The sequence below is a fragment of the Marinoscillum pacificum genome, from assembly GCF_024714495.1.
GTDB lineage: Bacteria > Bacteroidota > Bacteroidia > Cytophagales > Cyclobacteriaceae > Marinoscillum > Marinoscillum pacificum.
Genome location: NZ_JAMZMJ010000004.1, coordinates 115,344 through 230,686, shown reverse-complemented (window position 1 = coordinate 230,686; position 115,343 = coordinate 115,344). Strand labels below are relative to the sequence as shown.

The window sequence follows — 115,343 nt, the reverse complement described above, 5'->3', positions numbered from 1 at the left end:
GATCTGTCCCATATTAAGCACAAGGTTCTCTTCGAAAGCTTCTTGATTCATTTTGAAGAACTCATCCATGAAGCGCGCTGACCAAAGGATGATCATGAAAACTGCGAAGTTGAAGCCTTGTGGTAATTTGAAGCGTTTAACTTTCCAGATCCACATAGTTAGTGCCATTAAAATAAGGCAGTAGAATGCCTCATATAGTTGAGCTACATGTCTAGAAATACCTAGTCCATAAATTTCAGCGACTGCTCTTCCATCTTCCTCATAAAACTTGTAGGCCAAAGGCTGGTCTTTGCCAAAGTCAATATGTTGCACTACCTCAGTATACCTTAGTAGAGCACTTCTCAGGTTATTTTCAAAAAAGTCTTTGTCTTCGGCTCCAAGTTGCACTCCTCTGTTATAGGTAATCTTGGCCGTAATTGGATGAAGCCCTGGTTCAGAGCTTTGCATATCTCCTCCTTTTAAAAATGTGACGTCATCTACCTTACGATCATCATATCTTAAAAGGTCCTCAGTGTAGCGTGCATAAACCACTCCCATATTGGAGTTGGTCATGGTACCTTCCATTTCACTGTTGAAGAAGTTTCCAGTACGGATCATCGCACCAGTTAACGCAGCAACAATCACTAAGCGGTCAAGCATCCAAAGCATTGGGTACTGAGGATATCGCTTACTGAAAATATAGATTGCGACTATCATTCCAATGGCACCACCATGCGAAGCGAGTCCACCTTCCCAAACTTTGAATATTTCAACTGGATTGGAGAGGTAATATCCTGGATTATAGAATAGACAATGGCCTAATCTGGCGCCTACAATCACGGCAATAACCATGTAGACGGTGAGTTTTTCTACGTCTTTTTCCGGTCTGTTTTCACTTCTAAATACCCAAAACATCACCTGCTGTGAAAGGATAAAGCCACCTGCGAAAAGCAGGCCATACCAACGCACAGGATGATCTATTCCGGGAATCACAAAGATGTTAGGGTCCGGACTCCAGATAAGGAAATTAAGAATAAATTCCATTGATTAATGTGTTTTCCAAAAGTAAGGTGTGAACAACATCAGCACCGTAAACAACTCCAGTCTACCCAGGAGCATTAAGAATGACAGAAGCCATTTGCCTGGAGCAGATATTCCGGCAAAGTTATCAACAGGTCCCACTTCTCCAATACCCGGACCGATATTTCCTAGACAAGTTGCCACGGAACCAATCGCAGTATCAAAATCATGACCAAATACTCCCATCAACATAGACCCGAATGCAAAAATGAAGATGTAGATCATGATGAAAGCAAGAATGTTGTAGGTAATCTCTCTGGAAACCGCTTTGCCATTGAATCTAACGGGGATTACCGCATTAGGATGCAACTGGCGTTTAATTTCCAGGATACTATTTTTAATCAGAATTAAATGTCTTACAATTTTTACTCCGCCTGCTGTAGATCCGGCACTTGCACCGAAGAACATCATGAAGAAAAAGAGGGCGGTAATGAATGGCGCCCAACTGGTATAATCAGCGGTAATATATCCCGTAGTGGTCACTACTGATACCACCTGGAAAAGCGCATCACGAATGGACTTTTCAAAACTTTCATTACCAACAGAGAAGATCACCAACCCAACGATAATACTAGCGACAATGCTGAATCCTGCATACGTTCTAAATTCTTCGTTGCTAAGTACTTTCTTAAAGTCCTTGTGCAATGCGAAATAGGTCATCGTAAAGTTTGTTCCAGCAAGGAACATGAAAATGATGATGACATATTGGATGTACGGCGACGTGTAATAGGCAATACTGGCATTTTTAGTGGAGAAACCACCCGTAGCCATGGTTGTCAAACTGTGGTTAATGGCATCGTAAAATGTCATTCCACCCACCCATAATAAGATCGTTTCTACAAAAGTCAATCCAAGGTAAATTAACCAAAGACGCTTGGCCGTTTCTTTAATTCTTGGCTGAAGTTTATCTGGCGAAATACCTGGTGCTTCCGCTACAAAAAGCTGCATTCCTCCAATTCCCAAAATGGGTAAAATAGCTACCGTCAATACGATAATTCCCATTCCTCCAATCCATTGGGTCAAACTTCTCCAGAAAAGAATCCCTTTGTTGACGGATTCTATATCTGTAAGAATGGTCGCTCCAGTGGTAGAAAAACCACTTAATGTTTCAAAGAATGCGTCTGTTAGATTTGGGATGGATCCACTTAGTAGATAGGGGATTGATCCAAAAAATGACATGAAAAGCCACCCAAAGGTCACAACAATGTATCCATCACGCTTTTTGATTTCTTTGTTGAGGTTCTTTCGGGAGAAAAAGAACATTCCACTACCAACTGATCCGGTAATGAGCGCAGATCCTAGTATCGGCCAGATGTCTCCTTCTTGAAAATATAAACTGAACGGAATGCAGGTCAACATAAAAGCCCCGTTGAGCATCAACAAGGTTCCAAGAATATTGACGATTACGCGATAATTAAAAAGCATATTAGTTGAAGAAACCCTCCACCTTATGGATGCATTCCGGTTTAGATAGTACTACCACTCGATCTTTTGGTTGGAAATTGAAGCTTCCTCTTACGGTATAGCCTACTCCTTTACGAATCACACCACCGATGATGGCTGTTCTTGGAAAGTCTAGATTTCTTAATTCGTGTTGCAAAATTTTAGAGTCAGGTTGCACCTCAAATTCCAGGATTTCGGCATCCACACCATGAATACTGGTGATGTTCAATACCTGTCCTTTTCGAATATACCTGAAAATAAAGTTCGCAGCAATTAGTTTTTTATTGATCAATGTATCCACTCCAATATTTTGAGATAAGTGGATGTAATCGATATTCTCTACAGCTGCAATGGTTTTTTTAACACCATTGTTCTTTGCTACAAGGCAGGAAATAATGTTGGTTTCTGAATTACCTGTCACGGCAATTACGGCATCCATTCTATCAATACCCTCCTCTTTCAGAAGATCAATATCTCTACCATCACCATTGATAATCATGGTGTCGGTTAATTCATCAGCTAACGTAAAACACTTGTCTTTGTCCTGTTCGATTAGCTTGATGTTGTATTTCTTGCTCAGCTGTTTAGCTGTGTTGATTCCTACTTTACTTCCTCCTAAGATCATTACATTTTTGATCTCTATGCGCTCTTTTCCAGCAAGAGACATTACTCGATCGATACCACTAGGTTCTGTAATGAAATATGCGTGATCGTTTAGCTGAAAATTATTATCTCCATGAGGAATGATTGTCTGGCTTTCGCGCAAGATGGCCACCGTAGTGAAATCATGATCTGGATTGAGATAGGCAGTCTCAGTTAGCGACTTGTCTTTCAATTCAGAATTTTCATCTACTGTAATACCTACAAGAGACAACATCCCCTTCTCAAATTCAAAGGTATCCGTTAGTGCAGATTGTTTCAACAATCGCTTAATCTCGCGTGCTGCCAGAGACTCTGGTGAAATGATTTCATCAATTCCCAGATTCTTCAAATCACACTTGTCTTTTTGATGTAAAAACTCTGTGTTGGAAATTCTCGCGACAGTTCTTTTGGCACCTAAGTTCTTTCCAATAATGGCTGTTGTTAGGTTTGTTTCTTCAATAGAAGTTACCGCTATCAACAAGTCCGCTTTGGAAACGTTGGCCTCTTCGAGTATCGTGATGGAAGTACTACTTCCTTTGATAGTATGAACGTCCAGGTGATTGGATGCGTGCTCCAGAACTGCAGCGTCTTGATCAATCAGGATGATGTCTTGCTCTTCAAAGGCCAATAGTTTAGCCAAATGGAAACCTAAATCCCCTGCACCTGCGATGATAATTCTCATAGCTATTCCTTATTGGAGGTAAATATAAGACAAACTAATGCTTGCGAAACAAATTGGTAGTTCATTTCGATGAGTCATTTAGTAGTAACGGTAGATGGTAACGAACATTTGATTGATATCATTCTCTTACGTTGCCAAAATATTCCTTTGATGCTTTAACAACTTTGGGAGCCAAAAAGATCGCTCCTATCATTGTAGGGATTGACATCAAGCCATAAGCCACAAAAACAATGTTGACAACAACACTAAGACTAGCCACTGAGCCTACAATAATCAAAGCTATATACCAGTAGTTAAATAGTTTCCCATATTTGGCACCAATAAGGAATGACAGACATTTCTGACCATAGTAAGCCAGACCAAATACAGTAGTAATGGCGAATATGATTACACAGATTAAGAGGATAAATGGACCTACTCCAGGTAAGCTTTTCGCAAAAGCACTAGATGTTAGTAAGATTCCGTTTGCTTCTCCAGAACTCCATACGTCAGTGATGATGATACACAGACCGGTCATGGTACAAATAAGGAGTGTATCTATGGCAGGGCCAAGCATGGCTACCAAACCTTCTCGTACTGGTTCTTTTGTTTTTGCCGCTCCGTGCATCATAGGTGCAGTACCAATTCCAGCTTCGTTGGAGAATGCTGCTCTTTTGGCTCCTTCGATCACGATCATACCAAAAGCTCCTCCTAAGGCAGCTTTTGCTGAGAATGCATCTTCAAAAATGAAGATGAATGAAGGGATGATTTCAGAATAGTTGATCAATAGGATGATTACTACACTTGCCGTGTAAAGAATCACCATAGCTGGAACCAGCTTTGATGCCACATTCCCGATTCGTTTTATGCCTCCTAAAATTACTGCAGCAACCAATATGGCAATCACCAAACCTACAGTGAGGTCGGTGAAAAACTGATCTTTGAAAGCCAGACCGTATGGTTCTAAAAAGGTGTCTCGAATAACAACAACCATTTGATTAGCTTGAAACACTGGAGTTGCTCCAAAGAAGCCAACTACTGAAAAGAAGATAGCAAGCGGCATCCAATTCTTGCCAAGACCTTCGCGGATATAATACATCGGTCCACCTTGTAGCTCACCTTCTGAATCTTTACCACGGTACATCACGGATAATGTACAAGTGAAAAATTTGGTAGCCATGCCAAAGAAGGCACTTACCCACATCCAGAAAATAGCTCCGGGGCCGCCAGCGAATATTGCTAAAGCAACCCCACTGATATTACCCATCCCAATGGTTGCGGCTAATGCTCCGGATAACGCCTGAAAGTGATTGATGTCTCCAGGATCATCCGGATCATCGTATTTTCCACGAAGTACGTTGATGGCATGTCCAAAATATCTAAATGGTAAAAAACGAGAATAGATCATGAAGAACAGCCCACCGCCTAACAGCAAAATGAGCAAAGGCATTCCCCAGATAAAATCAGAGGCTGTAGAGAAGAATTCTTCTAAAGTCATGAAGTCGGTTCTTTATCTAGTAATGGTTTTAAGATTGGCCAAACATTATCAGCAACAATTTGATGGCCTTCTGGTGTAGGATGTATGCCATCGTTGAGGTTTAACTCTGAGATTCCTGCGACATTGTTCAGTAAGAATGGTATCAGTTCGGTATGCTCTTCTGAGGCAAGTTCTTTGAACAAGTTTCTGAACTTAGTGGTATAGTCATTGCCAAGGTTTGGAGGAACTTCCATTCCGGCAAGGATTACTTTTACATCTGGGTTTGCTTCTCGTACTTTAGCAATGATCCCTGCTAGATTTTTCTTAGTTTTATCCAGATCAAGTCCTCTCAAGCCATCATTGGCGCCAAGTTCTAGGACAAATATTTCAGGAATTGTTTGAAGGACCCATTCAATGCGATTCAATCCTGCAGCCGTGGTTTCTCCACTCAATCCGGCATTGATCACGCGGTAGTTGTAACCAAGAGAATCCAATCTGTCTTGAATTAATGCTGGAAAAGCTTCTTTTACTTCTAGCTGATACCCTGCTGTGATACTGTTTCCAAAAAAGAGAATAACTGGTGCATCATTTTCTTTTGTTGGTTCTTCAACAGTTTGTGTTACTTCTGGAGTCTCTTTTTGCTGTTTTTGAGCATTATTACAAGACCAAAAAGTAACAGTTGAGAGCAACAAAAAACATATTGTATATCTTACCATACGGTAGTGTCTAAGATCCTAAATGTCAGATTTGATTAAGGTCAAGTCTCGAAATTAAGCCAAAAATCATTAGATAACGAAATTTGCTTTTTGACTAATTATCCAATTTTCACCATGACGTTGGTTTTCAGTGATTCAATTCAACTAGAATCTTAATATTTTGTTAATGACTGGTGGATTCATAAACATGATCTTGTTCTTTCCGTTTTAACTGTTTTAAACTCAAATTGAATGTCAGCAATACTAGAAGTTTCAGGACTTACTAAATCTTTTAAAAGTGGAGTAAGAGAAATCACTGTATTAGATAATATCTCCTTTGATCTGGAAGAAGGAAAAAGCATGTCCATTATTGGGCCATCTGGAAGTGGTAAAACGACGCTTCTAGGCCTATGTGCTGGATTGGATCGTGCTTCCCAGGGTTCTGTATCTCTAGACAATATTGTGTTGAACAAGCTTACTGAGGATGAGTTGGCTCAATTGAGAAATCAGGAAGTGGGCTTCATCTTTCAAAACTTCCAGTTAATACCTACGCTGACTGCTCTTGAAAATGTGATGGTTCCATTGGAACTAAGAGGGGAGAAAAATATCGCTGCTTTTGCTAAAGAACTTTTGAGCAGAGTCGGTTTAGGCGATCGATATGATCATTATCCCAGCCAATTGTCAGGTGGAGAACAGCAGCGTGTAGCTATAGCTCGAGCATTTGCTAACCGACCAAAAATATTGTTTGCTGATGAGCCTACTGGTAATCTGGATGAAGAAACCAGTCATTCGATTGAGGCTTTGCTTTTTGAAATAAATAAAGAACAAGGAACAACACTGGTTATTGTGACACATGATGATGCATTAGCCCATAAAACAGACCGCATTTTGAAATTGAAAGGAGGAAAAATAGTGTCGTGAAATTTTCACAAAGAGGGTGATTACTCTGACTGGGCCTAATGCACGAAACTTAAAACCTAATCATGGACAAAAGAACTTCTATTCAACCGACCAAATATTCCTTAACCTGGCCACTCAAAATGGCATGGCGCGATAGCCGTAAGAGTAAAGGCAAGCTCATGTTGTTCATTCTATCGATTTCTCTAGGAATTGCCGCGATGGTAGGCATCACAAGCTTCCGTGAAAATCTATTGCTGGAAATAGACGATCAGGCCAAGACTTTACTCGGTGCAGATGTAGAAGTGAAAGGAAATCAGCCGTTACCGGACAGTTTGCTTTTTGCATTTTATGAGCTGGCACCAGAGATGTCTCGTGAGGTCTACTTTGCGAGTATGGTATATTTCCCCAGTACTGACGGTACGCGATTAGCGCAGGTTCGGGCATTATCAGGAAAATATCCTTATTATGGTGAAATAGAGACAGTGCCAGAGGAGGCTTCGCGAGAGTTTCAAAATGGAATGTCGGCATTGGTCGATGAAAAGCTCATGATTCAATACAATGTTGAGTTGGGAGATTCGGTTAAGGTTGGTCAGCAGACGTTTAAGATTATTGGTCGTCTACAAAAGATTCCTGGACAAACAGATATTGGTGCCACCGCAGCGCCGGTGGTATATATCCCTTACAATAAGCTTGATCAAACGGATCTTTTGCAAAAAGGAAGTCGTGTAAATTATTTGAATTACTTCCAGTTCAGTGCGGATGTAGATACCACAGGCAAATGGTCCAATTTGGTTGAGTTTGCAGATAAGAAGGGTTATAGCATAGATGATATTGAAGAGCGGAAAGAAGATACGGGTCGAGCGTTTCGTGACTTAACCAACTTCCTGGAGCTAGTAGCATTCACAGCACTTCTTCTAGGTTGTATTGGAGTAGCTAGTTCCATGTACGTTTATACAAAAGAGAAAATAGGTATTGTAGCTACCCTCAGATGTCTGGGAATGAAATCTGGGCAAGCCATCAGTATTTTTTTGATACAGGTTGGGATTTTTGGTTTTATTGGTTCGGCAATAGGAGCTTTAGTCGGAGTAGGACTTCACGTCTATTTACCAATATTGGTTCGCGAATTTATACCGGTTGAGTTAGAACCGTCTTTTTCCTGGTTGGCAGTGTTGAGTGGTATCGCCATTGGAGTGGTGGTTTCAGTCCTGTTTGCATTAATCTCTCTGGTTTCTCTAAGGAAAGTTAGTCCTTTGCAAGCTATTCGGTCAGATATAGGAAATGGCAAAGTGCGAATTGATAAAGTACAGGTTCTCGTTGGGGGAATTATTTTCTTGTTCCTTTTAACGCTGGTTTACTTACAAATTGGTGATTGGGCTGATGCTGCCGTCTTTACTGTTGGTCTATTGCTGACCATTTTGATTCTAGGGTTGATAGGTAGAGGATTGGCGCTTTTGATCAAGCGTGTCATGCCTGATAGTATTCCTTATGTATGGCGTCAGGGACTATCCAACTTATATCGGCCTCACAATCAGACGTCACTTTTAGTAACGACTTTAGGACTAGGTACGGCATTTATAGGCACACTGCTCTTCATGCAGGATTTACTCGTAGATCGAGTCTCTATTACAGGTGAAAACGATCGCCCAAATACAGTCTTGTTTGATATTCAAACTCCACAAAAAGAAGAGCTAAAACAACTCACGTTGGATTATGACCTTCCGGTACTACAGGAAGTACCAATTGTGACGATGAGGCTAGAAGAAATTAACGGAATTACTAAAAGAGAAGCGCTTGCGGACACCACTGTGAATATTAGGGATTGGGTGTATGACCGAGAATATCGGGTGACCTATCGCGATAGTTTGATTGATTCTGAAAAGATAACTGAAGGATTGTGGAACGGTAATTATGAGTCAGGAGATAGCATATTCATATCCATAAGTAGTGGATTCGCTGAAAGTCTTGAATTGGAAATTGGCGATGAAATGTTATTTAATGTTCAGGGAGCCTTGGTGAAAACTTATATTGGAAGTTTCCGGGAGATTGATTGGCGAAGAGTTCAGACGAATTTCCTTGTACTTTTTCCTGAAGGCGTTTTGGAGCGAGCACCTCAATTTCACGTGCTGATCACTCGTATAAAAAATAATGAATTGTCTGCCAGGTATCAGCAAGCGGTGGTACGTAGTTATCCTAATGTATCGATAATAGATCTAGAATTGATACTAAAAACACTAGAGGATATTCTGGGTAAAATTGCTTTTGTGATCCGGTTTATGGCGTTCTTTAGCATCGGAACAGGAGTGATCATGTTGATTAGCTCTATCGTATTGAGCAGGTTTCAACGCATGCGTGAAAACGTACTGTTGAGAACTCTGGGAGCTTCTAGCACCAAACTTTGGAAGATCATCATTGCAGAGTATTTCTTTCTGGGCGGATTAGGTGCTTTGTCAGGGCTTTTAATTGCAACAATTCTAACGACGCTCTTAGGCAAGTTTGTATTTGAGTTCGTATTTATTCCGAACATCATACAGATGATTTGGGTAACTCTGGCAGTAACATCAATGACGGTTCTAATTGGTTTGATGAACAGTAGAGACGTCATCCGCCAGAGTCCACTAGAAGTGTTACGTAAAGAAATTTAATTGTCTTTGTACCACACGCGAACCAGCTGATACCAATTGGAGCTGGATTCTCCCCCTGTCCAGAGTTCAGTGTCGGTGCTCCCATCTTCATCTTTTTCGTGTATGTTGGGAAGTACCACTGTTTCTACATTGACCACTTTATACTGTGGGTTTTCGGCAATCCAGGAATTGGCATTATCCAGAACCTCCTGAAATGTTTGCATTTTTCCTGATTTGAACATTCCTCCCTTAGTTTTTTCCGGGACGAAATCTTTCGCAATTAAAGACATAGTAAAAGGCGATTAGGTTTTTTCAAAAGATGAAAATATGAAATTTTCCAATAAAAAACTAGACTAATTTAAGAGGGTAAATTTCAATTGGCATTATTTCTGGTATTGGTATCTTAGTACCATCAAACACCTAATCATGAGAAAGTCACTACAATTTATACTGATCTTGGTCGTCATAGGTAGCTTATTTGGCTGTGCCAGTGGTAAAAAAGCTCTTAAGAGGGGCGATTATGACAAAGCCGTGACTCAAGCGATCAATCGATTAAGATCTAATGAGGACTCTAAAAATGCATTGGCAACTCTGAAAAAAGGATATCGGTATGCTGTGGAGATGCATTTGAATAATATTATAAAAGCCAATTCTTCTAATGATCCAATGAAGTGGGAGGTTATTGCTGGGAATTATCAGCAGATCAACTATCTATCTGAAGAAATAATGCGTTGCCCTGGTTGCAGAGACGTAGTTCCTAATCCTGTCCAATACAGCAGTCAGCTTAATGAGGCTAAGCAGAAAGCGGCTGATGTTAGATATGATATGGGTGTGTCTGCACTCCAGTACAAGAAAAACCGTACAAAGGCCATTGAAGCACATCAACATTTTCTTGTTGTTCGAGATTATGTGCCACGATATAAAGATGTGGAGGAGAAGCTACAAGAAGCAATTTACTATGCCACCTTAAGAGTGGTGGTAGAGCCGATTCCCGCACCAACAAGAATGTTCAATTTGAAGCATGAGTTCTTTGTAAATAAGATCAATGAATATTTACATAATCAAAGAATTAACGAATACGTCAGGTTCTATACTCCTGAGGAGGCCGATGCTGAGAAACTAGATTATGTGGACCATATTATAAGAATGGAGTTTGACAGATTTACATTGGGCAATGTGTACAGTAGCAAAGACACTAGAGATGTAAGCAGAGATAGTGTGGTAATCGCGACTAGAAATGGTGAAGATATCTACGGTACAGTTAAAGCAAAATTGACGGTGCAGCAGAAAGCAATTACGGGATCTGGCTTGCTTGACTTTAAAGTCTTGGACAATGACTTGAAAAAAGTAATCACCCAGGAGAAATTTCCAAGTGAATATACCTGGTCAATTCAGTGGGCATCTTATAATGGAGATGAGCGCGCTTTGAGCGAGGAAGAATTGAAAATGGTGAATACCGTAGAAGCTTCCATACCCAATCCGCAATGGATGTTCGAAGAGTTTACCGCTCCCATATATGATCAGGTCATATCAAAGATACGTGCCTATTATAGGAATTATTAGAAATTAGAAGGGTCGCCAAATACGACCCTTTTTTATTGATTAAACGAATTTCTTCAAATACGAGATAGAAATAGTTAGCCTAAATCCTAAAACAACGAATGAGTTGTTTGCGATGAAAGTTGGTTTTGCCTAATTTGTCTAAGACAAACACCAGCTCAATTTTATGATTTTCAGGATTTTATTTACTTCGTTTTATTTTGTTGCTTGCTACACTCTATGGTCTCAATCAGGAGATCATGAAATGGTCTATACTCATGTGCCTGTAGAATCCATCAGTGGATACGGATGGGAAATAGAGGGCTACAAATTGAGATTGATCAATGATACTATTAATTGGGAGTCTGAGTTATTACAGCCATTGGATATTGATTCTGAAGGAATTCTTTTTGGCGTACTTATCCCTTCAGAGTTGGCAAGTTCTAATTTGATGTTTACCTGTACCATGGAACAGACGAAGAAGGTCAAAAAACTGCCCTGGAAGTCCGAGTACAAGATTAAGGAGCGGTCTTATGAATACGGAGGCGTTAACTTAAAGTCAATTCAGCTAGAAATTGAATCCGACCCCAATGGTGCAGAGGTCTATTTAATTCCTAATAGAGTCTGGAATCGTGATTTTGATGGACAAGAACTAGATAACAAAGAATCAGAGCTATTAAGGTTTCGGGTGAATTCAGGGTTTACGAATACACATGTTTTGATAGATCAAACGGTTTTCAGAATACTGTTTCGTATCAATGACGACTTCAAATCCATCATTCATTATACACAGCCACTTAGTGTTCAACCCTCTCAAAAAGTCTTTGTGAAATTCTGATGAAGAAGAGTGGAACCATTTTAACTGCCGCTTCTGGCACATTCGCACTTGTTCCGGGTATTGCTGTATTGATCACAGAAGTAGGCGTTCCCCCTGGCACTTCTTCGGTGATGTATGCGACGGTTATGGAGTCATTAGGAGTGCTTAGTCTACTTATTTTATGGCTCAATAAGAATAAGTTACAGCAGTTGTCAGTGAAGTCTGCAACTCGTATCACCATACTTTTAGCAGTTTCGTTTTTTGTATTCTTGATTGTATACCTACAACTCTTCGGGTTTTACGTAGTGAGCACTCCGGGGTCTGAGTCACTCTTGTTTCCACTTTGGCCCCAGGGTGAATTAGCATCAGGATTGGCGATGTATGATAGTAAAGCGGCATTAATAAGAGAATGGGGGCGAGATGATGTATTTAATGTAATCGCGGAAAGCTCCAATTTAGCTCTTCAGTGGAGTAAAATGGTGTTTTTACTAGTTTATGTCATTATGTTCACTTCATTGACTCTTAGTTTTGGAATTCTGGGAGTGTGCATTAAAGAAGAGAAAAAACAAGACTAACTATTCTTTAAACCTCCCAATCATCTTCTTGAAATATTGGCCATCCATCCTATGGTCTATTTCCCACTGATAGCCATCATTGGCCACTTTAAGTGCTTCAGAGACACGTTCGAGTTTGTATAGTATTTCGGCTTTTTGACCAATGCCGTGTGCTGATTTGGTATTTGAGAGGCTCTTGTTCGATAACTCTAGCGCGAGCTCATAGGCTTCTTGAAGCATTAAAAGATGATGAGCAGCATTGAAGTAGTCATCCGCTCCTTTAGATAAGTTGGTTCGTAACTATCTTGAATGAAAGTTTTAATTCGCTGATTTGTACGGGTCTTGATTGGGAACTTCACATGAACATTTTGCTACATAAAGTGGAGCACTGCATCATAGGGAACCACATCGAGAATCAGGGTCTGCATATAAACCGATAACTTTTCTACTAATAGGTCAAACTCTAGTATATCTTTAGAGGACTCATAATTGTATGTTCGTCAAAGTGGTGTGCCTTGATTAAGAATCACTGCTCCTTTTCTGGGATATTAAGAAGGTTGTGATATCCTGCTGGTAATTCTTGTCCGGCAATTGTCTCGGGGAAAAGAGTTTAGAGTGTTTCTTCCGTCACTGTTGCTAGATTTTGCTTAGAGTCGGAAATTCTCGTTGTGCAGAAACTAAGAATCCTCAGAATAAAAAAAGGAGAATGAAAAAATACTTCATCCTCCTTTATACTCTTATTTATGGTTACCGGTTTCGGTAACTTTATTTTCCTTGCTGTTTTTCCCAGTTGTCACGAAGAGTGATCGTTCTGTTGAAGACTAATTTGTCATCAGTAGAATCTTCATCTACTCTGAAATATCCTACACGCTCAAACTGAACAGTATCACCAATTTTAGCAGAAGCTAGTGACCCTTCTAGTACCGCTTTAGTATTTACTTCCAAAGAATCGGGGTTCAAATGATTTTTGAAATCATCGTCAATATCGTTCAGGTTTTCAGTTTTGAAGAGGCGGTCGTATAGTCTGATTTCTGCATTCACTGCATGCTTAACAGAAACCCATCCCAAAGTACCTTTCACTTTCTTTCCACTCGTGTCCTGACCACTTCTGGTTTCTGGATCGTACTCAGCATAAATGGTAGTTACTTCACCATTTTCATCCTCATCAAACCCAGTACACTTGATGATGTACGCATATTTCAAACGAACCTCTCTGTCAGGACCCAGTCTAAACCACTTTCTAGGACTTGGAGGATCCTTCATGAAGTCTGCTCTGTCTACATAGATTTCTCTACCGAACATCATATCTCTGGTGCCTGCAGATTCGTCTTCTGGATTGTTGACAGCTGTCAGCGTTTCTTCTTTATCTTCTGGCCAGTTGGTGATCACCAACTTCACTGGATCCAGGATTCCGAATACTCTATTGGTTTTCTTATTCAGGTCTTCTCTAACCGCATGCTCGAGTACAGCCACATCTGTAATGCCGTCTCTACGCGCTACACCAACCTTCTTCACGAAGTTTTTAATAGACTCAGGAGTAAAACCACGCCTTTTGATGCCGGAGATTGTTGGCATACGAGGATCGTCCCATCCAGCTACATAGTTACCTTCTACCAATTCCAAAAGCTTTCGCTTACTTACAATCGTGTAAGACAGGTTTAGTCTTGCGAACTCCGTTTGTTTAGAAGGGAATATTTCTAGTTGTTCAATAATCCATTCATATAACGGTCGATGCACTTCAAACTCTAAGGTACATAGTGAGTGAGTCACATGTTCGATACTATCGGACTGTCCGTGTGCAAAATCGTATGAAGGATAGATGCACCAATCATTTCCAGTACGGTGATGCTCCACATGCTTGATTCTGTAAAGAACAGGGTCTCTCATGTGCATGTTAGGTGACGACATATCAATCTTAGCTCGAAGTACTTTCTCACCATTCTGATATTTGCCATCTTTCATTTCAGCAAAGAGTTGCAAATTCTCTTCTACTGATCTCGATCTAAATGGACTTTCCTTTCCAGGAACTGTTGGTGTTCCTTTGATTTCATTCCATTCTTCTTTGCTCAAATCATCTACGTAGGCTTTGCCGTCTTTGATTAATTGCACAGCGAAAGCATACAACTGTGGGAAATAGTCTGAGGCATAGAATTCACCATCCCAGTCAAAGCCTAGCCATTTTACGTTACTCTTGATAGAGTCTACGTACTCTACATCTTCTTTCTCTGGGTTGGTGTCGTCAAAACGAAGATTACACTTCCCATTGAATTTCTCAGCCAGACCAAAGTTCAGGTGAATGGACTTGGCATGACCGATGTGTAGATAACCGTTAGGTTCTGGAGGAAAACGCGTCTGAATGGCCTGGTGTTTACCACTCTTCAGGTCATTTTCGATCATTTGTTCAATGAAATTCAGCGATTCTCTCTTTTCGTTTTCCATGGTTTTGAAAAATTTGTGGCAAAGTAAATAGTTTCCGCAGACAAAAGGGAGTGTTTGATGCAGCTTTCAGTGGTAGACACAAAAAAACGGAGTATAGAAAGCTATACTCCGTTCTGAAACATATTTTTTACATGTGACCCTTTCAGGTCTGATATAAAGAGGATTCTACTCCGACTGAGTAGACTGCTTTATTAACGCTGCAAGTTGGGGTAGGGATGTTAACTATGTGTTAATAAACCTTAAATGAATCATTTTAATTGAGTGATCGGGAATAAAACGAGAACGGAAGCAGATTTCTTACGTCATCAAGAACCACATAATTGCCATTATGGTCTCCCATGATGATCCGAATACGAGTTTCTTGCTCATTGGCGTATTCCATCATCACCTGACGGCAATTGCCACATGAAAAGGCATCGGCAGCATTCCCTTTTTGATTTCTTGCTACGATGGCAATCAATCTGACAGGTTGCTTAGTCTGGCTTTTGGCAGCAAATAATGCAACTCGCTCAGCACATAAGCCTGATGGGTAGGCTGCATTTTCCTGATTATTGCCAGTGACAATACTTCCATCTTCCAATAATACAGCACTTCCTACATGAAAATTGGAATAAGGTGCATGAGCTCCGTCAAGAGCCGCTATTGCTTTATCAATTAAAGATTGTTCCTCTTTAGTTAATTCTTCTTTGGATGCTGTTTGATAGGTTATCTGAATTTTTTCCATTTAGTCTGCTTAACTGGGACTTTGTATACGGGGTGAGTCCCAAATAGGTTAATTAAAAAATGCTGTAATTGCTGATTTGTCGAACGAATTCCATTGCGGATGGAGGATAAACAGCAATGCCAAAGATCACGCCGTATAAAGCTCCAAATAGATGTGCTTCATGGTTAATGTTGTCACTCATGTTTTTGCCCTGGAAGTAAGAGTAGATTACATAAACGACTCCCAAAATAAACCCTGGGATACAAAGTAGTCCATAAAGACAAATGTCATTGAGGGGAAAATATAAAATGCTGGCAAACACCATAGCTGATACAGCACCGGAAGCTCCAAGGCTGTTGTAGTTGATTTGATCTTTCTTTTTCCATGCTCCAGGTAAGTCTGAAATAATAATTGCAGAAATATAGAATAGCACATAAATAACCATTCCCATCTCACCCATTAGTTCTGTAAAAACTTGCTCTACCACTCTTCCGAAGAAATAGAAAGTGAACATGTTGAATCCCAGGTGAATAAAACTTCCATGGATAAATCCTGATGAAATCAAACGCCAGAACTCTTTGCGATGAAAAACCATATAGGGGTTCATCATCCATTTCTGAAGCATTACAGGATTATTGAGTGCTCTTAAGCTGATTAAAACTGTTAGAGCGATGATAACTAAGGTTACTGACATTTATTTTTCTCTTTTCATTAACTGCATGGCTAAACCTTTCAGCATAGCCTTGCCTTCTTCACGGGAGTCTAACGATTCTAATAAATCAAAAGACTCATCAAAATAACGGTTCATCAACTCAGTGGTGAGCTCTTTGATGCCGATTTCGTCATATATGGCAGTTACTGCCTGTACTTTTTCGGCAGAGTCGAATTCTTCCTTACCAATCCAGTTATCTAATGCTTGTTTTTGTTCAGCATTAGCAAGTTCGAGTGCTTTGATTAGTAAGAATGTCTTTTTGTTGGAAATGATATCTCCACCTACTTGTTTGCCAAACTTGCTTTGATCAGCATATACATCGAGGAGGTCATCCATTAGCTGGAATCCGATACCCATTTTCACACCGATTTTATAAAGCTGTTTCCGGCTGGTTTCCGACATACCACCCATCAAGGCTCCAAACTCTAAACTGAACCCAAGCAGAACTGCGGTTTTCAAACGAATCATGTTGATATAGGCATCGATAGATACCGCATCTTCAGATTCGAAATTCATATCAATCTGTTGACCTTCACAAACCTCTACCGAACATTTATTGAAAAGTTTAATGGCTTCTGGGAGTAATTCGGGTTTTACACCTAAAAGAAGATCATAAGCTTTTACCAGCATGGTATCTCCACTTAGTATGGCTACAGTACTGTTCCATTTTTCGTGAACTGTTGGCATACCTCTTCTCAGTGGAGCTTCATCCATGATGTCATCGTGCATCAAGGTAAAGTTGTGAAAGACCTCAACTGTGAGAGCTTCTCTAATGATCGATTGAGGATCATTTTTCATCATTTGGTAGCCTAGGAGCACCAAAAGAGGGCGCATTCTTTTGCCACCAAGTGATAAAATGTAAGAGATTGGCTCGTAAAGTTCTTTAGGGTTATCACCAAACTGGAGTTTGTCTATTTCTTCTCCAATCAGTTGTTGCAGTGATTTGATGTCGGTCATTCTTCGATGTTCACAAGGTCTAAATCAATCGTTCTTCGATCGATATCAGTCTTAACTACTTTAACAGTTAATTTGTCACCAAGAGTGATGATTCTTTTATTGCGCTTGCCAATGATTCGATAGTTTTTCTCATCAAACTCGTAGAAGTCATCAGTCAAATCCGCCAGACGAACCATTCCTTCACATTTGGTTTCGGTGATTTCGACAAAAATACCCCACTCAGTGACACCAGAAACAATTCCTTCAAAATCTTCTCCAAGCATGCTTTGCATGAACTCAACTTGCTTGTATTTGATGGATGCTCTTTCAGCATCAGCAGCATTCTTTTCACGCTCTGACGAGTGCACACATTTTTTTTCCTCTGGCTCCACTTCCACAGGCTTACCATCATTGAGATAATGCCAAAGTAATCTGTGAACCATCACATCCGGATACCTTCGGATGGGTGAAGTGAAGTGTGTATAATGTTCAAATGCTAGACCAAAGTGTGGTTTTGGATCGGTAGTGTATTTCGCTTTCGCCATAGAGCGAATAGCCAGCGATTCCAGAACATTCTGCTCTGGTTTTCCTTCTACTTCACCTAGCAGTTTATTTAAACTGCTGGAGATGTTTCCTCCCGCATTCATTTTGTGTCCAAACTTCGCTGCAAACTTTGCAAAGCCATCCAATTTCTCTGGATCCGGATCATCGTGAGTTCTATAGACGAAGGTATACTTGCCATTTTCTCCTCGACCCCATTTGTAGATATGGGTAGCTACTTCACGGTTGGCAAGGAGCATAAATTCTTCAATCATCTTGTGAGCGTCTTTTCTCACTTTCGGAATCACCGCAATTGGTTTGCCTTTTTCATCCAACTTGAATTTGACTTCAGTGGTCTCAAAGTTTACTGCTCCATTTTTAAAGCGCTTATCCTTTAGCTTGTGAGCAATACCATTTAGCAGTTGAATTTCCTCTGCATAGTCACCCTCACCAGACTCTATTCGCTCTTGAGCTTCCTCATAAGTGAATCGTCTATCTGAGTGAATGATGGTTCTTCCAAACCATTTCTTTTTCACCTTGCCTTCCGTGTCCATGACGAAAGAAGCAGAAAAGGTCAGCTTGTCTTCGTTAGGTCTAAGTGAACAAAGACCATTGGACAACTTCTCGGGAAGCATCGGGATAGTTCTATCTACCAAATAAACAGAAGTAGCTCGCTGTAGCGCTTCTTTTTCAAGAATTGATTTTGGTTTTACATAATGAGATACATCTGCAATGTGCACGCCAATTTCATAATCACCATTATCCAGTTTTTCCACTGACAAAGCATCGTCAAAATCCTTTGCGTCTTCCGGGTCAATGGTAAATGTCGTGATGGTTCGGAAGTCTCTTCTGTAAGAGATTTCCTCTTTAGAAATCTCTACAGGGATCTTCTCCGCAGCTTCTTCCACATTTTGAGGGAACTGGAATGGTAAACCAAACTCTGCCATGATGGAGTGAATCTCAGCATCATTCTCACCAGCAGGTCCTAAGACATTAATGATTTCTCCTAGTGGACTTCTGTTCTTTTTATCATGCCACTTGGAGATTTTCACAATCACCTTGTCATTGTGCTTGGCCTTTTTGATTTTCTCAGGAAAGACCATCACATCAAAGTGAATGTTTCTATTATCGGGAACTACAAAACTGAATTTTTCAGAGACTTCAATTTTACCTACAAATTCATCTTTTGCACGCTCAACCAATTCTACCACTTTCCCTTCAGGTCGGAATCCGTCCGAGGCAGGTCGCGTGATCTGTACCTTTACGGTGTCCTGATCGATCGCATAATTGAGATCTTCAGACTTTACCCAAATGTCTTCTTCAGAATCTGGGCTAATGATATAGGCAAATCGTGAATTAACATGATCCACACGTCCAATCACTTCAGGAGCGTCATAAGAACTAACTAATCTGCCGTCCGGAGCTTTTTTGATTTTATCGTTTGATTCCATGCTGAAAAGAATGTCTTTCAGCATTTCTTTTGACTTTTTGTCTCGTAATCCTAATTTTTTGATCAACTGGCGGTAGCTGAATCGCTCGCCAAGGTGTTGCGCAAATACTCCGCGTACTCTGTCTTTTAGCAATTTTGCGTTTGCTGTATTTTTAGAAGGCCTTCCGCCTTTCTGTTTTTTTCTCTTTTTACTCATATAGAGTTAACTAACTATTGTAATATTTTTTTCATCTACTACGGGCAGCGCATTCATTTTCAAAAAAAGCTGTGCGGTAGCGATTACATCCCCCTGACAGTATTTTCTGATGCGCTCAAGCCCGTTTTCTTCTTCATAGTAAACCTGGTTTACCAACGATCCATCTATATCGGATTTGCTTGAGGGGATGTTAAAAATGGTTGTCAGTAGATCGAGTGAGGTGAAGTTTTTTCGATCGCCAAACTTCCACATTTCCATGGTGTCTAGAAAATTTACTTCCCATGGCTTCTTGCCAGAATTGTCGAGCACATAGGGAAGCTTTATCCCATTGAGGAGCATTCTGCGGCTAAGATACGGAAAATCAAATTCCTTTCCATTGTGTGCACATAGTCTTAAGTTCTCAGGGTCAAATTTTGTTTCCAAAAAGTCCTTAATTTCTGTCAACAAGCTCTCTTCATCATCTCCTGCCATCGATTTGACTCGTAGAGCTAGATTACCATCAGGTAATTCATGAAAGATGCCAAAAGCCACTGTGATTACCTTCCCAAATTCTGCATAGATGCCTGCTTTTTCTGAAAACAACTCCTCGGCTGTCAATTCATCGTCGTTTTTTAGAAAGCTAGATTTTCTTTCCCAATGTTTGCGCAGGTCAGCGTTAAGTTTTTGATACTCTTTTGTGAGAGCTACTGTTTCTATATCCAGAATGAGCAGGTTTCTCAGTCGATGATCCATATGGAGGGTTTCAGGTTAGGTAATTTCAAGTGTAGCAAAGATATGCTTCCTGAATTTACCCATTTCTATATAATAATTGTGTATGTGGTAATTCTTTACATTTTGGGTTTGTTGTCAGTATATTTCTTTAAAAACCACAATGAACGCCAAGATGACTGAGGGGACCTTTATTACTAGATCTGATCAGTTACTAATGATACATTTGTACACCACTTTCTCTTTTCTAATTGAGGAAAAGTCTCTGTTGGCTCAGTGTACTCTGCGGTTAATTTTTTGGTAGTCAATATTTTATTTATGATCCTTTTGTAAACTTGCTATATGGCAGAATTGGTAATCAAAGGAGATAAAATCTTACTTCTTGAACAAGGGGAGAAGGAAGTAAGGTTTCATGGGCATCATGTCTCCATCACCAGCAGGAGCCATATTGAAGCTTTTCCATCCGGCCACTTTTTGGCCAATCCAGTGGAGATAACAACTAATGGAGAGGTCATTAACGATAATCCGCGATTTCGGAATTGGTTATCTCAACCATTTGTTGATACGGTACTTAGCAAAGAAGGTTATAATGCAGCGTATGAAGTTGTGCAACTATCGGATTCTCGAAGTTCCAATCTCATTGTCTTAAACTGTCTAGATGCATGCTATGGCCATGCTTTGTATAAGCTATTTAATGCTGCTCGATATGAAGAATCAGATTCAAAGTTGGTCGTCATTATTCATTCCAATTTTCAGCACTTCGTTCCAGATTACGTTGATGAAGTTTGGTTGGTTAAAACATCCTTCTCCAATCAAGATTACGAGCTGAATGGCTTCCATGAATTTGTTAAAAATCAATTAACCAATTACCAACAAATAGAATTGGTTGAAACCGATATGGCACTTGATCTTGGTGAAGTGGACTTGACAGCTTTCACTAAAGTGCAGCCGTTTGATTTCCAACGATTTGCAGAAGGAGAACCCTTTGAAATTACAATATTGCTACGTGAAGATCGCATGTGCCTATCTTCAAAAAGTGATCAATGGCTCTATCTAGTGTGGAAAAAGACAGGTTCCGGCTTACTTAAGAAGTATCTTCAGAGAAAAGAAAGATCCATATACAAAAAGCTGATTCGTCATGTCAATCAATCTATTCAGGCTAAATGGACTGCAATTGGTATTGGAAAAGGTCTAAGATATTCGTTCCTTGATGACCAACGAATGGATTATGATTCGTTTACACAGAACGAACAAAAGTGGTGTGAGCACTATGCATCATCACATCTATGTATTGGGGTGCATGGTAGCAACATGTTGATTCCTTCTTATTTGTCAGGAGCTTTTATTAGTTTGATTCCTAAGTTCAAGATTCCGAACTTCAGTGAAGATTTCCTTCCAAGAAATGAACCAACTCAACGAACGCTTTTTACTGCCCGTAATTTGCCAGCATCCATCAAGCCAAGCGAGTTAGCCCTGCATGTTGTGAGCGTTCTGCAAGGCTATCGGCATGGAGTGAAAACGAAAATTTAGATCATCTTACTGATGTAAAACTCCTTGAAGTTTCAACTCTGGAATGAAACTAAGATTTTCTTTGATGATGGTTTCAGGAACGAAAATATACTTCTTGTCGTAGAGCTGCCCATCAATGTAAAAGCTCACCCAATATTCGTTATTTAGGTGAAAGACTTCCTCTGCGATTGGTTCAACGAGTGCGTATTCACCAGCTTCAATTTTTGGCATCATGTGTCTAAGGACAGATGTTTTCTGCTCTTTGCCTTCTTTAACACCATAGCCTTTGCTTGTGATCATGACGGTATCTAATGCCTTATCAGTACGATTAAGAAGGTAAACTTTCCAACCTTCATCATCCTTCACTACACTTACAAATACGTCTTCAATTTGGGGAAAATTGATGTCCTTTTTCATGAATTAAATTTTTGATTTCATCGGTCACATGGAATTCGCGTTAATCCTTATGCTGCTAGTTCTTTAAAATGGGAGAATTAGGGTTATGCTTATTTCATTCTTCTACAAGCTCCATTCCAAACAAATCTACAATATGACCTTTTACGTGTTCCTCCACCTCTTTCATATCTGGAACTAATCCTATTTCCTTATCCAGTGAGGTCACGGCTTTATCATCGATCCCACAAGGGATGATGTTGCCAAAATAATTCAAATCAGCGGTAACATTGAAAGCAAAACCATGCATAGTCACCCAGCGGCTGCATTTAACTCCCATTGCGCAGATTTTTCTGGCTTTATCAATGTCCTCAAAATCGATCCAAACTCCTGTAAGCCCGTCGATGCGACCGGCCTTTACACCATAGTCCGCACAGGTCAGGATGATTGCCTCTTCAAGGAGTCGAAGGTATTTATGAATGTCTGTAAAGAAATTGTCCAAATCAATGATGGGATATCCAACCAGCTGTCCGGGTCCGTGATAGGTAATGTCTCCACCACGATTGATTTTGTAATAACTAGCGTGTTTCTCTTCAAGACCTTCGGCATCCAGGAGTAAATGCTCTGGTTTGCCACTTTTACCTAATGTATATACGTGCGGATGCTGACAAAAAAGCACCACATTGTCTGTTGGTGTTCGTTCGTCTTCAGGAAGTTTGCGATTAGCAATCTTTCGATCCACCTGCTCTTTGAACAACTCCTCCTGGTAGTTCCAGGTCTCTTTGTAGTCCTTTAAGCCAAGGTTGATAAAACGCGTTTTTTTATTCTGGTTAGTCACTTTTTCGTCAGTATTACTCTCCAACAGGATATCTCTATTGGAAGTTTCAAATTCATGAATTTCAAAAAATGATCAGTTAACTCTTATCTTTATGAACCATGAATTTTAAAAATAAGGGCAAATATGGTGAAGATTTAGCGGTTTCCTACCTTCAGAATAAGGGATTCGAGATCATTGAGCGTAACTATCGTCATCGACGAGGAGAGATAGATTTAATTGGCTTGCTCAATAATGAGCTATTGGTCTTCTTTGAGGTGAAACTGAGAAAACGCGATGATTACGGCGAGCCAGAGTCCTTTGTGTCAAGAGCTCAGGAGCGATCTATTATCAATGCTGCGGAAGAGTACATTTTTGGGATAGACTGGCACAAAGACATTCGTTTTGATATTGTAGCCATTAAACCCGGAGAGGGTATAGAACACATTGAGGATGCTTTTTACTAAAAACATCCTCAATGGATCAATGTCTTATGCTGCTTCTTTGGCCTTTTTCGCTAGTTCTTTGGCTTCTTCTTTATTCTTGGAGTATTTGATGTGATCAGGAACTCCTCTTAGGTCCCAAATCAGTCCAAAGAAGGCGAAGGTTCTCAATACATAATAGGTAATATCAATTTCCCACCAGAAGAATCCTTGTCTTGCAGAAGACTCATAGTAGTGGTGATTGTTGTGCCATCCTTCTCCTAATGTCAAAAGAGCCAACCACAAGCTGTTTTTAGACTCATCATCAGATTGGTAGCGTTGCTTTCCAAACTTGTGCATAATAGAGTTGATACTGAAAGTACCATGATAAGTGATCACTGTACTTAAGAAAAACCCTATGAATAATGCAGAAAAACCTGCTGTTGAGAACATTTCAAGGATACTGCCTCCGTTGACAATTCCTCCAAGTGCCATAACAACCAAGGCAAGTATAAATGGAGGTACCAGGTAGTATTTGTTCAACCAAACCAATTCAGGATACTTAGAAAAATCTCCAATTAGTTTGTAATCCGTTTCTTTATAGTCAGGACCAATGATCCAGCCTACGTGAGAGTACCAGAAGCCATAATGCTTCATAGAATGTGGATCGTCATAGGTGTCACTTGTTCTGTGGTGCACTCGGTGATGAGCAGCCCACCAAAGAGCTCCTTTTTGAGCAGACGTTTGTGCCATAAAGGCAATCACAAACTGAAACCATCGGGATGTTTTATAGGATCTATGTGCGAAATATCTGTGATAGCCTCCTGTGATCCAGAACATTCTGAATACATAAAGACCGATACACAACATCCAATCAAAAAAAGTAGCTCCTGTAAACAGTGCACCTAATGGAAGTAGGTGGATCAACATGAAATTGATTTCCTGCTTGAGTTTAGGTTTGTTGAGCACTCTCGGCTCTGTAGATACTTTTGCCATTTCGTTCTGTCTTTAATGGTAATTTGACAATTACACGATACAAAGATAATCATCAGGAAACTAGCAGCGAGAAATACCTGATCTAAATCATTGCCAGCAAGGTGATATCTATAAAATGTCATACATCGGGTAAAAGTTCATAAGTCAATACCTAAGAAAATTAGGTATTGTTCATTATATTTGATTTGTGGAAAACAAACAACTCATCAAAGGAAGCCTGAATGTCATTATCCTGAAGCTGCTCAGCGATCATGAAAAGATGTATGGCTATGAAATCACTCAGCACGTAAAAGAGATGACCAAAGGTGAAATGCAAATCACCGAAGGAGCATTGTATCCTGCGCTTCACAAATTAGAAGCTGATGGTCTGATTACTTCAGAGTCTCAGAAGGTGGGGGGTCGAGTTCGAAAATACTATCTGCTATCTGAAGATGGGCAAAAGAGTGTCTCATCTCAACTGGATGAATTGGCGGGATTCCTGAATAATCTTAGTCTATTACTCAATCTCAAGCCTAGCCATCAATGAAAACGATAACGAAAACAGAACTCGATACGCTCAAAGAATACCTTGGGACAAAGCCATTCCGATATGAGGAAGTTTACAATGAGGTAATTGATCATTATGCTACTGCTTATGAACAATCTGACCTGGGATTATATGATGTAATCAGAGAGCAGGACAAGCACTTCACGGATAAGAAAATAAGGGAGATTGATCAGCTATTTATCAAAGATGTAAAGCGTCAATTGTATAAGGCACATTTAGGCTTGTTTATTGGGTATTTTAAATGGCCTCAATTTCTAATGACACTGGGGGTTTCTCTACTTTTTTTCCTGGCGGGACCGATATTTTTCAATTATCAAATAGTAGCTCAGACGCTATTTGTGGTCTTTTACATTACTCCATACTTATTTATGTTTTATGTCATGTTTGTGTCACGACGAATGGATCGGAAGCTGCCTGGCAAGATTGTAAATGGTAAATTAAGTCAGGTAGGACGACTTGGTCTCTATGTGATTTTTTACTTCATCTTAGATCGACTTTACCTTCGCGTTATTCCAAATCCAGAGGAATCCATCTTGGAGGATAATATGTACCTGACTTCATTTGTTTTGTTGCTGGGATTTGCCATTTGCTGGAGTAGTTACCAATTGTTTCGTTTGAAGTTTAAACCTGTTTTAGCCTAATGAGAACGATCAAACCTGAAGAGTTAGAAGACTTAAAAAAGCACTTGTTGGAAAAACCGTTCAAGTACGAAGAAGTATATAATGAGGTGTTAGATCACTATGCTACGGCTTATGAATGCTCTGACCAAACATTCTGTCAGGTGATTTCAGAGATGGATGAGCAGTTTCCAGATAGGAAAATAAGCGAGATTAATACAAGGTACTTTAACGATCTACGTAAAAGTTTACGCAAGAATCACGGAACCATTTTTATGGGCCACTTCCGATGGCCACAGCTTGTTTACACCATTATAGCGGCAGCTGTATTGATGTTGTTATCTCCATATTTGATGACAAGTAAAGGCCTTGTGTTTTCGGTATTTGTATTCCTTACCGTTATTCCTGCAATCATTGGGCTTTACCTGTATTTTTATTGGGCGGTAAGAAGGCTAAGAGGTAAAACGAAGCTGAAGAATGCTCATGCAGAGTTGTTTGGAGTGGCTTTTGGATTTTCTGTCACTTATATTCAATTACCGCAGTTGTGTAGATTGTTTGATGAAGAGTTTAATCTACTGATGTATAATTCTGTGCTTACAACAGGGGTTTTATTCGTTGCTTTGATTTTGTTTCAAACATCCATGACGATGATACTGAAGAGAATAAAACCAGCTATCCTATGAAAACTATAACTACCCAAGAACTTGATCTGTTGAAGGATCACCTGATCAAGAAGCCGTTTAAATACCAGGAGGTTTTTTTAGAAGTTCTGGATCATTATGCCACTGCATACGAGCAATCCGAAGATTCACTGGAAGAAACGATAGTGAAAACAGACAGAGTATTTCCGAATGCAAGAATCGAAGACATCAATGCACGGTATATCAAGGATCTGATTCGTCAAATGCGAAAGGCACATTTTACCTTTTTTACTAACTTCTTTCGTTGGCCACAGCTGTTAACTACCGTTTTAATAGTGATTCTGTTTATGTTGGCGGCCCCAATAATTCATGAATACAAAGCCATAAAGCTGACGATCTTTCTTGGATTGGCTTTTGTTCCTTTTGTTTTGACCATTTATGTAGGTGTAAAGTCCTTTAGGAAGCGTAGAGAGTACCCTGGTAAACTGAAAAACGGCCATTACAATGCTATGAGTATTTTTTTGATCATTGCTCTTAATTACATGCAGATCAATTCTTTTTTTCGCTTTTTCTCTGATACTGAGAATGCCAATATGCTGGAGATTTCGCCATATTGGACAGCAGGGTTTTTACTCATTGGATTAGCCCTGTGTAGCACCACCATTCAGCTATTCAATGCCAAGGTCAAACCTAATATGGTTTAAGTCTATTCCGTTTCTTTTAAAATTTGGTTGATCAGCTCCACCGTTTGATTGGTGTAAATACTATTGAGGCTCGCGGTGATCATCAAAATGTGAGACAATTGATTCTCGAATTTAGGGTTCATCAATAGTTCCAGATTGTCATTTGCTAAGGTGCTTGAACCAAGTCTTTGTTTGAAAATAGCATTTCTGGCAGATCCATTTTCTTCCATCAAGTGAAAGAAGTTGTCATATAAGCTCATTTCCAATTCATAGTATTCTTTAAGGTTTTCGTAGTGCTGTTCCCAATTATGAAGTAGCTCCTTTAGCTGTTCATTTTTCAATGATTTAAGTTGACCAGAGTTTCTTAAATCTGATAACACATAGGTACTAGGATTCCATGTGGGGTTATCGTACAATTTTTGAATTAGACTATCTGCGTTCGCTATTTCATCAAGCAGATCGTTTTGTCCGGATACCTCCAATAGGAATACGCATACCTTAGATTTTTGATCTAATCGAGATATCTGCTTTTCAAGAGATGCGAGATTGGTCTCAAATTCCTCATGAAGGTTAGTTATAATCTCCTGTTGTTGATGATTAGCTTTTACTTGTTCATTCCAACTATTGAGTAGAAAGGCACCAACGATACCAATGGTAATCACCAAAATTTCTAGAATGTATTCAGCCCACTTTTCCTTCAGGGTAGCTATTAGTTTTTTCATTAGTTGTATCTCCAGCTCGTCAGATCAGCTCCTTTTGGAGCACTTTCATTGATTCGTTTCATGATTTTGTCCACGTACATGGTGTTGTAGCGCAGGCGTGAAATATGATTTGGGTTTTCCTGATCACCATTCCAGCAATGCTCTGCCCGATCTCCATAGTCTACTTCGCCAGCGTAGTATGGGTCAGTGGTGCTCTTCAGAAACTCTTCCATGAGGTACACGGCATTGTTGAGATAATAATTGTCCATGTCACCACAGTAGATGTTGATTTTGCCCTGAAGTTTCGGACCCAATTTGTCCCAGTCTCTTTCCAGAATGTGTCTTAAGTCATAGTTTTCTTTCCAGTATTCCGCTACATCATGGTCTATTTCTCCAGTGTATTTGTCCCAAAGTCTCACTGGATATCCGTCCTCTCCTTGCGGAGAATAGGTGGCTTCCCAGATATCAAATTGTTGTCCAGAACGAGATTTATCTCCAAGGGCTAGTTCTTTCCAGTTGGAATCTCTGATGGATGAAGAAACGTCTCCCAGGTAATCACGATGACCAGGTTTTAATACTTCTTTATGTGAACTAGGATAGTAATAGGCGTTCTTGTCTTCATAGATGTCATTCAGACAGTACTCTCTAAAGTCAATTGGGTCTGGGCATGCAGCAAAGCATCCATTGTATTCGTCAGGATACATTACCTGCACAGCAAGGGCTTCCCAACCTCCAGTGGATCCACCATAAAGGAATCTTGCCCATCCTTCGCCTATGCCTCTAAACTGTTCTTCTATGTAAGGAATTAGCTCGTAGGTGATGGCATCTCCATATGGACCCTGACTAGCCGAATTGACCGCATAAGAGTCATCATAATATGGTGTTGGATGTTGAATTTCAATGATAATGAATCGAGGAGAGTCTTCACTGATCCATTGTAGGTATTGGTTATAAGCTTCTTGTTGCTGAATGATGTTGTAGCCAGAAATGCCGAACCGAGCAGAATAATCAGGCTCCATATCTGGATCAGGTGGAGTGGTTCTGAAACCTCCAAAATCTGACGGAAAATGTCCGTGAAACACCATGAGTGGGTAGCGCGCTTCTGGATGCTCCTTAAAGCCTTTCGGCAATAAGACATGAGCTCCCAGATACATATCTTGACCCCAAAATTCACTTAATAGGTCACTTTTCATCTTGATATGTTTGATCCACTCTGTATCTTCTGGTTCTTCGATTGGAGGAATTATTTGATCCATAGCAATGCTGAAATTGCCAGATTGCCCAGCTTCAATTACGATCTTTTTGGGCGTGCTGTAAAGATTTCCTGGTGATCGGTTCCATTGTTGACCTTCTCCATTGTCCATAGGAAGTTTTACGGTATGACCTGTTGATAGATTAAATGTCTCATAAGTGTGAAGCAATGCCTGCACCCAATATTCTCCCGGTTTTAAATCTGCCAGACTTTCAATAGGATATCCAAAATGTTCTTTAGTGAAACTGATGGATTGATTAGCAGCCATTCCATCTACATTTTGACCAAAAACTAATTGTGTATTTGGGCCATCACTTATCTGGAAACGAGGTTCTCTTGAGTCATCTGTGGATAATAGCAATAATAGCCTTCCATCTTTAGCATCATCTACTAGTCCATCACTTATTGATACATCAAAAGATAGTGAAGGTTCTTTTGGCACACATGAGGTGAAAGAAATCAACAATGTCAGGATTAGACATGATGATATCAAACGGGAAAGGAAAGGTTGGATCATTCTCCAATTTATCAACTAGAGTTGAATTAATCAAAAGGCTATTACTGGAGCACTGTTGATATAAAGGAACTTAGGTGAGCGTATTTTGCGATCAACTGCTCTCGAGTTGATTGGAAAACCTGGTCGATGATTTACTTCTTAAACTTCACCTTCTTTTTCAAGTATTTCACCACAGCATCATATTCCGTGTTTTCTCTGTTAGAAAGCTTCAGGATTTTCTTTTTGGTGTAGAGGATTTTTACTTCGCGGAAATCTCCATTTTTGGTTTTTACCACTTCTTCATGCCAGCCTAATACATCCGATACGTTAATCGTCGTACGCATCCTGCTGATTGGGTAAAATGCCACGATCTTGTTATCTCCGAATTTGACTACTTTGATGGCTCCAAGAAGTTTCCCCAATACCAAAAGACCAATGACTAGAACCAATGGTGTTAAGATCAACTTCACATAGAAATATGCTGGTTCTTTTAATAAACTATTGAGCAGGAGGAAAAACGAAGCAAAACACAGCACTAAAAAGATAGTCAACGCTGTGAGTGTTTGCGTTTTTGGCTTGGAAACAATCATGAATTACTAGTAGTTGTATGTTCCAGTTTCTGTGATGATCTCTACTTCTTTCTTATCAGCAGTTTCCACTCGACCAACGATCTGAGCATCCACGTTGAATGATTTAGAAATATCAATTACCGCTTGAGCATACTCTTCTGGAAGGTACAGTTCGTATCGGTGACCCATGTTGAATACCTGATACATCTCTTTCCAGCTAGTACCACTTTCTTCATGTATTAATTGGAATAGCGGAGGGACAGGAAGTAAGTTGTCCTTGATCACTTTTAGGTTCTCGATGAAGTGAAGCACTTTGGTTTGAGCACCACCACTGCAGTGAACCATGCCATTCACTTTGCCTGGTAGTTCAGTTAATATTTTCTTGACGATCGGGGCATAGGTTCTGGTTGGACTTAAAACCAGTTTTCCAGCGTCCAGTGGGCTCCCAGCTACACTGTCAGTCAATTTTTTGCTTCCAGAGAATACCAACTCCGTTGCTACAGCAGGATCATAGGCCTCTTTGTATTTATCACGATATACTTTGTCGAATACATCATGACGGGCAGAAGTAAGGCCATTGCTACCCATTCCACCATTGTATTCACTTTCGTAAGTTGCCTGACCATAAGAAGCGAGACCTACAATCACATCACCAGGTTGTATTCCATCATTAGAGATCACATCTGATCGTTTCATTCGTGCAGTAACCGTACTATCCACGATGATCGTTCTCACCAAATCTCCAACGTCTGCAGTTTCACCACCCGTACTGATGATGTCAATTCCCTGATCACGAAGCATTTGAAGTACTTCCTCTGTTCCATTGATGATCGCAGAAATGACCTCTCCAGGAATTAGGTTTTTGTTTCGTCCAATAGTAGAAGACAACAGGATGTTTTCAGTACAACCGACACACAATAAGTCGTCTGTGTTCATGATCACAGCATCCTGAGCAATTCCTTTCCAAACCGAAATATCTCCGGTTTCTTTCCAATACATGTACGCCAGTGAGGACTTGGTTCCTGCACCATCAGCATGCATGATTGCACAGTACTCATCGTCTTTAGTCAATAAGTCTGGTACGATTTTGCAGAATGCCTGTGGGAAAAGACCCTTATCTACATTCTTGATCGCAGCATGTACATCATCCTTGGTTGCGGAAACTCCTCTTTGAGCGTATCTGTCAGACATGGAAATAATTTTTTGGCAAAGAAAAACAAAATCATCTGAACTTGATGGCAAGAGAGAGAAGGCTTACCAATACTGCGCAAAATAATACGAATGCAAGCCCCAAATTGAGGCTGTACCACTCAGCGAGAAGACCAATCAGAGGAGGACCTACTAAGAAGCCTGCGGTTCCTAAGGTGGTTACTGCGGCAATTCCTGTTCCAGAACTATAACCAGGTTCATTGGCCGCACTGATGAATAGTACGGGCACGATACATGAGAAGCCTAAACCGGTTAAAGAAAACCCAGCAATAGCAGGAAATGGACTACTTGATGATACGGCAATCGCCAACCCAATACTGGATACGATTCCTCCATAAAGGACTAATTTCTTTTTACCAATCATAGGTATGAGAGCATCTCCACTTAGTCGTCCAACAGTCATGAAAAGTGCAAACCCAGAATATGCTACTCCATAGAGAAATGGATCGGACTGGATAACATCTCGCATGTAGATGGCACTCCAGTCTGCAATGGCGCCCTCACTCAGCAATATGCAAAATGCCAAAAAAGAAAGGAGTAGCAAGGCTCCTTTTGGTAACGCAAATACTTTGTCTGCTTGATTTTTAGCTTCTTTCAGTTGGAATAAAGTGCCAGAAATACTCAAAAGAATGAGTGCAACACTCACCGTTGTGCCAACCAAATGTGGAATGGTTTTTAGTTCCAATCCCAGAGTAATACTACCAAATGCAGCACCGAGCATGGCTCCAATACTCCACATGCCATGGCAGGTGGACATAATTGGTTTTTTGTACGCTTTTTCAATACTCGCCACTGCGGCATTCATGCTGATATTCATCAAAGCATTCATAAAGCCGTAATAAGCCAGGGCTAAGGTTATAGCCCAAAATGATCCTGCAAGCGATATGAGAATTAAAGAGCAAGTATGTAATAGACCACTAATTAGCACCGTTCTTCCAACTTCAAGCCGCGATATGATCCAACCAGAAAATGGCATCATCAGCAATGAGCCTATGGGAGCTCCCAAAAGAGCTAAGCCTAATTCTGCTTCGGATAAGCCAATAGCATCTTTGATGTTTGGAATCCGGGTAATCCAGTTTCCAAACAATAAAGAATTGCATGTAAAGACCAGACCAATAAAAAGGCTGTCCCTGTGCTTGAAGAAAAATTTAAGATGCGTTGCCATTAAGCAATCCCAACGATAAAAGCTCTTGTTTCAATTGCTCAGGAGATTGAAAGTGAATCACCTGAAAACCTAATTTAGCTCCGGCTTCAATATTGTCCTTATTGTCATCGATGAACAGAGAAGTTTCAGGGTTGATTTGATATCGATCAATCATCACCTGATAAAAGGCAGGATCAGGTTTAATGAGTTTTTCAACTCCAGAGACGACAATACCCTCAAATCGCTGAAAGAAATCATATTCGTTGAAGACCAATGGGAACGTTTCGTGAGACCAATTGGTCAATGCGAGCATTTGATAGTTGCCAGAATCTGCCAATTCATGAAATAACTCTGAGGTACCGGTGATCTCTCCTCCAATCATTTCAATCCAACGATCAAAATAAGCTTGAATTTCTTCTGAATATTCAGGGTATTTTTCTGTTAGCTCATCTACTCCTTCCTGGAATGGTTTGCCAGCATCATGCTGTGCATTCCAAACGCCATGACATACTTCAGAGAGGAACTTTTCAGTTTCTTCCTCTGTGTCAAAGATTTTTTTGTAGAGGTATCTTGGATTCCAGTCAATGAGTACGCCTCCAAGGTCAAAAACGATCGTATCAATTTGAGTCATAATGCAAAATACAGGCTATTTATTCAGATTAGTTTGGAGCATTTATTCCAATATGTGGGTGATATATTCCTTCTGTTAAATAATAATATCAGTAATTGGTTAAATTTATCCCTATGAAGCTTGAGGTAGAGGAAATTAAAACGGGTCCGGAAGAATCATTCAAGTTGAGATGGTTTGAAGGCGAGCCAGGATGCATGGATGACTACTGGCATGTGCATCCGGAATATGAGATAGTCTATGTTCATAATGGTAGTGGACGTAGACATATAGGAACACATATTTCTCAATACCATGATGGAGTGTTCCTATTTTTAGGTCCTAATATTCCTCATTTGCCGTTAAGTAATCAATCCAAGCCAGACAATTTCGAAGTAGTAGTGCAGTTTACTGACGAATTCATCAGTCAGAAACTAGCAGCATTTCCTGAGTTTGCGGCCATACAAGATTTAAAGCGTCGAAGCCTTTCAGGAATAAGTTTTGGGAAGGTCACGAAAGAAAAAGTTCTTCCCTATATCAAGCCAGATGCTAAAATGACTTCTAGTCAAAAATTGCTTTGGCTTTTAACAGTACTCAATGATTTAGCTCAAGCAAAGGATTATGACCTGTTGAATGCATACGGAGCTTTCACAGATAAGTCTCAAATGGATTATGATCGCGTCAGAACCATTTTCAAAAAGGTTTCTGAGCAATACTCCAAAGAGATATCACTCGATGACCTGGCTGATCAAGTGGGGTTGACCAAAAATTCGTTGTGTAGATTCTTCAAGAAAACTACAGGTAAAACCATCATTGATTACTTGAATGAATACCGAATAGGTATCGCCAAAGAACACCTTGCAGATGGTAGCCACACAGTATCCGAAGTGTTGTATAAATGTGGATTTAACGATCCATCATTTTTCTACAAGAAGTTCAAGCAAGTAACAGGAGTATCACCTAAGACTTTTCAGGCGGAATTTATTTCCCGGAACCATCATCTTCATCAAAGAAACGATCATACTCATCCACATTATTAGTGCTGGTATTTACTTCTACTTCAGGTTCTTCGTCTTCCTGCTCTTTCGGGTTGTAGCGAAGTACTTTAAATTCTGTTCTTCTGTTTTTCTGATGTTGCTCTTCAGTTGTTGCACTTTGTACTATAAGTTGAGTTTCCCCGTAACCTTTAGCTACAATTCTCTCAGCTTTGACTCCTTTACCAATAATGTAATCAACAGCAGATTTTGCTCTTTTTTGAGAAAGATCCATGTTATAATCATCTGGAGCTCTGGCATCCGTATGGGAACCAAGTTCGATAAATATCTCTGGATTGTCATTCATGATAAGCACCAGGCTATCCAACACCTTCGCAGCATCTGGGCGAATATCCCACTTGTCTAAATCATAATAGATGTTGTTCAAAACGATGGCTTTTTCAAGTACAATGCGGTCCATCATGATCTCGGTATTGAACGTTACATTCGTAATGAACTCAGTCAATGTAGTTCGATCTACCGTTTTGTCCATGGTGGTAAATACTTTTCTCGTAGTAAAGTAGTCTGTTTTCTCACCTATCAAGTTGTAGTCTTCTTCTGCGTAAACACGGAATCTAAACTTACCATCTTCAGTAGTAAATGACTCGCCTACCACTTCATCATTCTCCGCTAACAAGGATACTTTGGTGTTAGGAAGGACAATTTTATTGTTGGCATCATCCGTAGTGTAGGTGATACCTTCTACGAAGTAATTCACTACTTTCAGATCCGGATCTTCGTTGATGTAGGTATAGATGTCATCATCTCCTTTTCCTCCAGGACGGTTGGAGCTAAAGAATCCTCTTGTTAGGTCAAATTGATACAATGCAAAGTCATCGGAGGAAGAGTTCATCGGCTTACCCAGGTTCTCCACACTGATTTTACCTCTTCTTCGGGTGGCTGCAAAAAGATCAAGGCCTCCGAATCCTGGATGTCCATTCGATGCGAAATACATTTTACCATCCTCAGAAACGAATGGGAACATTTCATCTCCTGGCGTATTAATCTGAGGGCCCAAGTTTTGCACATCTACCCACCTGCCACGTCTGTTAAGTTGTGCTGAATAGATATCTGCTCCACCATATCCACCTGGTCGTGTACTGGAAAAATACAAGGTGTTTCCATCAGGAGTAAAGGCTGGTGTAGAGTCCCAGGAGTCCGGCATATTGATGCTCAATGGTCTAGGAGTCAGCCATTGTCCATTTCTAAAACGCGTGAAATAAAGGTTTACCTCATTATTGCCAGTTGCCTTACCCGAATTTCCTTTTGCGAATACAATGGAAGCCCCGTCGGCACTAACCGCCATGGTTCCCTCATTGATGTCCGGGTGATTGATAATTGGCTCTAAGGGTTGAAGTGTTTTTATATTGACATTGGCGCCTTGAGTTCGAACTCGATATAAATCCGTGAAAGGAGTACCAGTTACTCCGTAAATTTTTCCACCACTTCGATTGGAAGTGAAATACAACAGATTGTTATAAATCACTGGAGAATACTCGGCCCATTGGGTATTTAAATCATCGAGATTTTTTACGCGATAGTAATTCTGAGCATCAGATAGATTGTCAATTTTATCAATGTTGTCTAATTCAATCTGAGCTAACTCCTGAAATTTTTCATCTCCACGAGGTTTGGTAATAAAGGAAGTTAGAATTTCCTTGGCTGCATCATATTGTTGATTCGCTTTCAAAGCTCTTGCGTAGTAGTAATCTACTCCTGGCTCCGAGGATCCAGCATTTCGAGCATTGCGATAATATGGAGCCGCATCTTTTAGCCTATTGGATAAGCGATAAGCTTCCGCCAACATGAAATTTTGATCGGCATTATTTTCATCCAATCGATCGGATAAAACGGCTATTACCCGATCATATTCACCTTTATCAAAATTGCTGCTGGCAATCTTGCTTCCACAAGAGGCTAACAGCCCGCTAACTGCCAATAAGAGGATGAATTTTTTCATAGATAATGCCTGGCTTTATATTGCTTCCGAAAAATTAACGATTATTACTCACTTGATGTTATATCAACAACGAAGATCTAATAATCCCTCAGGCAAAGAATCGTTTAACCCATGATTCGGTGGCAGGTTGTTGCCATTGAGCTTTCCAGTCACCAGCATTTTGAACAGTGTTGTTAAAAATGATCGTGTCTTCTTTGATTTCACCATCCACTACCGCTTGCTTGATTTGGTTGAACGGGCGAATATTTACCGTTTCACCGTTCATGAAGGCAACCGCCGTGCGATCTAATAGGGAAAGTCCTGTTTCTTGCTCGATATGCTGAATGATGTGTACCGATGCATCAATGCTACATCCGCTGGCAGCATGTTGTGTTTCATCAACAGCTAAGACTATAAATTGATCTTTTTCGATGCTGAAATTAGCAGCCAGTTGGCGACCATGAGCAGCCCACTGATCAGTGAACTGCTTCAATTGCGCCGATATAAATTGTTTCTCCTCTGGAGAAAATGTTCTATTTGCTTGATATACCCAGACTCTAGAATGATCTGGCATTTCATTGATAATGCTCATGGAATGCAATTTAGCCATTTAAACCCTCAGCTTCCGCAATGAGTTCCGCTAAATCCTGAACTTTTACCGCTCCTTCTTTCTCTTTGTTCTTTACTCCATCAGACATCATGGTCATACAGAATGGGCAAGCCACTGCAATGGTGTTTGCACCTGTTTCAAGTGCCTCCTCAGTACGCTCAATGTTGATTTCTTTTTTGCCATTTTCAGCATCTTTGAACATTTGTGCTCCGCCAGCGCCACAGCATAAGCCTTTCGTTTTGCAACGCTTCATTTCTACCAGCACTGCATCCAAAGCTTCCAAAACTTTTCTTGGCGCTTCGTACACATTATTGGCTCTTCCAAGGAAACATGAATCATGATAAGTGATCTTACGACCTTTGAATTCACCGCCACCTTTCAAAGTTACTTTTCCAGTGTTGATCAATTCCTGCAGAAACTGAGAGTGATGCACTACGTCGTAGTTTCCTCCAAGATCAGGGTATTCATTTTTCAGTGTATTGAAACAGTGTGGGCAAGCAGTTACTATCTTTTTGATTTCATAACCATCGAGTACCTGAATATTGGCCATGGCCTGCATTTGAAAAAGAAATTCATTTCCTGCTCTTCTTGCAGGATCACCAGTACAGGTTTCTTCTTCTCCTAGTACCGCAAAAGTGATTCCCACTTTGTTGAGGATCTTCACAAAGGCACGGGTTACGCTTTTGTAGCGATCGTCATAAGAGCCAGCACAACCAACCCAAAACAATACTTCTGGTTTTTCTCCTTTTGCGGCCAATTCGGCCATTGTAGGTATTTGAATATTTTCACTCATTGTTAATGTCGTTTAAAAGTTCTGGTCGCTTATTTTTCTTTCAGTTCGTCTGCCCATTTGAATCGATCAGATGGAGCAAATTTCCAAGGTGCGAAGTTGGTCTCCACATTTTGGAACATCATGTTCCATGATTGTGGTGCTGCAGATTCTTCCATTGCTACATATCTTCTCAGTTGTAGTATGATTTCTAGTGGACTGATATTAACAGGGCAAGCTTCCACACAAGCGTTACAGTTAGTACATGCATTGATTTCTTCCCGGCTGATGTAATCATCCAGCAGAGATTTGCCATCTTCTAGGCCTTTACCGCCTTTTTGAAGATCAAGACCCACATCCTCCAATCGATCACGTGTATCCATCATGATCTTACGAGGAGATAATTTTTTGCCGGTGAGGTTCGCAGGACATTCACTGGTACATCTACCACATTCCGTACAAGAATACGCTTCCATCAAGTTTTTCCAGGAAAGATCATTGATGTCTTTGGCACCGAACTTCATACCTTCCGGTGGTGCTCCAGCATCTTCACCAGTACTCATACCCAACATGATTTTCACCTCATTGGTAATTTCCTGCATGTTGTTCATTTTGCCTTTGGCTTCCAATCTGCTGTAGAAAGTATTCGGGAAGGCTAGGAAAATATGCAAATGCTTGGAGTAAGTGACATAAACTGCAAAAGCAAAAATTCCGACAATGTGGAACCACCATGCCGCTCTTTCCAGTGCTACCAATCCTCCATAAGCTATGTTGGCGAATAGAGGCTTCATCATTCCACTGATTAAAAATTCTCCGGTCTGGGTGTAATGATCAGCTCCTCGATCTTGCAATACCTGATCTGCAGCGTTCATTGACAGAATAGCGATCATCAATACTGTCTCAATTACCAAAATCAAGTTACCATCTAAAGTTGGCCAACCTTTCATTTCGATTTTATGGAATCGATCTACTTTGGCCACATTTCGTCTGAGTAGGAAAACCACACAAGCAACAATCACCAAAACAGCGAGAATTTCGAAAAAGGAAATAAGCACAGTGTAGAAACTCCCTAGGAATGGGGCGAATAATCTATGAGTTCCTAAAAGTCCGTCTAAAATTATTTCCAAAACCTCGATGTTGATCAAGATAAATCCGATGTAAATCAAGAAATGGAAGAAAGCTGGTAAAATTCTTTTGAACATTTTCTTTTGTCCAAAGGCTACCAAAAGCATGGTTTTCCATCTTTCTGAAGGGTTGTCCTTGATCGTTTGGGGCTTGCCAAGCTGTATGTTCTTCTTGATTCTCAGGATCCTACGTGAAAGTAGGTAGCCAAAAAATCCAAGTACAGCAACAAAGGCTAGTTGAGCTATCATTTTCGTTTGGGTTTATTTCTTGCGATTTTAATAAAATATTTTTTGGACGTTATAAAAATTAGTCTAGTTTTGCACCTCCTTAAACAAGGTGCTGTAGCTCAGTTGGTAGAGCATCGGACTGAAAATCCGTGAGTCGGTGGTTCGAATCCACTCAGCACCACGTTCAGAGAACCCAAGCTTCGGCTTGGGTTTTTTTGTTTATATGCTTCGCTAATTTCTTTTTGATTGTTCATTTTATTTGGGTTCTTAAATCTGAATATCAACAATATATCATTTTGACTGAAAATCCGTGATTCGGACGGTGCGCCGTAGTGTCGGTTCGCCGTTGCAATTCGAATCCCTGCCTTGCCGGCAGGCACTCAGCACCACGTTCAGAAAACCCAGGGTTCGGCTTGGGTTTTTTTGTTTGTATCCAGTCCAGGATAGTATCTCTTCCCTCTGATTCTTAATGTTGATAATGTTTTGAGATTTTTTCACAATCCCGAAGATACAAAATCTCATCAATTTAGTATGCATGCATACTAAATTTCTTCATTATTTAGATTTCTTAAAGGTTTTCTTGAACAATTCGTCGTAGGTATCCTTTTGTTCCTACCTCTTTATCGGTATTTGATACAATCTGTGTTTGATACATTTAAATACACCTGATTTATTCTATATCTTCATGCCCCAAACCAACCAATTTGACCTTGAAACGACTGACACTTACCGTGTTGATCAGCCTCTATATGCTGTGTTTGCAAGCACAGGACTGGGCTTCTTTGTATCAGCAGTCTGTTGATGCCTACAATAATTATGAATCTGCGGAAGCTAGAAATCTAGCGGAAAGAGCACTTGCTCTTATTAGAAATGACAGCCCTGAAAAGTCGAAAAACGAAGCGGCGATTCTTAGACAATTATCCATTGTTTCGTTTGATTTAGCTGAAGATGACGCTGCTCTGGCCTACGCTAAAGAGGAAGTTGAAACGCTGGTTGCTATTGGCGAGAACCAAAATATGAACTACGCCAATGCGTTGCAGAATCTGGCAGTCATGCGCAACTTAAGAAGTGAATACAAAGTATCGGAGCCATTAATCAGCGAAGCTCTGGAAATTGCTACTTCTTACAATGCCGAAGATAGTTATGAAGTAGCTGTTCTGAAGGGTTTGCTAGGTGTCACCAAATTTCACTTGAAACAAGACGAGGAGGCTGCAGGATTGATGAGTGAGTCGCTCCAAGTCATGGATGCTTACGAACAAGTGACCTCAGATTATTACAACATCATTTACAATTATGCTTCGTTGCTGTTTGAAAAAGGAGAATTTCAGAAGGCGTTGCAGTACTTCACGGTTCTTGAAGACTATTACAATTATGAGACACCCAATTTCGAATATGGAAGTATTCTAATCAAGGTTGGAGATGTGTTGGATGAGCTGGGACAGTATGGCCAGGCGGTCAATAAATATAAGTTAGCCGTTGATAATTTGAGCGAACTCAATGAGCAACAATCAGAAGAGTATGCAATTGCACTCAATAATTTGAGCATCGATTATCAAAAGGTCGGGAAGTTCGATTCCGCTTTAGGCTTGATGGAAGAACTTTTGAGTCAGCAAACTACTGAATCTGATGATTACGCTTCTTCATTAACTAACTATGCCAACTTGCTGATTCGTCAGGGTCAAATGTTAAAAGCCAAGGAGAAGTTAGAAGAAGCGAACGAATTGTACACTTCAGCGGCTGTTTCGCAAGACCCCACATATGTTCAGGTTTTAGAAAGTTTGAGTGATGTATTGCTTTGGGAGGGAGAAATTCAAGAGGCTTCACAAACTATAGATAAAGCCTTAACTGTTTCTAAAAATCTTGATTTAGGTAACAGAATTTATAGTCTTTATAATCAGCAAGCGAAGATTTTAATCAGTGAAGCGAAATACAAAGAGGCTCGCAAAGTTTCAGAAAAGGCTCTCATTGAGGTAAAACAGGTCTATGGAGCTAGTGCTATTCAAACGGCATATGTTCAAAATACGCTTGCTGGAATATACACGCACCTAGGATTGTATGATGATGCGGAGAATCTATATTTAAAAACTCTTCCTGTTTTCAGAGAAAGTTTTGGAGAGTCTCATCCTGAATATGCAACAGCCGCGGCTAATTATTCTAGTTTACTTCAGTTGAGAGGGTCGTTTTACACAGCTGAGTACTATTTACAAATCGCAGAGGATATCAAACTAAAAGCATATGGCAAGGAGAACCTGGATTATCTGACAACTCATGAAAATCTCGCATTACTTTATATCAATACTGCAAGGTTTACTGAAGCCAATGCCATCCTTGAAGAAATCTTAAGTCTAAAGAAAAAGTTACTGTCTGATTCTGATCCAGGACTCGCTTATACGCTTATGAACCTTGGAGTGGTCAATAAGCAACAGGCAGAATATGCTGACGCTGAGAATTATTTAAAAAAGGCTGTGGCTATATACACTGAAGCCTATGGGGAAAAGCATGTCTTTTATGCTTCAGCAGTAAATAACCAGGCGCTTTTATATCAAAAAATGGGGAACCTGAAAGCTGCCAAACCTTTGTTTGAGCAAGCATTAGCTATCTATGCTGAGCAGATTGGTAAGCAGAGTCCTGACTATGTAACTGCATTGGAAAACCTCGCAACATTGTATCAATTAGAAGGAAGTCTGGACAAGGCAAAGTGGCTGTTGCAAGAAGCGCTGCAAATTGATGAGCAGATACTTGGTGTGGAGCATCCACTTTATTCGAAAACACTTCACAATCTCGCATCCATCCACGAGCAGGATGGTGAGTATGACAAGGCCAGAACCCTTTACGAAAAAGCGCTGACTATTGAGCGGTTGGCTTATGGGGAAAATCACCCTGCATACGCCAGTACGTTGTACAACCTTGCTGTTCTCGAGCAAGAGCAAGAGAACTATGATATGGCCAAGGAGTATTATCAGCAAGTAGTTGATATACGCAAAGCCACTCTTGGAGTCAATCATCCAGATTACGCTTATTCCCTATTTGGATTAGCCTCGGCTATGCATAAGACTGGATTTTTTGAAGAGGCAAAGCCCTTGTATCTGGAGGTTACTAATGAATATCTGGAGTTTGTGGACAAGTATCTCCCAGCGTTAAGTGAAAACGAAAAGGCAGCTTTTTACGGAAAGATTAAACCTGTATTTGATAGTTATCTGGACTTTTTAGTTGAATATGTTTTGTTGAACAAAGGGTCGGAAACAGATCGTCAGGAACTGATAGGTAGCATGTATGATTTGCAATTGTCCACTAAGGCGTTGCTTTTAAGTGCTTCCAATAAAGTGCGTAACAACATATTATCTAGTGGTGATGAGCAATTGATCGGGTTATTCAATGATTGGATTGGCTTAAAGGAGAAAATCGTGAAAGCTTACAGTATGAGCAAGGAAGAACTGGAGCGAAGCGAAACGGATATTTCCAAAATGGAGTCAGATGCTAACAACATGGAGAAGAGCTTGTCTTTGAAGTCCACAGCATTTGCCGGGGCATATGATCAGGAAAAGCCAAGTTGGTCATCCGTACAGAAGGTACTGAATGAGGGTGATGTAGCACTGGAAGTCATTCGGATCAAGAAAAAGATGAAGACTGATTCTGTACTTTATATCGGTTTGCTATTGACATCAGATCAGGCTCCTAAAATGATTGTGAATGGTCAGGGAGTCTATATGGAGGACAAGGGCTTTAAAACCTATAAAAATTCGGTGGTTTATAAGTTGGAAGACAAGAAATCATATGAAGTTTTCTGGAAAGATTTTGACCAAATAATTCCACAGAGCACTTCAACCTTGTTTCTGTCTGCCGATGGCGTTTTGAATAAAGTCAATATTTCTACTTTGTTTATTCCAGAAGAGAACACTTACCTATTAGATAAATATCGTATCCGACTGCTGAGTAACACTAGAGAGCTTATTGAAGAAACCTCATCAAAGGGAGCGAATCAAGATGCTGTGATGTTTGGATATCCAAAATTTCACCTGAGTGATCAGGATGTTACTGCAGCAGCCAATTTGATTGCCGGGAATGAGATGGAGCGTGGATTTGGGTCTGAAATTTCCGAACTTCTTGGTACGCTTGAGGAAATACAGGGCATTGAAAAAGTTATTTCAGGTGGAGACTGGCAGGTAAATACGTATTTAGGAGCTGATGCTACTGAGCAGGAGCTGAAAAAAATTGCGGGACCAAAAATCTTGCATGTGGCTACGCATGGATTCTTTTTGGAGGATATCAAAACCAAAGATGAGCAGGGTTTGACAACACGAAATGCGAAGTTCAATCCATTGTTAAGATCAGGTCTTTTATTGGCAGGCGCTCAGAATACCATGAAAAATGAAGCCTTACCAGGGGAAGAGGATGGAATTCTGACTGCATATGAGGTGATGAATCTTAACCTGGATAATACGGAGTTGGTCGTAATGTCTGCCTGTGAGACTGGACTCGGAGAGGTAAAAAATGGTGAAGGGGTTTATGGATTGCAGCGATCGTTCTTGGTGGCGGGAGCTGATAACCTCGTGATGAGTTTGTGGAAGGTAAACGATCAAACAACACAAATGCTAATGACCGGATTTTATAAAAACTGGTTTGGTGGGGCTAGTAAAATTGATGCCTTCAATGCGGCAATTTCCGAGGTGAGAAAAGAATTTAAAGAACCATATTATTGGGGAGCATTTGTAATGCTTGGCAAGTAAAATTGGGAGTTACAATTACTGAGAGATGAAATATATAATTACCGTTTTTGCAGTACTTGTGAGTTGGGTGGCTCAGAGTCAGATGCCGGATACATTGAAGACTTATGCCGATTCATTAAAGTACTTTAAAACTACAGCAAAGCCTATCGATGCACTTAACAGTGCTCAGATAGAATATGCGCCTTCTATTTCTGCTGATGGTCGGACCATGATTATTGAGTCCAATAGAAGAGGCAGATATCAACTGTTTGATTCCAGGCTGGTGGATGGACAATGGAGTGATCCAGCTCCAATAGATGCTGTTAATAATTTTGGAGACTCCACCGATTTAATTGGAGGGCCAAGTATCTCATTTGATGGGAATACCCTGTTCTTTTTTGCTTCTTTTAGAGGAGGTTTTGGTGGTGAAGACATCTATTATTCTACTCGGGATGGGAATGCCTGGACAGAGCCAGTCAATATTGGGGAACCAATTAATAGTAATGGCTATGAAGGTTTCCCATCGATCTCTGCGGATGGTAAAACATTGTATTTCGTAAGACAAAATTACAATCCCATTCAGGATAAAGAATTGGCAAAAATATGGGAGAATAAAGCTTGTTTTAGTCTCTATTTATCAAAAAAACAGCCAGATGGCAACTGGGGTCAACCTGAATTGTTGCCTTATCCAATCAATCAGGATTGTGAGAAAGCTCCGAGAATCATGGCTGATAACAAGACGTTGATATTTGCGTCCAATCGCCTGGGAGGCAAAGGAAGTTTTGATCTCTATCAAACCCATTTGACGGAAATCGGAGATTGGGTGCCACCTGTAGCTCTGGAGTTTATCAATTCCCCTCTTCCCGATCAGTTCTCTTCTATCACTGCTCAGGGAGATTTATTGTACTATGTTCACGATGCGAAAGATATCTATTCAGTAGAAATCCCATATCAGCTTCGTCAGTTCAAGAACATCATCATCCAGGGCTTTATTACAGATGGATCGAGTGATGAAGGAATTGGAGCTGAAATAATTGTTTCCGATGCTTTCACATCTGGGGAGATCATGACCATCAATAACAACCCTAGTGATGGACGATATACTGTGGTTTTAGCTGTTGGTGGAAATTATAACATAGAAATCAAGAAGGATGGATATACCTCTAAATCGCTATTCTTCGATTTGACAGAAGAAGATGAGTACAAAGAAATTGATCAGGATATTCAACTGTATAAATCAGCTAATCTGGATTTGAATATCTATGATGGAGACTTGTTTGAACCAGTTCAGGCTAATATCAAAGTCAAAGAACAAGGAGGAAGTCAATTGCTACAAGACATTGAGAATGATCCGAACGGTCGCATCACTTTGAACTTGCCACTTGGAAAGGTCTATGAAATTATCGTAGATAAAGACAATTTTGAAAGTGAGCTTTTCACTTTAGATGTCTCCCAACTGGTCGTTTATCCGGACTTCATAAGAGATGTGGAGATGCTTCCAAATAAACGAGATGTCCAGATCAATGTGGCCGACCTGGTCAACAATGGAAAAATTCGATCGAGAGTTCGAATCCGAAACCGTAACCGTGATGAGGTGATAGATGTGGAGGGCAATGAAACCGTAGCACTTCGTATTGGAGATCGATATGAAATAGAAGCTACAAGTGATCAGGGTTATGCTTTCAACAGTACAGTCATTGATATGGATCCTGATGGCACCAAGATTACTTCAGGAGATGCTGATGATCCAATGGGAGGTGTATCTGTTTCAGCCAATGGAGGAACTCCAAGTCTCCAGTTGAAGCTTCAGCCATTGGTACCCGGAGCTAATCTGACTTTGAAGGAGATTTTGTTTGAATCCAATTCCGATCAACTAAATGAAGTGTCTTACAGTGAGCTACAACGTGTGATCGGGTTGATGCAGCAAAACCCTAATCTCAATGTGGAAATAGCTGCCCACACCGATGATGTGGGATCAGCAGCATACAATGCGGCACTCTCCAACCGACGTGCTGAAAGTGTGGTCAAGTTTTTGATCGAAAATAAAATTCCTCAGGATCGATTTGTAGCCAAAGGTTATGGAGAAAGTCAGCCAATAGTTCCGAATGATTCGGAAGAAAACAAGGCTAAAAATAGACGTGTGGTTCTTAAAATATTAGGTATTTAATGAATGGTGTCATGAAGAAGAATTTACTAAATACCCTGCTTTTATTAATCGTTTTTGGTGCAACAGCGCAGAAACTAGAAAAGTATGAAGATGCGCTTCCAAGGATATTGGCTTTGCCACCAAGTGGAGCGGTAGCTCAGTTGAAAAGGCATTTGCCTGTAGAACCACAGAATCCAAGCATTTATTTTCAACTTGGGGTGATCTATACTAAGCGCTACAAGAATAGTGACCCGATTAAAGATTATGCCTACAAGGTTGGCAATGCCAGAGAAGCCTTGACAGCATTTGCTCTAACTGATCGATTTATTACTGAAAAAGAGGTTCGGAAGAATGAGGAACTTTATTTCAACTTCGGGAAAATTGATGAAAAGGGAAAGCTGCGTGTAGAATATGATTCAATTAGAAAATACATAGATAAAACGCGTGCTGAGCAACAGCGATTTATTGCCAATGCTCCATTCATCTATGAAAAATATACGAAGAGCTTTAGCAGTTACGACAAAGCGCATAAAGGGTTCACTTCCATCTTAGGTGAATTTCCAACCTTTAAAGACCTGTACCTTTTGTTTGACGAGTCTGTAGATGCCCGCTTTGAGCAGGTGAAGACTGATTATAAAGAGTGTCTGGCCAACTGGAAAGAATACAAGTCTGCATCTGATACGTTTGATATTGGGTATCATCAAGAGATGACCGTTCTCCCTGTCACAATCTATCGATTGGATGGATTGGAGTCTAAAATTAACTTTTTGCAGGACAACATTCAGATATGGAATTATGCCGAATGGGTTGATCAAACCAGAGCAAGTATTCATGACGAAATTGATAAGTTAAGATTGGATCTGGCTAAAGAAAACCTTCGTTTGGTTAGACGAATTGAGCAAGCGGAACCGGATTTTCTAAGAGATAAATTTGAGCCTTTGAAGGTATCTAAAGAGGTTTTATTCAACCTGAGAAAATATGATTTGAATTCGGTAGTGGAGCCTCTGTTCTTGTATAAAGAAAAGAAACATGACCTCATCTATCAGGAAATGCTTAGTAAGCAGCTTGATACTGCAACTACTCTGGACATGGAGCGAAAGTTATATCTCTATGGACAGATGGTCAATCGAATCAAGGATGCGGATACTGTATTGAGTGATATCAAGAAACGAAATACTGATGAGTCTCTGGAGAAATATTCGGAATTTTTGAGAATGCATTATCAGGGTCAGGCTGGAGTTGATCAATTAGTAACTAAAGAACAATCTGCCAATAGAGAGGATGTGACTTCTTATGTGCAGAGCATCCGGGATCGGCTTTATGAAATGTATGAAGCAGATACTTTGGCTGAGAAAATCACTTATAAAAAGAAGGACTACTTGATGAAGGAGCAGCTTTCTGTAGATAATGATCAGTTGACCAAAGATCCCATTACCACACATAAAATTGAGAACTTCGATGGCTCCTATTTCATTGGTGGGATTATCAAAAATGAAAAAGAGAACAAGACACAGGCATTTGTCTGCGGTATAACCGAAGACAAAAAAGTCGGCTGGATGAATGAATATTTATTGCAGTTTGATAGTGCCATTGGATTTGATTCTCATACACGAGTTGGAGCAATGAAAACGGTTCCAGGAGGTTTGGCAGTGATATTGCATGGAGCAGATACCAATGATGTGCATCACAATCATCTGTTTATCCTGGATGAAAAAGGACAGCCAACGTTGAGTAGACAACTTTTGCTAAATCAGTTTCCAAGATCTATTAACTATAACGAGCGAACTAACACCATTATGGTTACTTACAAGGGCATAGATTATCGAGATGATATCTTGCTGGAGTCAGAACTGATCATGGCGAATTATAGCATCTATGGCGACTTGCTGTGGCAGACAAGGTTGAGCTATAAAGGGGACTTAAATGCGGTGGTTAATCTGGATGATGGATACATGGTATTAGGAAATTATAATGAGCTTAAAATGTTGGATGGTAAAATCTCCAGAGCTGGAGGAGGAAATACCAATACCAGATCATTCGCTGTGAAAATTAATCTCAATGGGGAACTTACTGCTATGAAAGCTTACGACAATGGCAAGGCATACTTTGCTAACAAAGCATACAAGGTAAGTGATGACTGTATCAATATTTTTGGAGCAACTGGAGCTTACCAGCAGACCATGAAAGTGGAGTCAGCTCCAGGTAGTGCTGTTCATTTGATTATCAACAGTGATTTGGAGGTATTAGCTAACTCGATGAAATAAAAAAAGGTGCTTAAGCACCTTTTTTTCTATTCTTAGTCATATTCTTTAGAGACATTACTTCCGAAGGAGTCAAATGCCTGAATTTTCCTCTTGTAAGTTTCTGCTTGGTCAGATTGCCAAACATTACTCGATCAAGTTTAGAAACACGATAGCCGAAGTGTTCGAATATTCTTCTTACAATTCGGTTTTTACCAATGTGAATTTCGATTCCTAGTACGGTTTTGTCATCAGAGACGACAGCCATTTCATCAGGAGTAGCCACGCCATCTTCTAGTTTTACACCATTTAGAATGGCATCGAAATCCTGATTTTCTATTGGTCTGTCTAGTGTGACCTGATAGATCTTCTTGATGTTGTAAGATGGGTGAGTAAGCTTTTTGGCTAAATCACCATCGTTGGTGAATAGTAACAATCCTGTTGTGGCTCTATCTAAACGTCCTACAGGGTAAATACGCTCTTCACATGCTGTTTTAACAAGACTCATTACCGTTTTTCTTTCCTTAGGGTCAGACATGGTGGTAATAAAGTCTGTAGGCTTGTTAAGTAGTACGTATTGTAGTTTCTCTGTCTTTAGAACCTTGCCCTTATATTGTACTTTGTCTGTTCTCTGAACTTTGTAACCGAGCTCAGTGATAACTTCTCCATTTACCTTGATCTCCCCGTCTGCAATGAGCGTATCAGCTTCTCTTCTGGAGCATACACCTGAATTGGCGATGTATTTGTTTAGGCGGACTTCTTGTGGTGCCGGTTCAGCAAACTTCTTGTTGCTTTTAAACTGCGGCTTAGAGGGTTTCTTCCCTTTCATCATTCTTCTTCTTTCCCTATTGTATTTTCCTCTTCTTGTACGAAATCCTTAGGCGTAGGTAGGTCCTTAAGGCTGTTTATTCCAAAGTAGTCCATAAACTTTAGGTTAGTGCCATAAAGCATAGGACGACCTATTGAATCCGATTTACCTTTAATTTCTATCAGTTCCTTTTCCAGGAGCTTGTTCACTGCATAGTCGCAGTTTACTCCTCGTATTTGCTCAATCTCTGTTTTAGTAACAGGTTGTTTGTAAGCAATAATCGCAAGGGTCTCCATGGCTGAGTTGGAGAGTCTTCTTTTGGATTGCTGCTTGAGCAGAATACTGATACTGGCCTGATAGGCAGGTTTGGTCAAAAATTGAAATCCACCTCCGCTCTGTACCAATCCAAAACTGTATTCGTCAGCCTGGTATTTTTTTTCCAGTGTTACGATACCTTCTATGATGTCGTTCATAGGCACATCAGCCTCAAACATTTCTTTGAGACAGCCTTGAATTTCATCACCCGTTATTGGTTTGGGCGAACAGAATATGAGCGCCTCAATATGGTTAGCGAGGTAATCCAATTATTTATTTGCGTTCAGTTTTGCTTCAATAGAGTGCATGGTGTGAGGCACTGCTCTCAATCGCTCCTTGCTGATCAATTTCCCAGTGTCCACACAGATGCCGTAAGTACCATTCTTAATTCTGATCAATGCCTTTTCCAGGTTGTTGATGAATTTTTGCTGTCTACCAGCAAGCGTACTTAATTGTTCTTTTTCCGCAGTATCGGCGCCATCTTCCAGGGTTTTGGTAGAGCTATAGTTAGAGTCTGTACCTTCGTCTGTATTTCTAGTAAGGGAGCCCTTCAAAATAGAAAGTTCTTCTCTGGCTTTATCCAATTTTTGGTTAATCAACTCTTCAAACTCTTTTAACTCATCTTCTGAATATTTTGTCTTCTCAGCCATAGGTTAAATCTTTATAATTAAGTTTAGTGCGGTAAAAATTAGCGCTAAAGTAACACAACGAGATTACATAAAAAACTATGATTAGTCCAATAAGATTCAAAAATAATTTTGTTTTTTTCGCCTTAGTCGCCCTAATTATTTCTTGTAAACCTGCTCAGGAGAAAGAAATGCCTGCTGAAAAGTCAGAACGCAAAATTGCTGTGGTCATTCATGGTGGAGCAGGAAACATTACCCGAGAAGGCATCGATTCCATTTCGGAAGCTGCTTATAGAGAGCGCTTAAATGCTGCATTGGATACAGCCTACTCTATATTGGAATCAGGAGGAGAAAGTAGTCAGGCAGTTTTGGCTGCTATTACCTTAATGGAAAATTCTCCATTATTTAATGCAGGAAAAGGAGCTGTATTCACTTCAACAGGAGAAAATGAACTTGATGCGAGTATCATGCGTGGAGATGATCTGAATGCAGGAGCTGTAGCCGGAGTGAAAACGATTAAGAACCCAATCTTAGCTGCCTATGAAGTAATGTTAAATTCTCCGCATGTTATGCTCGTGCGAGGAGGTGCTGAAGAATTTGCCAAAGAACAAGGTTTAGAAATAGTAGAGCCTTCATATTTCTATACCGAAAAGCGAGCTGGACAATTGGATCGCGTGAAGCGATTAGAAAAAGAACATGGAACAGTGGGTGCTGTAGCGGTGGATCAAAATGGAAATATCTGCGCAGCAACATCTACGGGAGGAATGACCAATAAGAAATGGGGACGTGTTGGAGATTCGCCAATCATTGGAGCAGGTACTTATGCGAATAATAAGACATGTGGATTTTCTGGAACGGGTCATGGAGAATACTATATCCGAGTAGCTGCTGCTCATGATGTGTCGGCTTTGATGGAATACAAAGGCTTATCTGTATTGGATGCGTCACAAACAGTGATGAATAAAATCGGAGATATGGGTGCTACAGGAGGTATGATCGCGCTGGATCAGTTTGGCAATGTGGCCATGCCATTTAACACTTCAGGCATGTTTAGAGGATATAAAAAAGCAGGAGAATCAGTCGTTGTGAAATTATTTGGTGATGAATAGTTAAACAATTAGGTATGAAATAGTCTTTTAATAACGGCTCCATTGTGGGGCCGTTATTTTTTTACCTTTCACTTTACGACTATTAAAAAAGCAACCACCATCATTCTTATCATCGTCGTAGCACTGTTAGTGGGTGCTGGATATTGGTATGTGGATTATTTGTCCACCAAACGTCTTCCCGGCCTACTGGGTGATCGTATAGCCGTGAATAAGGTAAAGATCGATGTGAAGAATCGTCGGGTTCAGTTTGATGCGCCATTATTCCAGATGGATAGTATCAAAGATCAGCCTAATCTTACCATAGCAGCAGAAGCTAAGTTCATAGCTATAGAAGGGTTCAGTTTTATTGATCTCATTTTCAACAAGGAGATTGGGGTGGATATGTTGGAGGTCGATTCAGCATTCATTCATGTTCAATTGCCAGAAGATGAACTTTCAATGGGTGGTAAAAAAGAAATCAATCTGTTTGTTCGTGAATTGTTCACTAGCATCAACCTTCATGAGTTTAATTTTCGCGCAGCTAGAATCAGCGTTGCTAAGCATAATGCCCCTGATTCGTTATTTGTGGTAACGGATTTCACCCTGAAAGCGGAAGAAATTATTATTGATACGGCTACTGTTAGTCATGTTTTTCCTTTAGACTTCAAAAACTCTGAAATAAGTGCAGGAAAGTTTCGAATGCAAGCAGGAGAGTTGTATTCCTTTTCAGGAGGTAAAATTACCGTGCAGGATACAGCAGTGCGTGTTCAGGATGTGATTTTTGCATCCAGGTTTGATCGAGAAACTTTTGTTAGTAAGCTGGAGTATGAAAAAGCACAAATAGATCTTTCGGTTAAAGAAGTGTATGCAGAAAACGTCGTTTGGAGCTTGGATGATGGTTTTAGTTTGCATTCAACCAAAGCGAATATTGAGCATGCAACTTTGAAGGTTTACAAAGACAAGCGGCCACCACCACAACCGATAAAGGTAAAGCCTATGATGCAGGAGCTGATTCGCAAATTGCCATTTACATTGACATTAGATACTGCTCAGGTAAAGGATAGTTATATAGAATATGAGCAGTATCCAGTTATGTTTCCACGCAGTGGAAGCGTCTATTTTGATAACACCTACGCATCATTATATAATCTAACTAATGACAGTTCATTGATAGAAAAGCAACCGGAGCTCATTGTAGATGTGCAATGTCAATTCATGGGTAAAGGTGATTTGAAAACTCAAATCCGACTTGATCTAGCATCACCTGACAATAAATTTTCAGTTTCTGGACATTTATCTGAGCTACCAGTTACATATGTTAATCAGGTGATGACGCCACTGGTTGGAGTAACTGCAGAAGGCACTGTTCATTCTCTTGATTTCAGTTTTGAAGGGGATAATTATGATGCCAATGGTCAACTAGTCAGTGACTATTCGGATTTGAAAATTACCATTTACGATGACGGGCGGGACAAGGAGTTTTTCAAAACATTGTTTGGAAATATTGTTCTGAGAAACAATAATCACAAGGACAGCCTTGGCTACAAGGAGGGTAAGATTTACTTTGTGAGGTATCAAAATAAAGACTTCTTCAATTACCTCTGGAACAGTGTCCGTGAAGGAATCATGGATGTTGCTATCCCTTTTTATAAAAATGGGGATGAGAATAGGGATCATTCCCAACCCAAATACAAAATAGACGATTAGGTGCAATCCGGCGAGTTGCAGTATCTTAGACTCTTCAAAAATCAAAATAGAATAGATCAAGATGAAGCAACTGCTAATGATTCTACTGCTTTTGACAGCAGGCATTTCCTATGCACAAAAGGATAAAAAGTTAACCGACCAGACGGTTAATCAGGCAAGCATTGCCGCTCACTTAAAATTCTTATCTTCAGATGCTCTGGAAGGTAGAGATACTCCTTCTAAAGGACTAGAAGTAGCTGCAGAATACTTACGAACTCAGTTAGAATTGTATGGCGTAAAGCCATTTGATGAATATCCTGATTACTTTCAGACAGTGAATATGAAGAAAGTAATCAAGCCTAATCAAGGTGTGATCTCTTTTGATTCTAGTCAGTTTGAATTGGAAAAAGATTTCTTGCTCTTAAACGGGTCGAACATTGATTTGTCAAAGCAAGTGGTATCACTGGAGTATGCTACTCCAGAAGAGATTGAAGCTGCTGATGTAAAAGGTAAAATTATCGTGGCAACAGCTGGAGATGGCACGGACATGAGTCCAAGAGCATGGTTTGGCTTGGTTGCAGAAAAAAGAGAAGCGGCCAAAGCAGCAGGAGCTTTGGCATTAATAGAGTTGTATAATTCTCCACAAATTCCATGGTCTCTTCTTGTAAGATACCTCTCAGGTAAACGAGTAGAGTTAGACTATGGACAAGAAGAAGATGATTTTACATCCATTTGGGTGAATAATGCCAATCAGTCAAATAGTCCCGCATTTACCAAGGTTAAGCGACTATCTATAAATATTTCCGGAGCCAGTGTAGAGCGATTTGACGTAGCTAACATTGTTGGTTATGTGGAAGGCAGCGATGCGAAACTTAAGGAAGAGTATGTGGTCTATTCTGCACATTATGATCACGTAGGTATTGGACAACCAGATAGCACAGGAGATGCTATTTACAATGGCGCTAGAGATAATGCGATTGGAACGGTTACTGTACTGGAGGCAGCAAAGAATATTGGGAAGTATCCAACTAAGCGATCAGCTTTATTCATCTTTTTCGCAGGTGAGGAGAAAGGCTTGCTTGGTAGTGAATGGTATGTGGAGCACAGTGCTGTTCCTTTGAATGAAATCGTTTATTGCTTCAATAGTGATGGTGGTGGATATAACAATACCAATCTTGCTACAGTGATTGGGCTTGATCGTACCACAGCAGAGGAATTATTGATCGAAGCAATTGAAGCATATGGTCTCAAGGCTGGAGATGATGAAAACTACAAAGATCAGGGATTATTTGATCGATCGGATAATGTGAGCTTTGCGAAGAAAGGTATCCCGGCTCCTACATTTACTCCTGGAATGGATGCTTTTGATGACAGCATCTTTAAATATTATCACCAGCCTTCAGATGAATTCGAATCGTTGGATATGGATTACATGTATACTTTCTATAGAGCGTATGTGCTTTCTGGAAGGATGATAGGCAACATGAAAGAAACCCCTTTCTGGAAAGAAGGAGATAAATATTATGATGTAGGCAAAAAACTTTACAAATAAATCAGAATACTGTTTCAAAAGTCTCTTCTAATTGTCATTTCGATGTAACGAGGTGCTCGACTAGAGAAATCTATCTTTTTTTAATAAGATGGTTATAGAATTGGGGAGAGATTTCTCCAAAGTCGAAATGACAACTTTTGATACAGTCGGTTTTATTTAAGATTCAGTTTTTTAATAAGCTGTTTGCGTTTCTTTTCTCGTCTAAACCCATTGATTATCATGATGGGAGGGTATAGAAAATAGGTAAAGCCTGCCACTGACTGGTTAAGTGTCGTTGATTGGAAATCTATAAGAGCTAAAATTACTGAAAGAGCTGGGACAAGAGCCATTAGAAGGTTCTGCCTTGACCCAGTTTGAGTCACAAACAGCTCGTATTCGTTTAACTTCAGTTCTTCTTTTTTCTTGCCTGCATAAAGGTGCATAAGAGCAAGGGTGAAAAATATTAGTGCCGCGCCCAGTCCATACAAGACCATCAGGTATTTCATGTCGTTTATACCACCTTCCGGCCCAAACATTTCGCTGAGGATGTCGAAATTTCTAGATGACAATGCGAGAACAAGTTCGAAAAGGAAACGTGCCAAGAACTTAAGTGGATAGACATAAACCAGAATTAGAAAAATCAGAATAGTGTTCAGCGTGATGATCATGCGATCCTGCAAACCATATTTTAGGAAGTACAGGTAGTGCTGGTACCAAATAACCATGACAAGAATCACGCATATTCCGAACGGGATGATTTCGCGGACAGACAACCATAAATCTTTGAACGTATCAGGAACCGAAGAAGACAGGACTATCAATGTAATGCCGAGCGCAAATGCGGCATCTGTGAAGGCTTCTACTCGTGTTTGATTTTTACCTCGGTATCTGAAGTGAGGGTCTAGACCAACTTCTTGATCTTTAAGTGCTTGTCTCATTCTTGAAAATAGTCATTCAAGAATTACTAATCAATTGAATATGCTTATAAAAACAAGAAAGGGGCAAACGTGCGTTTGCCCCTTTTAAGTTCGACCCATAACTGGTTGGGTTCGAATCTTGCGATCTAGTAAAAACTAGATCTAATCACCGCCTAAAATTTACTCGCCTTTGCGAATTAATGATTCAAAGATATATATCGGAATGGTCTCTAGAGGCATGGGGAGTCTTTGACCGGAATAATTATGTATGAACAGGAATTATCACGGTTCAACGGATATTGATTTTCATAACAACCTTTGTTCCAGAATGTTTTTACTTTGCAAAGGTGTTTAAATCAGCTATGAGTAGAAAGTTAATGGTTTCTTGGATGATCATTTTTGGGGTGATCATTACGGTATATGCGGGGATTCTCAATAGAATTCAAAAAGCATATATTGATCGTGATTTTGAGAAGACAGAAAAGCTGATTCTGAAGTCTATACAAAAGGATACTATCAACCCTGGTGCGAAGTATTACTATTCCGTTTTATTTCTGGATACGGCATTTCAACGCTACCACATAGACTCGTCAAGCTTATTCATAGAAGCTGCTTTAAACGACTTTCATATAGCTGATGCGAAAATTCATGAAGACTTGCAGGATATTGGTTTGTCCATGGATGAACTCATCAGACAAAGAAATGAAGTCGCAAAAAGCGCATTTTTTAGAGCGGATACCACCAATACCGTAGCAGCCTGGGATGATTTCAGAGATAGGTATTCTTATTCCGAATTGATGAGTCAGGCTACCTATTTAAGAGATAGTTTGGCTTATGAACTGGTTTTAGTTATTCATACCTGGGAGGCCTATCAAGGATATTTTGAACAGTACCCAAATTCCAGTTTTGTGCCTCAGGCTAAAGAAAACTACCACATTCTGCTCTTCAAGGATTATACTAAAGATGATAAAACGGAGAGTTATATCACGTTTTTAAAAGAGCATCCCAAAACACCATTCAGAAAGCAGGCGGAGGAGGTCATATTTGAAAGGACGACCGTATTGAATTTGAAGAAAGAATATATTCAATTCATTCGCGATTACCCTAAAAGTCATTTAGTGAAAAAGGCTGCTGATATAGCCTATTATCTAGGAGCTGATCCTGCTCAAATTGATCAACAAGTTTATCGACTACATCCCAAAATTGACTCTTTAAAGGACCTGCATCAGCTCAATCAAGAAGTTCTTTTTACGCTATTCAGTGAGGCAAAGTTTGGATTTTTGAATTCAAGCGGAGAGGTTATCCTTGATCCAAAATACCAATCTGTAAATGCTGATTATTTATGTGGTGATATTACCGACAGCTGGCTGGAAGTGAAGTTGGAAGATAAGAATATTCTTATCTCAAGAACTGGTGATTCATTACTGTCAGAAGTCGAAGACTACCAGACCATCAGTCCTGCAGTTAGGCTTGTAAGACAAGACGAACAATATTTATATCATGCTTCAGGATTCAAGATCATCGATCAGACGGTTGATGATGCCTCCATTTTGAAAAATGGCTGGATCAATTTCAAACATGATTACGACTGGGGTATCTGTACTCCAACCGGAAAGGTGTTACTTGATGCTCGTTACGATGCCATTGAAATGGTTGGGCCATACATCGTTGTTGAAAAAGATGATCAAATGGCGATTACTACGGTTCAGCATTTGAGCCTTGGTGATGCTGATCTTGATTTTCAGTTTGATGACTATGAGTTGATTCAAGATACGTTGATGCAAGTATTTTATGAAGATCAAGAGGGTGTCATCGATACCAAACTGAATTTTATTGTGCCTTTGGAAGAGCAGGAAGTATACATCAGCGGCTCTTTTTGGTATATCAAAACACCAGACGTTTATCAGATGGTCAAGGAAGAAGAGGCTGAAATCATTGATCAGGAGTTTTCTAATATAGCTGTAAATGATGGCTGGTTGGCATTGAAGAAAGAGAATTGGATCCTATTATCAAGATATCCTGGCGGTGTTAGACCGATGAACGATATTGATTCTGTGAAAATGTTGAATGAGTTTGCTACGTTAATCAAAAAGGGTGACACGCTCGATTTGTTATTCCAAAATCGTGAACGTGTTCCGCTTGTAGAAAGTAATGAGTTGAGTGTGTTCATTTGGCCTGGTAGTGATGCCAGTTATTTGGATGTCAAGGATGGTTTTGAGCACAAAGTAATTGACCGGGATGCCAATTTGATTTTCTGGGGTGATTTTGATGAATTGACCTTAATGGCTGATTCACTGTTCAAGTACAAATATCGAGGCAAGACAGGCGTGCGCCGAACGGATGGGTCCAATGTGGTAGCTGCCGAATATGACGTAGTAGATAAAGAAAACCAATTGTTGTTCTTGTTGAAAGATGGTCGAATTGGCTGTTATGATCTTCGAAATGGAGCCTTGATTCCAGCAGAGTACAGTGCTCGTATAAAGCGTATTCGAGAAAATTATGAAGTCGTAAAGAATGGTAAGCACGGTCTTGTGAATGCCGTAAATAAGAAGGTTGTCGGGTTCAACTATGACGAGATGATTGATTGGAATGATACCTCTTTGTGGGTTCGTGACGGCCTTGATTGGTCGTTAATTAATTTGGACGAAGAAGTAATAGAGCAGGAAATTCATAGTGTGAAATTGTGGATCAAGGTAGGTGATGAGCAATTGGCTATCATCTCTGGTGAAGATGGCTATGGATTGTATGGAAATGTGCGAGGTGAAATTCTTCCTATTGAATACAATGAAATCATTAATGTTGGGAGTTTAAGCAATCCTGTTTTTATGGCTGAGCAACATTTAAAAGCTGCAGAATTGTATGTGGTTACCTATTTCAACGCTCAGGGAGAAACGATAAAATCCATACCCTACAGATCACAAGAATATGATTTGATATACTGTGATCAGTAAGAATCTTCGTAAATTAGGGTATGACCAGAGATCGTTTTTTAGCACTTACCTTAGCTGAAAGAGCCAAATGGCTTTACTTCAACGGAAGTCTGGTTACTTCTATTCGTTATTATCGTCACAAAGTAAATCTCTACATGTTGGATAAAGTTTATGTAGAAGTGTTTTACAATCACCAGCAAGATCGTGTGGATCAGATAGAGTTGTTGGATGTAAATTCTAAGAGAATGAATTTCTATGCAGATCAGATCAAATTACCGACTGATCTGGTCAAGTAAGGTTTGATGAATATTCAATACCTGCTCAATTACTAAATGCTCATTGTCATTAGTTACCACAAAATCAGATTGAGCAAGTTTCTTCTCCTCGCTCATTTGATTGCTGATGATCGCTTTGACTTGTTCCTCTGTTCTTTGATCTCTTTTAATTACACGCTGAATGCGTATTGATTCTGGAGCTGTAACAGTGATTATTTTGTCCAGATCTTTATATGATCCAGTTTCAAATAGCAGTGCGGCTTCCTTCAATATATAAGGAGTACTTTGAATTTGGGCCCATGAATTAAAATCATGCCCCACAGCGGGATGAACCAGTTGGTTGAGTTGGCCTAAAAGTGACTTGTCATCAAATGCTTTAGCTGCAATATGTTTTCGGTTGAGTTCACCTTCTTGATAAGCTTCCATTCCAAACAATGACGTAATGGACTGAACAAGTTTTTGGTCATTGCTCATGAGCCATTTTGCTCGTGTGTCAGCCTCGTATTTAGGTATGCCAAGTATTTCAAAGACTTTGGATACTATGCTCTTTCCCGCTCCAATTCCGCCAGTTATGCCTACAAGCAGTGGTTTATTGGATGGCATTTGGTCGTGTTGTTGGGATGACCTTGATGTATTCTGGAATCACATCAATTTCGATTGCCTCTTCTGGATGATAAACCAAAATGGCCATTACTGTTGAGTCAGCGTCATCCATTAAGTAAACATCTGTAGTCACTGCGAAATCATCTTCCGAATAGTCTTGCTTCTGAGAGGAGCGTACTGTGTAAAACACTTGAACGGATTGATGATCTAGTGTTAGTGATGAGTCCGCTGGTAAATTCTGTATTTCGATAGGAATTTCGATGCTTTGTCTTTCGAATTTGTCAACATCAAATTTGATATGAACATCCTCCGGAATAGAGCTCGTTAACTTACCTCCTTCTAGCTTTACTTCTACGTCTCGATCATAATTGCTAGAAATGCCTCTGGTAGGCACACCAATAACAAATTCACGAGAAAGGCTATCAATAAAGCTTGTTGGTCCTATCAATTCGATGGTGTCCGGGCTGATAGTAACAGGACTTACCATGCGATGGTTTTCAGCTAAATCCACACTCAATGAGTCGACAATGAGTTTTACTTTTTTGGTTTTCTTCTTTTGGATGTCAATGAATACCGTGTCTGTAGCAACGTAATTGATTTTGAGCTCACCAAGTTGTTCGGTTACAATTGGCTGTAAAGAACTACGAGTATAGAATCCGATTTCAGTAGGGTTCTCCAGTTCGATCTGGATAGGAGTCACATTGACTGTGATCTTGCGAAGAAGGTTCCAGCCGCCACTGGAAACGTCGATAGCTACGGTAGAGGCTAGTGGCTTCATTACCACTACACTATCCTGATCAAAAATAAATTCTACAGGATAACTGATGCGCGCATCGTAGCTTTTGTTTAAAGCATTGAAAAACCAGAAGGTAGTCGCTCCGAGAAGCGAAAGTAAGACTACCTTCCAGTTGTTAAATGCTTTAGACACTAATTATCATTTTTATTTTTCTCCTGATACTCTTTTGCTCGAATCAAGTGAGATAGAAGATTTCTCAACTACCAACTTGTTTCCTCTGTCCACATCCAATGTGATGGTGGTGTCTTCTACAGAAACAATTTTACCGTGAATACCGCCAAGAGTTACTACTTGATCACCTTTTTTGATTGCCTCAATAAACTTCTTTTGATCCTTTTGCTTTTTCTGCTGAGGTCTGATGAAGAAGAAGTAAAAGATAGCAACCATACCAGCTAGCATGATAAACTGTGTATAGTTGGCTCCGCCAGTGCTAGCTTGTAATAATAATGTTTTGATCATTTCAGGAAATTAGGAATTATGATGGATTGTCTGCTTTTGCAACGTTCGCTTTGATTCTAAGACGGTTGATCTTAGGGTAAGTGTTAGCAGTGATGGTGATCGTTTTGTTCTGAACACCCGGTTTTTTAGCACTGTTAAATCTTACTTGAATCTCGCCTTCTTCTCCTACTGGAATTGGTTCTTTCGGCCAATCAGGAACAGTACATCCACAAGATGCTGTTGCAGAAGAAATAATCAAAGGAGCGTCTCCAGTGTTTTTAAATTTGAAAGTGTGCTCTACTACATCACCTTCTTTGATAGAACCAAAGTCGTGATCCAACTCAGCAAACTCGAAAGACGGAAGTGGACCTTCTGGCTTCACTTCCGGCTCAGCTGCAGCAGCTGGTTTAGCTGCTGGAGTAAGTGGTTTGCCACTAGTTTCTAGCTCAGCAACTTTACCTTCTAACTTTGCAATTCTTGATTCTAACTCTTTGTTTGAGCAGCTAAATGCAAGTACACCAGCCAACCCAAGTACGAATAGATTGAGAGTATTTCTTTTCATTTTACAATTCTTTTAAGATTTCAAATACACCACAAACTTATACAACAATAAGGTTTTGCCTTACTTATAAAGTCTTAATGATTTGTTAATGATCCGTTAGGATTTATTTGGTTTTGATCTGATCGATCAATCCGTTGACATCATCCAATAGCTTTTCAGCTTTAGTTTTCGCGTCTTTCACGATTTTTTCGCCATCAGATTTAGCCTGATTGTCTACCATTTCAGCACCTTCTACCAAGTCCTCAATGATGTCTTCCAGCTTCTTTTTGTACTTATCAAGCTGGTAAGTCAATTTATCACGAGTGTTGGTTCCTTTATCTGGAGCAAATAAAACTCCAAGTACCCCACCTGTTAGGGCTCCAAAAAGGAAGGCAAAAAATGAATTTCCTCGACTGCTCATACGCTCTATCTTTATTTATTATCTATTAGGCCTCGACCACTTTTTCTTATAACACCATCCGAAGTTAGTTCGTTTGCGAGTACATCCAAAATCCCGTTAACAAATTGTTTACTCTTAGGAGTACTGTATTGTTTAGAGATTTCAATGAACTCATTGATAGTGACCTTAGTAGGGATACTGTGAAACTGCATCATTTCCGTAATAGCCATTTTTAAGATAATTCTATCTGTCATAGCTACTCGAGAAATATCCCAGTTTTTGATCTTTTTCTCAATTAACGCATCTAACTCTGAACTCTTCGCTAAAGTTTCATCAAACATAACATTGAAAAACTCCATGTCTTCGTCTGCATTCTTGCTTACAGACTTCAGCTCAAATGGAGGATCGAGCTCCTGCTCATAATCCTGAAAAGTTTTTGCAACAAGACTCTTAAGAATAGGCTTATTCTCTGACCATCTTAAATCCATTTCTGATAGATATTCACTTACAGACTCGTTCTTGAAGATGATTTTCTTGAACATGTGTAAGATGACATCTTTGTGCTCATCAATGGTTGGAGCTTCATTGGTCTCATAGTTGTTGATGACCTCATCTTTTCTGAAGATGTCTTTGAACCAGGTTTTCAATTGATCTACCTGATCTGTATCCCATGCAATGTTCTCATCGATCACCGCTTTGGTCAAGTCTTCAAATTTGGTCAAATCATCAACTACTGGATTGGTAATGAAATTCCACTTCCATGGACTGTCTTTGTTGATGTAAGCTTTTAGCTTTTTCTCTTGCTCTAACTTCTCAATGTGAGCAATTTCAATTGGAAGAATCATCAATTTCAGATACAATTTGTTGATGTCATCAACATCATCCAGCATATCTTTCTTGATAGTTCTTCTCTCTTTCTGCAGTTCTTTGTAGTACTCCTCGATCGCAGCATTCACTGCATCTACCACATCTTCCTCTACATCTTCGGTGTTCTGAACTTTCCTTGCTGGCAAGTTCTCATCAAACAGTTTAGACGCCAATTTGCGTCTTTCAGTAAACTTGTCCGATTCGGAGAAGTCGTCTTTAGCCGGATCTGGGTAGAACTGACTTTCCATCTTCTCGCGCACCACTTCCTTCAACGATTCTCGCGCCGTGAAATAACTATAAAGTGCCTGCATGGCTTTAACACGAAGAATCCTACGATTGAGCATACAATATTTATTTTAACTTTCTATTCCGTCTAAATTGAAAAGTCTCACTGACCAGGAACAAACCCGACTAGCGAGCTTCCTAAGTCAATGTGTACTATAACTTGTGCCTTATGGCATTAGTAAGCTAATTTCACTTTACCCACGTCTGTAATTCTGTTCATCGCTAGTTGCAATGCAGCTTTGTGAGTAGTTGTGTCATTTTGCTCTGCATATTCGATTACCTCAGTACATACTCCAAAGATGCGCTCAGTTTGTTCGTAAACGCGATCTCTGTCGTAATTTCCTTGCTGCTCGTAATACACGTTGGTGATACCACCAGAGTTGATCAGGAAGTCAGGGGCATAAATAATACCTCTTTCTCTCAATGCCTGACCATGAGTTATTTCATTGTCCAACTGATTGTTTGCAGCACCAGCCACAATTGCACATTTCAGTTGAGGAATGGTTTCATCATTCAAAGTAGCACCCAAAGCACATGGAGCATAAATGTCCATATCCATGCTGTATAGTGAGCTAGAGTCAGCCACTTTTACAGACGGGAATTTGCTTGTTACTGCTGCTATCTTATCCTCAAAGATGTCAGAAACAAATACTTCAGCACCTTCTTTCACTAAATATTCGATCAAGTAAGTACCAACGTGTCCAGCACCTTGCACTACTACTTTCTTTCCTTTTAGGTCGTCAGAACCGTAAGCTTTCTTGGCACTAGCTTTCATTCCTACATATACGCCATATGCAGTTACTGGGCTAGGATCACCAGATTTGCCAGGAAGACCAGTAACATAAGGGGTTTCCATTCGCACATACTCCATGTCGCGAGTGGTCATGTTTACGTCTTCAGCAGTCCAGTATTTACCGTTCAAACTGTGTACAAATTTACCAAAACGACGCATCAAAGCCTCAGTCTTGATTTTTTTCACATCACCAATGATCACTGCTTTACCTCCACCAATGTTAAGTCCAGCAATGGCATTTTTGAAAGTCATACCTCTGGATAGACGCAATACGTCACGTACTGCTTCTTCCTCAGACTGATAATTCCACATACGCGTTCCTCCCATCGCTGGGCCCAGAACCGTATTATGAACAGCGATGATTGCTTTAAGTCCAAGAGCCTCGTCGTGACAAAATACAACTTGCTCATGATCAAGCTCAGCCATAGCGCTGAAGATCTCGCTGTTTTTTACTTTGGGTTGGGTATCTATCATTGTCGTTGTAATTACTACTTTTGCCGCCTTTGATACAGAACAAGAGCCTCCGATCAAAAGGGCCTCAAAATTAGTTGTTTTCTATCAAATAACCATTTGGCAATCTCTGCGTTTTAAACCTTGTGAAAGACTTAGCACATCTCAATAAATACTTCCGAAAATATAAATGGCATTTGATTTCAGGGACGATTTTCATAATCATCTCTAATTTCTTTGGTATAGTCCCTGCTGTAGTTGTAAGATATTCTTTCGATTTACTACAACGCAGCTTCGATATTTTTCAGGCTTTTGACGGATTTGAACTTCAAGAAACTACTTATTCGGTATTCGCCAGAAGTATTTTAATCCTTGGTTTGATGATTTTGGCGTCGGCTCTGCTCAAAGGAGTCTTCATGTTTTTCATGCGTCAGACTATTATTGTGATGTCTCGAAGAGTGGAGTATGATCTGAAAAATGAAGTGTACGAGCACTATCAAACTTTGCCTCTGAGTTTTTACAGAAAAAATAATACGGGTGACTTGATGGCTCGTATCTCCGAAGATGTGAGCAAAGTAAGAATGTATGTTGGTCCGGCATTGATGTACGGTATTAGCTTATTCACGCTTTTCGCCATGGTGATTCCTTTCATGTTTTCGATCAATCCTCGATTGACATTGTATTCATTGATTCCGCTTCCGTTGCTTTCTGTGAGTATTTATTTTGTCAATAACATCATCAACAAACGGTCGGAGGAAATTCAACAAAGTCTTTCTGGGCTATCCACGTTTGTTCAAGAAGCATTTTCTGGAATTCGAGTGATCAAAGCATTCGTTCGTGAAGAGGACATGGAAAAAGACTTTGACCAGGCGAGTGAGGATTACAAGCACAAGTCTTTAGGTCTGGCATTTGTACAGGCATTATTCTTTCCGTTGATCATGGGATTGATTGGGTTGAGTGTAATTCTGACTGTTTACATCGGTTCTGTGGAGGTATTTGAAGGATCGATTACTCCTGGAGTAATAGCGGAGTTCATTATTTATGTGAACATGCTGACCTGGCCAGTGACGTCATTGGGTTGGATTACGAGTATTATCCAGCGTGCTGCAGCTTCTCAAAAACGAATCAATGAATTTTTGAATACCAAAAGTGAAATCGTTTCTGAAGAAAATCTCACAGCAGAAATTCACGGACATATTTCCTTTAAAGATGTGTCATTCACTTATCCTGATTCAGGCATTAAGGCATTGAAAAACGTGTCTTTTGATGTGAAACCAGGAGAGTCAATTGCGATTATCGGAACGACAGGTTCAGGAAAAAGTACCATCGCGAATCTCATTTGTAGAATGTATGATGTTACCGATGGTGTACTGCAGATCGATGATCACAACATTAAAAAATACAATCTCGATACGGTAAGAAGTCAGATTGGTTATGTACCTCAGGATGTCTTTTTATTCTCTGATACAGTAATGGGGAATATTGCATTCGGACGAGACAATATGACTTTTGAAGAGATTAAAAAAGCTGCTGATGATGCGGATTTGCTTGAAAATATTGATCGATTCCCGAATGGGTTCGAAACTCGAGTAGGTGAAAGAGGGATTACGCTTTCTGGTGGTCAAAAGCAGCGCGTTTCTATTGCCAGGGCAATTGCTCGTGAGCCTAAGATTTTGATTTTGGATGATGCATTGTCTGCTGTGGATACCAAGACAGAGAATGCTATCTTGAATGCCATGGCGCGAATCATGAAAGGCCGTACTTCAGTGATTATTTCTCACAGAGTGTCGTCTGCTAAACTTGCTGACAAAGTGATCATGCTAGATGATGGATTTGTGCTTGAAGCTGGTACACATGATGATTTGATGGCTAAAAACGGAGCCTACAAAGAGCTTCATGACAAGCAACTAAAAGCAGAAAACGAAGAAGAGGTTTATTGATTAACCCATCCCTCTACGCTTAGCGAATTGTCCAAATAGCGAAACTCTACAAATAAGTCTTGAAGCTTGTCGCTATTGGCTGCTGCAGCTTCTCTTATCATCGCTTCAATCTTTGGAGGACGAGGCTGTACCAATACGTGCATGGTTAAAAAGACGCCATAGCGTGTTCCGGTTTTAACTTCTTTCACATCAAAATCACGAGGAATTTCAGCCATGTCATAGTCTAAAGTAATGCCTATGAATTGCAATATTTTGTCATCTGGAATAGTGTCATTCTGGTAACGAATGATCGTAAGAACTCCTTCAATTTCCTTATTTTCCAATAGCTCACGACATCTTTTGCCAAACTCTATTGGATCTCCACTTGTGTAATGGTTGTAGAATGTTTTGCCTACCATTACACGGTTTTCAGACTCCATTTTGTAGACTTTGATTGGCTCAAAACCGCCAAGCAAATAATAAACTGAGGTAATAATTCCAGCTAGAAATACCACTATGATTGCCAGGTAGACAATCCGTTGCCACTTGATACTCATGAGGTAGCTACTTCTTTGTATTGCATTTTGTGAAGTTGCGCATAATAACCGTCTAATTCAAGCAAACTGTCATGCTTGCCTTCTTCCACGATCTCTCCTTTATCCAAAACGAGGATTTTATCAGCATTTTGAATGGTAGATAATCTATGTGCAATTACAATTGACGTACGGCCTTTCATCAATTTTTGGATAGCCTCCTGGATTAATTCCTCTGTTTCTGTGTCTACGGAGCTTGTGGCTTCATCCAATACAATGATTTTTGGATCATAGACCATCGCACGAACAAAAGATATTAACTGTCGCTGACCAACTGAAAGAGTGGATCCACGCTCCATCACATTGTAATCGAAACCTCCAGGCAATTTGTCGATAAACGTTTTTGCTCCAACCAGCTCTGCCGCTTCCATCACTTTTTCTCTGCTAATGTCAGGGTTCTTCAGAGTGATGTTATTATAAATGGTATCAGAAAACAAGAATACATCTTGTAATACCACTGCAACATGCGTTCTCAGGTTAGAAAGGTCATATTCCTTAACAGACTTATTGTCAACAGCAATTAAGCCTTTATTGATGTCATAGCATCTGGTTAATAGGTTGATGACGGAGGATTTTCCAGCACCCGTAGCTCCTACAAGAGCTAATGACTGACCTTGTTTTACTTCGAAATTGATGTCTTTGAGTACCCAATCTTCATCATTGTAGGCAAACCAGACATTTTCAAACTTTACATCTCCATTGATTTGATCTGGAGAATAGTTGCCATTGTCAGCAATGTGCTCCTGGCTGTCCATTAAGTCTAGAATTCTGTTGGATGCCACAATACCCATCTGCAAGGTGTTAAAACGATCAGCTATCATTCTAATTGGACGGAAGAACATTTGGATGTACATGATAAAAGCAATCAGTACACCTAGCGTCAAATCTTCTTTGATCACTTCACCTGCCCCATACCAGATTACTAGGCCGATGCCCGCCGCTTGAATAATTTCTGCTACGGGGAAATAGGTGGCATAATAGAATACCGCTTTGATGTTTGCTTGACGGTGTTCTCTGTTGATTTCTTTGAATTTCTCATGTTCACGCTTCTCCGCATTAAATATCTGGACGATATTCATCCCGGTGATGTGCTCTTGCACGAAAGAGTTAAGGTTGGAAACTGCCGTTCTTACTTCATTAAAAGAAACTTTTACCTTCTCCTTGAAGATATACGTGGCGAATAACAGTATTGGAAGTAAGGATAAACTTACTAAAGCCAATTCCCAGCTTTCATAAAACATGAAACCAAGGATCACCATCAGTTGTAAAATGTCGGCAATGATACCCGCCACTCCGGTACTAAATACTTCAGAAAGTGTCTCAATATCAGATACGTTTCTGGTTACCAACCGACCAATTGGTGTGTTATCAAAAAACTTCAAGCGAAGTGCCTGAATGTGTTTGAAAAGCTTAATCCGAATGTCCTTGATAATGTACTGACCAAGCCAGTTGGACATAAACGTGTGATAGTATTGCACCACGGCTTGAAGCACCAACAGAATAACCAACACGATAATGATGTTGACTAGGCCAGAATAATCATTGTAAGCCACATGATCGTCAATGGCTGTCTGAATTAGCTTCGGTCTAAGTGGTGTCAATACCGCGAGCGCAATGGTTAGAAAAGTAACCAGGTAAAATTGCTTGATGTACGGCTTGGCGAATACAAAGAGCCTTTTCAGGATTTGTACGTCCAGTATATTCCCACTAATCGTTTTTTCTTTTTCCAAGTCTTAATTGATGTATATGTCTTTCGGATACTCTACTGCTGTCAGGAAAAGTCCTTCTGGCGGTGCAGACCGGCCAGCATTGGAGCGTACTCCACTTTCCAGCACTGATTTTAGGTCGGCAATACTCATTTTGTTTTGGCCTACTTCCAGCAATGTTCCCACCATCGCTCGAACCATGCCTCTCAAAAACCTATTGGCACTTACGGAAAAAATATGACTGTCGTTCGATTCTTCCCAGTGAATGTGATGAATGGTGCAGTCAAAAGTCTTCACATCCGTATGAACTTTACTAAAAGCCTGAAAGTTCTGCCAGCCGTTGATTAATTCACAGGCTTCATTAATGAGCGTAGAATCTACAGGTCTGTTGAAGAAGTAAGACAATCCAGTTTTAAATGGACTCTTAGACTTATGAATATGGTATTTATAAGATCTACTGACTGCATCAAATCTTGCGTGAGCATCATCTTTCACCAGGTCAATTGCATTAATGCTTATTTCCTGAGGAAGAAGGGCATTGAGTCGATACTGAAACTTGTCAGAGTCCAGATCTTTGTCCGTATCGAAATGAGCTATCTGTTGTGAAGCATGAACTCCAGTATCTGTTCGACCACTTCCGAGACATTCGACAGTGTCTTGAAGCAAGGTGGAGAGCGCTTTATTGATCTCTTCCTGTACAGTGCTGGCATTGGGCTGAATTTGCCATCCATGAAAGGCGGTTCCTCGATATGCTATGTCCAGAAAATATCTCACGGGCGCAAAAGTAACCACTTGCTTGTCAATGTGGCCGAGGATGACCAATTTTGCGTCCTAAATTTTAAAACTATGTTACAGAGAATTCAATCTGTCTTTTTATTGATATCGGCAATTGTGATGGTGAGTATCTTGTTCTTACCAATGTGGAATATGTTCAATGCAGATGCTATGGAGGCGGTAAAGTTGGACGCATTTAAATTATCCTATGTGTCAGTTTCATCAGGAGGTGCTGAAACGCTTATATCGTCAAAAGACACTCATTGGATTGCTGTATTGGCACTAGCTGCGGCTTCAGTGGCACTGATTTCGATCTTCTCCTTCAAAAATAGATTGCGTCAGATGCAATTGAATACGTTGAATTCTTTATTGATGGGTGGATGCTTGATCATGACTTATTTCTATAGCACTAAAGGTGCTGCGGTTTTAGGTATTGACGGAGCAGGAAATTATCAAGTTGGGTTTTTCATTATAGCCGTTGCTCTTCTTTGTAATTCATTAGGAAATCGATTTATCAGAAGAGATGAGAAGTTGGTGAGAAGTGCAGATAGAATTAGATAGGAATTAAGTTTTAGGTTCTATGACCGAGCCTAATAGATCAAAAGCCAATTTCATTTGATGAGATTGGCTTTTTCATTTACTAGTAACGGAGTTTTCATTCTCCACAATGCCAAAATGGTCATTTGTCAGAGCGTAATAGAACAATTCGCTCTAAGACCGTGACACTTTGGCAGTTTTTCACCTCTGGAATAGTATTTGGTCTCATGCCATTCGTTGAAATTAAAAAACTGAATATAAAGCAATGGCAGAGAAAGGTACTATTTCAATCCACACGGAGAATATCTTCCCGATTATCAAGAAGTTTTTATACTCCGATCATGAGATATTCCTGAGAGAGTTGGTATCCAATGCGGTGGATGCTTCACAGAAGTTGAAAAGACTTGCGCAGTTAGGTGAGTACAAAGGTGAAATGGGTGACTTGATTGTTGACGTAAAGGTTGACAAAGAGAAAAAGACGATCACTATTTCTGACCGAGGTATTGGTATGACGGCTGATGAGATCAAAAAATACATCAACCAGATTGCCTTTTCAGGAGCAACCGAATTCATTGAAAAATATAAAGACAAAGGTGAAGATCAGCAGATCATTGGTCACTTTGGTTTAGGATTCTACTCTGCCTTTATGGTGGCGAAATTGGTAGAAATCCATACGCTATCACATCAGGAAGGTGCAGAGCCTGCAGTTTGGGTATGTGATGGTAACACAGAGTTTGAAATCAAAGATGGTGATAAGAAGGAAAGAGGAACAGACATCATTCTTCATATTGCTGATGACTCTGAAGAATTCCTTGAAGAATTCAGAATCCAACAAATACTAGATAAATACTCTAAGTTCCTGGCTATTCCAATTCGATTTGGTGAGAAAGAGCAGCAAGAGGAAGATGGAGAAGATAAAGACGGTAAAAAGAAATGGAAAACAGTAAAAGTTGACAACATCGTTAACAATACTGCGCCACTTTGGACTAAGTCTCCAAGTGATCTGACAGATGAGGATTACAAAGCATTCTACAAGGAGCTTTATCCAATGGCGGAAGATCCATTGTTCTGGATTCACCTAAATGTGGATTACCCATTTAACCTTACAGGTATCCTGTACTTCCCTAAGTTGAAGAAGGATATGGAAATCCAGAGAAACAAAATTCAGTTGTATTCTCGCCAGGTGTTCATCACTGATGAGGTGAAGGACATAGTTCCAGATTTCTTACAGTTGCTTCATGGTGTAATTGACTCTCCAGATATTCCTCTGAACGTTTCGAGAAGTTACTTACAGGCTGATGGTAACGTGAAGAAAATCAACGGATATATTACCAAGAAAGTAGCTGACAAGTTGGGTGAGCTATTCAAGAAAGACCGTGATGCTTACGAGCAGAAGTGGGAAGATATTGGTGTGTTCGTGAAATATGGAATGATCTCTGAAGAGAAGTTTGAGGAGAAAGCGAAAGACTTCACTTTGGTGAAAAACATTGATGGTAAGTTTTTCAACATTGATGAGTACAAAAAACAAGTAGAAGCTACTCAAACGAATAAAGATAAGAACGTAGTGTTCTTATACACTTCTAACGAAGATCAGCAGCATGGATACATCGAGACTGCTAAAAAGAGAAGTTATGATGTGTTGATTTTGGATGGTCCGGTGGATAGCCACTTTATCAATCACATTGAGCAGAAATACGAGGGAGTTACGCTGAAGCGAGTGGACTCAGATGTCGTTGATAAGCTGATTGACAAAGACGAGAAGAAAGAGTCTGTATTGTCAGATGATGACAAGACCAAAGTGGAAGAGGCTTACAAAAAGGCTATTAATGATGATAAAAACACCATCACTGTAGAGCCAATGGCAACCGACGACATGCCAGTTACTATCACTATGCCTGAGTTCATTAGAAGAATGAAGGATATGCAAGCTGCAGGTGGTGGTGGACCAATGATGTTTGGTGACTTCCCAATGACCTTATCTATTGCGGTGAACGCTAACCATGTTTATACTAAAAAGATTTTAGAAGCAGGTAGCGAGGAAGAGCAAGTAGAGTTGGCCAAGCAGGCATATGACTGGGCAATGTTGTCTCAAGGTATGCTTAGTGGTAAGCGTTTGACAGACTTCATCAATAGAAGCGTAGAGTTGGCTTCTAAATAAGTCTTTTCCCTGACTAGAGGTCAGGACTTGATTATATATCCACTGGCTATGGTCAGGGGCACCATAAAAACCACATGGACGATTCTGTCTGTGTGGTTTTTTCTTTCTAAAACTATCTTTGCGGCTTAGACGTTGACTCAGTATGCCAAAATCAGTCACATTTGATCGTGAAAAAGTAGTAGAGAATGTCATGATGCTCTTTTGGAAAAAAGGGTATACAGCTACTTCTATGCAAGATCTGGTAGATGTGACTGGACTCAATCGATCAAGCTTTTACAATTCATTTGGAGACAAGTTCTCACTCTACGAAGAAGCACTTAAACTCTATGAAGTGAAGCAACAAGAGATGATCCATCGCTACATGATTGGCTCGTCTTCCCCTAAAGAAGCTTTGAAGGCCCTGTTTAAAGGAATCAGTAGTGATATCCGAGCTGGAAATCAGAATGGCTGTATGATTAGCAATTGTACTTCTGAACTGGCATCACAAGATGTTCGAGTGAAGGAGTTTTTAATTGCCAACAAAGATTACGTAGTTGATTTATTTGAAGGTTTGGTCAAGGAAGCCCAAAAGCAAGGTCAGATTGATTCTTCGCGAGACTCCAAATCAATCGCATTGTTTCTTTTTTCCTCTTTACATGGCTTGCGAATTACCTCTGTAATTGATCCACATTTAGATGGTGTGGTTGAAGAAATTATGAGAGTTCTCTAATTTTTTTCAATCTATTTGAAACGTTCGTTTCAGTATTCCCGTTATTTGAACTGATCGTTTCAAATAAAACTAATAATAACAATCAAAATGGGAAAATTAGACGGTAAAGTAGCCTTAATCACAGGAGGAAATAGTGGTATCGGTTTAGCAACAGCGAAACTATTTGTGGAAGAAGGTGCTAAAGTGGTGATTACTGGCCGAAGACAAGAGGCACTTACTCAAGCTGCTGAAGAAATTGGAGGAAATGTGAAGACTATCCTTGCTGATGCAGCAGATATTTCTAAAACGAAAGAAGTAGTAGAGCAGACGGTTGAAACCTATGGTAAAATCGATATCATCTTCTTAAATGCAGGTATCGCACACTTTATGCCTATTACGGAAATTACAGAAGAGCACTTTGATGCACACTTCAATACCAATGTGAAAGGTCCTTTCTTCTTAATCAAAGAGGCACTTCCACACATCAATGATGGTGGGGTAATTATTGGTAACACTTCCATCGTAGGTAACAAAGGTTTTGATGGCGCTTCTGTTTACTCATCAACTAAAGCTGCTTTCAGATCATTGTCAAGAGTACTTGCCAGTGAATTGAAATCACGTAAAATCAGAGCCGTGAGCGTTGCTCCTGGCCCAATTGCAACGCCTATTTATGATAAAATGGGAATGCCAGAGGATGTAATGAAAGCAATGGGTGAAGGATTTGCAGGTCAGGTGCCTTTAGGTCGCTTTGGATCTTCTGAGGAACTAGCTAAATCAGTATTGTTCCTTGCTTCTGACGATTCTTCATTCGTTAATGGAGTAGAACTAGCAGTAGATGGAGGTCTTAGCATGGTGTAATTCACACCAATAAAATATGCTAGAGAAAACCACAGTGTATAAATGCTGTGGTTTTTTTATGTCCAACAAATTCCGCTGTATGAGGTTTATTTGAAATGAGCCAACAGAAAGTAAGTTCCTCAAGGTTGAAATGGGTAGACAGAGTGTCACGTGTCATGGATAGCAAATTTGTGATCCCTGGGACCTCTATTCGTTTCGGTATCGATCCAATTATCGGGTTAATTCCTGGCATAGGAGATCTTGGTAGTTATGGAATCTCACTGGCACTAATATACACGATGTACCAGCATGGTGCGAGCGGAATGCTCATTGCCCGAATGCTCATCAATGCTTCATTAGACGCCATATTTGGTTCTATTCCAATTTTAGGATCACTTTTTGACTTTTGGTTCAAGGCCAATGATCGAAATGTCAAGCTACTTCGTGAGCACTATGAAGAAGGTAAGCACACAGGGTCTGGCAAAGGGCTTATCGCTATAGTTCTAATAGTTGTCTTTTTGATAGCAGCAGCATTGCTCTTTTTTGCTGTCAAATTTATGATTGCCCTTTTTGAGTTTACCTTTCAGTAAGTTCTATTTGGGTAACACCCCTTTCAATTTGAGATAGCTGTCTTTTTCCTCTTCCTTCGGAGTAGGTGGAACGTAATACCCGTCATTGCTGAGTTCTCGATAAAACGGAATTTTGGCAAAACTTCCTCTATACATGCTTTCTGGTCCTTTTACAGTAATTTGATGTAGTCCTTTCTCCAGGTCAGAAATATCCAAATAAGTCATGATGCCACGCTGTTTGGTCTTTTGCTTGTAATGAAACAACCACTCTTGTTCACCCAGATTTTCATCATCCAACAGCACCTGATAAAACTGCTTAACGCACATGTTTTTCACATAGAACGAAGCAGTATCTAATTGCTTTCTTAAAGTGTCGTATTGGCAATTCTTTCTGATGGAATCTTCTAACCCAAGTTTCATTACCACAAACAATCGAACGGTATTTTCGGAAATGATGTCAGATTGTATTTGCGCCTGAACAGAGTGGAAATCATCGTTTTGATCATCGTAATATCCACTAAAATTGGAGACGTTTTGAGAGTTGCTCCACAGTTCAATTCGTGTAAACTCTTCGCCTGGAATTGATCTTTGACCTACCTTGTCCAACCCAAAGAAGCTGATCATGATAAATGCTGCTAGAAACAATGCAATTTTCCATTTGCCGAAGTTGGTGACGATGGTGTAATAAATTGGACGATATACCCGTGAAAAAGTAAGAGTGCTCATCAACCAATACACAGGGTAGTAGATTTTACTCAGCCATTTGAATCGCTTTAAAAATCCAAGCGTTATAAAATCAATCAGACTTACAAAGCCAATACCGAGAATGGTCAATGCATAGACTCCCACACTAATTCCTTGCGTGTAGGTAAAGTCATCTATGTCAAATAACCATACAAACGTAAGTATGGGTACCACTAACATGATGAGGAAGTAGAAATACGCCCCAATCATCATCATGAAAAGCATAAAGGAAATGGAAAATAGTGAGCTACAGATCTTCTCCAGGTTGATGATGATCTTTTCTATTGGAGGAGTCTTGTCAATAACCTTTTCAAACGTAGGAGAAAGTTTGAGCTTCTCTTTGTTGATGCCTTTTGGAAAAGTGAAACTCAGGCCGACCATTCCTACCCAGATACCTCTGCTGATCAAATGCAAAATGAGTCCAAAAGTGAGCCAGTAAAAGGCTATTTTTAGGATGGTGACCAGGTTTTCTATGTCACTCGAATTGTCATAAAGATTTAAAGTAGCAAACTGATAAAAGCGATCTAGAAGATCTGGAGCTTGAAACATTCCATACAGTACGATACCTGAAAGTAGGATTTCTGGTTCCCAACTTTTCTGTTGTAACTCATCAAGCCAGGCAGGCTTTTCAATTTGTGGAGAGTTCTTTGACATGGATTAGGCAATAGGTCAAAGACTAAAATAAAAAGTATTGTGGACTTATCAGAGTTTAATCAAGCGTCCCTCGTCGTAAACTTCGCCATCCTTGAATACTCTATAGAAATAGACGCCTTGATCTAATTCTTCTAAATTGATGCTGTTGACCTGATCCAAAAGTATCTCATCAAGTACAAGCTTTCCGGCTCGGTCATATATTTCAACAGACATTTTTTCACCATTGGTCAGTGCATAGATGTATATATCGTCTATTGGATTTGGGAAAAAGGTCACTTTACCAGGCTCGTCCACCAGGACATTTACAGCATCTGAGAGAAGGCCAGAACCATCTTCAAAAGTTAAATAGGCATAATAGCTGGTTGTACCCGGATCAAGATCAGAATCTCTTAAGTTATAGATCGTTTTGCTTGAGGCTACTATGGAATTAAGCGTGTCCAAAACCCCATTAGACTCTTTCAAAAAGGTAATCGTTGATACATTAAGTGTGCTGCTTAGACTGAGCTCCAATGCAACAGCTAAATCTGCTTTTTGAGCAGAAAATAAATTGAAATAACAGAAGGCTCCCTGAAAACCGTAATTGAATGCTAGATTTCTTACGCCACTAAGATTTTCGAAAATTGGAGCAACTGAATAATATTCCGAAGTATTCTTATCAACGATAAATGAGGATTCTGTAGTAGTTCCAATCGCCCTAAGACTATCCGATTGCATTTCATAAATCTGATATCCAGACGCACCTTCAATTGCATTCCATTGCATTCCAAAATTGGTTGCACAGTTAAAGGCTACTTCCACTTCTGGCGTTTCAGAAATAATGAACTCAGGTGAAAGATATTCTTGATCACCTATAGTCATTTTGAGTTGGTATTTACCTGAAAGCTCCGGGGTTTTCCATTGATAAAATCCACTTGTTAGATCGATACCTCTGGCAATTGACCTGATGTCTCCTTCATACAAGTATCCCAGGGAACCATGGGCCGACCCAAATCCGCTGTTCCAGTATGCTTTCATGTTGGTGTTTGTAGTAACCAGGCTTTTTGATGTTGGATAATCCCATTCAAATTCATCGTTTGATGATACATTCCATGCGACATGTGCAATCTGTTCTGTAGAAGTAATCTTTGTCCCTTTTAGTTTTAGTGAATAGGTGCCTGCTGCAGGATTGCTAATGGTGATTAGTTCGACATTATTGAGATGATCTTCTCCACGAGTTGGCAGGGCGTTGAGATCTGCTTCATTGGCAGATGTTTTTAAGATCCAGGGGAAGTATTCGCTGCCCTCAAAACTGACTGACAGGTCTAGATCATTAACTAAAGCTGTATTGGCATTCTGAGCGGCAGGTAAGTCCGTCCAACTTACAGCGATTTTGATCTCGCTAGCATTTGCTGGTATTACCAGATCGAAAGTAACTTCTTCACCTTGAGAAACACTTACTTCTGTAAAATAACCTTGTTTAATCGCATCAACTGCCTTAACCGCATTTGCGCTTCCATATCCTGTATAATAGTCGATTCCTTCAGGTCCAATATCATCAGCAGTGGAAATAAGAATACTTTTTATCAAAGAAGTGGGTGGGTAAACTCCATGTTCGGCCTCATATTGATCTTGCATTAGACTGATAATTCCACTTACTATGGCTGCAGCATCAGAGGTGCCTCGACCTCCATAGGCGGTCAGTTCTGGTTTTATTCTTCCATCATATGCTGGACCTCTGGAGTTTAATGCGTTGATCGATAATGCAGTGTCTACTGCACTGACTGTAAGGATATTTTTTGCTTGTTTGAAAGTGCCAGTTAGGTTGGCAAAAGGTAATCCAGCATATGTTCCAGTTTCTGGGGAAGCAGTTCCAGAGTTCCCAGCAGAGAAAACATGAATGTTAGTGGGATGATCATAAACTGATTGATCATATGCTACAGCTTCTACTCCGTAGTAATTCTCTACTCCAATACCATAGGAGTGATTTTGCAGATGTATGTTATTAGCTGTGAAGATAGACTGACTATCAGGCAGTAAATTGTTAAAGTCAGATGAGGTTAGTTTGGCTCCAGGAGCAGCACCTTGATTGAGTGGTGAGCTGTTACCAATACCCGAAATGATGGTAGCCATATCGGTGGCATGCTGTGATTGGTCTTCCGCTGCGAGCCCAAGTTCCACATGTTTGTTGACCAAATCAAGATCTTCTGGATTGAACTGTCTTTCTTTTATTGAAATGAGTTGGTCATAACCTTTTAGGTCTGGAAAGGTGGCTTGCGCTTTTCTAATTCGGTTGAATTCGAAATTCGGTTCATCTAATGCAGATTCCTCTTTAGGGGTTCGATTTAGATCAATAAAAAGTATTTTTTCATTAGCAATTAACAGTTCAATCGTCTGCCAACTTGCTTTTACATGATAGGAATTTGAGGGCTGATGAAAGTGTAGTACTTCTAGATTATACTCTTTTATAACGTTTGCGTCCTTGAGTGATATTATGAACTCACCCATGTCACTTGGATCAATTCGGCTGTTTTGAGCCTTCTCAAAATTTGGAGAATAAATGGATTGACACAGAGAAGCCTGTGCAAGAAACATAAAGAAAAATGTTCCGATGATCAATCGCATGGGGCGAATATACTCAGACTTACACTACAGCTTTTAAGATGAATTTATTCCATGTAATGTGTTGGTGGGAAAATAATGTGTTGAGTTCCAGAGTAATGCGGGAATTGACTGGGAATATCTTGTGATTGATCGGGTAAAAATTGAAAGTGAATGGGATGTTTTGGGAAATTAAATTTGCCGAAAATTACTAATTTCTTGAATTCCTATCGAATCCGAATATTCTATTGGGATAATAAATTATTTCAAATACATTCGTTAGACTCTTGATGTATTTCAAGAGAATGTTATACCTAATTCAAAACGACTGTAAAATGAGAAAAGTTAGCTATTTAGCTTCACTTGCGCTGGCTACGTGCGCCCTATTCACTTCATGTTCTAATGAAAGTGATGTAGTAAAACAAGACGAAGTATCGGATGCTGTAATGGCAAAATTGGTAAATGCAGGATTTGATGTGACGAATCAAGCACCAATCGTATTCGAAAACGGATACCTTGTAGAAGGAGATATCTACATGACTGATGCTGACATTGACAACCTGAAAGAAGGTTTGAGACTACCTGTAGAAGAGCAGTATAGCACTGATAACTTGGTTTCAACTTCTGGAAGCAGAGTAATCACCGTTTATGCTCCAGTTGGGGGTAGAAATGGTTACAGCTCTGGAATGATTGCAGGGCTCGATTTAGCGATTGCTAGATACAACGCGCAGAATCTGGAAATTTCTTTCCAAAGAGTTACGTCATCAGGTGGTGCTGATATCTCTATGACTCGCCTTAGTAAAAGGGACGAAAGAAGAGGTGTACTTGGATCTGCTGGTTTCCCAACTTCTTCAGGTGATCCATACAACCAAATAAAAATGAGTGGTATTCTTGAGTCATCTTACGGATTAAGTACTGAAGGTATCGCTACAATTATTGCACACGAAATGGGCCACTGCATCGGATTCCGTCACACAGATTTCTTCGACAGAAGCATTTCATGTGGTGGTGGAACGGCTAATGAAGGTGATGGTGGTGTAGGTGCAAACCACATTCCTGGAACTCCAACCGGAGCTACTGCCTCTGCAAAATCATGGATGCTAGCATGTACTGATGGTGGTGACAGACCATTCAACAATGCAGATGAAACTGCTTTAGATTACTTATACTAAGAGATTCTTCAAATAAACAATTTGGGACATCCGCTAATTGGCGGATGTCTTTTTTTGTGCTATTTATATATTGATTTGTTTCAATTAACCTACCGACTATATAAATATTGAAAGGGAAAGGGTTCTTTAAGAGCCCTTTTTTTATTTTAGAGGATATGAAGATTGCTAATCAGCACGTGTCTGCTTCCTTCAAAACGAAAGGTGCAGAATTAATCAGCCTAGTAAAAGATAATCAAGAATATTTGTGGCAAGCCAATCCAAAACATTGGGGAAGACATGCTCCGGTTTTGTTTCCTGTGGTTGGTAAGCTGAAAAAGGATCAGTTCACTGTGGATGGTGTAGAATATCCAATGAGTCAGCATGGGTTTGCTCGCGATAAAGAGTTTGAAATAGAAGAACACAATTCAGATTCCATCACTTTCATTTTAAAATCTGATGCGGAAACCTTGAAGGTATACCCTTTCAAGTTTGAATTGCGAATCAGCTATGAATTGATCAATTCATCCATTAAAACGACTTATTCAGTAATCGATTCAGGTAAGGGACCATTGTTATTCTCTATAGGCGCACATCCTGCATTTAATTGTCCCATGACTGCCGATGAAAAGCGATCTGATTATTGGTTGCAGTTTGAATATGCAGAGTCTCTTGAGACCCATTTATTAGAAGATGGATTATTCTCTGGAGCGAGAGAAAAGGTCAATATGAGTGACAACAAGCTGCTGATCAAAGATCATCTGTTCAATAAGGATGCTTTGGTGTTGAAACGATTTAAGTCTGAGCGAGTGCATCTGTACAGTCCACATAAAAAATGGTTGACTTTTCATATGGCAGGATTTCCCTTTTTAGGAATTTGGTCCAAGAGTCAGGAATCTCCATTTGTTTGTATTGAGCCCTGGTTCGGTCTCGCAGACAATGCTTCACATAATCAGAAGCTTATCGACAAGGAAGGAATTATCCTTTTGAAACCAAAAGAGACATTTTCTTGTAATTATACCGTTGAATTATTCTAAACAGTCATTAGATGAAATACAAAGTTGTTCTCATTCTAGCGCTTATTGGCGTGACTTTGAAAGGTTCAGGGCAAGTGGATCTTTCTTACTATTTACCAACCACGGTTAGTTACAATGAAGAGATTCCTACTCCTAAAGATGTATTGGGTTACGAAGTAGGTGAGTGGCACGTGAGTCATGATCAGCTCATCTATTACATGAGAACCTTGGCAAAGGCTACTGATAGAATTGAGATCAACGAGTTTGCCAAAACTCATGAAGGAAGACAGTTGATGCAGCTGATTATCACGCATCCTTCCAACCGTGAAAACTTGGAAGAAATTAGAAAGACACATGTGGCATTGACTGATCCTAATTCTGGAGTTACTCCTGATCAGGCAAAACTCGTACATTGGATGGGTTATAGTATTCATGGCAATGAGGCCAGTGGATCCAATGCTGCTTTGATTGCTGCTTATTATTTGGCTGCGGCTGAAAGCACTGAAATTGAGGACCTACTGAAGAATACGGTAATCGTTTTTGACCCATCATATAATCCGGACGGATTGCAGCGATTTAGTACCTGGGTGAACATGCACAAGTCTGCCAATCTGGTGTCAGATCCAGCATCTAGAGAATTTGATGAAGTATGGCCAGGAGGAAGAACGAACCATTATTGGTTTGACCTGAACAGAGATTGGATGCCAGTTCAACACCCAGAATCCCGGGGAAGAATAGAGCAGTTTCATTATTGGAAACCAAATGTGCTAACTGATCACCATGAAATGGGGACTAATAGTACATTCTTCTTTCAGCCAGGCATCTTAGCTCGTAAGAATCCATTAACTCCTATGGCGAATGTGGCCATGACGGAAGACATTGCAGCATATCATGCCAACATGTTGGATAGTATTGGATCACTGTATTTCTCTGAGGAAGGATTTGATGACTATTATGTCGGTAAGGGTTCTACTTATCCTGATCTGAATGGTGGAGTAGGTATTCTATTCGAGCAGGGCAGCTCCAGAGGTCATCTACAAGAAAACCAGTTTGGTAAGATTTCATTTCCACAGGCCATTCGCAATCATTTTGTGACGTCTTTGTCTACTTTGAAGGCAGTGCATGAAATGAGAGAGCGATTGTTGAAAATGCAATATGACTTCTATCAGGAATCGAAGACAATGGCTCAGAACGATCCCGTAAAAGCCATCGTATTTGGATCGAAAGAAGATCCGATGAGAGCATTTAAGCTAATGGAGCTAATCAATCAGCATGATATCTCTATTTATCCGGTTAAAGGAAGCATTAAAAAAGAAGGTCGATCGTATGCTGACGGTAGTTATGTCATTCCTCTGAGTCAACCTCAATACCGATTGATCAAATCAATGTTTGAGACCAGAACGGAGTTTCAAGACAGCCTATTCTATGACATTTCTACCTGGACATTGCCGTTAGCCTATAATTTAGATTATGCCGAATTAGGTGCTAAGGATTTTTCATCCAGTAATCTTGGTGTAGCAATAGATCAAGTCATTGCGCCAAAGGGTGAGGTCAAAGGCATCTCTGACTATGCCTACATTTTTGAGCCCTATGGGTACTTTACTCAGCGAGCAATAATGCGATTGGTTAATGAGGGTATCGTTACTGAGATCATTCATACGGAACATGTCACTTCGGATAAAACTTACGCCAGAGGTTCTATTGTAATTCCGGTTGGGATTCAGCGAGAAAAGGTGGAGGCAATAGAGTCCACCATTAAAAAGATTGCCGAAATGGATGGAATCGATGTTTATGCGATGAGCACAGGCTTATCCAATTCAGGTTCAGACCTGGGGAGTAGAAATCTGGAAGTGATTGAAAAACCTGAGGTAGCTATTTTGGTGGGAGATGGAGTAAGTAGCTATGAGGCAGGAGAGACCTGGCATCTGCTGGACACAAGATATGAAATGCGCATCACGTTATTGCCGCTAGAGCAGGTCAATAGAGATATCTCCAGATACAACCGAATCATTTTCCCAAGTGGATCTTACCGGGGGATCAATACAAATGGAATTGACAATCTTAAAAAGTGGGTATCAAAAGGAGGAGTCATCGTAGCATGGAAGTCCGGAGGTAAATGGCTGGCTGATAATGGTATTTCTAATGCAACCTATGTAAAGCCAGAATCTGAAGGTACTAGTTTTAAGCGTTATGTTGATCTGGAAAATACACGTGGAGCTCAAGTCATTGGTGGGGCTATTTTTGAAGCATCACTCGATCTGGGACATCCACTAACATACGGATTGGTAAATTCTAAAATACCGTTGTTTAGAGATCATTCACTGATGATGGATAAGTCCAAAAATTCTTATGCCAATCCGATAGTCTATACCGCATCTCCACTTTTGAGTGGATATATCTCAGAGGAAAAGCTTGATCAGGTCAAGTCTACTATGGCTGTTACCGTTTCTCAATTGGGGAGAGGCAGAGTAATTAACTTCTCAGATAACCCTAATTTTAGAGCGTTCTGGTTTGGAACCAATAAATTGTTCATGAACGCTTTGTTCTTCGGGCAAACTATAAGTTCAGCAGCTGCTGAGTAATGAAATTTTCTTAGCTTCGTTGCGTTAAGGAGTTACAATGAAAGTATTCGATCCAAAAGTATTCTTAATCATCGTTTTGGGAGTGGTTTCCTTGCAGGTAAATGCGCAGGAAATTTCATCTGTGGATGAGTTATTTCAGACCAAGTATGAAACGCCATTGTCTATAGACTCTGAAGTAGACCTGGAGCGTACGGACAAAGACGATGATAAAGAAGGTAAGAAGAAAGAGAAGAAGGTCAATCCGAAGATCTATTTTGGTATCAAAACCAAGAGAGGCTACGCTAAAACTGGTTTTGGAGAAAGAACAGTAGTTGAGCTTTTTCATTATCTAAAGGACAAAGACTATGTTGGTCCGGATCCTTATGCCAGGGACTTCTATTGGTATGACTTCAAGAAAAAGAAAATCCAGAATTCACTAAAGGCTAAAAAAGGCTATGCCGGTGTTATGCATGGGCATTACATCAAAAAGCGCGGAGACCAAATTTTGGAAGAAGGCCATTACTATAAAGGGATGAAGCATGGCCGATGGGTTCGCTACAATACTTCTGACATCTTGATGGACAAGGAGATATATTATAAAGGATGGCCAAAGGAATCAAGGTTAGCTTACTATGACTTTGATCGTGAAAAATTAAAAGAAATGATTCCTGTACACTTCGGTGAGCGTGAAGGAGAGTATTTCGCTTACCATGAAAATGGTAGTCTAGCGGTAGTAGGTCATTATCAACATGATAATCGGGTGGGTATCTGGCGAGAATACTATGACAATCGCAGGGTAAAACGAGAAGTTCATTACCCACTTGAGCCTTTTGATAAAACTCCCCCTTTCATCAGTAAAGAATGGGATAAAGACGGTCGATTAATCTATGATCGCAAAAACTTCAGAGCCGGGAATTAAAGCTTAGAATTTGATGAGTGATTGACGTGCATACATGGTCATAATGCATGTGGTCACGAACAATAATCCAGCTTCCCAACCGATTGTGGTTGCTCCGATGGTGTATACAATGATCCACCACAGGATATGGAAAATACCTCCACCTAAGTATTTCAAAGAGACTTTGAATACAGGGTCTTTCACTATTCCCAATAGTTTTTTCAAGCCAAGCAGTGCTGGGAAATTGAAGATGGAGAAAAACGCAATCAACATCTTCACAAAGAAGTTTTTCTTTCTAGGTTTTACTTCCTCATAATGATCGCCACGACCCATTTCTTTGAGTTTATCAAAGCTTAATGACTCGTGTTTAGATTGGAAAATCCACTCCTTCTTTTTCTCATAGTTTTCATCGTTTTCAGGTAGAATGAGCACATCTTTCATCGCTTGAGTCAAATCAGCTTTTAAGGTATTATACCCTTTTTGTTTGTGCTCACGGTAGATCTCCATGTACTGACTAAGCTCTATTGGATCTCCGTATTTCAAGAAAACTTTAGCCAATGGCTGACTATGAGAAAAGTAATTGATTCCTACAGGAACGATATATATTTTGGTGTTGGGATCTATTTGATCGCGAGCATCTAGTGCAAGTCTGGCAGTTCCTTTAGATATTGGCCTTAAATAGTGTTCTTTACCATGGTTGCCTTCTGGGAATATCAGGATAACCCTTTCCTCAGATAGCATTTTGAAGCAGGTATCGAATACCGCATCATTTTGTGAAAGACTTTGTATTCCATCTCTGATACGATAAATCGGCATCATGTTGAGGGACTTGAGAATCGGGTTCGTCCACTTGTTAAATACGTCCGCTCTGGTTAGAAATGAAACCGGTTTTTTTGCAAACGTACCAGCTACAATGGCGTCCATAAAGGCTCCCTGATGATTGGGAGCTAGCAAGACAGCACCATCCGTAGGAAATTTGTCTTTTCCGAGAATTTTGATTCCTCCGAAAAATAATTGAGACCCTAACCAACCAGTTGATTTAACTAAATAATAAAACCAGTGTGCGTTCATTTTGCCGTTACTGTTGATACTCTGTAATTCCAAAAATAAGAGACAGACATACCCGCTACTATGTGCCAGATTCCCCACCAGGCGGCTACAATAGCCATGCCTCCAAGTCCGTCAAAAAACGCAAATATAAGGACTAATCCGAGTCCAGAATTTTGAATTCCAGTTTCTATAGCCAATGATCTTCTGTCGGGTTCATTTAGTTTGAATAATTTGCCTAATTGATAACCAGATAGCAGTGCTACGGCATTGTGAACAAAGACTAAAAAGACAACCAGATAGATGTAGTTGAGGAAAATATCAATGTTGGCAGTAAACGCAAGAATTACGATAGCCGCAAAGGTCAAAATGGATCCATAATGCATGTATGGATGTAGTTTTTCGGAAAGTTTTGGAAACTTGTGACGGAAGGTCATCCCGAGAATAAGTGGAATCCCTAGAATGATGACGATCGTTTCAAACACGCCCCAATAATCCAAACTAATGTCGGTAAGTAATTGGGAAGTTGGTTCATACATGCCTGCCCAAAATGCCAGATTTATAGGCGTCATAAAGATGGCAAGGACACTCGAAATGGCCGTTAAACTAACTGATAAAGCAATGTTTCCTTTTGCCAGCGCTGAGAAGAAGTTGCTGATATTACCTCCAGGACAGGCAGCTACCATCATCATTCCCAATGCAAAACTTGGGCGAGGTTCCAAAATCCAAATGATTATAAAGGTTAGAATAGGTAGAACTACAAACTGAGAAAGTACTCCAACAAAGGTTCCCAAAGGATTGGCCAGTACCATTTTGAAATCGTCAGGTGTAAGCTTTAGTGATACACCAAACATGATGATTCCCAAACTTATATTCAACAAGAATATATTCTGGTCAGAGAAGTTCAGGGTGATGTTGTCTATTGATTCCATTTCTAGCCCCGCAAGATAGGCTTTTCTGGTCATTTGCCATTTGCCTGCTTTAGTCGATAAATATACCTGCTCGTCTATTTACAATGCATTTAGAACCTATTCCACTTATCTTTAGCCACATAATCATGATTAACAGGCTGCTGATATACATCATACCGCTCTACCTTTCATTGGTTTCCAATGCTTCTGATTTGGCTATAGTCGACCTTCGTCAACAAGACTGGGAGACCAATAAATTTGTGGAATTAGCCGGTCCATGGAAGTACTATGAATCATGCATTGATTCGCTATGTACTGGCGGCGAGTTGGTGGATATCTCCAAAGCGAGGGCTGATCAAATGGGATACCCGGATTTTGGTTTTGGAACCTACCAGTTGACGGTGCTAGTCGATCATGCAGAAGAGCTTATGATCAAGGTGCCAGATTATTTCAGTGGCTATGAAATTATCCTAAATGGTGTCAAAAAGAGACATGTAGGGAAATTGGGGAAAAATGCGGAAACCTCTGAGCCAGGTAGAAGAGTCTTGTATATTCCTATTCATGACTTGGCTAGTGATACACTAAGTATTGTTATTCCGATATCTAATTTTACACATCAAAAGCGAGGTATAGGAAATAAGCCAATTGCCATAGGTCTTGAGCAAGATGTGATGCATCAAAAGTTTCTTGATGATTCCTACGATTTCTTTTTAACTGGCTTTCTAATACTTGCAACGCTGTTTTTCCTGGGACTCTATTTTCATGGAAAGCAGGATTATTCGATTCTATTCTTTGCCTTGTTTACGCTTTCTTATTCTTACCGAATTCTAGGTTGGCATAATTATGTGTTACATGACCTCATAGACATGCCCTATCATCTGGGAATCATGTTGGAATATGCGACGTTTTATTTGTGCGGAGCCTTTTTCTCACTATATCTGGAAAGCTTATTTCCAGAGGAGGCGCCTACCAAACTTACGCGGACCTTTACTTTCTTATCACTAGGTTGGGTGGCATCCACTCTGCTGCCTGTTCATATTTTCACTCAGCTCAACACGTATTATTTATACCTGCTATTAATAGGAATTGTATTGATGATCGTTATCATCATCAAAGCTGCGCTGAAAAGAAGGCCTGGATCCATGTATTCGCTTTACGGTGTGCTGGGAGTGTTCATTATCTTCTCTTTCAAAACTCTCAATTACTTAAATGCAATTGATGAAAATCGATTGGTGACCATGGCGGGGGAATTGACCTTCTTCATGTTTCAGGCATTGATTTTATCCAGGAACTTTACGGAAAACTGGAGGAGAGGCAAGCAGGATGCTGAGGAATTGGCTAAGGCTAAATCAGATTTTCTTTCGGTAATGAGTCATGAGATTCGCACTCCGCTCAATGCAGTTATAGGAACGACTTATCATTTATTGGATAGTGACCCTAAGCAAGAACAAATGGAAGATTTGAAGAGGCTAAAAACGTCTTCAGATTCGTTATTGGCATTGATTAACAATGTTCTCGATTATAACCGAATAGAGTCCGGAAAGCTTGAGTTGGACTATGGTGTTTCTAACCTCAAGAAGCTCTGTCAGAGTCAAATGGATGTTCTGGAGCCCCTTGCACGTGCCAAGAAATTAGAGTTCCGGCTGGAATATGATGAAACCTTGCCAAAAAATGTGCTGATTGATAAGACGCGCCTCAGCCAGGTGTTGGTTAATCTCCTGGGAAATGCGATCAAGTTTACAGTCACAGGAAGTGTGATTTTTCAAGTGTCCAAAGAAGGTGCAGATGATGAGCATGTCAACCTAAAGTTTAGTGTCATAGATACTGGAACCGGAATATCAGAAGTTGAAAGGAAGAAAATTTTTGATGCATTCGAGCAAGCGAATAGCTCTATCTCCAGAAAGTTTGGCGGAGCAGGCCTTGGATTAGCGATTAGTAGAAAATTGGTAGAACTCATGAAAGGCACCATTGAGATAGAAAGTATGCATGGCGTTGGCTCGAAATTTTGGTTTACAATACCTTGTCAAATAGCTGAGAAAAAGCAGCACGAAGAAGTGGTTGTAGAAAAGCCGAAGTTTGAGAATATTCGAGTGCTTCTGGTGGAGGATAACCCAATGAATATATTGATCGCCAAACGTCAATTAGAAAAATGGGACATTGCCGTAATCGTAGCTGAAAGCGGAAAAGAGGCATTGGTACACATGTCCAACTTAACGTTTGATCTGGTTTTGATGGATTTGCAAATGCCAGTAATGGACGGATTTGAGGCAACCAAGCAGCTCCGTCTGATGGGATTTGAAGGGCCGATAGTTGCCCTTACTGCGGCCTCTGTTAATATGGACGACTTGAAAGAGAAAGGCTTTAACGGTATGCTGCCAAAGCCTTTTAGTCCAGCAGACTTGGAAGAGAAGTTGAGATCGTTTCTGTAATCAGCCTCTCATCTGATAACTCTTCGGCTGAGTAAACGCTCTGATTCCTTGAGAGGAAAGAGTAGATCCCAATCCAGAATTTTTTCTACCAGACCAAGGAGTATTTGGACTTACGCGATCACAACAGTTCCAGTAAACCGTCCCAACGTTCATTTCATCTAAGAGAGCTTTTGCACGAGCTTCATCCGTAGAATAAATAGCAGCAGTTAAGCCATAAGGCGTGTCTTGCATCAATTCCAAAGCTTCAGCATCCGTATTGACTTTTTGAATGCCGATCACTGGGCCAAAAGACTCTTCCTTCATGAGCTCCATCTCATGGTTGGTATCAACTACTACTGTGGGGTTTAGATAATATCCTGGTCCTTCAGGTTGGTCGCCACCGAGTAAGATTTTTGCACCTTTTTGAATAGAATCATTTAATTGCTCCAAAATAACTTCTACTTGTTGTGCTCTGGTCAAAGGACCAGTGAATGTAGCGTCCTCGGTAGGATCTCCCATTGGATAAGATTTTACTTCTTCTACAAAGTGCTTCACAAACTCATCATAGATTTTATCCTGCACATAAATGCGCTCCACCGCACAGCAGCTTTGGCCATTGTTATAAAAAGCACCTTCTGCAGCATTGATAGCAGCTTGCTTGATGTCAGCAATGTCATCCATCACATAGAGTGGATCTTTCCCGCCAAGTTCTAGCTGAACAGGCACCAGTTTATGAGCTACAGACTTGGCAATATGAACTCCTGTTTTGTATGAGCCCGTGAAGAAGTATCCATCTAAATCAGCATCCAATAAATATTGTCCAACCTGACCTGTGCCAATCGCAACGTCGAATACATTTTCAGGAACTCCTGCTTGATGAAGCAGTTCCTTAAAGTTCATTCCAGTAAGCGTTGCAAATTCTGAAGGTTTGTATAGCACTGCATTTCCTGCTACTATCGCATAGAGAAACACATTGTATCCGACATTGTACGGGAAATTCCATGCGGAAATATTCGCAATGACTCCAAGTGGTTCATAGGCAATGCTTTCAGTAACATCACCTGTTGCAACGGTCTCCGTAGCGAGCCACTTAAGCGCATTGGTTTTAAGGTGTTCTATTCTATTGAGAGAACCGTTTACTTCATTTCTTGACTGAGCAATAGGCTTTCCTGTTTCACTCGTCAATACGAAGGCTAATTCTTCCTTATTGGCTTTAACCAACTCTCCAAACTGGATGATGACTTCCAGTCGTTCTTCAACTGGTTTTTTGGCCCACTCTTTTTGTCCTTTTCTCAAAGAAGCGAGCTTCTCCTGAATGCTTTCCTGAGAATCTTCTGGAAGTTCTGTAATGATTTCTTCGGTAGCTGGATTGATTATTTGCATTACAAATCTGGTTTTAAGGATTTTACCTGAGTCAGGAAGAAATTGTATAATAAATCAGCGTTAATGACGCTTTCTTTTAAAGTTTCTGAAAATTCTGGATGCCACTGGACACCCATGATCCATCCTTCTGGAGCTTTGGTGTATCCGATTGCTTCGATGATTCCATCAGTCGGACTTTCAGCGAGTATTTCTACATTTTTACCAAGTTTTTTCACTGACTGATGATGGACACTATTTACTTGCTTTACAGCAGCATTCTGATAGATTTTATCTAATATTTTCCCTTTGGTAAAGGCCACCTCATGATATAAATAATCATATGTGTCTGCATCCCGATGAGTAAGTACATCTTCTAGTTGCGTATCAGTATCTTGATACAATGACCCGCCAAAATAGACATTCATCAGTTGCATGCCTCGACAGATGGCCAATATTGGTTTGCCACTTTTTACAGCCAATTCAAAAAGCTTCAGTTCATACACATCACGTATAGGGTCACCTTTCCAGCGACCAATTGGCTCTTCGCCGTAAGCCTCAGGGGCCACATCTGTTCCTCCTTGAAAGACGAATCCATCCATTTCTGCAATGATTGGAAGCAATCGTTCATCATCCAGGTCAGGAATTAAAATAGGTAACACACCCTCTTTGGAAACAAAGCGAGCCATGTCGCTTTCCAGATAATTCAGCGTTTTGGGTCCGAATACTGCTCTCGCAGGGTCCGGGTACATAAAGCAAGCAGATATGCCGATTTTAAGCATGTTTAATATGCTTTTTGATAGAGTGATCTAAAGTCGTCCAGTGATACTGGTTTTGGATTATTTGGATGTGCAAAGTCTTGAATGGCTAATTGTGCCAATGGTTCCAGATGCTCTTCTTTCACTCCCACATCTCGCAATTGTGTTGGGAGTTCTAGTCGTTGATTCAGTTCAAACAAGTAATCAACTACATGTTCTCCATCGCCATCGATGACTCCTAGAAATTCCGCCATTTTATCAAAACGAGCTTCAAAGCCATTGTAATTGAAAGCCATTCCATAAGGTAGGTTGACCGCATTGGCCAGGCCATGATGAGTGTCCAATAAACTAGACATGGGATGTGCTAAACTGTGAACAACTCCAAGTCCTTTTTGAAATGCTATAGCTCCCATCATCGATCCCAAAAGCATGTCTGATCGAGATTGAATATCTGGGTGATGAGTCGCTTTTTCGATTGATTTGGCAATTAGCGCCATTCCCTCCAGGGCGATGCCATCACACATTGGATGATAATTCTTAGCAAGGTAGGCTTCCATGTTATGCGTTAAAGCATCCATACCCGTTGCTGCTGTTACATGAGATGGAAGACCCATCGTCAGTTCCGGATCAGCAAAAACCTGTCTTGCCATCAGTTTTGGAGCGAATAGAATGCGCTTTTTCTTGCTCTCATCTTCCGAAATGATAGCACTTCTCCCAACTTCACTTCCAGTACCTGAAGTGGTCGGGACAGTCACAAAGTACGGAACATCTTCCGTTACATATTTATCACCTCCTATGAGGTCATCGTAATCAAATAAGTCTCTGTGGTGATTGATGCGTAACACGATTGCTCTCGCTACATCCAACGCTACTCCTCCACCAATTCCGACGATGCAATCACAAACTGAATTGTGATAGAAGTCTCCACCTTTCAATACATCAGACTTCACAGGATTCTTATGCATTTCAGAATAGACATCCACTGCGAGGTTTTTATTCTTCAGTGATTCCACTATGTCTTTAAAAAAATCCAGGTCAGCAATAACGGGATCCGTTACAATAAGTGGGTGTTTTAACCCTTGGGCTAGTAAATGATCCGCTAGTTCGTCGATGACTCCTGCACCAAATCTGATTGGGCAAGGAAAGTTGAAATTCAGTCGTTGTTGCATCTTACGTGGTGCAATTGTGCTCGGTTAAGTTAGGAGTTTTTATTGGTAAACTGAAACCAGATGTAGGCTCCTGCCATGATTAGAAAATAGATACCTGCAAGCTGTAAATTGTATACGGTCATTGCTGCCAAAGCGATGGTCGCAATCACTAATGCCACTGCTGGAAATATTGGGTACAAAGGAACTTTGAACGGTCTTTCCAAATCCGGTTCATGTTTGCGTAATTGGAAGAATGCGATCATCGAAATAATGTATAAAGTCAATGCACCGAAACAGGCTATGGTGATAATTTCACCGGTTTTTCCAGTGATCAAAGCGACAATACCAATCAGCATATTCACGATCAATGCATTAGCTGGAGTGCTGGTTTTAGGATGTACTTTTCCCAGTTTTTTCGGAATGTATCCAACTCTTCCAAACTCAAATGTAGAGCGGCCCGCGGCAAGGATGATTCCGTGAAAGGAGGCAACTAATCCAAATAGCCCAACAGTAATTAGGAGATGGTATAAGATATGTCCATCGCCTACAATTTTGGCAAGAGCCAATGGTAACGGACTATCTGAAGCATCTGTGCTTCCTGGAGGATAGACTACTGATTCCCATCCATCTACGCCAACAGCAGAAACGAACGTTAGCAAGCAAAGCACAACGAGTGTCATAATCGCAGAGCCAAAACCAATTAGAATGCTGCGTTGTGGGTTTCTGGCCTCTTCTGCTACATTAGCTACCCCTTCTATGGCCAGGAAGAACCATATGGCAAATGGGATCGCCGCAAAAGCTCCCTGATATCCATTGGGGAGTGCATTTAATTCCAGATTTTTCCATTCCACATTTGGCAGACAAACCCCCGCAAAAATCAACAATTCCAGAACTGCCAATATCGTGATGACCAATTCAAAGATGGCTGCAGCTTTTACTCCAACTATGTTGAGCCCAGTAAAAAGCAAATAAGCCACTATCGCGATGTAAATGGTGTCTACCTGAGGAAGAAAAATATGAAAATATGCACCAATGGCTGCTGCAATAGCAGGTGGAGCAAAGATGAATTCGACATTTTGTGCCATCCCGGCAACAAAGCCCAGGTTCTTGCCCAATGCTCTGTCCGCATAGTCAAAAGCACCTCCAGCCTTTGGAATCGCACAGGCCAATTCGGTATAGCTAAAGGTAAAGGTCAAATACATGATGATGATAAAGAAAGTAGCAATGGCTAGACCTGATGTGCCACCTTCAGCAAGTCCCAAATTCCACCCGAAGTACATGCCAGAGATGACATAGCCTACCCCCAGTCCCCAGAGCATAATGGGTCCGAGAGTTTTTTTAAGAGTGGGATTTGATGAAGGCATAGGCATAGTGAGTTTTGATTCTAAAAATACTAAGTCGATAGCTCTTTTTTTCAGTAAACGGGTGAAAATATTAGTGAATACTCAATGTCGTTCTAAATTATTTGGAATTTTTTCAAAGGAGAATGTATCTTGTTGTGTTATGATTCCTGTTACTGCCTCACCATATCAGCTTCTCCTCGATCAGTTAGAGGCATTCAATTCAGTTGCCAAAGACGATTTGGACCTGATCAGATCTTGTTTTCAGGTAGTTCAAGCAAAAAAAGGAGAAATTTTGATACATCAAGGGAATCTGGTTCATCATCTTTATTTTATCAATTCAGGATATGTAAGAACTTTTTTTCTCAATGAAAATGGAGAAGAGTTTACCACCTCGCTTGGAGAAAAAGGTCAAATGATTTCATCTTATGAAGGGTTTCAACGAGGGGTCAAATCAACTGAATCAGTACAAGCCATGACAGATTCTACTTTGTTGATGGTTAATAAAACAGACTATGATCGGGTATACCGAGAAGTCAATTCCTGGCCAAGATTCTGCTCTGGTTTTACGGAAGAAGCCATTTTAAGATCAGGGGAAAGGTTGTTGGATTTGCAGCGATTAAGTGCTAGCGAACGTTATGAAAAACTACTAAAGAATAGACCCAATATTGCCATGAATGTACCCGTTAAATTCCTGGCGTCTTACCTTGGTATTCAACCTCAGTCTCTTAGCAGAATAAGAGCACAACGAAAGTAACATAGGTGATTTTTTGAGGTAAAAAGCTCTGATAGCTTCGCAATAAAAAGGAGAAGCTATGATAATTCCAATTAGTATTTGGCCCAAACACATGATGAATTGTTTTATAATTCAAGGTAAGAATGGTCTTGTTTTAGTTGATACAGGTGTTCCTGGTAGTTCCAGGAAGATTTTTGAAGAAATCAACAACCATGGGTTTAGTCCATCTGATATTCGATTGATTGTGGTGACGCATGGTCATATGGATCATTTTGGAAGTGTAGGGGAGATTAACAGGGAGCTCAAAGTGCCTGTTTTAGCACATCAACTAGATACACCATTTTACGAGAAAGGAGAGGCAAACGTAGCTACTATGAAACCAACCGTGCTTTGGGCGCATCTTTTTAAACGATTAGTTAAAGGCATTAAAACGAGATCTTTCACTCCAGATATCATCATGGATCAGGAGGAGTATGATCTAAATGAATGGGTAACCGGAGCGAAAATTATTCATACTCCTGGTCATACAGCTGGTTCTATTTCCGTGGTTTTACCCAACAAAGAAGCAATCATAATGGACATGATGTCTTCAGGCGTTGGGCTTGGAGGAATCATGCTTCATTCCAGAGTGAAGCATCCGGCATTTCATGATGACTTGTCTCTATTGAAGCAGAGTTTTGACAAGATACTCGCCTATGATTTGGACGTATTTTACCTGGGACATGGTAAGCCTGTCAGTCGGCAGCAGGTTCTAAAGTACGTTGATAAATACCTGAAGTCTTATTGAGTTAAATACTTCAGGGCTTCTTTTTCATCATCGTAGAAGCGCATAGTGCCTCCAATGTGCTTTTTGAATAATCCACTTGGAAGTGACATAAGTATGAAATAGTTGACATATAGTGAGTTAACTCATGATTCAGCAAAATGTCACTCATATTTCAGAGCTTTTACAGGATTTGTTCTACTTGCCTTTATCGCATGATAGGTCACAGTTGCTATCGCCACCATGATGGCTAGCAGCGTAGAAACTAAAGGTATGATGAAAGTTAAATCTACTCGGAAGGCAAAGTCATCTAGCCAAAGGTCCATCAAATACCAGGCAACAGGTGAGCCAATAACGGCGGCAATGAGAACCAGTAAAGTAAATTCTCTTGTTGTGATCTGAATGATCGAGAAAATAGAGGCTCCAAGTACTTTTCGAACTCCTATTTCCTTGGTGCGTTGTTGAATGGCAAATGCAGCTAATCCGAACAAACCAAGACAAGAAATGAAGATCGCTACCATAGCGAAAGTGTTGAATAGCTTGGCTGTCCTCGCCTCGTTCTCGTAAAATTCTTTCCAGGTATCATCTACAAACTGATATTCGAACGGGTAAGCCGGAGCAAATTCCTGATATACCGATTGCAATACATTGATTGCTTCTCGGTTTTTACCAGGTTGAGCGCGTACCACCAGGTAATTGAACCACTCGGGATCATGAACCATCAGCAGTGCATGGATCTTGCTTCTCGAGGAGGCAAAGTTGAAGTCTTTGAATACTCCAATGACTTTTCCATGCCGGTCACCCCAGAGTGTCACTGATTGATCTACGACTTCTTCAGGAGTGAAACCCATGGCCTTGGCTCCAGCTTCATTGACCATGAAGTGAAGTGTGTCGCTGGTGTATTTCTTGTCATAGCTTCTTCCAGCAGCTAGCGGGATTTCAAAGGTCTCCGTCCAGGTGTTGTCAATGCTGAGATTGCTGAAAAGTATTTTCGATTGAGGATCTTTTCCTGGCCAATCAAATCCCCAGGTGGAGTTACCAAACCCTAATGGAGGTTGACTCATGGCTGTGACCATTTTGATGTCCGGATTTTTTGATAGCTGATCTTTGATCAGCTCATATTTCTCTCCCATGTTTTGGTGCATTTGTACATAGATCAGTCCCTCTTTGCTGAAACCAGTTTCTTGATTTTGGACAAAGACCAGCTGCTGATATACTACAATGGTGCAGAAGATCATGATGATAGAAAGGATGAATTGAGTAGTTACCAATGCTTTTCTAAACCGAGAAGCCCCACGCCCGCTTTTCATTTGACCTTTCAGAACACTCGCAGGTTGGAATTTGGCAATATAGAAAGCAGGATAACTTCCAGAGGCGATTCCAGTAATCAAAACCAGGCCAATTAGAATGAAAATGGTTATCGGTTCCAGGTTGAACGAAATAGCCTTTTCTGTCAATGCGTTGAATGGCTTGAGCAATAGGAAGACCAATACCATCGCTATGATTCCTGAGAAAATAGCAAACACTACAGACTCACTCAGAAACTGTGTCACCAGATTGGCTTTATAAGCTCCAACCACTTTTCTCAGTCCTACTTCTTTGGCACGTTTTACAGCTTGAGCGGTTGCCAGATTCATGAAATTGATACTAGCTATGAGCAAGATGAAGAATGCTATGATGGTGAAAATTCTAACGTATCTAATTCTGCCGCCATCCTGAACGCCATTGTCCCAGCTAGAGTACAAGTGAAGTTTTGATAAAGGGTGTAGGAATAATTGAACGGCATTGTGATCATTCTTTTCTTCCAGAAGATTGGTGATTTTGTCGCTGAACTCTTCCCATGCGACTCCCGGAGCTAATTGGACAAACAATCTCACATTGTTATTACCCCATTGGTGCAGCCACTGACCATTTTCTTCCCAGAAAAACTCGAAGTTGATGAGGTAATCAAAATCGCCGTAAGTTGTGTTGTCAGGCCATTTTTTCACCACTCCTGAGACAGTAAACAGGTCTTCATTATTGAGTTTGATGGTTTTTCCAACTGGGTTTTCATCCTGAAAATATTTCTTGGCCAACTTCTCTGTAAGAACCAATGAGGTTTTAGTAGTAAATGGCTGTTCAGGGTTTCCGTGTAAAAACTCAAATGTGAAAATATTGAAGTAATCAGCATCTACGTAACGTCCATTTTCATAAAACGAGCGATCATCTACGGTAAAGAGGTTTTCTGATTCCCAGGTGAGACGCGATGAATATTCTACTTCTGGATAGGTCTGTTTCAAGTAAGGGCCAAGCGGGCCAGGTGTAGAATAGGTTGTGCCAATTCGGTCTTCATAGTTTTGATTTTCCATCACCTGATAGATCTGATTGATATGCTGGTGATGGGTGTTGTAATTCACTTCATCTTGCACCCAAAGAAGGATCAATATGGCGCATGCCAGACCAATGGCAAGTCCTAGAATATTGATGGTGCTGTAAACTTTGTTTCTGCGAATGGTGCGGAGGGCTACCTTGATGAAGTTCTTGAGCATGATGAGTTTAGTTTGGTAAGATTGATCACAGAAAGTACTTCGCGAACTCCCGAAGGTTGCAGATTACATCAAAAAAAATAGAGACTGTATCAATAAGGTGTCATTTCGACTTTGGAGAAATCTATCTTCAACTTTGCTCTTTCAAGACTTTACAGCAAGGTCTAGAGATGCTTGCCAATAGGATTATTGATACAGCCTCTTTGGTAATTGTCAGTTACTTCCCTTTCCTAACAATGATATTTCCATTCATATTTTTCATGGTGTATTCTGGGCCACCACCATTGATTTTGCCATAAACCCATTGGTTGATGGATACTTCATATTTACCATCGTCACGTTTTACATTGGTTTTGGAGCGCTCCATGTCCATATCAAAGTCCGTGTATATATCTCCCTGATCAGATTTCATTTTGGTAGTTGCTTTAGTTGACGCAGGTAGTGTCACATCCACGTTACCATTAAGGGTTACGAAGGACATAGGCTCGCCCGATGTAATTTTCTGCAGTGTCACCTTCACCTCTCCGTTGACGGTGTTAGAAACTATGGATCCGCTCACATTGGACAAGTTGATTCCTCCGTTTACTCCGGACAGGTCCATGGCACCATTTACACCTGTTACCTCAATAATTCCGTGCACGGTGTGCAAATCCAGATCACAGTTTGCGGGTACTTTCATCTCAATGTCAATTCGGGCTTTCCAGGATTCCGAATCGATATCGATCTTGTTGTTGTTTTCTTTCGCTCTCAACTCAATGCCTGTAGAGGATACTTTTTTCATTCCTGCAGGTATATTGTCATCTTTTTGTCGATGATTATTCAGGTTTTTACCACTTGACTTGGCAATGATGATGACTTCTTTGCCATCATAGGCTGTTACTTTGATATCCCCCTGCACCTGGTCCAGTTTAATGTAGGCTCTTTCTCCAGGCTTGGTTAGTGGTATAGTAAATTGCTCCGAGAACCCTTCGTCTTGTGCTACCGCTGTTGCGGCAATGAATATTCCGAATAATAAGATTGCTAACTTTTTCATGTTAATTCTATTTTGTCGAGCGGTGCCCGGTTATTGTCTTTTTAAATAAATATCTCCGTTTAGTGTCTCGATTGAGAGTAGAGGGCCATTTTGACCAATTTCTATAGCGAATGATTGGTCCAGTTCATAAATGGTCGCCTCATCACTTTTGGAAGTGGTCTTTTTTAGTTTGGGAGCTATGGACTCATAGTCAAATGCTGAATACAGATTGCCATGCATGGTTTTAGCCGTAACTCTGGCATTCATTCGATCCATCAAATACAGGTTGATAGTCCCATTGATTGTTTTGTAAGTGCCATCTGAGTTAGGGTTCGACTTGAAAAAGACATCCACATCTCCATTTACAGTACAAGCTTCATCTATAGCTCGTGCACCTTTGATAGTTACATCTCCATTGACATTGTTGGCACTTATTAAGCCTTCTATTCCCGTGATTTTCACATTTCCCTGATCCACGGTCTGTACATCTAGATTTGAATTTGCAGGAATCTCTAGCTCAAAATCAAACACAAAATCGTAATCATCTTTGTCACGCTGGATCCATCTTCCTTGTCGATAGCAACCACTCCATTTGTCACAAATGAACGGTGCAGCCAGGTATAGAATGATGGAGTCATTACGATTGATCACTTTTAAGTTCATCTCAGAAATACCTTTTTGAAGGTCACTTTCATTTCTTGCAGAAATGGTCTTGGTTACATCGTACTTGATCGATGAACTACTAGATCGTTTGATGGTAATTTCACCGAAAATATTATCGATTACGATCGTTTTAGGAGTTCCTCCAGTACTGATCTCGTCAGTTATTTTTATTTCTTTTTTGTGATCCTGTGGCCAGATAATAGTGGTCAGCAGTATCAGTATCATTGATTTCATTAGTTCTTTTAGTTTGAGTCTTATTAAATAGACCGCAGTGTTTCAATGGTCGATTGTAGTTTTGGCTTGATGCTTTCGACTACATCTTCCGATTGCAGCATATCTTTAAATGATTCTACAGCAGCTTTTTCTTGAAGCATGATCATCGCGTCAGCCAAAGCCACCTGCACAAGTGGAGAATTCTGCACCTTGATTGACTGAATAAGAGCTTGTCTTACTTCACTTTGCTTGCCATAAGGAATCAGTGCTTCCAATGCGGCCAAACGAACATTAATGCTTTCATCCTGATTGAGTGTGGAGATCAAGGCATCAGTCACTTTGGAGTCGGCTTTTGGTAATTCCTTCGTCAGGTTTACCGCTTTGATCCGATCCTGTGCCTGAGGCTTTTCAATCATGGTCAGCATCAGCATTTCTTTCATGTTCTGCACTTCTGCAGTCAGGTTAGCAACATCATTTTGCTGCTTTGGGATGAAGAAGATACCTATTACCATTCCCATCGCTAGAGAACCAAGATTTACATGCCAATTGGCTATAAACCATGTCTTCAACTGGTCCGCAATGGTTGGTTTCCTGGATTCTGCCACTGCTTGTCCTAGCATTGCTTCGAATCGCAAATCCATTTCTGAGGAAGGTTCAGGTGTTTTAAGGTCACCCATACTATTCCAGAGAGAAGACTGCTGTTCCAATTCTTCAGCAAAAACAGGATTCGCTTTTAGATACTCCTCCAGCTGTTGCTGTTGAGCTTCAGCCAGTGGACCTTCCAAGCTGTCCATCCACCATTGTGTTGCTATGTCATCAGTTAGTTTCATGATAAACCAGTTTTATTGGAAATGTTGCCATCTAGTTTCAGGTAATTGTCTTTTAGCTCTTTCATGGTTCGGTGCACGCGAACCTTTATGGCGCTTTCAGATATTCCAAGCAGTTGTGCCACTTGCTCGTATTTCAGTTTTTGGAATCTTGTCAGTTCGATCAATTCTCGCTTGTCTTCTGGCAATGCCTGAATCGCACGAGAGAGATTGTTCAATTCATCGGTTTGCTGCAAGTAGACTTCTTTGTTGTGATCATCTCTGAGCTGTTCTTCCCAGGTGGACATGTCTTCCTGCCAGCTGTAGCGATTGTTCTTTCTCAAGAAGTCTTTGTGCACATTGCGACCCATGTGAAAAGCCCATGCTTCAAAGTTTCCAGAATCCGAATAACTATGCTTGTACTTCAACATTCGCATGAATACATTTTGAACCAGATCCTCACTAACAGACGCACTGCTAGTCATTCTATAAAAGAATCCAAACAGTCTTCTGCTGTAGCGTTTGTAAAGCAATCCGAGTTTCTCCACATCCCCGGCCTTTACCTTTAGCATGAGTGAATGATCATCTAGTTGGTTCAATTGGTAATCGTTTTGTGCATCGTCTTCATCGGGGAAACTGAGGCTCTTGAAAGAGGTTACATGAAATTTATAAAATTCTTTTGGTCGGTGCCATTTTATACTTTGCATTAATATCGATTTCATTCTCAAAAAATTAAAATGAGAATGAAAAAATGAAGTCAAATTGAAAATATTGCAATAAAATAGCGACTCCATTTAAAATATTTGGTCGCTGATGGCTTGGTGATTAACTTACATCTACATCGAAGAATGAAGAAGTATGGCGACAAGTAGCATTCCTATTCTTGTTAAGAATGATCCTTGGTTGGAACCTTATATTGGTGAAATCAATGATCGAATTAAACGCTTCAAAGACCGTAAAAAGGAATTTGAAAAGAGCTATGGTTCACTCGATGAATTTGCAAAAGGCTATGAATATCTTGGCCTAAACTACGATAAGAAGAAAAAAGGTTGGTGGTACAGGGAGTGGGCTCCTGCTGCTCAGGCATTGCACCTAATTGGTGATTTCAATGATTGGAATCGTGAAGCCAGTCCTATGACCAAAGGTGACAAAGGCATCTGGGAAGTCTTTCTTGCTGACAAAGAATATAAAGGAAAGCTTGTTCATGAGTCAGCTGTAAAAGTGCAGGTAACTGGCGCCAATGGTACTCATGATCGTATTCCAGCTTACTCCAAATACGTCACTCAAGACGAAACTACATATGATTTCACTGCAAGAGTTTGGCATCCTGAAAAACCTTATAAGTGGACAGATAAGAAGTATAGCTCTGCAGACGCATTTAAAAATCCTTACATCTACGAGTGTCATGTGGGCATGGCCCAGGAAAAAGAAGGTGTAGGTACTTACAGGGAGTTTGCAGATGTGTTGTTGCCCAAAATAGCCGAGCAAGGCTATAATGCCATTCAGGTGATGGCCATTCAGGAGCATCCTTACTACGGATCTTTCGGATATCACGTGAGCAATTTCTTCGCGCCAAGTAGTCGCTTCGGGACTCCATACGACTTGAAATACCTGGTGGACAAAGCACATGGTCTCGGAATTGCCGTGATTATGGACATTGTGCATTCTCATGCGGTCAAGAATCTGGCCGAAGGACTCAATGAATTTGATGGATCAGATGATCAGTATTTCCACCCCGGAGGCAGGGGTTTTCATACACAGTGGGATTCCAAGCTTTTCAATTATGGCAAAGAAGAAGTTTTACGCTTCTTATTGAGTAATGTGAAATATTGGTTGGAAGAGTTTCATATGGATGGATTCCGATATGATGGTGTGACGTCCATGTTGTATTTCCATCACGGAGATATCAGTTTCGATCATTACGATAAATACTTTAGAGATACGGACTGGGATGTTTTAACTTATTTCCAGTTAGCCAATACATTGATCAAAGAGATCAATCCAAGTACGATCGTTATCGCGGAGGATATGAGTGGTATGCCAGGTCTATGTCGTCCAGTGAAAGAGGGAGGAATGGGCTTTGACTTCCGTTTGGCCATGGGTATTCCTGACTATTGGATCAAAATTCTCAAGCATAAGTCTGATGAAGAGTGGAACATCCACGAAATGTGGGGTACGTTGACCAATCGCAGACATGGTGAGCGCACCATTGCTTATGCTGAGTCTCATGATCAGGCGTTGGTAGGTGATAAGAGTATTGCCTTCTGGCTGATGGACAAGGAAATGTATACCCACATGCACAAAGATTATGATAGCATGATCATTGATCGTGGGATTGCTTTGCATAAAATGATCCGTCTCTTCACCCTAAGCCTGGGAGGAGAAGGCTGGCTAAACTTCATTGGCAATGAATTTGGTCATCCTGAATGGGTAGATTTCCCAAGAGAAGGAAATGGCTGGAGCTACAAATATGCCAGACGCCAGTGGAATCTTCAGGAGCATCCTGATTTGCGCTATCAGTTCCTGTACAACTTCGGTGCAGACATGGTAAAAATGGCCAAGGAAAATGAATTGGTTGCAGTTTTACCAGCGCAGCAGCTCAACATGGATGATGACAATAAGTGTATCATTTTTGAACGAAACAATCTGATTTTTGCATTTAATTTCTCACCAACGAATTCAATACCTGATTATCGTTTCAAAGTACCGGCGGCAGGAAAATACAAAGTAGTGTTGAATTCAGACAGTGCTGAGTATGGTGGATTTGATCGTATCGATGATGAGATGAGCTACCCAACGGTGACCTTGTTCGGTGAACACTTCTTAAGCCTATACTTACCTAGCAGAGTGGTGATTGTGTTGAAGAAGAAGTAGACAAGTCGATTAGAGTGTTTAGGGTTCTTGATGCTGCCAATTTATTAAAGCAACAGGTTAAACCGTATATCGATTGCGCTTCCCCAAGAAGGTATATGTGAAAAATCTATTATTTTTTCTTAAATCAATTTAAATTGAATTTTTTGGCTATTTGAATAAAAGAATTTACTAAAACTAAATTTTTAAAATCATAAGAGAATGCCGGTAAACGAGACACAGCATTTTTCTGAGCGTTCGGAGGAAGTCCAAGAAATCATAGGTACGGTTCCAAGTTGGATTATAAGATGGGGTATCAGTATAATATTCGTGGTGTTAGGATTTCTAATTATTACGTCTTGGTTTATTAAATATCCCGATGTTGTAAAAGGAGAAGTTCTAATAACAACCAAAGAAGCTCCTGTTAATTTGATTAGCAGAAATTCTGGTATTTTAAAACTATTGACATTAAATGGTAGTAAAGTCGATTCAGGGCAGGTACTAGGTTATCTTAAAAACAGTGGCAAATTAGAAGATGTATTATTTGTCGAAAATACTCTGAGGCAAAAAAAGCAATTTGGATTTATATTCGAAAATGCTTTAGAAATGGGCCCAGTTCAAGCGCAATTCAATAAGGTGGTTATGTCCAGTGTTTTACTTGAGGATTTTCGAAAGAATGATCGTTACCAAAAGGAAATCGATCAGATAACCCGGCAGATTAAATCGTTGAGAGAACTAAATGAAAATTTGACAAGTCAACAGGAAATTTTCAAAATGGAGTTGAGTTTGATCAACGACAAATTCGCTGCTGATTCTATTTTATTTTCAGATAAGGTTATATCCTTACGTGATTTTAAGGAAAGTAAGACATCATATCTTCAGCAACAGCGATTTTTTAAAGCACAAGAGTCTTCAATCATAGATAATGAATACGAGCAAATAGAATTGCAGAAAAGGATTGATTTATTGAGGATTGAAAAGATAACAGCAGAAGCATCTCTTTTTCAGCAATTTGAAAGTAATGTCGATGAGCTTCAAGGAGCAATAAAAAATTGGAAGGAAGAGTACTTGTTCATTGCTCCATTTGATGGCGAACTTGCATTTTTGGATTTTCTCCAGGAAAATCAATTTCTAAATGATGGAAAGCCTGTTTTTAGTGTTTTACCTAAAAATGAAGAATTGTATGCCCGTGTAATTATTCCTGTTTATTCTTCAGGAAAAGTGTTTAGAGGTCAAGAAGTAAATATCAAATTGGACAATTATCCAAGTGAAGAGTATGGGATGCTAGTTGGATTAATCAATGAAGTTTCTACGATACCCGGGGTCATTAATGATGGAGAAACCATTTATCTAATTTCAGTTGATTTACCGAATGGATTGCAAACAACTTATCAGAAAAAATTGCCATCTAAGCGAAATTTAACGGGGGAGATAGAAATTATAACAGATGATTTAAGAGTCATTCAAAGACTATTTAATTGGCTTAGAAAATTGCAACAGTAATATTTCACTTTCTTAATTCACGGAAACACTACCTGTTCTCAGATTTTGGCAGGCAGACATTAAGATATTGATCATTTTCTTTAATGAAGAGCCCCATTTGGATTAATTCATCAAGTAAATTTGGGAGTTCAGATTTATCTCCTTTGAAATATTTGTTCAAATACGAAATCGTTTTTGGTGTGTCATTACATAGAAGAAACAACTCATCGATTGGATCTTCAAATATGTAGATTCCATTTTCTTTATTTATTCTAAAATCTTCTACTCGAACCATTCCTGGCGAATAACTAAATGTCAAACTGTTGATATCCTGATCAAATGAACTTTGCCATTTATCTATGTTTTTAGTAAGAATCTCATAGTTGTCATCATCAAGAGTATCAACAAGTTCATAACTGAAGAAATAGGCTATTTTGTCTAAGTTGTAATTTTCAGGATAAATGTATTGATATGAGAAATGAGGTGTCATGTGCTTTTTTGGATATGCACTTTCATTTGCATAGATAGGACTAAATCTCTCCATCCAAATTCTACCATAGCCTATGGGTGGTTGAAGGTGGTATATGTTGGAAATTACTTGGTTTTGCTCTTCAATGTATTCTGTTTTTTCTCCAGGGAACCCCCATAATATGTTCCAATATGTTTCGATTCCATAATATTTGGTCCATTTTAGAAATACTACATTTTGAATCCCGGAAACTCCTTTTTTCATCAGTTTTAGTACTGAGCTTGATAGAGATTCTATGCCAGGCTGAACTTTTTTTACTCCTGAAAGTGACAGAAGTTTTATTTGTTCCCGATTTATATTTGATTTTATCTCATAGAAAATGGAGTAATCACTATTAATTGAAATCAACTCTGGGATTAGTTTCTTCAAATAGGTGAAATCCATGATGTTATCAACAGCTTCGAAATTGAAGCTTTGATACTTTTTAGTCTGATGTATTAATTCTTCTTTGACTTTTTCAGGGCTCTTACTTTTGAAGGACATGGAGTCAGCATTCAGGCCACAAAAAACACAATGTTGCTTTTCTCCCCACCAACAACCTGTAGAGCTCTCAAATGGGATTTTAATGAGATTTTTTTGATAGTTGTACTTTATTAATCCAATAGTTTTTGCAGTCTCAAAAAACGCGGAGTAGTCTGGAATAGGAATTGAATCTAATGGCTTCGGGTCTGCCGGGATAAGTTTAGGAAGATCATCAATGCTCCGCTTGGAATACAAGCCTTTTATACCTCTTAAATCACCTTTTTTAAGACCTTCTAAAAATTTAATAAGAGAATCCTCTCCTCTTCCCATAATGATGTAATCAATTTCTTTGGTCTTACGAAGCAGCTCGATTCCCATATGATCATCCATATTTGATCCGCCTAAAATGATATTAATTTTTGGAAATTTTTCTTTGATTCTTTTGGCTAGTGCAATGGAGGAAACGTTTTGTTCAAATGTGCTCGAAAAACCAACGACATCAAAGGAACCCCAATCAATAGAATTTATCAAGTAATTAAGAAAATCAGGAATGATGTTGTCTCTAATATGCTTGAGTTCTTTCTCAATGTCATTCCATCCCAAATTTTTAAATTCCTTAATAAATAGCTCTTTGTAATTTTTAATTAAATCATCATGCTGAGGTGGACAATTTAGTTGAAAGGCGGCTTTAGCAAATAGCCATTCGCCAATTAAAATCCCTCTATGTCTACAGAGTGCTTCATAAACCATGTCATCAAACCGTTTTGAAAACTCCAAATTGAAGTAAAAATCCTGAGCATGATACCCTGCTTCTGTCAAGACAGATTTAAGAATACCTAATTGGATAGATGGTCGAATGATGCTGTAAAATGGCATGTTGACTATGGCTATCTTCATCCCTTGTCTTTTTGATGTTTAAGAGCCATTGTTTTATACTCTGCAAGGGTAGGTAGACCATAGTATTCTCTATATAAATCGACATTAACAGTGTCTAATATGGGCTTGAATGATAGATTTTGTATGAATCCTAAACTATCATATTCAATAATATATTGAGTCCCAAATTTTTGTTTTAAACCTTGATTTATCTGCACTCTGTCGAATAGATAAGCATAATTGTTTTTGTCAGCATCATAGCTTTTGACAGCATCTTCCAGGTATTTCAATGCTTTTAGCTGAAATTCTAAATCATCATCTGAATGCTGTGCAATCAGCCAAGCAGATTTGCTGCCTTCGGCACCTACCTTAGAAATACTGGGCCATCCAATTTCGCTGATTATTTCATTAAGAATTTGTCTGTTTTCCTTATCAAAAGCTTTCTGTTTGTTCCAATCATCTGAATCAGTCTTTTCAGAGCGATATTTTTGATCTCTTATTAATAAGGTGTCAAGGCATTTTCGAAGTACCGGAAATTGAATCTCGTCATAACGCCTTGTGTTTTGTAACAAAAGTGAATAGACCTCACTCCAATCAGGATTATCAAAATATTGAGAGAAAACCGAGTCATTATTCAAGCTTTTAATAGAGCTGTATCTCAGTCCTAATCTGGCTGCTTTGGTTAAGTAATATTTACAAGAATCTTCTTGCTTGATTTGAGCATAGCACTTCGCAAGATAATAAATATCTGTTCTCCATGATTCTTCATATTTTACCAGTTTCAAATATTTTTCTTTTGCTAGCCTATACTCTTGACTAGAATACAAAATCTTGGCTTGTTTTAGAGACTGTACATAATCCGGTATTTGACCATTTAGGAAGAAAGTTGAAAGACAAAAAGTGGAATAAATAACTATTAATTTTCCCATTCTCCAATGTAGGGGTTATATGAACATTTTTGTGGCTTATCGAAAAGGCCTCCATTTTTGGTGTATGCTCTACAGTCTGTACAGATGTATCTGAATTCACAATCTTTACAGGTGCTAATTTGGTCCTTATTGATTTTCCAAACTTTTTTGAATTCCAGATTTCTAAGTACATCTACAAGTTTAGTGTTGTTTATTATGCCGAATGATTTTTCGAATGATGGACAATTTTTGATTTCACCATTGGTATCTATAGAAATTTTTTTATTAAGACAACTGTTATAAGCTAATGCTTCTGTAAATGACTCAATATTCACAGTAAAAAAGAATGAAGATATTTGCCCACAATGACTGCTAGAGTCAATTGATTTTTTGGTGAAATGAACCTTTGAATTCTTTATTTCTATGCTTTTATCAACAGGAGAAGAATGGACGATAACATATCTAAACCTTGAATTATTTTCTAGGATAGATTCTAACCTACCTTCTACTATTATATCATGTTTCAAGATTATTTCAAAAATAGGAATACTTGATTCACTAAACGTGGTGGATATTTTTTCTAAAATATCAATATTCAACCCATCAAAATTCCTGATTTGTACAGCTTCGCAAACAAGTCCTTCAAGTTGCTTTATTACGCTAATTAGGTTATATGTGCTTGTAGAGTTATAGTCAATGATCGCATTGGTTACTTCTGAATAGGTCGCGAACTCAAGATCTAGCACTGGAAATAATTCAGGGGTATTTGTGAATATTCCATAGCCTGACTTAACTAAAGCCTCAAAGTAATGGAAAAGACTCCCATCTTCTGAAAGATCAAATTTTTCCTCTAAGTCAGTTATTGAATGCTCACGAGATAGATTCAATATATCATATAGCTCATTAGGTATATATTTGTACTTACCTAGTTGAAGGTCACAAATTATACTTCTTGTAGCCCCTTTTACAGGTATGCAGTTACCGTGGAGAATAAAGTAATCCTTAGTCATTAAGAATGATTATTTTACTTACAGGTTTGTAATAATGCTGTGGGAGGAAATCCATGCCTTCCACTGCAGAATTTGTATAGGTCTCTATAAATCGTAGAACTTGTTCGGTTTCATCCATGGTTTCCAGATGTACAGGAAATAGTTTTAAATCCTCCTTTGGTATGAATTTGACTAGAGAATTACATTTTTCAGGCATTGTCTTGCTTAATTAGAAATTGGGCAATCTTTTTGTGTAAATGATAATTGCACGGACTGGAGACCATACCGAATTGACCTACAGGATTTACTTCTAGAAAATAGTACTTGTCTCCACTAACTAATAAGTCTATTGATCCCGTATTGAGTTTTAGTCGTCTCAGTAGTTTTTTTAGTTTTTGATCTATATCTACTGGAAGTTTAAATGGAACATTCCTGTTGGGATATTTATAATCATATCGTCGGAAATCGACGGTGGTTTGGTCATTATCCTGTGAGAAAATGGCCATACTATAGAATTCATCATCTATAAAAAAACTTCTTACCTCATAATCTTTTGAAATATACTCCTGCACTAGAAATGGAAATGGTTCATCATTTAGATGATCCAAAAAATCCATTTCAATAATCGTAGTATACTGATTAAAGAATTTTTTCCCCATGGATATTGGTCGAATGTCCTTAATGGGTTTCAAAGCCAGTTTTGGATATATTTTTAGAACTTCTTTTAATTGTTCTTTACTGGATATAATCCATGTTTTAGGTACGATGATCTCTAATTTTCTCGCGATATCTAGCTGCATGATTTTATTTACAGCAGCAGTATCTGGGTGACTCAACCAGAATTTATCCTCCAAGCGATAAACTAAAGATCTGAATAGCGCAATTTTCTCTGAGGTACGAAATCTCCGTATTTCAGAGTCAGTGCTTTTTTCGAATTCTTCCAGGGATAGATTTAGATTATCCTTTATCTGAAATCGGCGGTACCATATAACATTTATGTCACGAGCAGCCAACGATTTCTGCCCCTTCTTTAGAGTTATCGAGAATTGTTGGTCGTTCAGTTCTGCCATGATGTTGGTAATTACATCAGGCATGCCATCATTTACAATAGAATTAATTCTGAACCATCTACCACCTAAATTATTAATCCAATTAATAACCCGTGCGGTAGAAGGTTCTACTGAGTTTGAAAATATCAGTATCAACTCAAAAAGGTTACAGGATCATCATCATCCTCATCACAATCACAATCGTCATCAGATTCTGGACTACCACTTTTAGTGTCTCCTGTAGCACAGCCAGTAGTACCTGTGCCAGCTAACATTTTACCTCCTAAAATTCTTCCCCAAGCAGATTTTTCTTCTTGCATTGATTCGAATTTTTCAAAATTGTCAAAAAGACTTTTCTTTTTCATTGGCGTATTATTTTGTACACAATGGACTAATATACATTAAAAATAAAACAACCGTTAGTTTGTAAAAAATTATTCTCCAAGTTCTAATTGATTTTTGACTAGATGATAGTAGTTCCCTTTTTTAGAAACTAGTTCTGCATGAGTTCCGGTTTCTATGATTTTGCCTTTTTCTAATACGATTATTTGATCTGCCTTTTTAACTGTGCTTAGTCTATGAGCTATCACAAGAACCGTTTTTCCTTTATAAAATTCTTCAAGATTTCCCATAATAATCTTCTCATTATTTGAATCCAAAGCGGAGGTTGCTTCATCAAAGAATAAAAATTGAGGATTCTTATATACGGCTCTCGCAATCAGTAGTCTTTGCTTTTGTCCTTGGCTTAAGCCTGTTCCATCCTGACCAATTTTGGTAGAGTAACCTAAGGGGAGTTTTTCAATGTAAGTATGTATGTTGGCAATTTTACAGGATTCAATTACCTTGTCGAGGTTTGGATATTCATCTGAAATGGCTATGTTTTTTGCGATAGTATCTGAAAAGATAAATCCATCCTGCATTACCACACCTACTTTTTCTCTCCATTTTGCACTACTCACATAATTAAGATTTATATTCTCAATCATCAGTCGTCCATTTGTTGGTGAGTAAATTTTTAGCAGCAGTTTCATTAAAGTTGTTTTACCACTTCCACTTGAGCCAACTATTGCGGTGATTTTACCTTCTGGTATGATCATAGAAATATTATCAAGAGCATTTTGCTGATCTAGCACGTTGTATCTAAAAGTTAGATTTTCAATGCTCAATTCTCCAGATCTATTAGGTAAATCTAATCTTTGTGCGACTTCATCTTCCTCATTTTTAATGCTATGAACTTCACCAATTCTTTCCATGCTGATCCTGGCATCTTGCCATTCTCTGATGAAATTTATGACACTATTTATAGGCCCATTTAATTGTCCAATTATGTACTGAACAGCTAACATCATACCCAAAGTCATTTCACCCTTGATCACGGCAGTTGCTGCCATAACGGTTATGATAATGTTTTTAAGTTCGTTAATAAATAGGCTTCCTGATTCTTGAAACTGTTGCAGTCTCACACTATCCATGTCTATTTTGAATAATTTAGCTTGAATGCGTTCCCATTCCCATCTTTTTAATTTTTCTGCTCCATTTAGTTTTATCTCAGTCATTCCCGAGATTAACTGAATCATTGAGGTCTGATTGGCAGATTGTTGATTAAATCTCCGGTAGTCAATCTCTTTTCGTTTTCTGAGAAAAATTATTGCAAAAAGGAAGTATAGCACACTTCCAGAGGTAAAAACTAAAAATATTCGAAGGTTGTATATTATCAGAACGATTCCGAATATGATCAAATTGAAAAATGAAAAAAGAATGTTCAATGAGGAAGAACTAAGAAATTGCTGAACTCGGCGATGATCTCCAACTCTTTCCAATAAATCACCAATCAATTTGGTGTCGAAATATGCCAGAGGAAGATTCATTAATTTGATTAAGAAATCGGAGATGATTGAGACATTAATCCGAGTGCTTAAATGAAGTAATATCCATCTTCGTATAAAGTCAACAGAAGTCCTGCTAAAAAAAAGCATTAATTGACCTCCAAGAATCAGGTATATAAAATTTAAATCCCTTGTATTTACTCCAATATCAACAATTGCCTGAGTTAGAAAAGGGAAAATTAATTGAAGAAGGCTTCCAATAAGTAATCCAAATATCAATTGAGTTACAAATTTTTTGTAACCTCTGAAATAAGAAAATAAATAATACAGACCTTTCTGATGTGTGATTCCCTGGTCAGATTCTTTAGAATAAAAATCTGATTTTGGCTCTAATAAGAGAGTTATCCCTTTGGAGGTATCTGTATCATTTTTTGTGATCCATGATTGAAGAAATTCACTTTTACCGAGAACAATCTTTTGTCCAACTGGGTCAGCAATCCAAACTTTATTATTTTTTACTTTATAGACAACTACAAAATGATTTTGATTCCAATGAATTATACAAGGTAAAGGTGCTTCATTTTGAAGTTGGTCAAAAGTAAGTTTAACACCGATTGTTCTTAGTCCGATTGACTCAGCAGCTGTGCTAATGCCCAGCATTGATACCCCTTCCTTGGTAAGATGGGATTTTTCACGTAGTTCTTGAATTGAATAATTTTTGCCATGAAATGATGCCACCATCCTTAGGCAGGTAGGGCCACAATCCATAACATCATGCTGGCGGAACAGTTTAAAATTCATTTGTTAGCTATCCTGAAACACTAAAAAAGGGGTATTAACAATATAAACAAAATGTAAATTCAGAAATGTTTACCTCAATTTATCAAAAGCATACTTCGCATTTTCCCAGAAGACATCAAGTGCAATGATTCTGGGTTTGAAAAAGGAGATGAGGTCTGGCCAGTCATTTTTGTTGAAAACGGATTTGCCGGGTAGTTCCTGGTAAATCTGACTGACGATTTTGCCATGTTCATCTGGGAAGTTCATTTCCCAGGTCCATTCTTCTTCTAGCTCAGCATGCAGTAGTGTTTTCAATTCTAAAAACTGTTCAAAGAATAGTTCCTGGATTTCTGGATCTCGATGTTCCATGGAGATGGCGATCACTGCGGACTTACGTTTCGTATCCATTCGAAAATAGACGTCTTTCAATCCAGTATTGTAATTGATCCAGTTTACACGCATGTATTCGGAAGAGAGGATTGGCTTCATGTATTGACCAAATGTGGTCCAAAAGTCCTGCTTGATTCTCGATGCCTCTTCCCTGCTAAACATGCCGCAAAATAAATCAACTCTTTTTTAACCGCGGAGATCGCAGAGTGAACAGAGCAATATTGAGTCTTAAATATTTTTCGGATTGATATGGTATGGGCTTTCATGCAAGGATGGACATTGTTCATTTTAGGTTTTTGAGAGGTTAAAATCAGATTGAAATAAAAGCTGTCTGCCTGTCGGTAGGCAGGTTAGAGTCATTGATAGATTTATTTTCTTGAGGATGAATAAACTGGACGAGTTTTTTTATTTCCTGATTTTAGTCCTCAAAAGGCGTTAAGAAATGAATACAGTCCTAGATTTTTGCCTACTTTTCATCAATGGAAAAGTAGGAGAGCATAGTCTGTTCGCTTCTTTAGTTTTTCTTTGTGGCAGAGAGAATGACATTTGACTTTGACTTCAGAATTGTTATTGGTTTAACCCATATTTGCTTAAAACCCATTGACAAAAAATGAGACTACTCACTACTGCACTATTTCTATTGCTTATCACAGTTTCCAGTTTCGCTCAGGAGCTAAAAGTAATGACCTATAACATCCGTTTGGATCATGCTGGAGATAATGAGAATAACTGGCATCACCGAAAAGATGAGTTAGTCAGCCAAATCAAGTTTTACGAACCCGGCGTTTTTGGTGTACAAGAAGCTCTTCCACAGCAATTGGATTACATGGATGAAAACCTGGCAGACTATGCCTACATCGGTGTGGGAAGAGATGATGGAAAGCGTGCGGGAGAGTTTAGCGCTGTTTTTTACAAGAAAACAGAATTCAAGCTGATCGAAGGGAGTACTTTCTGGCTTTCTGATACACCAGAAAAAGTAAGTAAGGGTTGGGATGCAGCTTTGCCTAGAATCTGTACGTATGGATTGTTTGAGCGAATCTCTGATGGACAGAAATTCTGGTTTTTCAATACCCACTTTGATCACATTGGTGTGGAAGCTCGTGTAGAATCGATGAAACTCATTCTTGCTCAAATTAAGAAGAAGAACAAAAAGGATTATCCGGTGGTGTTGACTGGTGATTTGAACGTGACTCCAGATGAAGGACCTATCACAGAATTGAAAAAAGTATTAAAAGATTCGCGAGAAGCAGCTAATTTAGCATTCGGTCCGGATGCTACGTTCAACGGATTCAACTTTACCCAGGCACCCCAAAAAAGGATCGATTACATAGCGGTCAGTGAGGATATCAAAGTGAGTAAATACGCGGTGCTTACAGACTCTTTTGATCAGAAATACATCTCCGATCACTTTCCCGTGTTCTGCATCCTTTCTTTAGAATGATAGAGTAGAAGAGTTATGAATTTTGAAGCGCTTGGCAAACAGCTAGAAGGGGACTTATTTACCGACGAAACCACCAGAAGACTTTACGCTACGGATGCGTCTGCATACCGTGAAATTCCATTGGCGGTAGCCATTCCTAAGTCAGAGGAAGATATCGTTCAGCTGATCAAATTTGCGCATGACAATGCCACTTCCATTATTCCGAGAACGGCTGGAACATCATTGGCTGGTCAGGTAGTGGGAGGAGGAATCGTGGTGGATGTTTCCAAGCATTTCAATCAATTGCTTCAGGTCAATGAAAAGGAAGGTTGGGCCATTGTGCAACCAGGAATCGTTCGCGATGATCTGAATGCCTTACTAAAACCTTACGGATACTTTTTTGCTCCTGAGACATCTACTGCTAATCGCGCGATGATCGGTGGGATGATTGGGAACAATAGCTGTGGCTCCAATTCAGTTTGGTATGGCAGTACACGAGAGCATCTTTTGGAGGTTGAAGCTATTTTAGCTGACGGAAATAAAACCTGGTTTGGCGAGTTGGATCAGGACGCCTTTTTGGCTCGGGCTAATGGGCAAAGCACTTCAGGCGAATTAGAGGCGACCTTGTATTACGAGATTCGTGAAATGCTCCGAGATGAAACCAACCAGCAAGAAATTGCTGCTGGTTTCCCGAAAGCAAGTGTTCCTAGAAGAAATACAGGGTATGCATTGGACATTTTGTCTGATATGCAGCCTTTCAAACCGGAAGGCGAGCCGTTCAACTTCTGTAAACTGATTGCTGGTTCGGAAGGAACCTTGGCTTTTGTAACTACTGCCAAAATCAAGTTGACACCATTGATGCCGCCGCATAAAAAACTGGTGTGTATTCATTGTCATACCATCGATGAGTCTTTGCATGCCAATTTGGTGGCGTTGAAATACAAGCCAAGTGCATGTGAGTTGATGGACCATTACATCCTGGAGGCAACCAAAAGAAATAGAACCTATCGGGAATATCGATTCTTTGTAGAGGGTGATCCACAGGCTATTTTGGTGGCTGAGATCACTAAAGAGTCTGCAGAAGAAGTAGAAAAAGCTGCTCAGGATTTAATAACAGAGCTTAAAACTGCCGGCCTTGGATATTCTTATCCAGTTATAGGAGGAGATGATATTAAAAAAGTTTGGGGGCTTAGAAAAGCTGGTCTTGGATTGCTATCCAATGTGGTTGGTGACGCAAAGCCTGCTCCGGTGATTGAGGATACTGCGGTAGATGTGGAGGACTTGCCTGCTTACATCGCTGAGTTCAACGAGATCCTCAAAAAGCATGACTTATTCTGTGTGCACTATGCGCATGCAGGTTCCGGGGAGTTGCACCTACGACCAATTGTTGATTTGAAGACAGCCAAAGGAGTTGCCTTGTTCCGTACCATAGCGGAAGAGATTGCGACCCTGGTGAAGAAATACAAAGGTTCCCTATCTGGAGAGCACGGAGATGGTAGATTGCGAGGTGAGTTCATTCCTCAAATGGTGGGTGAGCACAACTATGAGTTGATCAAGCAGCTCAAGAAAACCTGGGATCCCAAAAACATCATGAATCCAGGCAAGATCGTGGACACTCCACCGATGGATACCAGTCTTCGATACGAAAAGGATCAGGAAACCCGAGAGTTTGAAACCATCCTGGACTTCTCAGATACGATGGGTTACCTCCGAGCAGCTGAGCAATGCAATGGTTCAGGCGATTGCCGAAAGTCTGAGATTTCTGGAGGTACGATGTGCCCCAGCTACATGGCTACTCGCAACGAAAAAGAGACTACCAGAGCTCGTGCGAATATCCTTCGCGAGATGTTGACTAAATCGGAGAAGCCGAATCCTTTTGCTCATGAAGAAATTAAAGAAGTACTAGATCTATGCTTAAGCTGTAAAGGCTGTAAGTCGGAGTGTCCATCCAATGTGGACATGGGCAAGTTGAAACAAGAGTGGCAGTATCAGTACTACAAAGAAAAAGGAGTTCCGTTCCGAAATAAGTTGATTGGTAATTTCAGCGGAGGAATGAAATTCGCCTCCATGGTTCCATGGGGTTATAAGTTGGCATTTAGCAATGATGTCACTGGCAATCTCGTAAAGGGTGTCATGGGCTTTGCGAAAAAACGAAGCATGCCTCCTATTTCCAAAGTAACCTGGGAGAAGTGGTTCCAAAAGCAGTTTGTACCATCTGCCAAATCAGGAAGAAAAGTCTACATTTTCATTGATGAGTTGATTAACTACAACGAAGCAGAGATCGGGATCACGACTGTTCAATTGCTCGATAAACTCGGATATCAGGTTGAATACGTCAAGCATACTCAGTCAGGAAGACCTTTTCTGTCCAAAGGGTTGTTGGAAGAAGCTCGTGATTTTGCAAAAGAGAATATTGCCATATTCAAAGACATCATTTCTGATGAAACACCACTTATTGGGGTTGAGCCTTCAGCTATTTTGACTTTCCGAGATGAATATCCAGATTTGGTAAGAGGTGAGGAGAAAGAAGCTGCTAAAGCAATCGCAGCGAATACCTTTATGATTGAAGAATTCCTGGCAAAAGAGCTGGATGCTGGAAATATAGATCTGTCATTGTTCAAAGAGCAAAAGTCATTGATCAAGCTTCATGGACATTGTCAGCAAAAGGCTTTGTCTTCTTTGACGCCAGTGAAGAAAATTCTTTCTAAGATGGGAAGCAATGAAGTACACATGATTCCTTCTGGTTGTTGTGGTATGGCAGGTTCATTTGGTTATGAAAAAGAGCATTATGATTTGTCCATGCAAATTGGAGAGTTGGTGTTATTTCCAACTGTAAGAAAGCAACCGAAAGATGTGATCATTGCTGCTGCGGGTACTAGCTGTCGTCATCAGATAAAAGACGGTACTGATCGAAAAGCTAAACATCCGGTGGAAATAATTTGGGATGCGTTAAATTAGATCATTAATATTTGCGGATGGATGAATTACTGAAGGCCAAACTGAACATTGTAGAGACTTGTCTAAGTTGGATTAAGGAGCAGCATCAATCAGGGGAATGGCAAGAAAATGACCTTGTAAGGCGTGAGTTGTTATTGAACCTTGAGAAGGCCTGTCAGGCATCTATTGACTGTACATCACAGATTATATCACTGAAAAACTTTACACCTCCCAAGCAACCCAAAGAAGGATTTGATATGTTGGAAAATCTGGGAGTAGTAAGTCGTGAGCTTTCTAATCACTTGAAAAAAATGCTGGCTATCCGTGGACTGGTATCTCATAGTGAGAAAGTAAAGCCGGCTATGATCGAATCGTTCATGCTCAATGAAGTGGGTTGTTTGGGAGAATTCTGCAGATCCGTCAAAAAGGCTTAAATCCTCTTATCGTTCGGTTTATTTTGCTGTTTATTGGAGCAGTGTATTGCCTCAGGGCAATCCTTACACAGCATAGCTAGTGTCACCCTTTGTGCAAATTATACAGTTAAGTATAATTTGAGATTAAGTGTTAACTTAGTCGAATAAAGTATGCATGCAGAGTATATTTTAGAAGTTAACCAGAATCACCATGTCAAAAAAAGTAGCGTTAGTTCTTTCTAGTGGTGGAGCCAGAGGTTTGGCTCACATCGGAGTTATCGAATCCTTAATTGAAGATGGATATGAAATTACCTCCATTTCGGGTTCCTCAATAGGTGCTGTAGTCGGGGCATTTTATTCCTGTGGTGAACTAGAAACTTACAAAAAGTGGGCTTGCAATCTGGATCGTTATGATGTGTTCAAATTGATTGACTTTACGTTTTCGGTTCAAGGTTTTATCAAAGGAGAAAAAGTGTTTAAGGCACTTCAGGAAGTTATTGCTGATCGGAACATTGAAGATTTTAATA

General features: G+C 39.9%; 100 protein-coding genes and 1 tRNA gene (2 of these 101 cut by a window edge). 40 read left to right on the top strand and 61 right to left on the bottom strand.

The window, feature by feature from the left end:
* From NXS00_RS12260 to NXS00_RS12240, 5 genes are all read right to left on the bottom strand, one after another.
* Positions 1-1,023: the 5' portion of a prolipoprotein diacylglyceryl transferase gene (locus tag NXS00_RS12260; protein ID WP_258099497.1), read on the bottom strand. Its footprint begins 90 nt before the window's first position; only the first 1,023 of its 1,113 coding nucleotides appear in the window; its start codon is at positions 1,021-1,023; the stop codon falls past the left edge of the window.
* Positions 1,024-1,026: 3 nt separating this feature from the next.
* A complete protein-coding gene (locus NXS00_RS12255; protein ID WP_258099496.1) occupies positions 1,027-2,484 on the bottom strand; it encodes a TrkH family potassium uptake protein in 1,458 nt (485 codons plus the stop codon).
* 1 nt (position 2,485) lies between these two features.
* Positions 2,486-3,826 carry a Trk system potassium transporter TrkA gene (gene trkA / locus NXS00_RS12250; RefSeq protein ID WP_258099495.1) on the bottom strand — a complete coding sequence of 447 codons (1,341 nt, stop codon included), beginning with the start codon at positions 3,824-3,826 and terminating at the stop codon, positions 2,486-2,488.
* A 118-nt stretch (positions 3,827-3,944) separates the two neighbouring features.
* A complete protein-coding gene (locus tag NXS00_RS12245; RefSeq protein WP_258099494.1) occupies positions 3,945-5,303 on the bottom strand; it encodes an alanine/glycine:cation symporter family protein in 1,359 nt (452 codons plus the stop codon).
* Positions 5,300-5,998, bottom strand: coding sequence for an arylesterase (locus NXS00_RS12240; RefSeq protein ID WP_258099493.1), 699 nt, complete (start codon positions 5,996-5,998; stop codon positions 5,300-5,302). Before NXS00_RS12240 ends, NXS00_RS12245 begins: the two co-directional genes overlap by 4 nt.
* A 231-nt stretch (positions 5,999-6,229) precedes the next feature.
* On the opposite strand from NXS00_RS12240, the gene NXS00_RS12235 reads away from it, so the two are divergent.
* Both NXS00_RS12235 and NXS00_RS12230 read left to right on the top strand, forming a co-directional pair.
* On the top strand, positions 6,230-6,898 hold the full coding sequence (locus tag NXS00_RS12235) for an ABC transporter ATP-binding protein (RefSeq protein ID WP_258099492.1): 669 nt from the start codon (positions 6,230-6,232) through the stop codon (positions 6,896-6,898).
* A 62-nt stretch (positions 6,899-6,960) separates the two neighbouring features.
* The gene (locus tag NXS00_RS12230) at positions 6,961-9,519 is read left to right on the top strand and encodes an ABC transporter permease (RefSeq protein WP_258099491.1); all 2,559 of its coding nucleotides are present in this window, start codon (positions 6,961-6,963) and stop codon (positions 9,517-9,519) included.
* Here the strand turns inward: NXS00_RS12230 and NXS00_RS12225 are convergent.
* The gene (locus NXS00_RS12225) at positions 9,516-9,788 is read right to left on the bottom strand and encodes a hypothetical protein (RefSeq protein WP_258099490.1); all 273 of its coding nucleotides are present in this window, start codon (positions 9,786-9,788) and stop codon (positions 9,516-9,518) included. The two genes, NXS00_RS12230 and NXS00_RS12225, sit on opposite strands and share 4 nt — an antisense overlap.
* A gap of 136 nt (positions 9,789-9,924) precedes the next feature.
* Between NXS00_RS12225 and NXS00_RS12220 the strand changes: the two genes are divergently transcribed.
* The 3 genes from NXS00_RS12220 (at position 9,925) to NXS00_RS12210 (ending at position 12,429) form a co-directional block, all read left to right on the top strand.
* On the top strand, positions 9,925-11,061 hold the full coding sequence (locus tag NXS00_RS12220) for an outer membrane protein assembly factor BamD (protein WP_258099489.1): 1,137 nt from the start codon (positions 9,925-9,927) through the stop codon (positions 11,059-11,061).
* A 163-nt stretch (positions 11,062-11,224) separates the two neighbouring features.
* Positions 11,225-11,875 carry a hypothetical protein gene (locus tag NXS00_RS12215; protein ID WP_258099488.1) on the top strand — a complete coding sequence of 217 codons (651 nt, stop codon included), beginning with the start codon at positions 11,225-11,227 and terminating at the stop codon, positions 11,873-11,875.
* The gene (locus tag NXS00_RS12210; RefSeq protein WP_258099487.1) at positions 11,875-12,429 is read left to right on the top strand and encodes a hypothetical protein; all 555 of its coding nucleotides are present in this window, start codon (positions 11,875-11,877) and stop codon (positions 12,427-12,429) included. Before NXS00_RS12215 ends, NXS00_RS12210 begins: the two co-directional genes overlap by 1 nt.
* On the opposite strand, the gene NXS00_RS12205 is transcribed toward NXS00_RS12210, so the two are convergent.
* From NXS00_RS12205 to NXS00_RS12175, 7 genes are all read right to left on the bottom strand, one after another.
* Positions 12,430-12,648: a hypothetical protein gene (locus NXS00_RS12205; RefSeq protein WP_258099486.1), complete on the bottom strand. Its 219-nt coding sequence runs from the start codon at positions 12,646-12,648 to the stop codon at positions 12,430-12,432.
* Between the two features lie 525 nt (positions 12,649-13,173).
* Entirely contained in the window at positions 13,174-14,847 is a 1,674-nt protein-coding gene (locus NXS00_RS12200; RefSeq protein WP_258099485.1) for a glutamine--tRNA ligase/YqeY domain fusion protein, read from the bottom strand.
* Between the two features lie 253 nt (positions 14,848-15,100).
* Positions 15,101-15,571 (bottom strand): cytidine deaminase, encoded by a 471-nt coding sequence (locus tag NXS00_RS12195; protein WP_258099484.1) that lies wholly within the window; start codon positions 15,569-15,571, stop codon positions 15,101-15,103.
* Between the two features lie 52 nt (positions 15,572-15,623).
* Positions 15,624-16,244, bottom strand: a complete 621-nt coding sequence (locus NXS00_RS12190) for a rhomboid family intramembrane serine protease (RefSeq protein ID WP_258099483.1) — start codon at positions 16,242-16,244, stop codon at positions 15,624-15,626.
* On the bottom strand, positions 16,245-17,219 hold the full coding sequence (locus NXS00_RS12185) for a polyprenyl synthetase family protein (RefSeq protein WP_258099482.1): 975 nt from the start codon (positions 17,217-17,219) through the stop codon (positions 16,245-16,247).
* Entirely contained in the window at positions 17,216-19,384 is a 2,169-nt protein-coding gene (gene rnr, locus NXS00_RS12180; RefSeq protein WP_258099481.1) for a ribonuclease R, read from the bottom strand. Before rnr ends, NXS00_RS12185 begins: the two co-directional genes overlap by 4 nt.
* Positions 19,385-19,390: 6 nt before the next feature.
* The gene (locus NXS00_RS12175; RefSeq protein WP_258099480.1) at positions 19,391-20,116 is read right to left on the bottom strand and encodes a 3'-5' exonuclease; all 726 of its coding nucleotides are present in this window, start codon (positions 20,114-20,116) and stop codon (positions 19,391-19,393) included.
* Between the two features lie 318 nt (positions 20,117-20,434).
* On the opposite strand from NXS00_RS12175, the gene NXS00_RS12170 reads away from it, so the two are divergent.
* Complete coding sequence (locus tag NXS00_RS12170) at positions 20,435-21,622, top strand: hypothetical protein (RefSeq protein ID WP_258099479.1); 1,188 nt, start codon at positions 20,435-20,437, stop codon at positions 21,620-21,622.
* A 6-nt stretch (positions 21,623-21,628) separates the two neighbouring features.
* On the opposite strand, the gene NXS00_RS12165 is transcribed toward NXS00_RS12170, so the two are convergent.
* Together NXS00_RS12165 and lipB are read right to left on the bottom strand one after the other, a co-directional pair.
* Positions 21,629-22,018: a hypothetical protein gene (locus tag NXS00_RS12165; protein ID WP_258099478.1), complete on the bottom strand. Its 390-nt coding sequence runs from the start codon at positions 22,016-22,018 to the stop codon at positions 21,629-21,631.
* Between the two features lie 94 nt (positions 22,019-22,112).
* Complete coding sequence (gene lipB, locus NXS00_RS12160; protein ID WP_258099477.1) at positions 22,113-22,856, bottom strand: lipoyl(octanoyl) transferase LipB; 744 nt, start codon at positions 22,854-22,856, stop codon at positions 22,113-22,115.
* 74 nt (positions 22,857-22,930) lie between these two features.
* Between lipB and NXS00_RS12155 the strand changes: the two genes are divergently transcribed.
* On the top strand, positions 22,931-23,275 hold the full coding sequence (locus NXS00_RS12155; protein WP_258099476.1) for a YraN family protein: 345 nt from the start codon (positions 22,931-22,933) through the stop codon (positions 23,273-23,275).
* A 24-nt stretch (positions 23,276-23,299) separates the two neighbouring features.
* On the opposite strand, the gene NXS00_RS12150 is transcribed toward NXS00_RS12155, so the two are convergent.
* Entirely contained in the window at positions 23,300-24,226 is a 927-nt protein-coding gene (locus tag NXS00_RS12150) for an acyl-CoA desaturase (RefSeq protein ID WP_258099475.1), read from the bottom strand.
* Between the two features lie 187 nt (positions 24,227-24,413).
* Here NXS00_RS12150 and NXS00_RS12145 point away from each other — a divergent pair, with 187 nt between their 5' ends.
* The 4 genes from NXS00_RS12145 to NXS00_RS12130 are packed head-to-tail and all read left to right on the top strand — an operon-like array spanning position 24,414 to position 26,735.
* Positions 24,414-24,752 carry a PadR family transcriptional regulator gene (locus tag NXS00_RS12145; RefSeq protein ID WP_258099474.1) on the top strand — a complete coding sequence of 113 codons (339 nt, stop codon included), beginning with the start codon at positions 24,414-24,416 and terminating at the stop codon, positions 24,750-24,752.
* Positions 24,749-25,414, top strand: coding sequence for a hypothetical protein (locus tag NXS00_RS12140; protein ID WP_258099473.1), 666 nt, complete (start codon positions 24,749-24,751; stop codon positions 25,412-25,414). Before NXS00_RS12145 ends, NXS00_RS12140 begins: the two co-directional genes overlap by 4 nt.
* Complete coding sequence (locus NXS00_RS12135; protein ID WP_258099472.1) at positions 25,414-26,073, top strand: hypothetical protein; 660 nt, start codon at positions 25,414-25,416, stop codon at positions 26,071-26,073. The genes NXS00_RS12140 and NXS00_RS12135 overlap by 1 nt, the downstream gene beginning before the upstream one ends.
* On the top strand, positions 26,070-26,735 hold the full coding sequence (locus NXS00_RS12130; protein ID WP_258099471.1) for a hypothetical protein: 666 nt from the start codon (positions 26,070-26,072) through the stop codon (positions 26,733-26,735). Before NXS00_RS12135 ends, NXS00_RS12130 begins: the two co-directional genes overlap by 4 nt.
* A 2-nt stretch (positions 26,736-26,737) precedes the next feature.
* On the opposite strand, the gene NXS00_RS12125 is transcribed toward NXS00_RS12130, so the two are convergent.
* The 6 genes from NXS00_RS12125 to NXS00_RS12100 form a co-directional block, all read right to left on the bottom strand.
* A complete protein-coding gene (locus NXS00_RS12125; RefSeq protein WP_258099470.1) occupies positions 26,738-27,436 on the bottom strand; it encodes a DUF6090 family protein in 699 nt (232 codons plus the stop codon).
* Positions 27,436-29,184, bottom strand: a complete 1,749-nt coding sequence (locus NXS00_RS12120) for an alpha/beta hydrolase-fold protein (protein WP_258099469.1) — start codon at positions 29,182-29,184, stop codon at positions 27,436-27,438. The genes NXS00_RS12125 and NXS00_RS12120 overlap by 1 nt, the downstream gene beginning before the upstream one ends.
* Before the next feature lie 131 nt (positions 29,185-29,315).
* Positions 29,316-29,753, bottom strand: a complete 438-nt coding sequence (locus tag NXS00_RS12115) for a hypothetical protein (RefSeq protein ID WP_258099468.1) — start codon at positions 29,751-29,753, stop codon at positions 29,316-29,318.
* A 6-nt stretch (positions 29,754-29,759) separates the two neighbouring features.
* Positions 29,760-30,923 carry an AIR synthase related protein gene (locus tag NXS00_RS12110; protein ID WP_258099467.1) on the bottom strand — a complete coding sequence of 388 codons (1,164 nt, stop codon included), beginning with the start codon at positions 30,921-30,923 and terminating at the stop codon, positions 29,760-29,762.
* 31 nt (positions 30,924-30,954) lie between these two features.
* Complete coding sequence (locus tag NXS00_RS12105) at positions 30,955-32,106, bottom strand: MFS transporter (protein WP_258099466.1); 1,152 nt, start codon at positions 32,104-32,106, stop codon at positions 30,955-30,957.
* Positions 32,090-32,716 (bottom strand): HAD family hydrolase, encoded by a 627-nt coding sequence (locus NXS00_RS12100; protein ID WP_258099465.1) that lies wholly within the window; start codon positions 32,714-32,716, stop codon positions 32,090-32,092. The genes NXS00_RS12105 and NXS00_RS12100 overlap by 17 nt, the downstream gene beginning before the upstream one ends.
* Positions 32,717-32,829: 113 nt before the next feature.
* Between NXS00_RS12100 and NXS00_RS12095 the strand changes: the two genes are divergently transcribed.
* Entirely contained in the window at positions 32,830-33,732 is a 903-nt protein-coding gene (locus tag NXS00_RS12095; RefSeq protein ID WP_258099464.1) for an AraC family transcriptional regulator, read from the top strand.
* Here the strand turns inward: NXS00_RS12095 and NXS00_RS12090 are convergent.
* The 4 genes from NXS00_RS12090 to NXS00_RS12075 all read right to left on the bottom strand — a co-directional run bounded on the left by NXS00_RS12090 (position 33,674) and on the right by NXS00_RS12075 (position 38,417).
* Positions 33,674-35,686 (bottom strand): CHU_0125 family OmpA-like outer membrane integrity protein, encoded by a 2,013-nt coding sequence (locus NXS00_RS12090; protein ID WP_258099463.1) that lies wholly within the window; start codon positions 35,684-35,686, stop codon positions 33,674-33,676. The two genes, NXS00_RS12095 and NXS00_RS12090, sit on opposite strands and share 59 nt — an antisense overlap.
* A gap of 88 nt (positions 35,687-35,774) precedes the next feature.
* Positions 35,775-36,257 (bottom strand): hypothetical protein, encoded by a 483-nt coding sequence (locus NXS00_RS12085; protein ID WP_258099462.1) that lies wholly within the window; start codon positions 36,255-36,257, stop codon positions 35,775-35,777.
* Positions 36,258-36,267: 10 nt separating this feature from the next.
* Positions 36,268-37,068: a (Fe-S)-binding protein gene (locus NXS00_RS12080; RefSeq protein WP_258099461.1), complete on the bottom strand. Its 801-nt coding sequence runs from the start codon at positions 37,066-37,068 to the stop codon at positions 36,268-36,270.
* 29 nt (positions 37,069-37,097) lie between these two features.
* Complete coding sequence (locus NXS00_RS12075) at positions 37,098-38,417, bottom strand: 4Fe-4S dicluster domain-containing protein (RefSeq protein ID WP_258099460.1); 1,320 nt, start codon at positions 38,415-38,417, stop codon at positions 37,098-37,100.
* An 87-nt stretch (positions 38,418-38,504) separates the two neighbouring features.
* Between NXS00_RS12075 and NXS00_RS12070 the strand changes: the two genes are divergently transcribed.
* The 4 genes from NXS00_RS12070 to NXS00_RS12055 all read left to right on the top strand — a co-directional run bounded on the left by NXS00_RS12070 (position 38,505) and on the right by NXS00_RS12055 (position 47,512).
* Positions 38,505-38,577 (top strand) — tRNA-Phe (locus NXS00_RS12070).
* A gap of 529 nt (positions 38,578-39,106) precedes the next feature.
* Positions 39,107-43,123, top strand: a complete 4,017-nt coding sequence (locus NXS00_RS12065) for a CHAT domain-containing tetratricopeptide repeat protein (RefSeq protein ID WP_258099459.1) — start codon at positions 39,107-39,109, stop codon at positions 43,121-43,123.
* A gap of 25 nt (positions 43,124-43,148) precedes the next feature.
* A complete protein-coding gene (locus tag NXS00_RS12060; RefSeq protein WP_258099458.1) occupies positions 43,149-45,269 on the top strand; it encodes an OmpA family protein in 2,121 nt (706 codons plus the stop codon).
* A gap of 11 nt (positions 45,270-45,280) precedes the next feature.
* Positions 45,281-47,512 (top strand): hypothetical protein, encoded by a 2,232-nt coding sequence (locus NXS00_RS12055; RefSeq protein ID WP_258099457.1) that lies wholly within the window; start codon positions 45,281-45,283, stop codon positions 47,510-47,512.
* Positions 47,513-47,522: 10 nt separating this feature from the next.
* On the opposite strand, the gene NXS00_RS12050 is transcribed toward NXS00_RS12055, so the two are convergent.
* From NXS00_RS12050 to NXS00_RS12040, 3 genes are read right to left on the bottom strand one after another with little or no spacing between them, the layout of a single operon-like run.
* A complete protein-coding gene (locus NXS00_RS12050) occupies positions 47,523-48,320 on the bottom strand; it encodes a pseudouridine synthase (RefSeq protein ID WP_373418663.1) in 798 nt (265 codons plus the stop codon).
* Positions 48,317-48,880, bottom strand: coding sequence for an SMC-Scp complex subunit ScpB (gene scpB, locus NXS00_RS12045; protein ID WP_258099456.1), 564 nt, complete (start codon positions 48,878-48,880; stop codon positions 48,317-48,319). The genes NXS00_RS12050 and scpB overlap by 4 nt, the downstream gene beginning before the upstream one ends.
* Positions 48,881-49,261, bottom strand: coding sequence for a TraR/DksA family transcriptional regulator (locus NXS00_RS12040; protein WP_258099455.1), 381 nt, complete (start codon positions 49,259-49,261; stop codon positions 48,881-48,883). It abuts the gene before it with no gap.
* Positions 49,262-49,338: 77 nt separating this feature from the next.
* On the opposite strand from NXS00_RS12040, the gene NXS00_RS12035 reads away from it, so the two are divergent.
* The 3 genes from NXS00_RS12035 to NXS00_RS12025 all read left to right on the top strand — a co-directional run bounded on the left by NXS00_RS12035 (position 49,339) and on the right by NXS00_RS12025 (position 53,563).
* Positions 49,339-50,346: an isoaspartyl peptidase/L-asparaginase family protein gene (locus NXS00_RS12035; protein ID WP_308709012.1), complete on the top strand. Its 1,008-nt coding sequence runs from the start codon at positions 49,339-49,341 to the stop codon at positions 50,344-50,346.
* A gap of 42 nt (positions 50,347-50,388) precedes the next feature.
* A complete protein-coding gene (locus NXS00_RS12030; protein ID WP_258099454.1) occupies positions 50,389-52,032 on the top strand; it encodes a hypothetical protein in 1,644 nt (547 codons plus the stop codon).
* 61 nt (positions 52,033-52,093) lie between these two features.
* Positions 52,094-53,563 carry a M28 family metallopeptidase gene (locus NXS00_RS12025; protein WP_258099453.1) on the top strand — a complete coding sequence of 490 codons (1,470 nt, stop codon included), beginning with the start codon at positions 52,094-52,096 and terminating at the stop codon, positions 53,561-53,563.
* 152 nt (positions 53,564-53,715) lie between these two features.
* Here the strand turns inward: NXS00_RS12025 and NXS00_RS12020 are convergent, their stop codons facing one another.
* Positions 53,716-54,480, bottom strand: coding sequence for a TMEM175 family protein (locus tag NXS00_RS12020; RefSeq protein WP_258099452.1), 765 nt, complete (start codon positions 54,478-54,480; stop codon positions 53,716-53,718).
* Between the two features lie 341 nt (positions 54,481-54,821).
* Here NXS00_RS12020 and NXS00_RS12015 point away from each other — a divergent pair, with 341 nt between their 5' ends.
* Complete coding sequence (locus NXS00_RS12015; RefSeq protein ID WP_258099451.1) at positions 54,822-57,410, top strand: WG repeat-containing protein; 2,589 nt, start codon at positions 54,822-54,824, stop codon at positions 57,408-57,410.
* 20 nt (positions 57,411-57,430) lie between these two features.
* The gene (locus NXS00_RS12010) at positions 57,431-57,685 is read left to right on the top strand and encodes a hypothetical protein (protein ID WP_258099450.1); all 255 of its coding nucleotides are present in this window, start codon (positions 57,431-57,433) and stop codon (positions 57,683-57,685) included.
* Here the strand turns inward: NXS00_RS12010 and coaE are convergent.
* The 7 genes from coaE to NXS00_RS11975 form a co-directional block, all read right to left on the bottom strand.
* A complete protein-coding gene (gene coaE, locus NXS00_RS12005) occupies positions 57,662-58,267 on the bottom strand; it encodes a dephospho-CoA kinase (protein WP_258099449.1) in 606 nt (201 codons plus the stop codon). The two genes, NXS00_RS12010 and coaE, sit on opposite strands and share 24 nt — an antisense overlap.
* A complete protein-coding gene (locus NXS00_RS12000) occupies positions 58,254-59,195 on the bottom strand; it encodes a YbbR-like domain-containing protein (protein ID WP_258099448.1) in 942 nt (313 codons plus the stop codon). The genes coaE and NXS00_RS12000 overlap by 14 nt, the downstream gene beginning before the upstream one ends.
* A 12-nt stretch (positions 59,196-59,207) precedes the next feature.
* Positions 59,208-59,522 (bottom strand): preprotein translocase subunit YajC, encoded by a 315-nt coding sequence (yajC, locus tag NXS00_RS11995; RefSeq protein ID WP_258099447.1) that lies wholly within the window; start codon positions 59,520-59,522, stop codon positions 59,208-59,210.
* Positions 59,523-59,538: 16 nt separating this feature from the next.
* Positions 59,539-60,063 (bottom strand): DUF1573 domain-containing protein, encoded by a 525-nt coding sequence (locus NXS00_RS11990; RefSeq protein WP_258099446.1) that lies wholly within the window; start codon positions 60,061-60,063, stop codon positions 59,539-59,541.
* 103 nt (positions 60,064-60,166) lie between these two features.
* Complete coding sequence (locus tag NXS00_RS11985; protein WP_258099445.1) at positions 60,167-60,463, bottom strand: YtxH domain-containing protein; 297 nt, start codon at positions 60,461-60,463, stop codon at positions 60,167-60,169.
* Positions 60,464-60,474: 11 nt separating this feature from the next.
* Positions 60,475-61,653: a transcription antitermination factor NusB gene (gene nusB, locus NXS00_RS11980; RefSeq protein WP_258099444.1), complete on the bottom strand. Its 1,179-nt coding sequence runs from the start codon at positions 61,651-61,653 to the stop codon at positions 60,475-60,477.
* Between the two features lie 116 nt (positions 61,654-61,769).
* Positions 61,770-62,861, bottom strand: a complete 1,092-nt coding sequence (locus tag NXS00_RS11975) for a Glu/Leu/Phe/Val dehydrogenase dimerization domain-containing protein (RefSeq protein ID WP_258099443.1) — start codon at positions 62,859-62,861, stop codon at positions 61,770-61,772.
* 122 nt (positions 62,862-62,983) lie between these two features.
* On the opposite strand from NXS00_RS11975, the gene NXS00_RS11970 reads away from it, so the two are divergent.
* On the top strand, positions 62,984-64,777 hold the full coding sequence (locus NXS00_RS11970; protein WP_258099442.1) for an ABC transporter ATP-binding protein: 1,794 nt from the start codon (positions 62,984-62,986) through the stop codon (positions 64,775-64,777).
* On the opposite strand, the gene NXS00_RS11965 is transcribed toward NXS00_RS11970, so the two are convergent.
* Genes NXS00_RS11965 through truA form a run of 3 tightly spaced genes read right to left on the bottom strand, consistent with a single transcriptional unit; the run spans position 64,771 to position 67,829 of the window.
* On the bottom strand, positions 64,771-65,313 hold the full coding sequence (locus NXS00_RS11965; RefSeq protein ID WP_258099441.1) for a hypothetical protein: 543 nt from the start codon (positions 65,311-65,313) through the stop codon (positions 64,771-64,773). The two genes, NXS00_RS11970 and NXS00_RS11965, sit on opposite strands and share 7 nt — an antisense overlap.
* A complete protein-coding gene (locus NXS00_RS11960) occupies positions 65,310-67,079 on the bottom strand; it encodes an ABC transporter ATP-binding protein (RefSeq protein ID WP_258099440.1) in 1,770 nt (589 codons plus the stop codon). Before NXS00_RS11960 ends, NXS00_RS11965 begins: the two co-directional genes overlap by 4 nt.
* A gap of 3 nt (positions 67,080-67,082) precedes the next feature.
* Positions 67,083-67,829: a tRNA pseudouridine(38-40) synthase TruA gene (gene truA / locus NXS00_RS11955; RefSeq protein ID WP_258099439.1), complete on the bottom strand. Its 747-nt coding sequence runs from the start codon at positions 67,827-67,829 to the stop codon at positions 67,083-67,085.
* Positions 67,830-67,901: 72 nt separating this feature from the next.
* Here truA and NXS00_RS11950 point away from each other — a divergent pair, with 72 nt between their 5' ends.
* From NXS00_RS11950 to NXS00_RS11930, 5 genes are all read left to right on the top strand, one after another.
* Entirely contained in the window at positions 67,902-68,390 is a 489-nt protein-coding gene (locus NXS00_RS11950; protein ID WP_258099438.1) for a DUF4293 domain-containing protein, read from the top strand.
* 241 nt (positions 68,391-68,631) lie between these two features.
* Positions 68,632-70,524, top strand: coding sequence for a molecular chaperone HtpG (htpG, locus tag NXS00_RS11945; RefSeq protein ID WP_258099437.1), 1,893 nt, complete (start codon positions 68,632-68,634; stop codon positions 70,522-70,524).
* Positions 70,525-70,666: 142 nt separating this feature from the next.
* A complete protein-coding gene (locus NXS00_RS11940; RefSeq protein ID WP_258099436.1) occupies positions 70,667-71,233 on the top strand; it encodes a TetR/AcrR family transcriptional regulator in 567 nt (188 codons plus the stop codon).
* Between the two features lie 87 nt (positions 71,234-71,320).
* Entirely contained in the window at positions 71,321-72,070 is a 750-nt protein-coding gene (locus NXS00_RS11935) for a glucose 1-dehydrogenase (RefSeq protein WP_258099435.1), read from the top strand.
* A gap of 95 nt (positions 72,071-72,165) precedes the next feature.
* Entirely contained in the window at positions 72,166-72,639 is a 474-nt protein-coding gene (locus tag NXS00_RS11930) for a DUF4112 domain-containing protein (RefSeq protein WP_258099434.1), read from the top strand.
* A 3-nt stretch (positions 72,640-72,642) separates the two neighbouring features.
* Here the strand turns inward: NXS00_RS11930 and NXS00_RS11925 are convergent, their stop codons facing one another.
* Positions 72,643-74,016, bottom strand: coding sequence for a hypothetical protein (locus NXS00_RS11925; RefSeq protein WP_258099433.1), 1,374 nt, complete (start codon positions 74,014-74,016; stop codon positions 72,643-72,645).
* Positions 74,017-74,064: 48 nt separating this feature from the next.
* Positions 74,065-76,617: a S8 family peptidase gene (locus tag NXS00_RS11920; RefSeq protein ID WP_258099432.1), complete on the bottom strand. Its 2,553-nt coding sequence runs from the start codon at positions 76,615-76,617 to the stop codon at positions 74,065-74,067.
* Between the two features lie 311 nt (positions 76,618-76,928).
* On the opposite strand from NXS00_RS11920, the gene NXS00_RS11915 reads away from it, so the two are divergent.
* The 4 genes from NXS00_RS11915 to NXS00_RS11900 all read left to right on the top strand — a co-directional run bounded on the left by NXS00_RS11915 (position 76,929) and on the right by NXS00_RS11900 (position 82,237).
* Positions 76,929-77,765: a M57 family metalloprotease gene (locus NXS00_RS11915; RefSeq protein WP_258099431.1), complete on the top strand. Its 837-nt coding sequence runs from the start codon at positions 76,929-76,931 to the stop codon at positions 77,763-77,765.
* 155 nt (positions 77,766-77,920) lie between these two features.
* Positions 77,921-78,778: an aldose 1-epimerase family protein gene (locus NXS00_RS11910; protein WP_258099430.1), complete on the top strand. Its 858-nt coding sequence runs from the start codon at positions 77,921-77,923 to the stop codon at positions 78,776-78,778.
* 11 nt (positions 78,779-78,789) lie between these two features.
* Entirely contained in the window at positions 78,790-81,339 is a 2,550-nt protein-coding gene (locus tag NXS00_RS11905) for a M14 family zinc carboxypeptidase (RefSeq protein ID WP_258099429.1), read from the top strand.
* 37 nt (positions 81,340-81,376) lie between these two features.
* On the top strand, positions 81,377-82,237 hold the full coding sequence (locus NXS00_RS11900) for a toxin-antitoxin system YwqK family antitoxin (protein WP_258099428.1): 861 nt from the start codon (positions 81,377-81,379) through the stop codon (positions 82,235-82,237).
* A gap of 3 nt (positions 82,238-82,240) precedes the next feature.
* On the opposite strand, the gene NXS00_RS11895 is transcribed toward NXS00_RS11900, so the two are convergent.
* Both NXS00_RS11895 and NXS00_RS11890 read right to left on the bottom strand, forming a co-directional pair.
* The gene (locus NXS00_RS11895) at positions 82,241-83,287 is read right to left on the bottom strand and encodes a 1-acyl-sn-glycerol-3-phosphate acyltransferase (protein ID WP_258099427.1); all 1,047 of its coding nucleotides are present in this window, start codon (positions 83,285-83,287) and stop codon (positions 82,241-82,243) included.
* The gene (locus tag NXS00_RS11890; RefSeq protein WP_258099426.1) at positions 83,284-84,228 is read right to left on the bottom strand and encodes a bile acid:sodium symporter family protein; all 945 of its coding nucleotides are present in this window, start codon (positions 84,226-84,228) and stop codon (positions 83,284-83,286) included. The genes NXS00_RS11895 and NXS00_RS11890 overlap by 4 nt, the downstream gene beginning before the upstream one ends.
* Positions 84,229-84,320: 92 nt before the next feature.
* Between NXS00_RS11890 and NXS00_RS11885 the strand changes: the two genes are divergently transcribed.
* Positions 84,321-86,603, top strand: a complete 2,283-nt coding sequence (locus NXS00_RS11885) for a hybrid sensor histidine kinase/response regulator (protein ID WP_258099425.1) — start codon at positions 84,321-84,323, stop codon at positions 86,601-86,603.
* Here NXS00_RS11885 and NXS00_RS11880 read toward each other — a convergent pair whose 3' ends face one another.
* Genes NXS00_RS11880 through eat form a run of 4 tightly spaced genes read right to left on the bottom strand, consistent with a single transcriptional unit; the run spans position 86,604 to position 91,211 of the window.
* Positions 86,604-87,965 (bottom strand): aldehyde dehydrogenase family protein, encoded by a 1,362-nt coding sequence (locus NXS00_RS11880; protein WP_258099424.1) that lies wholly within the window; start codon positions 87,963-87,965, stop codon positions 86,604-86,606.
* Positions 87,965-88,723, bottom strand: a complete 759-nt coding sequence (locus NXS00_RS11875) for a gamma-glutamyl-gamma-aminobutyrate hydrolase family protein (protein WP_258099423.1) — start codon at positions 88,721-88,723, stop codon at positions 87,965-87,967. The genes NXS00_RS11880 and NXS00_RS11875 overlap by 1 nt, the downstream gene beginning before the upstream one ends.
* A gap of 2 nt (positions 88,724-88,725) precedes the next feature.
* Positions 88,726-89,868 (bottom strand): iron-containing alcohol dehydrogenase, encoded by a 1,143-nt coding sequence (locus tag NXS00_RS11870; RefSeq protein ID WP_258099422.1) that lies wholly within the window; start codon positions 89,866-89,868, stop codon positions 88,726-88,728.
* A gap of 29 nt (positions 89,869-89,897) precedes the next feature.
* Complete coding sequence (eat, locus tag NXS00_RS11865; RefSeq protein ID WP_258099421.1) at positions 89,898-91,211, bottom strand: ethanolamine permease; 1,314 nt, start codon at positions 91,209-91,211, stop codon at positions 89,898-89,900.
* 139 nt (positions 91,212-91,350) lie between these two features.
* Here eat and NXS00_RS11860 point away from each other — a divergent pair, with 139 nt between their 5' ends.
* Positions 91,351-91,944: a Crp/Fnr family transcriptional regulator gene (locus tag NXS00_RS11860; RefSeq protein WP_258099420.1), complete on the top strand. Its 594-nt coding sequence runs from the start codon at positions 91,351-91,353 to the stop codon at positions 91,942-91,944.
* A gap of 91 nt (positions 91,945-92,035) precedes the next feature.
* On the top strand, positions 92,036-92,710 hold the full coding sequence (locus NXS00_RS11855) for an MBL fold metallo-hydrolase (protein WP_258099419.1): 675 nt from the start codon (positions 92,036-92,038) through the stop codon (positions 92,708-92,710).
* Between the two features lie 140 nt (positions 92,711-92,850).
* Here the strand turns inward: NXS00_RS11855 and NXS00_RS11850 are convergent, their stop codons facing one another.
* The 5 genes from NXS00_RS11850 to NXS00_RS11830 all read right to left on the bottom strand — a co-directional run bounded on the left by NXS00_RS11850 (position 92,851) and on the right by NXS00_RS11830 (position 98,627).
* The gene (locus NXS00_RS11850) at positions 92,851-95,214 is read right to left on the bottom strand and encodes an ABC transporter permease (protein WP_258099418.1); all 2,364 of its coding nucleotides are present in this window, start codon (positions 95,212-95,214) and stop codon (positions 92,851-92,853) included.
* 214 nt (positions 95,215-95,428) lie between these two features.
* A complete protein-coding gene (locus tag NXS00_RS11845; RefSeq protein WP_258099417.1) occupies positions 95,429-96,244 on the bottom strand; it encodes a DUF4097 family beta strand repeat-containing protein in 816 nt (271 codons plus the stop codon).
* A gap of 30 nt (positions 96,245-96,274) precedes the next feature.
* The gene (locus NXS00_RS11840) at positions 96,275-97,120 is read right to left on the bottom strand and encodes a DUF4097 family beta strand repeat-containing protein (RefSeq protein ID WP_258099416.1); all 846 of its coding nucleotides are present in this window, start codon (positions 97,118-97,120) and stop codon (positions 96,275-96,277) included.
* Between the two features lie 23 nt (positions 97,121-97,143).
* Complete coding sequence (locus tag NXS00_RS11835; RefSeq protein ID WP_258099415.1) at positions 97,144-97,929, bottom strand: HEAT repeat domain-containing protein; 786 nt, start codon at positions 97,927-97,929, stop codon at positions 97,144-97,146.
* Positions 97,926-98,627 (bottom strand): RNA polymerase sigma factor, encoded by a 702-nt coding sequence (locus tag NXS00_RS11830; RefSeq protein ID WP_258099414.1) that lies wholly within the window; start codon positions 98,625-98,627, stop codon positions 97,926-97,928. The genes NXS00_RS11835 and NXS00_RS11830 overlap by 4 nt, the downstream gene beginning before the upstream one ends.
* 136 nt (positions 98,628-98,763) lie before the next feature.
* Between NXS00_RS11830 and NXS00_RS11825 the strand changes: the two genes are divergently transcribed.
* On the top strand, positions 98,764-100,779 hold the full coding sequence (locus NXS00_RS11825) for an alpha amylase C-terminal domain-containing protein (RefSeq protein WP_258099413.1): 2,016 nt from the start codon (positions 98,764-98,766) through the stop codon (positions 100,777-100,779).
* 198 nt (positions 100,780-100,977) lie between these two features.
* Positions 100,978-102,258, top strand: coding sequence for an HlyD family secretion protein (locus NXS00_RS11820; RefSeq protein WP_258099412.1), 1,281 nt, complete (start codon positions 100,978-100,980; stop codon positions 102,256-102,258).
* A gap of 28 nt (positions 102,259-102,286) precedes the next feature.
* On the opposite strand, the gene NXS00_RS11815 is transcribed toward NXS00_RS11820, so the two are convergent.
* From NXS00_RS11815 to NXS00_RS11780, 8 genes are all read right to left on the bottom strand, one after another.
* Positions 102,287-104,125 carry a RiPP maturation radical SAM C-methyltransferase gene (locus NXS00_RS11815; RefSeq protein WP_258099411.1) on the bottom strand — a complete coding sequence of 613 codons (1,839 nt, stop codon included), beginning with the start codon at positions 104,123-104,125 and terminating at the stop codon, positions 102,287-102,289.
* Positions 104,122-105,033 carry a DUF6624 domain-containing protein gene (locus tag NXS00_RS11810; protein ID WP_258099410.1) on the bottom strand — a complete coding sequence of 304 codons (912 nt, stop codon included), beginning with the start codon at positions 105,031-105,033 and terminating at the stop codon, positions 104,122-104,124. Before NXS00_RS11810 ends, NXS00_RS11815 begins: the two co-directional genes overlap by 4 nt.
* The gene (gwsS, locus tag NXS00_RS11805) at positions 105,021-106,022 is read right to left on the bottom strand and encodes a grasp-with-spasm system SPASM domain peptide maturase (protein WP_258099409.1); all 1,002 of its coding nucleotides are present in this window, start codon (positions 106,020-106,022) and stop codon (positions 105,021-105,023) included. Before gwsS ends, NXS00_RS11810 begins: the two co-directional genes overlap by 13 nt.
* Positions 106,015-106,218 carry a hypothetical protein gene (locus NXS00_RS11800; RefSeq protein WP_258099408.1) on the bottom strand — a complete coding sequence of 68 codons (204 nt, stop codon included), beginning with the start codon at positions 106,216-106,218 and terminating at the stop codon, positions 106,015-106,017. The genes gwsS and NXS00_RS11800 overlap by 8 nt, the downstream gene beginning before the upstream one ends.
* Entirely contained in the window at positions 106,211-107,206 is a 996-nt protein-coding gene (gene gwsG / locus NXS00_RS11795; protein ID WP_258099407.1) for a grasp-with-spasm system ATP-grasp peptide maturase, read from the bottom strand. The genes NXS00_RS11800 and gwsG overlap by 8 nt, the downstream gene beginning before the upstream one ends.
* The gene (locus tag NXS00_RS11790) at positions 107,203-107,415 is read right to left on the bottom strand and encodes a hypothetical protein (protein ID WP_258099406.1); all 213 of its coding nucleotides are present in this window, start codon (positions 107,413-107,415) and stop codon (positions 107,203-107,205) included. The genes gwsG and NXS00_RS11790 overlap by 4 nt, the downstream gene beginning before the upstream one ends.
* Positions 107,416-107,484: 69 nt before the next feature.
* On the bottom strand, positions 107,485-109,677 hold the full coding sequence (locus tag NXS00_RS11785; protein WP_258099405.1) for a peptidase domain-containing ABC transporter: 2,193 nt from the start codon (positions 109,675-109,677) through the stop codon (positions 107,485-107,487).
* A gap of 69 nt (positions 109,678-109,746) precedes the next feature.
* On the bottom strand, positions 109,747-110,208 hold the full coding sequence (locus tag NXS00_RS11780) for a DUF4268 domain-containing protein (RefSeq protein WP_258099404.1): 462 nt from the start codon (positions 110,206-110,208) through the stop codon (positions 109,747-109,749).
* Between the two features lie 448 nt (positions 110,209-110,656).
* On the opposite strand from NXS00_RS11780, the gene NXS00_RS11775 reads away from it, so the two are divergent.
* From NXS00_RS11775 to NXS00_RS11760, 4 genes are all read left to right on the top strand, one after another.
* A complete protein-coding gene (locus NXS00_RS11775; RefSeq protein WP_258099403.1) occupies positions 110,657-111,487 on the top strand; it encodes an endonuclease/exonuclease/phosphatase family protein in 831 nt (276 codons plus the stop codon).
* A gap of 15 nt (positions 111,488-111,502) precedes the next feature.
* Positions 111,503-114,424, top strand: coding sequence for an FAD-binding and (Fe-S)-binding domain-containing protein (locus NXS00_RS11770; protein WP_258099402.1), 2,922 nt, complete (start codon positions 111,503-111,505; stop codon positions 114,422-114,424).
* A 17-nt stretch (positions 114,425-114,441) separates the two neighbouring features.
* Positions 114,442-114,837 (top strand): type VII toxin-antitoxin system HepT family RNase toxin, encoded by a 396-nt coding sequence (gene hepT, locus NXS00_RS11765; RefSeq protein WP_258099401.1) that lies wholly within the window; start codon positions 114,442-114,444, stop codon positions 114,835-114,837.
* Between the two features lie 190 nt (positions 114,838-115,027).
* A protein-coding gene (locus NXS00_RS11760; protein WP_258099400.1) for a patatin-like phospholipase family protein crosses the window boundary here: on the top strand, positions 115,028-115,343 show its start. It continues 575 nt past the right edge of the window; only the first 316 of its 891 coding nucleotides appear in the window; it begins with the start codon at positions 115,028-115,030; its stop codon lies off the right edge, out of view.

Excerpts from the sequence above, each read along its gene's own strand:
- NXS00_RS12255 (WP_258099496.1), bottom strand. The coding sequence starts at position 2,484 with ATGCTTTTTAATTATCGCGTAATCGTCAATATTCTTGGAACCTTGTTG.
- trkA (WP_258099495.1), bottom strand. The coding sequence starts at position 3,826 with ATGAGAATTATCATCGCAGGTGCAGGGGATTTAGGTTTCCATTTGGCT.
- NXS00_RS12245 (WP_258099494.1), bottom strand. The coding sequence starts at position 5,303 with ATGACTTTAGAAGAATTCTTCTCTACAGCCTCTGATTTTATCTGGGGA.
- NXS00_RS12240 (WP_258099493.1), bottom strand. The coding sequence starts at position 5,998 with ATGGTAAGATATACAATATGTTTTTTGTTGCTCTCAACTGTTACTTTT.
- NXS00_RS12235 (WP_258099492.1), top strand. The coding sequence starts at position 6,230 with ATGTCAGCAATACTAGAAGTTTCAGGACTTACTAAATCTTTTAAAAGT.
- NXS00_RS12230 (WP_258099491.1), top strand. The coding sequence starts at position 6,961 with ATGGACAAAAGAACTTCTATTCAACCGACCAAATATTCCTTAACCTGG.
- NXS00_RS12225 (WP_258099490.1), bottom strand. The coding sequence starts at position 9,788 with ATGTCTTTAATTGCGAAAGATTTCGTCCCGGAAAAAACTAAGGGAGGA.
- NXS00_RS12220 (WP_258099489.1), top strand. The coding sequence starts at position 9,925 with ATGAGAAAGTCACTACAATTTATACTGATCTTGGTCGTCATAGGTAGC.
- NXS00_RS12215 (WP_258099488.1), top strand. The coding sequence starts at position 11,225 with ATGATTTTCAGGATTTTATTTACTTCGTTTTATTTTGTTGCTTGCTAC.
- NXS00_RS12210 (WP_258099487.1), top strand. The coding sequence starts at position 11,875 with ATGAAGAAGAGTGGAACCATTTTAACTGCCGCTTCTGGCACATTCGCA.
- NXS00_RS12205 (WP_258099486.1), bottom strand. The coding sequence starts at position 12,648 with ATGCTTCAAGAAGCCTATGAGCTCGCGCTAGAGTTATCGAACAAGAGC.
- NXS00_RS12200 (WP_258099485.1), bottom strand. The coding sequence starts at position 14,847 with ATGGAAAACGAAAAGAGAGAATCGCTGAATTTCATTGAACAAATGATC.
- NXS00_RS12195 (WP_258099484.1), bottom strand. The coding sequence starts at position 15,571 with ATGGAAAAAATTCAGATAACCTATCAAACAGCATCCAAAGAAGAATTA.
- NXS00_RS12190 (WP_258099483.1), bottom strand. The coding sequence starts at position 16,244 with ATGTCAGTAACCTTAGTTATCATCGCTCTAACAGTTTTAATCAGCTTA.
- NXS00_RS12185 (WP_258099482.1), bottom strand. The coding sequence starts at position 17,219 with ATGACCGACATCAAATCACTGCAACAACTGATTGGAGAAGAAATAGAC.
- rnr (WP_258099481.1), bottom strand. The coding sequence starts at position 19,384 with ATGAGTAAAAAGAGAAAAAAACAGAAAGGCGGAAGGCCTTCTAAAAAT.
- NXS00_RS12175 (WP_258099480.1), bottom strand. The coding sequence starts at position 20,116 with ATGGATCATCGACTGAGAAACCTGCTCATTCTGGATATAGAAACAGTA.
- NXS00_RS12170 (WP_258099479.1), top strand. The coding sequence starts at position 20,435 with ATGGCAGAATTGGTAATCAAAGGAGATAAAATCTTACTTCTTGAACAA.
- NXS00_RS12165 (WP_258099478.1), bottom strand. The coding sequence starts at position 22,018 with ATGAAAAAGGACATCAATTTTCCCCAAATTGAAGACGTATTTGTAAGT.
- NXS00_RS12155 (WP_258099476.1), top strand. The coding sequence starts at position 22,931 with ATGAATTTTAAAAATAAGGGCAAATATGGTGAAGATTTAGCGGTTTCC.
- NXS00_RS12150 (WP_258099475.1), bottom strand. The coding sequence starts at position 24,226 with ATGGCAAAAGTATCTACAGAGCCGAGAGTGCTCAACAAACCTAAACTC.
- NXS00_RS12140 (WP_258099473.1), top strand. The coding sequence starts at position 24,749 with ATGAAAACGATAACGAAAACAGAACTCGATACGCTCAAAGAATACCTT.
- NXS00_RS12135 (WP_258099472.1), top strand. The coding sequence starts at position 25,414 with ATGAGAACGATCAAACCTGAAGAGTTAGAAGACTTAAAAAAGCACTTG.
- NXS00_RS12130 (WP_258099471.1), top strand. The coding sequence starts at position 26,070 with ATGAAAACTATAACTACCCAAGAACTTGATCTGTTGAAGGATCACCTG.
- NXS00_RS12125 (WP_258099470.1), bottom strand. The coding sequence starts at position 27,436 with ATGAAAAAACTAATAGCTACCCTGAAGGAAAAGTGGGCTGAATACATT.
- NXS00_RS12120 (WP_258099469.1), bottom strand. The coding sequence starts at position 29,184 with ATGATCCAACCTTTCCTTTCCCGTTTGATATCATCATGTCTAATCCTG.
- NXS00_RS12115 (WP_258099468.1), bottom strand. The coding sequence starts at position 29,753 with ATGATTGTTTCCAAGCCAAAAACGCAAACACTCACAGCGTTGACTATC.
- NXS00_RS12110 (WP_258099467.1), bottom strand. The coding sequence starts at position 30,923 with ATGTCTGACAGATACGCTCAAAGAGGAGTTTCCGCAACCAAGGATGAT.
- NXS00_RS12105 (WP_258099466.1), bottom strand. The coding sequence starts at position 32,106 with ATGGCAACGCATCTTAAATTTTTCTTCAAGCACAGGGACAGCCTTTTT.
- NXS00_RS12100 (WP_258099465.1), bottom strand. The coding sequence starts at position 32,716 with ATGACTCAAATTGATACGATCGTTTTTGACCTTGGAGGCGTACTCATT.
- NXS00_RS12095 (WP_258099464.1), top strand. The coding sequence starts at position 32,830 with ATGAAGCTTGAGGTAGAGGAAATTAAAACGGGTCCGGAAGAATCATTC.
- NXS00_RS12090 (WP_258099463.1), bottom strand. The coding sequence starts at position 35,686 with ATGAAAAAATTCATCCTCTTATTGGCAGTTAGCGGGCTGTTAGCCTCT.
- NXS00_RS12085 (WP_258099462.1), bottom strand. The coding sequence starts at position 36,257 with ATGAGCATTATCAATGAAATGCCAGATCATTCTAGAGTCTGGGTATAT.
- NXS00_RS12080 (WP_258099461.1), bottom strand. The coding sequence starts at position 37,068 with ATGAGTGAAAATATTCAAATACCTACAATGGCCGAATTGGCCGCAAAA.
- NXS00_RS12075 (WP_258099460.1), bottom strand. The coding sequence starts at position 38,417 with ATGATAGCTCAACTAGCCTTTGTTGCTGTACTTGGATTTTTTGGCTAC.
- NXS00_RS12060 (WP_258099458.1), top strand. The coding sequence starts at position 43,149 with ATGAAATATATAATTACCGTTTTTGCAGTACTTGTGAGTTGGGTGGCT.
- NXS00_RS12055 (WP_258099457.1), top strand. The coding sequence starts at position 45,281 with ATGAAGAAGAATTTACTAAATACCCTGCTTTTATTAATCGTTTTTGGT.
- NXS00_RS12050 (WP_373418663.1), bottom strand. The coding sequence starts at position 48,320 with ATGATGAAAGGGAAGAAACCCTCTAAGCCGCAGTTTAAAAGCAACAAG.
- NXS00_RS12040 (WP_258099455.1), bottom strand. The coding sequence starts at position 49,261 with ATGGCTGAGAAGACAAAATATTCAGAAGATGAGTTAAAAGAGTTTGAA.
- NXS00_RS12035 (WP_308709012.1), top strand. The coding sequence starts at position 49,339 with ATGATTAGTCCAATAAGATTCAAAAATAATTTTGTTTTTTTCGCCTTA.
- NXS00_RS12025 (WP_258099453.1), top strand. The coding sequence starts at position 52,094 with ATGAAGCAACTGCTAATGATTCTACTGCTTTTGACAGCAGGCATTTCC.
- NXS00_RS12020 (WP_258099452.1), bottom strand. The coding sequence starts at position 54,480 with ATGAGACAAGCACTTAAAGATCAAGAAGTTGGTCTAGACCCTCACTTC.
- NXS00_RS12015 (WP_258099451.1), top strand. The coding sequence starts at position 54,822 with ATGAGTAGAAAGTTAATGGTTTCTTGGATGATCATTTTTGGGGTGATC.
- NXS00_RS12010 (WP_258099450.1), top strand. The coding sequence starts at position 57,431 with ATGACCAGAGATCGTTTTTTAGCACTTACCTTAGCTGAAAGAGCCAAA.
- coaE (WP_258099449.1), bottom strand. The coding sequence starts at position 58,267 with ATGCCATCCAATAAACCACTGCTTGTAGGCATAACTGGCGGAATTGGA.
- yajC (WP_258099447.1), bottom strand. The coding sequence starts at position 59,522 with ATGATCAAAACATTATTATTACAAGCTAGCACTGGCGGAGCCAACTAT.
- NXS00_RS11990 (WP_258099446.1), bottom strand. The coding sequence starts at position 60,063 with ATGAAAAGAAATACTCTCAATCTATTCGTACTTGGGTTGGCTGGTGTA.
- NXS00_RS11985 (WP_258099445.1), bottom strand. The coding sequence starts at position 60,463 with ATGAGCAGTCGAGGAAATTCATTTTTTGCCTTCCTTTTTGGAGCCCTA.
- nusB (WP_258099444.1), bottom strand. The coding sequence starts at position 61,653 with ATGCTCAATCGTAGGATTCTTCGTGTTAAAGCCATGCAGGCACTTTAT.
- NXS00_RS11975 (WP_258099443.1), bottom strand. The coding sequence starts at position 62,861 with ATGATAGATACCCAACCCAAAGTAAAAAACAGCGAGATCTTCAGCGCT.
- NXS00_RS11965 (WP_258099441.1), bottom strand. The coding sequence starts at position 65,313 with ATGAGTATCAAGTGGCAACGGATTGTCTACCTGGCAATCATAGTGGTA.
- NXS00_RS11950 (WP_258099438.1), top strand. The coding sequence starts at position 67,902 with ATGTTACAGAGAATTCAATCTGTCTTTTTATTGATATCGGCAATTGTG.
- htpG (WP_258099437.1), top strand. The coding sequence starts at position 68,632 with ATGGCAGAGAAAGGTACTATTTCAATCCACACGGAGAATATCTTCCCG.
- NXS00_RS11940 (WP_258099436.1), top strand. The coding sequence starts at position 70,667 with ATGCCAAAATCAGTCACATTTGATCGTGAAAAAGTAGTAGAGAATGTC.
- NXS00_RS11935 (WP_258099435.1), top strand. The coding sequence starts at position 71,321 with ATGGGAAAATTAGACGGTAAAGTAGCCTTAATCACAGGAGGAAATAGT.
- NXS00_RS11930 (WP_258099434.1), top strand. The coding sequence starts at position 72,166 with ATGAGCCAACAGAAAGTAAGTTCCTCAAGGTTGAAATGGGTAGACAGA.
- NXS00_RS11925 (WP_258099433.1), bottom strand. The coding sequence starts at position 74,016 with ATGTCAAAGAACTCTCCACAAATTGAAAAGCCTGCCTGGCTTGATGAG.
- NXS00_RS11920 (WP_258099432.1), bottom strand. The coding sequence starts at position 76,617 with ATGCGATTGATCATCGGAACATTTTTCTTTATGTTTCTTGCACAGGCT.
- NXS00_RS11915 (WP_258099431.1), top strand. The coding sequence starts at position 76,929 with ATGAGAAAAGTTAGCTATTTAGCTTCACTTGCGCTGGCTACGTGCGCC.
- NXS00_RS11910 (WP_258099430.1), top strand. The coding sequence starts at position 77,921 with ATGAAGATTGCTAATCAGCACGTGTCTGCTTCCTTCAAAACGAAAGGT.
- NXS00_RS11905 (WP_258099429.1), top strand. The coding sequence starts at position 78,790 with ATGAAATACAAAGTTGTTCTCATTCTAGCGCTTATTGGCGTGACTTTG.
- NXS00_RS11900 (WP_258099428.1), top strand. The coding sequence starts at position 81,377 with ATGAAAGTATTCGATCCAAAAGTATTCTTAATCATCGTTTTGGGAGTG.
- NXS00_RS11895 (WP_258099427.1), bottom strand. The coding sequence starts at position 83,287 with ATGAACGCACACTGGTTTTATTATTTAGTTAAATCAACTGGTTGGTTA.
- NXS00_RS11890 (WP_258099426.1), bottom strand. The coding sequence starts at position 84,228 with ATGACCAGAAAAGCCTATCTTGCGGGGCTAGAAATGGAATCAATAGAC.
- NXS00_RS11885 (WP_258099425.1), top strand. The coding sequence starts at position 84,321 with ATGATTAACAGGCTGCTGATATACATCATACCGCTCTACCTTTCATTG.
- NXS00_RS11880 (WP_258099424.1), bottom strand. The coding sequence starts at position 87,965 with ATGCAAATAATCAATCCAGCTACCGAAGAAATCATTACAGAACTTCCA.
- NXS00_RS11875 (WP_258099423.1), bottom strand. The coding sequence starts at position 88,723 with ATGCTTAAAATCGGCATATCTGCTTGCTTTATGTACCCGGACCCTGCG.
- NXS00_RS11870 (WP_258099422.1), bottom strand. The coding sequence starts at position 89,868 with ATGCAACAACGACTGAATTTCAACTTTCCTTGCCCAATCAGATTTGGT.
- eat (WP_258099421.1), bottom strand. The coding sequence starts at position 91,211 with ATGCCTTCATCAAATCCCACTCTTAAAAAAACTCTCGGACCCATTATG.
- NXS00_RS11860 (WP_258099420.1), top strand. The coding sequence starts at position 91,351 with ATGATTCCTGTTACTGCCTCACCATATCAGCTTCTCCTCGATCAGTTA.
- NXS00_RS11855 (WP_258099419.1), top strand. The coding sequence starts at position 92,036 with ATGATGAATTGTTTTATAATTCAAGGTAAGAATGGTCTTGTTTTAGTT.
- NXS00_RS11850 (WP_258099418.1), bottom strand. The coding sequence starts at position 95,214 with ATGCTCAAGAACTTCATCAAGGTAGCCCTCCGCACCATTCGCAGAAAC.
- NXS00_RS11845 (WP_258099417.1), bottom strand. The coding sequence starts at position 96,244 with ATGAAAAAGTTAGCAATCTTATTATTCGGAATATTCATTGCCGCAACA.
- NXS00_RS11840 (WP_258099416.1), bottom strand. The coding sequence starts at position 97,120 with ATGAAATCAATGATACTGATACTGCTGACCACTATTATCTGGCCACAG.
- NXS00_RS11835 (WP_258099415.1), bottom strand. The coding sequence starts at position 97,929 with ATGAAACTAACTGATGACATAGCAACACAATGGTGGATGGACAGCTTG.
- NXS00_RS11830 (WP_258099414.1), bottom strand. The coding sequence starts at position 98,627 with ATGAAATCGATATTAATGCAAAGTATAAAATGGCACCGACCAAAAGAA.
- NXS00_RS11825 (WP_258099413.1), top strand. The coding sequence starts at position 98,764 with ATGGCGACAAGTAGCATTCCTATTCTTGTTAAGAATGATCCTTGGTTG.
- NXS00_RS11820 (WP_258099412.1), top strand. The coding sequence starts at position 100,978 with ATGCCGGTAAACGAGACACAGCATTTTTCTGAGCGTTCGGAGGAAGTC.
- NXS00_RS11815 (WP_258099411.1), bottom strand. The coding sequence starts at position 104,125 with ATGAAGATAGCCATAGTCAACATGCCATTTTACAGCATCATTCGACCA.
- NXS00_RS11810 (WP_258099410.1), bottom strand. The coding sequence starts at position 105,033 with ATGGGAAAATTAATAGTTATTTATTCCACTTTTTGTCTTTCAACTTTC.
- gwsS (WP_258099409.1), bottom strand. The coding sequence starts at position 106,022 with ATGACTAAGGATTACTTTATTCTCCACGGTAACTGCATACCTGTAAAA.
- NXS00_RS11800 (WP_258099408.1), bottom strand. The coding sequence starts at position 106,218 with ATGCCTGAAAAATGTAATTCTCTAGTCAAATTCATACCAAAGGAGGAT.
- NXS00_RS11790 (WP_258099406.1), bottom strand. The coding sequence starts at position 107,415 with ATGAAAAAGAAAAGTCTTTTTGACAATTTTGAAAAATTCGAATCAATG.
- NXS00_RS11785 (WP_258099405.1), bottom strand. The coding sequence starts at position 109,677 with ATGAATTTTAAACTGTTCCGCCAGCATGATGTTATGGATTGTGGCCCT.
- NXS00_RS11780 (WP_258099404.1), bottom strand. The coding sequence starts at position 110,208 with ATGTTTAGCAGGGAAGAGGCATCGAGAATCAAGCAGGACTTTTGGACC.
- NXS00_RS11775 (WP_258099403.1), top strand. The coding sequence starts at position 110,657 with ATGAGACTACTCACTACTGCACTATTTCTATTGCTTATCACAGTTTCC.
- NXS00_RS11770 (WP_258099402.1), top strand. The coding sequence starts at position 111,503 with ATGAATTTTGAAGCGCTTGGCAAACAGCTAGAAGGGGACTTATTTACC.
- hepT (WP_258099401.1), top strand. The coding sequence starts at position 114,442 with ATGGATGAATTACTGAAGGCCAAACTGAACATTGTAGAGACTTGTCTA.